Genomic DNA, 115,343 nt, shown 5'->3' on the forward strand with positions numbered 1-115,343 from the left:
CAAGATGAGACCAGCCAATTGGTAGCGCCAACCTTAAAAGTTGAAGGGACTGAGATTATTTTGGATGCTTGTGCAGCTCCTGGAGGTAAGACTTGCCATATCGCATCACAGTTGACTAGTGGCAAAGTCGTTGCATTAGATTTGTATGACCATAAACTTTCCTTGATTGAAGAAAATGCCCATCGTTTGGGAGTGGCAAATAAGATTGAAACCAAGCGTTTGGATGCTAGCCGAGTTCATGAAGTGTTTGCTGCTGATACTTTTGATAAAATCTTGGTTGATGCTCCATGTTCAGGTATCGGTTTGATACGTCGTAAACCAGATATTCGCTATAACAAGGCAGCAATAGATTTTGATTCTTTAAAACAGATTCAGCTTCAAATACTGGATAGCGTTTGCCAAAGCCTGAAAATAGGTGGTATAATAACCTATAGTACCTGTACAATCATTGCAAAGGAAAATCAAGAGGTCGTTCAAGAGTTTTTACGAGCCCATCCGAATTTTGAGCAAGTGATACTTGAGCATCCACAAGCAAATATTATGGTGGATGGCTGCTTATTGATTACACCAGAGTTATATGAGACAGATGGATTTTTCATCGGTCAATTTAGACGAAAATCCTAGAATAAGAGGAGGAAGTTGCTTAGCAACGATAAAAATTATGGAAATTGCATTACTTACTGACGTTGGGCAAAAACGTTCAAACAACCAAGATTACATCAGTCGTTATAAAAACCGAGCGGGAATTGATTTAGTGGTGTTGGCAGATGGATTAGGTGGCCACCGTGCAGGTCATATTGCCAGTGAAATGGCCGCTACAGATATGGGGGCAGCCTGGGTTGATACACAGTTGGTTACCTTGAGTGATGTTCGTGAGTGGTTGATTACCATCATTGATGAGGAAAATCAAAAAATTCATTCTTTAGGACTAACAGATGAATACAAAGGGATGGGAACAACGCTTGAGGCAGTTGTTGTCATTGATAATCAAATGATTTATGCTCATATTGGAGATTCACGAGTTGGTTTGATTCGCGATGGGGAATATACATGTTTGACCAACGATCACTCATTGGTCGGAGCCTTGGTTCGAGCTGGTCAGCTTACAGAAGAAGAAGCTCAACGCCATCCCCAAAAAAACTTTGTGACACAATCTATTGGACAAGCTGAACCGATTGAACCAGACATTGCTTTGAAAACTCTTGAGGTTGGCGACTATGTCTTGATTAACAGTGATGGTCTAACCAATATGGTATCCATAGAAGATATTCGTGACATTATATTGAGTGAAGTTTCTCTTGAAAGCAAGGCAGAAACTCTCGTACGTTTCGCTAATAATGCAGGAGGTTTGGATAATATTACAGTAGGTCTGCTTCATATTACAGAGGAGGCTAGGTAATGATTCAAATCGGTAAGATCTTTGCTGGGCGCTATCGGATTGTCCGGCAAATTGGTCGAGGCGGTATGGCGGATGTTTATCTGGCTAGAGATTTGATTTTGGATGGTGAAGAAGTGGCGGTTAAGGTACTTCGCACTAACTATCAGACGGATCAAATTGCTATCCAGCGCTTCCAGCGTGAGGCGCGTGCCATGGCGGAGCTTGACCATCCCAATATTGTTCGTATTTCAGATATTGGTGAAGAAGATGGTCAGCAATACCTTGCAATGGAGTACGTCAACGGTCTCGATTTAAAACGCTATATCAAGGAAAATGCACCACTATCAAATGATGTGGCAGTACGAATCGTAGGACAAATTCTTCTTGCTATGCGGATAGCTCATACACGGGGAATTGTTCACAGGGATTTGAAACCTCAAAATGTTCTTTTGACATCAAACGGTGTGGCTAAGGTAACGGACTTTGGTATCGCAGTAGCTTTTGCAGAAACAAGCCTGACACAGACAAATTCTATGTTAGGATCTGTTCACTACCTTTCGCCAGAACAGGCACGTGGTTCAAAAGCGACCATTCAAAGCGATATTTACGCTATGGGGATTATTCTCTTTGAAATGTTGACTGGTCGAATTCCTTACGATGGAGATAGTGCTGTTACGATTGCATTGCAACATTTTCAAAAGCCATTACCATCTGTTAGAGAAGAAAATGCGAATGTGCCACAAGCATTAGAAAATGTAGTTCTGAAGGCAACTGCTAAAAAGTTGAATGAACGCTATAAATCTGTTGCGGAAATGTATGCAGACTTAGCTTCAGCCTTGTCTGTGGAACGTCGCAATGAACCGCGGGTTGAGTTGGAGGGCAATAAGGTTGACACAAAGACCTTGCCTAAACTTTCTCAGGCAAATGTAGATACTAAGTCTCCTATGGCGAATGATTCTGTTCAAAATGTAGCGACAGATAAATCTGTTGGAAAGAAAGAGGGGATTAAAAAGCCAACCAAGTCTGCTTCTAAGCCTAGACCAGGTATGCGCACACGTTATAAGGTTCTAATAGGAGCTATTCTTTTGACTGCATTGGCAGCAGGGTTGATGTTTTTCAATACACCTAAAACAGTTATAGTCCCAGATGTAGCAGGCCAAACGGTTGAAAAAGCCACTGAGATGATTGAAGTGGCAGGATTAGAAGTCGGAAATGTCATCAAGGAAACGACCAAAGAAGTGGGTGAAGGTTTAGTTATACGGACATCACCAGCAGCAAAAACCACCAAACGTCAAGGGAGCAAAGTGGATATTGTGGTAGCGATAGCTGCCTTGGTCACTATTCCGGATGTTAGTAATAAATCAGCGGACCTTGCTCGTCAAGAATTGGAAGCTTTAGGTTTCCAAGTGAGTGTCAAAGAGGAGTATAGTGATAAGGTTGCTCAAGGATTAGTAATAAAGACAAGTCCTGAAGCGAATAGTTCTGCTGAACAAGGAGGCAAGGTTGTTCTTTCTGTTTCCAAAGGTGTAGCACCCCAACTAGTGCCTGATGTCGTTGGAAAAACGCAAGAAAATGCCACCCAGATTCTTCAGACAGCAGGTTTTTCTATTGGAACGATTACCAAGGAGCATCATCCTTCAATTGAAGCGGGACATGTCATCAGTACAGATCCTGTTGCGAATACGGAATTAACCAAAGGTTCACCGGTCAATATCGTAGTTTCTAAAGGAAAAGAGCTAATCATGCCTGACTTGGTCTCTGGGAATTACACCTATTCACAAGCTCGTAGACAATTACAGGCTCTGGGTGTTAACATAGAAAATATTGAAAGGCAAGAAGATAGAAGCTATTACTCAACCACCAGTGATATTGTAATTGGACAATATCCGGCTGCTGGAGCAGTTATTGATGGAACGGTTACTCTGTATGTTTCTGTTGCTGCGAGTGGAACAAACAGCAACTCCTCTACGGGGACACCATCTAGTACCAGTACTTCAACTAGTGGAACGAGTAATGGACAGTAGCAATAAAAGAGGTTGGACGATTCAAGTCCAGCCTTTTTACTAACAGGCAAGTTGTAAATCTGGAGAAGAAGTTCGTCAAGGCAAATAGGCTAATCTAATTTTTACTGTTGAAAAATAGAAGTTTTTCTCTGCTTTTTTCCAACTCTGGATGGAGGCCTTTTTACTAAAATTTGTTACAATAGTTATAGAAAGGATGGAGGACATGAGGAAGGTTCAATTTTTTCTACTAATAGAGAGCATGATTTTTACGATGGCAGCATTTGATGTGGTCGCCAATGAAGCCAGTCGGACCCTGCTACTTTTCTCAGCCTTATTACTGCTAATCTGGTATTTTGGGGGAAGGAGACAACATAGTGTTCTATTGGCTAGCTCTCTGTCCTTAATATTCTTGGTTTTTGTTTTGAACCCCTTCTTCATCATAGGGATTATGTTGCTGGTTGTCTATATGTTAATTAACTTTTTCTCGCGTTATGAAAAGAAAAACCAGTACACCCATATCGTGTTCAGCGATTATCCGTTACAAGTCCAAAAGGAAAAAAATAGATGGTTTGGGAATCACGATCATTCGCAGGACAGGTTTGGCTTTGAAGACATCAATATAGTTCACTTATTTGGAAATGATGTTGTTGATTTGGATAAAACTGTCTTAGTTGGACGAGATAATATCGTTGTCATTCGTAAAACCTTTGGTAGGACAAAAATTATCGTTCCGATTGATGTAGAAGTCTCGCTGTCTGCCACCAGTATTTATGGACGGGTAAATTTTCTAGGAGATTCGCAATGGGATTTGCGAAATGAAAGCATAGCAGTCAATACTGCAGACTATCAAGAAGCACATAAACGGGTGAAGGTTGTTACCAACAGCATCCTAGGGGATGTGGAGGTGATCCGCGTATGAGAAAACGGACGTACCTACTCTTAGCTTGGTTTGCTAGCTTGATTGTTTTTGTTGTCATTGCTTCCATTCTTCCGCTCTTGAATTATTCCCTTTTAGATATAAAATTATGGATTTCAACAGAGCAATTGATTTTCACTTTGATTCTCTTAGTGATTGTTTTGACATTATTTTTAGCAGTTGTCGTGCAAACCGTCAGTTTAATTTCAACTCAAGTTATGAGAGCCAAGATACAGGCTATATTGAAGAATAAAAGTATTCGTACCGATACCGAACATGATCAACTGCTACTCCAATTATCTGATAAGGTAAGAAATCTGACTCGACAAGTGCAGTTAGTAGACAATCAAGATTTGGTTAAGAAAGAGGAAATCGTTGAAGGTGAGCGAAAACGAATTGCCAGAGATTTACACGATACTGTCAGTCAAGAATTATTTGCAACCAGTATGATTTTATCTGGTCTCTCAACCAATCTCATGGCTCTTCCACAGGAAACCCTACAAGAACAATTGATTTTGGTAAAAGATATGATTGAGTCTGCCCAGAGGGATTTGCGTATCCTCCTCCTCCATCTTCGGCCAAGTGAACTTGAAGGAAAGACACTGGTTGAGGGCTTTGAGTTGATTTTACGTGAAGTGAGTGACAAGAGCAATGTTATTGTTCACTTCCAACATGAAGTGGAAGAGCTACCAAAATTAATTGAAGAACATCTTTTTCGCATTGCTCAGGAGATTATTAGCAATACCTTGCGGCATGCTAAAGCCAAACATTTAGATGTATATTTGATTCAAAAAGAAACCGAGCTACAGTTGAAAATGACAGACGATGGAGTTGGTTTCCAGCAAGAAATGGATGAAGAATTAAGTTATGGTCTACAAAATATCCGAGAGAGGGTTGAGGATATGGCAGGGACCATTAGCATCCGCACAGCACCAAATAAGGGGGTAGCAATTGATATTCGCATCCCACTATTGAAAGGAAAAGAAGATGAAGACGATTCGAGTGATGTTGGTTGATGATCATGAAATGGTTCGCTTAGGCTTAAAAAGCTATTTAAATTTACAGGCCGATGTTGATGTTGTAGCGGAAGCTAGCGATGGAGAGGAAGGTTTGAATAGAGCCTTGGAGGTCAAACCGGATGTTGTGGTGATGGATTTGGTCATGCCAAAGATGACGGGGGTAGAAGCAACCTTGGCCCTACTAAAAGAATGGCCTCAGGCGCAGATTCTCATTTTGACTTCTTATCTGGATAATGAAAAGATTTATCCAGTCCTTGAAGCTGGAGCGCGTGGTTATATGCTAAAAACTTCCAGTGCAGATGAAATTTTAGCAGCCATTCGGAAAGTTGCGCAGGGAGAATTTGCCATCGAAACAGAAGTAGAGAAAAAGGTGGAATACCACAAACACCATCCTGAGTTACATGATGATTTGACAGTGCGTGAGCGGGAAATTTTGACACTCCTAGCCAAGGGATATGATAACCAACGCATTGCAGATGAGTCCTTTATCTCGTTGAAAACAGTCAAAACCCACGTTTCAAATATTCTCTCTAAACTCGCAGTTAGTGACCGGACTCAGGCAGTAGTTTATGCCTTTCAACATGGCTTGGTGGCACAAGACGATCAATAATGGTATAATGGACAATGGTTAATTTTTGACAAAGGATTATTGGGGGATATGGACGCAAAACTAAAGTATAAAGCTAAAAAAATTAAGATTGTCTTTTTTGATATTGATGATACCTTACGTGTTAAGCATACGGGATATATCCCTGCCTCTATTCAGCAAGTTTTTAAATCTTTGAAAGACAGGGGGATTTTGACAGGGATTGCGTCAGGGCGTACACCTTATGGTTTGGTTCCTGAAATTAAGGCGCTTCACCCCGATTATTTTGTCATGATCAATGGCTCCTACGTAGAAGATGCTAAAAGTAAGGTAGTCTACCATCGACCGATGCCTCAGAACTTGGTAGAAGCAGTCTTAAACTGGGCCCAAGGTATTGGGATAGAGTATGGTATGCTTGGTAGTCAGAAAGGGACTCTTTCGGCACGAACCGATCGGATCAACCAAGTGATTGATCTCATTTATGAAGGATTAGAAATAGCACCGGATTTTTATAGAGAAAATGACATCTATCAATTATTGACATTTGAACGGGATGGAGAAGAAGTTGAACTTCCAGAAGCATTGCAGGCAGATTTACGTAGTGTTCGCTGGGATGCCATTTCGTCAGATATTGTTTTAAAAGACTCCTCGAAAGCAACCGGTGTAGCCAAGATTGTTGAAAAACTTGGTTTAAAACCTGAAAATGTTCTCGTATTCGGAGATGGGCTCAACGATATTGAGCTATTCGATTATGCTGGAATCAGCATCGCTATGGGACATTCTCATCCAGAATTGCAAAAACATGCAGATTACATCACAAAAAAAGTAGAAGAAGATGGCATTTTTGATGCCTTGGAGAAATTAGGTATGGCAGAAAAAGAAAAGTATTTTCCACAATTAGACTTAGCAAACGTTGATGGACCAGTAGCTCATATTAGAACCAATCATGGGACAATGACCCTAAAGCTATTTCCAGAAATTGCTCCAAAGACGGTAGCGAATTTTATTGCTCTTTCTAAAGATGGTTACTATGACGGGATTATTTTTCACCGTATTATTAAAGATTTTATGATCCAAGGTGGAGACCCAACTGGAACTGGTATGGGCGGTGAATCTATCTATGGTTCGGCTTTTGAAGATGAATTTTCAATGGAAGCCTTCAATCTCCGCGGTGCTTTGTCAATGGCTAATGCAGGCCCTAATACCAATGGAAGCCAATTTTTCATTGTTCAAAATCAAAACTTCCCCTACAACGCAAAGGAATTAGAACGTGGTGGATGGCCAAAAGAAATTGCGGCAGTCTATGCTGAAAATGGTGGTACTCCACATCTAGACCAACGTCATACCGTATTTGGTCATCTAGCAGATGAAGCCTCCTTTGCTGTATTGGATACAATTGCGGCAGTTGATACCAATTCTGCTGACCGTCCGAATGAAGATGTTGTGATTGAAACAATTGAAATAGAGGATTAACATGAAGATTGGAGATAAAATCAAGGGTACGGTAACAGGTATCCAGCCCTACGGTGCCTTTGTACAATTGGAAAATGGAAGGACGGGACTGATTCATATCTCGGAAATCAAAACAGGCTTTGTTGATAATGTTTATGATCACCTAAAAATAGGGAAAGAAGTGTTAGTGCAGGTTGTTGATTTTGACGAGTACACTGGAAAAATTAGTTTGTCCATTCGTACTCTTGAAGAAGAACAACACAAACTACCACGCCATCACCGTTTTACAAATGATCGTAATAAGATTGGTTTCTCCCCTCTGGCTAAAAACTTACCAAGATGGATTAAGGAAGCAAAAGATTATCTCAAAGAACAAAAAGAAAAGAAGGATTAGGAGTGTGAAAAGAACCACTTATAATGGACAGTATAAAAAAGTTGTATACTGTTCTTATAAGGAGGTTCTTTTCTCATGGCCAAAAAAGGAAGTAAATTTACAAAGTATCCACCTGAATTCAAAATACAAGTAGTCGAGGACTATCTTAGTGGGAAAAGTGGTGGTATGGACTCAATTGTAAAAAAGTATGGCTTGAGATCAAACAATCAAGTCCTCACATGGACTAGAAAATATCGCGAAAATCCACAATTGCTCCACCAAGATTTAAGAGGTGCTAAATCAACTGGTCGCCCAAAATCAACCAATCTTGATGAAATGACAATAGAGGAACAGAATGCCTTTCTTCGTATGGAGAATGACATTTTAAAAACTTTAAGGACTCTCCTCAGAAAGTGAGAAGAGTCCACCTTTATCAAGTCGTTGAACAATTGAAAAACGTTATTCCATCTCCCGTTTATGTGCCTATTTGGGTTTCCCTAGGTCATCATACTACCTCTGGTTAAGCAATGGAAAACCTGAACACAAGCGGTTTAACCCTGACCTAGCACAGGGCATTACAGCTGTTTTTAATGAGACTCAGAAAGGTTATCGTTTCATTTGTTATCAACTGAGAAGAAAATACGATATTTTCTGTCATCCTAAAACTGTCCTACGCTATATGCGTATTCTGGGTTTGAAGTCGCCAATTCGAAAGAAACGCTATCATTCTTGCACACAGCGTGAGATAAATGAAAAGGCAAGACACGTCCACTACAACGTGCTTGCCCGAAACTTTAAAGCAGAACGTCCTCTCCAGAAACTAACAACGGATGTCAGTTATGTTTACCACAAACAGGGAAGGATGTTCCTTAGCGTCATAAAAGATTGTTATGACAACTCTATTCTAGCATATACTCTTTCAGATTATAACGATAATCAGCTCGTTTTTGAAAATTTAGACCTCGTCTTCAATGAAAATTGGGATGCCACACACATTTGTGTCTTGCATTCTGATCAAGGTTTTCAGTACACCAACCAACTTTATCTCAGAAAACTAGATCAGTATGGTGTTACGATTTCCCATTCTGGAAAAGGGAATTGTTATGACAATGCTTCTTGTGAAAATTTCTTTTCCCATCTCAAGAGTGAGTCCTTACGACTCTTTCCTCCTAATAACAGAGATGAACTCAGCCAACAAATTAAAGAATACATGGACTGGTATAACTATGATAGACCACAAGAAATATTAAAAGGTATGACCCCTATGGAATTCAGGGAGTCATACCTTACTAACTAATATTCTTTTTTACACTGTCTATTTTAGACGGGGCTTGACAGTGAGGCCTACCCTTCTTTTTAGTTTATATTACTCCCATATTCAATGACAGTCAACAAGCATTAGTTGTCAGATTCGTATAGTGTAGTGGATAAATAACGCTCGCCATTGTCTGCTAAGATAGCCAAGACTTTTTTGCCGGCTCCTAATTCTTTTGCAACCTTGATTGCTGCATGAATAGCAGCGCCAGAAGAAATACCAACAAGGAACCCTTCCTGACCACCGATCGCACGTCCCGTAGCCAAAGCATCATCTGATTTTACACGGATAACACCATCATAGGCCTGAGTATCTAAGGTATCAGGGATGAAACCAGCTGAAATTCCCTGAATTTTATGAGGACCAGGCATTTCTCCAGAAAGTACAGCGGACTCATCGGCCTCAACAGCGTAGATAGCAATAGCGGGGTTTGCCTCTTTGAGGACATGAGATACTCCGCTAACAGTCCCACCAGTGCCTACACCTGATATAAAGGCATCCAAACCAGTAGGACCAAAGTCCTCCAAAATTTCTTGTCCTGTTGTATTTTCATGAACTTTTGGATTGGACGGATTGGCAAATTGAAGAGGAACCCAAGCATTTTGTTCTTCAGCAATTTCTTGAGCTTTAGCAATAGCTCCATTCATCCCTTCACTTCCAGGAGTTAAGACCAATTCCGCACCGTAAGCCTGGATGATTTTACGGCGCTCGATACTCATGGTTTCAGGCATAACAATGATAACCTTATATCCTTTTGCCGCTCCGACCCAAGCTAAACCAATGCCTGTATTTCCGCTTGTTGGTTCTACGATTGTATCACCAGGCTTGATGATTCCAGCTTTTTCAGCATCTTCAATCATAGCTAGAGCAATCCGATCTTTCACAGAAGAGCCAGGATTGAAAGCTTCTAGCTTGACATAGACTTCTGCTGCATCTTTGGGAACAACATTATTTAATTTGATAATCGGTGTTTTTCCGACTAGTTGAGTAATATTTTGATAAATTGCCATAGGCACCTCCAAATCATTCTAGTACATGGATAGTATATAGTAGAAAAACTAAAAAGTGTAATATAAAAAAACTATCATCATGATAGTTTTTTTCAATGGATAGGAACTTCAACAACCCTAGAATCCGCTTGTTCTACCAAAACTTTTCCATGGTAAAATTCCGTGAGACTTGCCACAGTTTGTCCAACATCTTTCATGTCAACAAAAATCATTGTAGAAACATCAGTAGTGAATTGAGTTTCATGTTCTTCCAAGCCATGTACGGATCTCCAATTAGCAAATTCTTGGTATTGAGCATAGGACATGGAAATGAACAGTCCTTCTTGCTCCTTAACCTGTACCATACCGATTTCTTTTACCGCTTTAGCAACTGCTCCAGCATAAGCACGAATCAGTCCCCCAGTCCCCAGCTTGACTCCACCAAAATAGCGAGTAACGACAGTCACCACATTGGTTAGCTCATGATTTTCTAGGACAGTTAACATAGGTATCCCAGCCGTTCCAGAAGGCTCACCATCATCAGATGAGCGTTTTATCTCCATGTTTTCTCCAAGAATAAAGGCAGAGCAGTTATGGGCAGCCTTGTAGTGTTCTTTTTTTATCTTATTGATAAACTTGCGAGCCTCTTCTTCGTTTGTCACTCGTTTCATAAAACAGATAAAGCGAGATTTTTTTATCTCTTCCTCAATAATACCATCTTCTTTAATCGTTTTAAATTCTTTCATACCAAGATTGTACTAATTTTTTTCAAAACTGACAAGAAATTCCGAATAAATAAGTGATGAATGAATTACAAGATTACTATGGAAGACTATTTACCAGGAATCAACTAACAGCAGTTGAGAGGGAAAGAGCGCAGATAATTCCAAGTATTACAGAGAAAAAAACTTGTTTCAGATGCGGAACTCCCTTTGAAGAAGAATACCAGTTGCCAAATGGAGCTTTTTATTGCCGAGCCTGTTTGCTTTTAGGAAGGGTACGCTCGGACGAAAAACTTTACTATTTTCCACAGAGAGACTTTCCTAAAAATACCTGCTTACAGTGGAAAGGACGACTGACCAATTGGCAACAAACCATTTCTGATGCTCTTTGCGCCAATGTTGAGAAAAGGCAAGCTACGCTGGTTCATGCAGTAACAGGAGCTGGAAAAACAGAGATGATATATCATACAGTAGCTTCTGTTATTGATAGTGGTGGAGCAGTTTGTTTAGCTAGTCCACGAATTGATGTTTGTATCGAACTCTATAAACGCTTGCAGCAGGATTTTTCAGTTCCAATTAGTCTCTTGCACGGAGAATCAGAGGCCTACTTTAGAACCCCCATGGTTATTGCTACAACTCATCAGCTCTTAAAATTTTATCGTGCTTTTGATTTGCTTTTGATTGATGAAGTAGATGCCTTTCCATACGCAGATAATCCTGTTCTTTATCGGGCAGTAGACAATGCAGTAAAACCAGATGGTGTACAGGTATTTTTGACAGCTACTTCAACAGATCAACTTGAGAAAAAGATAAAAGCAGGAAAACTAGAACGCCTTAGTTTGCCCAGACGATTTCATGGCAATCCACTAGTAGTACCACAAAAAATTTGGTTCAGCCAATTTGAACAGTATCTAAAGAAAGGTAGATTGACCCCTAAGCTGGCAAAGGTTATCCAGCATCAGCGAAAGACAGGCTATCCCTTGCTAATATTTGTTCCAGAAATCGGAAAAGGGATGGAATTTACAAAGGTAGTCAAAAAAGCATTTCCTAATGAAAACATTGGTTTTGTTTCCAGTCAGACAGAAAATCGCCTGGAGATAGTAGAAGGATTTCGCAATAAAAACATCACCATTTTAATCTCAACCACCATTCTTGAACGCGGTGTAACCTTCCCTTGTGTTGATGTCTTTGTTATTCAGGCCAATCATTATCTCTATAGTTCATCTAGTTTAGTTCAAATAGCAGGTCGAGTTGGTCGCAGCCAAGAACGACCAACAGGGCTTCTACATTTTTTTCACGAAGGAAGCACGCGGGCGATTGAAAAGTCCATCGCTGAAATCAAACAAATGAATAAGGAGGCAGGTTATGTCTAACTGTTTACTATGCGCTCAGCCCCTTAAAACGAAAACGAGATTTACCGAATCCATATTTTTTAGCAAGCCCCCGTCGGCTGTCTGTCCAGACTGTTTTGCATCTTTTGTAGAAATAGCAGAGCACCACTGTCTGTACTGTTATAAAAGTAATTGTTCAAATACCTGTAGGGATTGTCAGTACTGGCAGGCCCAAGGAAGAACTGTTTCACATACGGCACTTTATGAATATAATGAAGCTATGGCAAGTTACTTTAGTCAATATAAATTCCAAGGCGACTATATTTTAAGAAAAGTTTTTGCTAAAAAGCTTAAAATGGCGCTAAGTCAATATCCGGATTATACTATTGTACCCATTCCTCTCAGCTCAGATCGTCTAGCAGAGCGTGGTTTTAACCAAGTAGAAGGTCTTCTAGAAGCAGCCAATATTCCTTACCAGTCGTTTTTAGGAAAAGATGATAGCGAAAGACAGTCTTCCAAAAGTAGGATAGAACGCCTGAAAACTGATCAGGTTTTCTATCTTCTGAAAGAAAGTGAGGTGCCAGATAAAATATTATTATTTGATGATATTTATACAACAGGGGCTACACTTCAGCTAGCCATAAGCCTTTTCCTGAAAATAGGAAGGAAAGAAATCAAAACATTTTCATTAACTCGGTAAGAAAACGGTTGCAATATTCTTGTAATGTGTTATAATAATAGTGAAGAAAGGCGAAAGCCAAGAAAGAGGTACTAATATGATTAAATTCAGTATTCGTGGAGAAAACCTTGAAGTAACAGATGCGCTTCGTACATATGTTGAAGATAAAGTAGCAAAGATTGAGAAATATTTCAACGAAGATCAAGACTTGAATGCGAAAGTGAATCTAAAAATTTATCGTGATAAGCGCGCCAAAGTAGAAGTAACAATTCCGGTTGGTGCTGTGACACTGCGTGCAGAAGATATTTCACAAGAGATGTACGGTTCTATTGATCTCGTAGTTGATAAGATTGAACGTCAGATTCGTCGCAATAAGACAAAGATTGAAAGAAAGCATCGTCAAAAAGTTGCTACAGGTCAAGTTTTCACGGATGAATTAGTTGAACAGACTGGTGAAGAAGTAAAAGTAGTCCGTACAAAACAGGTTGACTTGAAGCCGATGGATATGGAAGAAGCAATTCTTCAATTAGAATTACTCGGACATGATTTCTTTATCTATACAGATGCTAATGATGGTACAACAAATGTACTATATAAGCGCGAAGATGGAGACCTAGGACTCTTAGAAGTGCGCCAATAAGTGTCTGAAATAAACGCCCGATAGGATGATTGTATCTGAATCACCTACAAAAAGGTAAAATCAAAATACAGCCCTCATTGAGAATTATAGTCTTGGTGGGGGCTGTATGATTGAGGGTAAATGGAGTGCACAATCGGTAGAAAAATCAATGCCTCTTTTGAAGATAGTAGCGAGTCGTAGGTTAGAATTTTAAAGGAAAGGATAAAAAAAGGTATTGACAGGAGCTTAATAAGGTGATAGAATGAATGAGTTGTCACGAGGAGTAATTCATAGTGTCAGATATCAAAATTGAAAAAAAGCAAAAAAAAGTAAAAAAAGATATTGACAAAGTTAAGTAGACGTGATAAACTAAGATAGTTGTCTCGTGAGAAGCGAGGACAAGTAATAAGACCTTTGAAAATTGAAGAAGACGAACCAAACGTGCAGGGTGGACTTTTAAAGATAGAAGTCCGTCAATGAACAAAAACAATAAGTCAGTCAAGACTGACCAGAAAAAAACTTTATATGAGAGTTTGATCCTGGCTCAGGACGAACGCTGGCGGCGTGCCTAATACATGCAAGTGGAACGCAACTTTTCATCCGTTTCTTCGGAAACATCTGAGAAGTTGAGTCGCGAACGGGTGAGTAACGCGTAGGTAACCTGCCTGATAGCGGGGGATAACTATTGGAAACGATAGCTAATACCGCATAAGAGCTTTAGTGGCATCATTGGAGCTTAAAAGGAGCAACTGCTTCACTATCAGATGGACCTGCGTTGTATTAGCTAGTTGGTGGGGTAAAGGCCTACCAAGGCAACGATACATAGCCGACCTGAGAGGGTGATCGGCCACACTGGGACTGAGACACGGCCCAGACTCCTACGGGAGGCAGCAGTAGGGAATCTTCGGCAATGGGGGGAACCCTGACCGAGCAACGCCGCGTGAGTGAAGAAGGTTTTCGGATCGTAAAGCTCTGTTGTAAGAGAAGAACGTGTGAGAGAGTGGAAAGTTCTCACAGTGACGGTATCTTACCAGAAAGGGACGGCTAACTACGTGCCAGCAGCCGCGGTAATACGTAGGTCCCGAGCGTTGTCCGGATTTATTGGGCGTAAAGCGAGCGCAGGCGGTTTCGTAAGTCTGAAGTAAAAGGCTGTGGCTTAACCATAGTACGCTTTGGAAACTGCGGAACTTGAGTGCAGAAGGGGAGAGTGGAATTCCATGTGTAGCGGTGAAATGCGTAGATATATGGAGGAACACCGGTGGCGAAAGCGGCTCTCTGGTCTGTAACTGACGCTGAGGCTCGAAAGCGTGGGTAGCGAACAGGATTAGATACCCTGGTAGTCCACGCCGTAAACGATGAGTGCTAGGTGTTGGGTCCTTTCCGGGACTCAGTGCCGCAGCTAACGCATTAAGCACTCCGCCTGGGGAGTACGGCCGCAAGGCTGAAACTCAAAGGAATTGACGGGGGCCCGCACAAGCGGTGGAGCATGTGGTTTAATTCGAAGCAACGCGAAGAACCTTACCAGGTCTTGACATCCCAGTGACCGCCCTAGAGATAGGGTTTCTCTTCGGAGCACTGGTGACAGGTGGTGCATGGTTGTCGTCAGCTCGTGTCGTGAGATGTTGGGTTAAGTCCCGCAACGAGCGCAACCCCTATTGTTAGTTGCCATCATTCAGTTGGGCACTCTAGCGAGACTGCCGGTAATAAACCGGAGGAAGGTGGGGATGACGTCAAATCATCATGCCCCTTATGACCTGGGCTACACACGTGCTACAATGGCTGGTACAACGAGTCGCAAGTCGGTGACGGCAAGCTAATCTCTTAAAGCCAGTCTCAGTTCGGATTGTAGGCTGCAACTCGCCTACATGAAGTCGGAATCGCTAGTAATCGCGGATCAGCACGCCGCGGTGAATACGTTCCCGGGCCTTGTACACACCGCCCGTCACACCACGAGAGTTTGTAACACCCGAAGTCGGTGAGGTAACCGTTAAGGAGCCAGCCGCCTAAGGTGGGATAGATGATTGGGGTGAAGTCGTAACAAGGTAGCCGTATCGGAAGGTGCGGCTGGATCACCTCCTTTCTAAGGATAAGCAAGTAATGAGAACGTTACGAAATCCGTATGAAGATGGGAAATTCGTGTAGAAGTCAGTAGACTTCAAGGGAATTTATCATTTTCACTAGGAATTTAGTTCGAATACACTTGCTCGGAATCCTGTACGTAGTCTTCTTCAATTTTGAGAGGTCTGTGGGGCCTTAGCTCAGCTGGGAGAGCGCCTGCTTTGCACGCAGGAGGTCAGCGGTTCGATCCCGCTAGGCTCCATCGGTAACGAAAGTTACCAAACAGAATACAAAGGTTCAAGTAGTTGAACACGACCTCATTTTCTAGGAAAAGAGATAAACTTCCTAGTGTGCAAGGCACACTTCGTCAGTTTCCTATTTTTCTACAAAAATGTCCCATTGTGGGAATGGTCTTTGTATCCTATCTTTGTCCATTGAAAATTGAATATCTATATCAAATTCCATTTATTTTAAGAAATAAATGAATAGTAACAAGAAAATAAACCGAAACGCTGTGAATTAATGAGAATTCTAGTTAAAAGAACTAGGTTAATAAGGTTAAGTTAATAAGGGCGCACGGTGGATGCCTTGGCACTAGAAGCCGAAGAAGGACGTGACAAACGACGAAATGCCTTGGGGAGCTGTAAGTAAGCATTGATCCATGGATATCCGAATGGGGGAACCCACTAGCTAGATGGCTAGTATCCACATCTGTTAAGGATGTAGGAGGGAAGACGCAGTGAACTGAAACATCTAAGTAGCTGCAGGAAGAGAAAGCAAAAGCGATTGCCTTAGTAGCGGCGAGCGAACCGGCAGGAGGGCAAACCAGAGAGTTTACTCTCTGGGGTTGTAGGACTGCGATGTGGACTTATGATTGATAGACGAATGACTTGGGAAGGTCAGCCAGAGGAGGTAATAGCCCTGTAGTCGAAATCGATGATATACCTAGCAGTATCCTGAGTACGGCGAGACACGCGAAATCTCGTCGGAATCCGGGAGGACCATCTCCCAACCCTAAATACTCTCTAGTGACCGATAGTGAACCAGTACCGTGAGGGAAAGGTGAAAAGTACCCCGGAAGGGGAGTGAAATAGAACCTGAAACCGTGTGCCTACAAGAAGTTCGAGCCCGTTAATGGGTGAGAGCGTGCCTTTTGTAGAATGAACCGGCGAGTTACGTTATGATGCGAGGTTAAGTTGAAGAGACGGAGCCGAAGGGAAACCGAGTCTGAAAAGGGCGCATTAGTATTATGACGTAGACCCGAAACCATGTGACCTACCCATGAGCAGGTTGAAGGTGCGGTAAGACGCACTGGAGGACCGAACCAGGGCACGTTGAAAAGTGCTTGGATGACTTGTGGGTAGCGGAGAAATTCCAAACGAACTTGGAGATAGCTGGTTCTCTCCGAAATAGCTTTAGGGCTAGCGTCGACATAAAGATTCTTGGAGGTAGAGCACTGTTTGGATGAGGGGGCCATCTCGGTTTACTGATTTCAGATAAACTCCGAATGCCAAGTAATTATGGTCGGCAGTCAGACTGCGAGTGCTAAGATCCGTAGTCGAAAGGGAAACAGCCCAGACCACCAGCTAAGGTCCCAAAATAACTATTAAGTGGAAAAGGATGTGGGGTTGCACAGACAACTAGGATGTTAGCTTAGAAGCAGCTATTCATTCAAAGAGTGCGTAATAGCTCACTAGTCGAGTGACCCTGCGCCGAAAATGTACCGGGGCTAAAATAGTTTACCGAAGCTGTGGATGACCTTTGAGGTCATGGTAGGAGAGCGTTCTATATGCGGTGAAGGCATACCGTGAGGAGTGCTGGAGCGTATAGAAGTGAGAATGCCGGTATGAGTAGCGAAAGACAGGTGAGAATCCTGTCCACCGTAAGACTAAGGTTTCCAGGGGAAGGCTCGTCCGCCCTGGGTTAGTCGGGACCTAAGGAGAGACCGAACGGTGTATCCGATGGCCAACAGGTTGATATTCCTGTACTAGAGTATGAAGTGATGGAGGGACGCAGTAGGCTAACTAAAGCGGGCGATTGGAAGTGCCCGTCTAAGCAGTGAGGCTTGGTATGAGTTAAATGCTTGTATCTTTAAGGTTGAGCTGTGATGGGGAGCGAAGTTTAGTAGCGAAGTTAGTGACGTCACACTGCCAAGAAAAGCTTCTAGCGATGTATCATACTCTACCCGTACCGCAAACCGACACAGGTAGTCGAGGCGAGTAGCCTCAGGTGATCGAGAGAACTCTCGTTAAGGAACTCGGCAAAATGACCCCGTAACTTCGGGAGAAGGGGTGCTGTCTTATGGACAGCCGCAGTGAATAGGCCCAAGCAACTGTTTATCAAAAACACAGCTCTCTGCTAAATCGTAAGATGATGTATAGGGGGTGACGCCTGCCCGGTGCTGGAAGGTTAAGAGGAGTGCTTAGCGTAAGCGAAGGTATGAATTGAAGCCCCAGTAAACGGCGGCCGTAACTATAACGGTCCTAAGGTAGCGAAATTCCTTGTCGGGTAAGTTCCGACCCGCACGAAAGGCGTAATGATTTGGGCACTGTCTCAACGAGAGACTCGGTGAAATTTTAGTACCTGTGAAGATGCAGGTTACCCGCGACAGGACGGAAAGACCCCATGGAGCTTTACTGCAGTTTGATATTGAGTATCTGTACCACATGTACAGGATAGGTAGGAGCCTAAGAGAACGGGACGCCAGTTTCGTTTGAGGCGCTGTTGGGATACTACCCTTGTGTTATGGCTACTCTAACCCAGATAGGTAATCCCTATCGGAGACAGTGTCTGACGGGCAGTTTGACTGGGGCGGTCGCCTCCTAAAAGGTAACGGAGGCGCCCAAAGGTTCCCTCAGATTGGTTGGAAATCAATCGCAGAGTGTAAAGGTATAAGGGAGCTTGACTGCGAGAGCAACAACTCGAGCAGGGACGAAAGTCGGGCTTAGTGATCCGGTGGTTCCGTATGGAAGGGCCATCGCTCAACGGATAAAAGCTACCCTGGGGATAACAGGCTTATCTCCCCCAAGAGTTCACATCGACGGGGAGGTTTGGCACCTCGATGTCGGCTCGTCGCATCCTGGGGCTGTAGTCGGTCCCAAGGGTTGGGCTGTTCGCCCATTAAAGCGGCACGCGAGCTGGGTTCAGAACGTCGTGAGACAGTTCGGTCCCTATCCGTCGCGGGCGTAGGAAATTTGAGAGGATCTGCTCCTAGTACGAGAGGACCAGAGTGGACTTACCGCTGGTGTACCAGTTGTCTTGCCAAAGGCATCGCTGGGTAGCTATGTAGGGACGGGATAAACGCTGAAAGCATCTAAGTGTGAAACCCACCTCAAGATGAGATTTCCCATGATTTTGAATCAGTAAGGACCCTTAGAGAAGATGAGGTAGATAGGTTGGGAGTGGAAGTGCTGTGAGGCATGTAGCGGACCAATACTAATCGTCCGAGGACTTATCCAAACTAAGTAACGAGGGCGTCAAATCCGCCTGAAAAATAGGAACCTAACGCAGTATGCTTGCATACAAGGCAGGTTATCTTTTTTCCAAGGATTTAGCCCGAGTACAATTACTCACGAGTCAATATTGACAAGCGATTGGTTTCTTGTTAGAATATAGATATTCAATTTTGAATGGACAATATGAGTAATGAGAAATTTTTTCTCATACGAATTCATTCACAGTTAAGTGACGATAGCCTAGGAGATACACCTGTACCCATGCCGAACACAGAAGTTAAGCCCTAGAACGCCTGAAGTAGTTGGGGGTTGCCCCCTGTGAGATACGGTAGTTGCTTAGCACTATTGGAGAGAGATCTCCAGAAGGGAGTTTAGCTCAGCTAAGGAGGATTTTATCCGACTTTGTCGAAGCGTTAGCGCACGACAGGGGAACCCACTGAGTTAAGCTGCCAGATATGGGAGTTTAGCTCAGCTGGGAGAGCATCTGCCTTACAAGCAGAGGGTCAGCGGTTCGATCCCGTTAACTCCCATTTTTGTAGAAATACAATAGGTCCCGTAGTGTAGCGGTTATCACGTCGCCCTGTCACGGCGAAGATCGCGGGTTCGATTCCCGTCGGGACCGTTTGTTCAAGGATGCAAGAGTTGTGTTTTTGGATTGAAGAATTAACAGACTCGTTAGCTCAGTTGGTAGAGCAATTGACTTTTAATCAATGGGTCGCTGGTTCGAGCCCAGCACGAGTCATATGCGGGTTTGGCGGAATTGGCAGACGCACCAGATTTAGGATCTGGCGCTTTCGGGCGTGGGGGTTCAAGTCCCTTAACCCGCATAGGAATATATTAGGCCGGCTTAGCTCAGTTGGTAGAGCATCTGATTTGTAATCAGAGGGTCGCGTGTTCAAGTCATGTAGCCGGCATAGTGAAAGGATGCGAACGTAGTTCAGTGGTAGAACACCACCTTGCCAAGGTGGGGGTCGCGGGTTCGAATCCCGTCGTTCGCTTAGGAGAGGCCGGGGTGGCGGAACAGGCAGACGCACAGGACTTAAAATCCTGCGATGGCAACATCGTACCGGTTCGATTCCGGTCCTCGGCATGTAGGATATGATAGAGCACCCTTAGCTCAACTGGATAGAGTACCTGACTACGAATCAGGCGGTTAGAGGTTCGAATCCTCTAGGGTGCATCACTCGCTTAATGGAGACGTTAGGGGAGCTTTATTTTTAATGATAACGGGAAGTAGCTCAGCTTGGTAGAGTACTTGGTTTGGGACCAAGGTGTCGCAGGTTCGAATCCTGTCTTCCCGATTATGATTTATTTTTATTTAGTTGTGTAATCAGATTGAAGAATTGTTCTTTAATCTTTTTTCTTTGTTTCTTTAGCAGCTGTGATTGGTAAATTTTGCTGAAATAGGGTAGGAAATTAAGCCGTTTCTTCTTTACTTGATATTCAAAGGGATGAATAAGTTTAAATTCTTGCAGTTTTTTAAATCGAATGTAAGTTCATTTATGGCTTCCAGTTTTGTATTTGAGTAGGATAGTTTCGATGCTTATGATCGCTGATAAGTTATTCTGTATTCTTCTGCTGAAAATAGAAGACCAGTAGTGATATAGGTTGTAGTAATAGTGAGGGTTATCGGAAAACAGGAAGGACTTTTTCCGTATTTGTTGGCTTCAGGGGATGTCTAGATGTCTGTGAGTAGAAGTGTTTGTCAGATGGTTGTAGTATCGCCGGTGAGTTTTCATAGTGTGATTAGGGAAGAGAAGCCTTGATAAGACTCTTCTTTATGGTGATGTGATATGATAAAGGTTCTGTAGGATGAAAAAATAATCAAGGACAATCTCACCTTTAGGATTAAGAATGAGAATGTAGTCAGCTGGCATGTTGCTGGTATTCAATATAATTATAGGAAATCAATAAAAGTTGTCTTTAACCAAAGTGAAAAAGGTTTCAAATTTGGTATTTTTTCTCTTTTAACCTGATGAATGCTACAATGTTTTTTATGTGTTCTGTAGGTACTTTTTAATGGGGTGTTTAGTTGCTTTTCATTATAAGTCTCATGGATTTTTTTGATACAGAAAAAAGACTCTATAATCTCGCAGTGGATTTGTCCACTATAGAAATTATAGAGCCTTTTTATTGTTGTAAAGAAGTCAGAAAACTCATCACAGCTATCTTTTTAGGCTCTTTGTCAACTGTAGTGGGTGACTTATAGCTAAACACGAGAGAAGAAACTGTACTGCCCCCAAAAAGTTGGACAAGAAATATTATTGAAAGGATTTAGTTCTGTATTGCACAGGACTAAGTCCTTTTCTACCATTTGTCAAGGATATCAAGGTTTTAAACAAAAAAACAAGTTAAGATAGTAACTTTTGTAAGGTTGCTATCTTATTTTTGTCAGTTATTCAGCTAAAAAAGTGTACAGTGAAAAGGCAACCCTTTTCTGTACAATTTTTATAAAGTGTTTTTTGTTAAGCGGTAACTCGCTTAGCCATGGGTGTTTGGTACTCAAGACTACCGTGGATGCGATGATGATTCCACCAGTGGACATAGTCCTTGGTTTTAAGGGTTAGTTCTTCAAGTGAATCAAAGATTTCTTGATAAATAAACTCCAGTTTGAAGGAACGATAGGTGCTCTCAGCTACCGCATTGTCATAAGGACAGCCTGCTTGACTTAGCGAGCGGGTAATGCCAAACGCTTTTAACATCTCGTCAATCAGCCGATTGTCAAACTCCTTGCCACGATCAGAATGGAAAAGATTGACCTTGGTTAAAGCATAAGGAATGCTTTGAAAGGCTTGTTTGACGAGTTCTGCGTTCTTATGCCATCCAACTGATAGACCAAATAATTTCACGATTAAAGAGGTCAATGATAAAGCAAACATAAGCCCAGCGCTTACCCGCACGGACATAGGTCAAATCTGTCACAATCGCTTCCAGTGGTTTTTCTTGGTTGAATTGTCTCGCTAAGAGATTTGGAATGGGGGCTTCGTTTTTCCCTTTAGAATATAGCTTGAAGCTAGTCTGCTGGTAAACAGATACGAGATTCAAACGCTTCATTATCCGATGAATGCGACGACGAGATAGAATAATCCCGTCTGAGGCCAGACATTGTTTGATCTTTCGAGCACCGTGTCTTGATTGGCTTTCAAGGAAAATTTGTTTCACCTTTTCTTCAAGGTCAGCTTCGGATACTGGTTCGGAGGCTTTGTAGTAGTAGCTGGAACGAGGGAGATTCAACCAACGACACATGGCTGAAATGCTGTATTTATCCTTGTTAGCAGTGACTATTTCTCTTTTTGTGCCATAATCACTGCCGCTTGCTTTAGGATGTCTAGCTGCATTTCAAGTTCTTTGTTTCGCTTTCTAAGCCCGTTGTTCATCGGTAAGATTATCAACCGATTTGAACGATCCCGTTGTTTTAGCTTGTCTCACCCACTTATCAAAGGTAGGGGGGTTAAGTCATATTCTTTAATCAGCGCACTTCGTTTCATACCTGCAGTGTGAAGGTCAACGATTTGTTGTTTAAAGTCATCTGTAAAATGACGGCGTATTTTTCTAGACATAAAATTCTCCTGTTTTCTTTAGTGTAAAACACTTTATAAACTCTGTCTAGTTTAGTGTAACCGATTCAATAGTTCACTATATGCGAAGTGAGTATGTTTTATCATGTTCTAAACAAAGGAGAAACTTATTTTGAATATCCATAAAATGGTTTTGAGTGGGAATAGATGGAGATATAATTTGGTTAAGTATATAAGTTGAGCTGGAGTAAAAAAGGGAGTGAGGAACGTTTACTTACGGGTGAGTTTCACGACAGCCTCGGTCCTGGCTGTGTGAGGAAACATGTCAACAGATTGGATGTAGTCAACAGTGTAGACTTTGCTTAGTTCTACCAGATCACGAGCGAGGGTTGAGACGTTACAAGAGACATAGACCATTTTTGCTGGTTTGTATTTGAGAATGGTTTGCAGCAGTTTGGGGTCTAAGCCTGTCCGAGGCGGATCAACAACGAGCGCATCTGCACGATAGCCTTGGGCATACCACTTTGGGATAATATCTTCGGCTTTGCCGGTTTCGTAGTGAGTGTTGGTCAGTCCTAGTTTTTGAGCATTTTTCCTTGCATCTTCGATGGCTTCAGGAATAATATCCATCCCGCGGATAGATTTTACTTTTTTTGCGAAAGCAAAGCCGATGGTTCCGACACCGCAGTAAGCATCAATCAAATGTTCATTGCCCTCAATGTTGAGTGCCTTTACAGCTTCGCTATAGAGAACCTGGGTTTGCTGGGGATTTAACTGATAGAATGCTCGTGGAGATAGTGAAAATTCATAGTCTAAAACAGCTTCTTCAATAGTTTGGTTTCCCCAGAGAATCTCAGTTTTTTCGCCATAAATGTCGCTGGTCTTTTGCTTGTTCCAGTTGAGTGCGACTGTCACAATAATTGGAAATCGCTTGATTAGTTCTGTAATTAGATGTGTGAGATTGACCTGACAAGATGTAACAAAAATAATCTGGGTCTGTCCTGTTTGGCGCGCTTTTCGGACCATAACAGTTCGGATACCCTGCTCTTTGCGCTCATTATAGATAGGAATCCGGTGTTTGGTTAATAAGTCGGCTACGCAGTTAATAATTTTTTGTGTTTCTTGATCTTGTACGAGACATTCTGTAATTTCAACCAGGTGGTGAGAATTTTCAGCGTAAAGTCCTGCTCTGACTCGTCCTTTAAAGGATCGGGTTTGGAATTGTAACTTAGCTCGGTAGTGGCTAGGCTTCGTCATACCAATTGTTGGATGGATGGTATAGTTTTCGTATCCTGTAGGTTTAAATTTTTTCAGTGCTTGAAGCAGTAAATCTTGCTTGAAGTCCAACTGTTTATCATAGCGAAGGTGCATAATTTGGCAACCGCCACATGTTTCGTACAGACCACAGGCGGGAGTGACTCGAAATTTAGAATGTTTACTGATGTTAAGTAACTTTGCTTGGACAAAATTTTGTTTGACGGAGGTGATTTGGCAGTATACTTCTTCGCCTTTTAGAGCTCCAGGGACAAAGACAAGTGTCTTTTGGTAGAAGCCAATGCCTTCTCCATTGATTCCCATTCGCTTTATTTTTAAAGGAATTCGTTGATTGACTTGTAGATTCATATTTCTATTTTACCGAAAAATCCTGTATAATGAAAGAATGAGAATTACAAAAATTGAAAAGAAGAAGCGGTTTTATTTACTAGAATTAGATAGTCAAGAAAATCTGTACATTACAGAAGATACCATTGTCCGTTTTATGCTTAGTAGAGGAAAGGAAATTTCTGAGAAAGAATTGGTAGCTATTCGTGATTTTGCTCAGTTTTCCTATGGTAAAAACTTAGCTCTTTATTTTTTATCCTTCAAACAGAGGACCAAAAAAGAGGTGACCGATTACCTGAGAAAGTATGAGGTTGATGAGGTGAAGTCGGCTAGGATTTTACAGGTTTTAGAGGAAGAAAAATGGATTGATGATCGGCAATATGTTGAGTCTTATCTGAGACAAAATGTTTTGTCTGGCGATAAGGGACCGGCTCTTATCCATCAGAAATTGGTAGCTAAGGGAATTTCAAAAAATATGATTGAGACTGAATTAGCTGGTTTTGATTTTTCAGACCTGGCTAAAAGAGTTGCTGAAAAGTTGGTTCGCAGGTATCAGGATCGGCTTCCTTTTCGTGCTTTACAGGATAAGCTTATTCAAGGATTGATGAATAAGGGATTTTCTTATGAACTTGCTAAGTCAACAGTGGGAATGTTAGCTATTTCATCGGATGAGGAAATGGAAGATGAACTGATTGCCAAGGAATTGGATAAGCAGTATCGAAAGTACAGTCGAAAATATGATGGTTATGAACTGGAACAGCGTCTCATACAAGTTTTAGCTAGAAAAGGATATGATTTTGATCGCATTCGGACAGTACTTCGCGATTATCTGTGAAAAAAAAGTCGCTTAGGTTAGAAAAATATGGTATAATAATCAGGATAAATTGTAATTGTAGAAAGTTGGTAACAAAGTGAAATTACCAAAAGAAGGCGACTTTATTACAATTCAAAGTTATAAACATGACGGTGGAATTCATCGCACTTGGCGTGACACCATGGTATTAAAGACAACGGAGAATGCAATCATTGGGGTGAATAACCATACTTTGGTGACTGAAAATGATGGTAGACGTTGGGTAACGAGAGAGCCAGCAATCGTTTATTTTCATAAAAAATACTGGTTCAATATCATAGCAATGATTCGTGAAAATGGGGTTTCCTATTATTGCAATCTTGCTAGTCCTTATACTTTAGATAATGAAGCACTCAAGTATATTGACTATGATCTTGATGTTAAGGTCTTTGCCGATGGTGAAAAAAAATTGCTTGATGTCGATGAGTATGAGCGTCATCGCAAGGCTATGAACTATTCGGACGATATTGATTTTATTTTGAAGGAAAGTGTAAAGATACTGGTTGATTGGATCAATCATCAGCGTGGTCCTTTCTCTCCTGCCTATGTCAATATCTGGTATAAGCGCTATTTAGAACTGAGAAGTAGATAAAGTTAGAGAAGAAAATCCTGTTTTACAGGCTTTTTTCTTACTGTGAAAAGGAGGGGCTTATGGCCTTTGAGCAAACAAATGGACGCTATGCAAGTTTTGGTGTGGTTACATCGCTTCCAGGAGAAGTGATTGATAGTTTTTGGTACATCATTGATCACTATTTAAAAGGAGTTATTCCTTTAAAAAATGTTATCCGGTTCACCATTAAAAATCGTCAGGGAAAGATTACCTTGGTTTTCTCTCAAGAGGGGTATAAAAATGCGATTGCTGTTGACTTGAGTAGTCGATTTGATCCCTTCTATCCATCAACGATTTTGGTGATGGACAAGCAGGGAAAAGAGACAATTACTTTACCTGATGAGGTCACTTTGCTATAAAAATAGAGTTAAGAAGTAGTGTTAATTTCGAGACATTGTTAATATGTAAAATGTGGTGTAAAATAAACCTATAAGTTTATATAGGCTAGAAGGGAGGACTTATGGTGCGTCAAGTTGTTGAAAAACCTCTTTATTTACAGTTAGTAGATGAATTAGAAGTGGCTATTCGTGACAGAATGGCTCCGAATGATAAGTTATTTTCAGAGCGTGAGCTGACGCAGGTTTATGGTGTTAGTCGAATTACGGTCCGTTTGGCTTTGCAGGAACTAGAAAAACGTGGACTAGTCTATAAGAAACATGGTAAGGGAACTTATGTGTCTGAAATTTCAAAAGCCGCGGTTGATCTATCTCAGGCTTATAGTTTTACTGAGCAGATGAAAGAGATTGGTAAGGTGCCGCGGACATCGATTTTATCTTTTGAATTGGTCAAGGCTACGGACTATATTGCACAACATCTACAGGTCAGTTTTGGGGAAGAGGTTCTTGAAATTGAAAGATTAAGACTTGCGGATGAGGTTCCAATGATGCTGGAACGAACCTATGTGCCGGTGTCACTATTTTCTGGATTAACAGCTCAACGAATGAAGGAAAAGCCTTTGTATGAGATTTTTTCGGAGGATTATGGACAGACCATTCGCCTGGCGGAGGAGGAGTTTTATGCTAGTATTGCGCTAGATAATGAAGCTAAAATATTAGGAATTCCTAGTAACGCTCCTGTACTTCATTTGGTTCGGAAAACCTACAATGATAAGAATAGGATGATAGAATTTACATTTAGTATAGCTAGAGCTGATCAGTTTCGTTATAAAATTATCCATCAAAGAGGCTATTAGACAATAAAAAAACGCAGATGGGTCTGCGTTTTTTGTTTAGCGGCGATTAGCTATAATCTCAAATTTATAGTATTTCCAATGCTTATAGGTCTCAGTATATTCCATCACTTCGCCACTGGCATTGTTTGTCGTTGTCTTGTTTTGGAGGACAACAGGTTCTGTCGATTTCAAGTTTAAGTATTGAGCAACTTCTTTCGGACAGGGATTGATAATTTCATTTGTTTCTATAAATGGTTCTTCGGACATATGAATATTATAGTCTAGCTTAAAGCGTTGGTAGATGGATTGGTAGTGTTCAAGTGGGGCATCTGGATTTTGGATATATCGTTGTGGGATATATGAGTTATGGAGGATATAGGGAGTGTTTTCTGTCGAGCGGATACGAATAATTTTGTAGTAAAAATCATTTTTGTCCAGATTGAGTTTTTCGAGAATATCAGATTTATTGCCTTTTTCGCATGAAAGGACAAGGACGGTATCTTTGTCCATTGAGAAGATTTCAATGTCAGAAAATTCCACAAGACGTCCTTTGCGTGAGCGTGATACAAAGGTTCCTTTACCTTGTTGGCGAACGAGGTAGCCGTCTTTAACCAACTCATTTACCGCACGGATAACAGTGATGGAGCTAACGTTAAATAATCTGGTTAACTCAGCTTCTGTATAAAATTTGTCACCATTTTCAAATTTACCAGAGATAATCTGTTGTCGTAAGTCATTTTGTACAAGTTGATACTTAGGTACTTTCATTATTTATTCCTTCCTTCCCAGGAATTATTATACTAAATTTGCTAGTGAAAATCAAAAAATATAGTAAAAAATAAATAAGAAAGCGACTATAAGTCCTTTGTATATAAGAGTGGAAGATAAAATAGTAAAAAAATAAAAAATTTTAAAGAAACAACTGGACATAACCACAAAATAATGTTAATATATTAACAGAAAGTAAGCGGTTGCACAGGAGGGGGAATGAAAGAATTCTGTATTAAAGAACAATTCTATTTAAATGGTGAAGCCTTTAAGATTTTATCTGGAGCAATTCATTATTTTCGAGTTCATCCTGATGATTGGTACCATTCTTTGTATAATTTAAAAGCCTTGGGGTTTAACACAGTTGAAACCTATATTCCTTGGAACATGCACGAACCACGGAAAGGAGAATTTCATTATGAAGGGATACTGGATGTTGAGCGATTTTTAAAATTAGCTCAAGAACTGGGACTTTATGCAATTGTACGTCCTTCTCCTTATATCTGTGCAGAATGGGAATGGGGAGGTCTTCCTGCTTGGTTGATGAAGGAAGAAGTAAGAGTACGTTCGAGTGACTCTGCGTACTTACAGCACGTGGATGAATATTACGCTTCTCTACTTCCTAAGTTAGCTAAACTTCAGCTTGCACAGGGTGGAAATATTCTCATGTTTCAAGTGGAAAATGAATATGGTTCTTACGGTGAGGAGAAGGAGTATCTGCGAGCCGTTAACAACTTGATGAGAAAATATGGCTTGACAGCTCCCTTTTTTACCTCAGATGGTTCTTGGCATGCCACACTTCGAGCTGGGACCTTGATAGAGGACGATGTCTTTGTCTCTGGAAACTTTGGTTCTAAGGCTAAGGAAAATTTTGCTGTCTTGCAAGCATTTTTTGCTGAACACGGAAAAAGGTGGCCGCTCATGTGTATGGAATTTTGGGATGGGTGGTTCAATCGTTGGGGTGAGGAGATTATTCGGCGAGATCCTGATGAGATGGTTGATTCGGTTATGGAATGCCTTGAATTGGGTTCATTGAATCTTTATATGTTCCACGGTGGAACAAATTTCGGCTTTATGAATGGTTGTTCAGCTCGTGGTCAAATTGATTTGCCGCAAGTGACTTCTTATGATTATGATGCTATTCTGGATGAAGCTGGAAATCCGACTAAGAAATTCTTTGTCTTACAGTCTCGTTTGAAGACAGTCTTTCCGGAGTTAGAATATGCCGAACCACTTGTTAAAGAAATGACAGCTTTTCCGAAGGTAACTCTTAAAGATAAAGTAAGTTTGTTTGCTGCGCTAGATTATGTAAGCGATTGCAAAATGAGTTTTTACCCTCAAAACATGGAGAAACTTGGTCAATCAACAGGTTATATTCTGTATAGGACAAAATTAGAACGGGATAAAGTTGGAACAGAAATTCTCCGCGTGATAGATGCGCGTGATCGTATTCAAGTTTATGCAGATGGTCGATGGATTGCGACTCAGTGTCAGTCCGAAATTGGCGAAAATATTGAGTTGGAATTTGAGAAAGATCAACTAGAATTGGCCATTTTGGTGGAAAATATGGGACGTGTCAACTATGGTCATAAGCTGACAGCTCCAACACAATCGAAAGGATTAGGTCGAGGAGCCATGGTGGACTTGCATTTCATTGGTCACTGGGAGACCTACTTATTGCCATTTGATTCCATCGAAAATCTTGATTTCAGTCGGGGATGGGAGAAAGGTCAACCTGCTTTTTATCTATATGAGTTTGAGTTGGATGATTTGACTGATACTTACCTAGACATGACAGGTTTTGGTAAGGGAGCTGTATTTGTTAATAATATAAATATTGGACGTTTTTGGGAAAAAGGACCGATCCTCTATCTCTATATTCCAAAAGGATATCTAAAGAAAGGAGTGAATGAGATAATCGTCTTCGAGACGGAGGGAAGATATAGAGAGAGTATTACTTTTTCGCAGAAACCTGTTTATAAAGATGTAGAGACACTTTAAAAGTGGATATCTAGTACAAAATTTATAAAGATTTATGAAGAAAAGGAGAACATTGTATGGCAATTATTGCTACACGTATTGATGGTCGTTTAATTCATGGTCAGGTTGCTAACTTGTGGACAACGAAATTAAATATTAGTCGTATCATGGTTATTGACGATGCGGTTGCTCAAAATGATATTGAAAAGCAAGGTTTGAAATTAGCTTGCCCACCGGGAGTAAAATTATCTGTTTTACCTATCGAAAAAGCAGCTAATAATATTAGGGAAGGCAAGTATGATAGTCAACGTCTCTTGATTGTTGCTCGTCGTCCAGAAAATTTTCTCCGCTTGATAGAGTACGGAGTGGCTCTTCCAGAATTGAATGTAGGAAATATGTCTCAATCTCCAGAGACTCGTTCAGTCACTCGTTCCATCAATGTCGTGGATAAAGATATTGCAGATTTTGATGCCTTGGCTGCTAGGGGTGTAAAATTATTTGCACAAATGGTACCAGGTGACTCACCCAGAGACTTTATGCCACTTTTGGATAAGGTTAGATAACATTTGGATATTTTTGAAAAATTTTAAAGGAGGATCACTATTATGCAATGGTGGCAAATATTACTTCTAACGCTCTACTCTGCTTACCAGATTTGTGATGAGTTGACAATTGTATCGTCAGCAGGTTCACCGATTTTTGCGGGTTTTATCACCGGTTTGGTTATGGGAGACATGGCAACAGGGTTGGCGATTGGTGCTTCTCTCCAGTTACTGGTATTGGGAGTTGGGACTTTCGGAGGAGCTTCTCGCATAGATGCGACTTCTGGTGCGGTATTGGCAACAGCATTTTCGGTATCACAAGGAATTAACCCTGAACTTGCGATTGCAACAATTGGCGTACCGGTGGCGGGACTATTGGTTTATACAGATATTCTTGGTCGTTTTACAACCACATTCTTTGCACATCGTGTAGACGCGGCTATTGAACGTTTTGACTATGCTAGTATTGAACGTAACTACCTTCTTGGTGCGATTCCTTGGGCTCTGTCTCGTGCCCTTCCAGTCTTTCTAGCTCTCCAATTTGGTGGTGGGCTTGTTGAAACCCTTGTTGCTACAATTGAGCAACCGGATTATAAATGGATTGCGGCAGGCTTAACTCTTGCATCTCGTATGCTTCCAGGTCTTGGTTTTGCAATCTTGTTGCACTACCTTCCTCTTAAACGTAATCTTCATTACTTGGCTGTTGGTTTTGCCCTCACGGCTATGTTGACGGTGCTTTATGGTAATGTTTCAGCCTTGGGAGGTGCAGTTACTGGTATTATTGGTGCTCTCCCTAAGGATGCAGGTGTCGCGTTTGTGAACAACTTCAAAGGTCTATCAATGATTGGTATTGCCATTGTTGGAGCCTTTCTTTCAGTACTTCATTTTAAAAATAGTCAAAAAGTAACTATGGTAGCTCCATCAAATGCAGAAAGTGGGGAAATTGAAGATGACGAACTCTAATTATAAACTGACAAAAGAAGATTTTAATCAAATTAACAAACGTAGCTTATTTACTTTCCAACTTGGTTGGAACTATGAGCGTATGCAGGCTTCAGGCTACCTTTATATGATTTTGCCACAATTGCGTAAAATGTATGGAGATGGTACACCGGAGTTGAAAGAGATGATGAAACTTCATACGCAGTTCTTTAATACCTCCAATTTTTTCCATACGATTATCACAGGTATTGATCTTGCTTTGGAAGAAAGCGACGGTGTAGCTTCTAAGGATGCGGTTAACGGTATTAAGACTGGTTTGATGGGACCGTTTGCGCCTATTGGGGATTCCATCTTCGGTTCATTGGTGCCAGCTATCATGGGAACGATTGCAGCTACTATGGGTAAAGAAGGCTCTCCGATAGGGATTTTCCTTTGGGTGGCAGTGGCCATTGGTTATGATATTTTCCGTTGGAAACAACTAGAGATTGCCTATAAAGAAGGTACCAAGCTTATTACTACCATGCGTGATCGTTTGACAGCTCTTGTTGATGCAGCATCTGTAATGGGAGTCTTTATGATGGGAGCTTTGATTGCAACAATGATTAACTTTGAAGTGACCTGGGCTCCGGCCATTGGTGAAAAAACGATTGACATTCAAGACTTGCTCAATCAGATTTTTCCACGTCTGGTTCCAGCGCTCTTCACAGGTTTTGTCTTCTGGTTGCTCGGTCGTCGTGGGATGACCTCAACTAAAGCAATCTTGCTTATCATTGTTCTTGCGCTTGCGTTTTCAGCAATTGGACATTTTGGATTTGGTATGGCATAATGACTAAAAGTTTAGTATTAGTAAGCCACGGTCTCTTCTGTGAAGAGCTAAAAAAATCTACTGAGATGATAATGGGACCTCAAGAGGATATCTATACAGTAGCTCTTTTACCCGAAGAGGGTCCAGAGGACTTCCAGAGAAAATTTGAAGAGACCATTGCAAGACTAGAAGAATTTGTTGTATTCGCAGATTTGTTAGGGGGTACTCCTGCAAATGTTGTATCTCGTAAGTTGCTGGAAGGTGAGCAGTTCGATCTCTATGCCGGAATGAATATGCCGATGGTTATCGGTTTCTTGAATGGCGTTCTTCTCGGTGAGTCTGTAGACTATGTGGACTTTGGTACAAGTAACCTTATCCATGTCAATAGCCTCTTGATGACTAGCGATGAAGAGGAGTAAAAAGCTCCTGTGGAGCTTTTTAGCCCGAGCCTAGAAACAAGAGAGCGAGGTAGCTCCTGTGGAGCTTTTTAGCCCGAGCCTAGAAACAAGAGAGCGAGGTAGCTCCTGTGGAGCGACTCTCTAAATTTATAGAATAGCTGCTGTGGGGCAGACTTTAAGTATCCTGAGGGAGTTACAATAGTGGCTCCCTCATTTGGTCTATGGAGGAGGACATATGATTGAAGTAAAAGAATTTGGCGAGAAAGCTAGGCTCTATTGCTTGAAAAATAAGAATGGTATGTATGTTACACTGACGGATTTTGGTGCTAGGGTGGTAGAGGTGCTTCTGCCGGTTGAGGACAATGGAGGTTTGCGCAATGTTAGTCTAGCTGCTAGCTCAGCTAGGCATTATCGTGAGACAGACTTGTATCCCGGATCGACCATTGTTCCGGTAGCGGGACGAATTTCAGGTGCACGAGCTGATATAAATGGAACAATCTACCACTTTACAGAAAATGAACCGGGTCGCACCCTGCATGGTGGGATTGACACAGCTAATCAACAATACTGGGATGTTGAACTAGATCATGACAAAAATCAAGTAACCTTTGGGATTGTCCTGAAAGATGGTTTTAATGGCTTTCCAGGTGATGTGAGAGTGAAAGCGATCTATACTTTAACAAATCAGAATGAAGTGAAAATTGATTATAAAGCAGCGGCAGACAAGGATACAATTTTTAATCCGACCAATCATATCTATTTTAATCTGACGGGAGATTTTCAGCAGTCTGTAGCCGAACACCGTATTAAAATTGCTGCGAATCATTATGCTCCACTTGGGGAGGATAACCTACCAATGGGTGTCTTAGAAGGTGTGACGGGAACTCCGTTTGACTTTAGAGATTTTGCGCCTTTTGCTCAGGGATTTGATAGCCAATATCCCCAAAATGAGTTGGTAAAAGGTTATGACCACCCATGGTTATTGGAAGAGGTGGATATTCCGGTAGAAGTTTTGAGTCCAGATGGGAAAATTGGGCTTAGCGTTAGAACCAATCAATCATCGGTTGTTATCTATACCTACAATTTTCCTGTTACGGCTTTGGCGGCTTATCACGGTGCCTTTAGTCTAGAATGTCAAGCTTTGCCAAATGCTTGTAATCAGGAAGGATTTGGTTCTATTTTGCTGAAAAAGGATGAGCCTTTTTTATCTCAGACTGTTTATCGCTTTATTTGGTAATTTTGGAAACTCTAACTGCATGGTGGTTAGGGTTTTCTTTCTATTTTCTTCGGAGAAGTCTTTTATTTTTTAGAATTTATGGTATAATGTACCGGTGCGCTTCTATATGAAGCAGAGATAGTCATTCGGTTTATATGTTATTCCTTTGGTGAACGGGGAAGCTTTGTTTTTTAGATTAACTTCGAGTCATTTGATATGATTTGAAATCGTCTTGCTTGACTGAAACAGTTCGTTCAGTCGATTGTTTTGGGTCAATACTTGGGAATGCGATGAGATACCAAGTTAGGTCTATTTTTAATGCGAATGTTTCCCTCTATCTCTAACTTCCAAAAGCAAATTATGAAGACTACAAAAGAGGATGAAAATGACAAAAGAACACGAATTTTTAAAAGAATTTGAAGCTTGGGTCAACACTCAGGTCATGGTTAATGAGATGGCGGTGGAAGAAAGTCGGCGTGTGTTGGAAGAAGATGGAGATGAGCGAGCTGCGGATGCTTATATCCGTTACGAGAGCAAACTGGATGCCTATCGTTTCATTCAAGGGAAGTTTGCCAATTACCATGCAGGTAAAGGATTTCATGATCTACCAGATGGGTTATTTGGTCAGAAACATTATTAAGGAGCGAGGATAGAAAATTTGGCAAAGAAAAAAGTAAATCGTAAGAAGCGATTGAAAAAGCAGTTGGCAGATCTGAAGCGTGTAGGTCGTACAGGTCTGGAAGCTGCGCGTGGAGTTGTAGAAACTGTGGCTCACAAGGCTGAAGCTGTTGTGGAACAAGCTGTTGAACAAGTGAAAGAAGTGATAGCAGAGGTAAGCTCCTCTCCTCATTCTTTGGGGGAATTCTTGGCTCTTCCTGAGTTAGAAGGGGTAGCAGCTACACGTTTGGAGACTTTCTATGAAGCTGGTATCCAATCAGTGGCAGATTTTTCTGACCATACAGAGAAAGAATTGCTAGCTCTTAAAGGGATTGGTCCTGCAACGATTAAGCAACTAAAAGAATTAGGAATTAAGTTGAAAAAATAATCTCAATCTGTTTGCTTTGCACGAAGAAATCTGCTAAAATAAATACATTCAGAGGTGTTTTGGGCTTCATTTGTCACAGAAAGCGGTGTTGCTGAGAAATCCGCACGAATGTCAAAACTAGTTGCTGAAGTGTGAAATTAAATAGTATGAGTAGCGGAGCAGAATTGTTCCGAATGTGGGTGGTACCGCGGAAATCGAAAGAAATTCGTCCCTGTCTAGCAAGTCTAGGCAGGGATTTTCATTTGGAAAGGAGAAGATATGTTACATCATGTTGAAATATATGTTTCAGACTTGGAAACCTCACGTGCATTTTACGATTTTCTCCTGACCAAGCTAGGCTACTCGCTCTATCAGGAGTGGGATAAAGGGCTGTCTTATAAAAAAGCAGAGCAATACCTGGTCTTTGTCCAAACACCAGAGGACTTCCTAGAGGCAGGTTATCACCGGTGCCGTACAGGTCTCAATCATCTAGCTTTTCATGCGGGAACACCGGATGAGATTGACCAATGGCGGAAGGAATTTTTGAGCAGACGAGTCAAACTGCTCTACGATGACCGCTATCCACATGCAGGAGGACCAGACCACTATGCCCTCTATCTGGAAGATCCTGATGGGATTAAGATTGAGTTGGTGGGGGAGGGAGTATGAATCTAATTATTATTGGAGCACAAGCTTCTGGCAAGATGACCGTTGGGCAGGAAGTTGCGAAATTGACAGGGATGACCCTCTTTCATAATCACGATTCGATTGATTTTAGCCTACGTTTTATTCCTGAATTTTCTGAGGATATGTTTGACCTCAATACACGTATTACATTTGCTGTTTATGATGTGTTTGCTAGGTCAGGTCGCCCACTAATTGGAACTGCCTTGATTAATTTTAAAAATCTCATAGATGTTCAATTCCTTACAACTGTTCAGACGATTTTTCATCATCATGGTCAGGAAATTTTATTTGTTGAGTTGGAAACTGCTTTGGAAGAACGTCTGCGGCGTAATCGGACAGAAAATCGACTTACCCATAAACCTTTGAAACGACACATTGAAGTTTCAGAGGCTGAGATTCTCTCTACAGCTGATACATGTCGATATATCTCATTAGGCATTCCAGAGGGGATTCAGCATTATCTCAAAATTAATAATACTCATCTTTCTGCCAATGACGTAGCTCAACTGATTATCCAAAAAATGGAGGAGCTTGAGCAAGAACAAACGAAATAGCCAGCCCAAAGGACTGACTATCTCATGGAGATTATATGAAAAAGAATTGCTAGCTCTTAAAGGGATTGGTCCTGCAACGATTAAGCAACTAAAAGAATTAGGAATTAAGTTGAAAAAATAATCTCAATCTGTTTGCTTTGCACGAAGAAATCTGCTAAAATAAATACATTCAGAGGTGTTTTGAGCCCCATTTGTCACAGGAAGCGGTGGTACTGAGAAATCCGCACAAATGTCAAAACTGGTTGCTGATGATGTGAATCAAATAAGCAAAGTGCAGATAATTTATCTGAACAAGGGTGGTACCGCGGAAATCGAAAGAAATTCGTCCCTGTCTAGCAAGTCTAGGCAGGGATTTTCATTTGGAAAGGAGAAGATATGTTACATCATGTTGAAATATGTGTTTCAGACTTGGAAACCTCGCGTGCATTTTACGATTTTCTTCTGACTAAGCTGGGCTACTCGCTCTATCAGGAGTGGGATAAAGGGCTGTCTTATAAAAAAGCAGAGCAGTACTTTGTCTTTGTCCAAACGCCAGAGGACTTCCTAGAGGCAGGTTATCACCGGTGCCGTACAGGTCTCAATCATCTAGCCTTTCATGCGGGAACACCTGATGAGATTGACCAATGGCGGAAGGAATTTTTGAGCAGACGAGTCAAACTGCTTTATGATGACTGCTATCCTCATGCAGGAGGAGATGGGCATTATGCTCTTTATCTGGAAGATCCAGACAGAGTGAAGATAGAATTAGTGGGGGACAAGGGATGAATTTAATAATTATCGGGGCACAAGCTTCTGGTAAGATGACCATTGGGCAGGAAGTTGAAAAATTAACTGAATTGGTTTTGTTTCACAATCATGAATCAATTGATTTTGTGACTAAATTTTTTCCAATGTCAATTGAAGCAAGAGAGTTAATAGATGATATTCGATTGAAGTTTTTTGAGACTTCTGCAAAAACTAATGTAGGAATGATTTTTACAATTGTTATTGACTTCAATAATCCAGTTGATATTGCTTTCTTAGAGAAGATTCAAAATATTTTTCATAACTGGAAACGAGATGTTCTATTTATTGAACTTGAAACAGACCTGCAAGAACGATTAAGAAGAAATGTGACTGAGAATCGTCTGCAACATAAACCTTGGAAGAGGAACCTCGAATGGTCTGAAAAAGATATTCTTGATACCGTTAAATTTGCAAACTTTAATCCAGAGAAGGCTCCGGAACAGTTCAGACATTATCACAAAATCAACAATACTTGCCTTGCGGCCAAGGAAGTGGCCCTACTCATTGTTCAAAAAATGAAGGAAATTGAACAGGAGGAAATGAAATAGCCAGTCCAAGGGACTGACTATCTCATGGAGATTATATGAAAAAGAATTTAAACAGAATAATTAGTTTTATTATTTTTATTGTGATTATTTTTCTGATTGCCTTGCCGTTGTTAGAACATTCTCTAAATGAGTTTTCCTTTTTGGGAGATATAAAGTTATATTTTTCATCAGATGGTAATAAGAGTTATTTTGAAGTGATGTTGTCGGTAATTACAGTATTGACAACTTTTCTGGTCTTTTATTGGCAGAATCAAATAGAGATAAACAATAAAAATAAAGAAATAAAACAAGAAAAAGAAAAGCAGGAACAACTTTACTTAGAACAAAGAGAGCGAGAACATGCAGTTGTGCGACCTTTGTTCTTGGTGGAATTACAAGGAAAATTTTCAGTAATTAGATTATTCCTCAGAGAAAGTGCCCCTCTAACTAATATTACGGTATACTATCAAAATGTAGAAAATGAAAGTTTTCAAGAGGAGTTTGTTGGAAATGCTGTTTCTGGCGACTGTATTTTTAGATTTGACTCCGATAAACTTGAGTCAGCGATTATTGAGTGTAGAACATATCTAGAGGAACAGATTTATTTTCAGTATCATGTTGGAAATAACCTAATTCACTATAGGGTGGTTGACGGAGAAGATTTAAGCTATATTAGCGGAGTACTAAAAAGACGCATTTTAAATAACATTGTTGAAAATAGTTTGAACCATGTGATTGAAATATATCATATTCAATTACAACATTCATTGCATGAATCAATTTTTTTCAATAAGTTTATAGATTTTTTTTCAAATCACAAGCAATATTGGAGAACAGCAGGAGAAAATAAATTATTAAAATTATCTGTACTATTAGGAGAAGATAATATTGAAGCAGCCTTGAGTCGTTCAATTGGTCTAGACAGCAAGCAAGACTATGATCAAACTCCAGAGATACTGATTGACTTATTGATGGTGATCAATAAGTATTTAAAAGACGATTGGTACACGAATTGTGAGGGGGCTCCAAAGGAGCGGGAATACTTTATAGGAAATATAAGGAACTATCAGGAAACAGAGATAGGAAAATATATTGAGCGATTTGAAAGCGAACCGATTAACCGAGAAATGATTGTTCAATATATTGACGATTTAATAATTTATTTACAAAAAAATATAAAGATGGTTGATTTCCCCCTTAGAGTTATTGAAGTTTATTTGAAACGTTATGTGACTATTTCTAAAGCTATCATAGAGCATCCAAATGAAGTTAAGCATGTTAAAACGCAAATTAGAAATGATTTAAGAAAAGTATTTAGTAAATATATTTAATAAGAAATGATAGAAAGGACAACAAAATGTCAAAAGAACTTTCACCAAAATACAATCCAGCCGAGGTTGAGGCTGGTCGTTACCAATCTTGGATTGACCAAGATGTTTTTAAGCCGTCAGGCGACAAGAAGGCGAAACCTTATTCCATCGTGATTCCACCGCCAAACGTGACAGGTAAACTCCACCTTGGCCACGCTTGGGACACGACTTTGCAGGATATTATTATCCGTCAAAAGCGCATGCAGGGCTTTGATACGATCTGGTTGCCAGGTATGGACCACGCAGGGATTGCGACGCAGGCTAAGGTTGAGGAGCGCCTGCGTGAGCAAGGCATTACCCGTTATGACCTCGGTCGTGAAAAATTCCTAGAGAAGGTCTGGGAGTGGAAAGATGAGTATGCGACAACCATAAAAGAACAATGGGGAAAGATGGGTCTCTCTGTGGATTACTCACGTGAGCGTTTCACCCTTGATGAAGGCCTCTCAAAAGCTGTTCGCAAGGTCTTTGTTGACCTCTACAAAAAAGGCTGGATTTACCGCGGTGAGTTTATCATCAACTGGGACCCAGCAGCTCGTACTGCCCTTTCAGATATCGAAGTTATCCACAAGGACGTTGAAGGTGCCTTCTACCACATGAATTATATGTTGGAAGATGGCTCGCGCGCCCTTCAAGTAGCAACAACGCGACCAGAAACCATGTTTGGAGACGTTGCCGTTGCCGTAAATCCGGAAGATCCTCGTTACAAGGACTTGATTGGTAAAAACGTTATTCTCCCAATCGTGAATAAGTTAATCCCAATCGTTGCGGATGAGCACGCAGATCCTGAATTTGGTACAGGGGTTGTGAAAATCACACCGGCCCACGATCCAAATGACTTCCTTGTCGGTCAACGCCACAATCTGCCACAAGTCAATGTTATGAATGATGACGGCACCATGAACGAGTTGGCAGGTGAATTTGCAGGCATGGACCGCTTTGAAGCACGTAAGGCAACGGTTGCTAAGTTGCAAGAACTTGGAGCCTTAGTGGAAATCGAAAACCGTGTGCATTCTGTTGGACACTCTGAGCGTACAGGTGTGGTAGTCGAGCCACGCTTGTCAACACAATGGTTCGTCAAGATGGATCAGTTGGCTAAGAATGCTATTGCCAATCAAGATACAGAAGACAAGGTAGAATTCTACCCACCACGTTTCAATGACACCTTTCTCAAATGGATGGAAAATGTGCATGACTGGGTAATCTCTCGCCAACTTTGGTGGGGGCACCAAATCCCTGCCTGGTACAATGAAGCAGGTGACATGTACGTTGGCGAAGAAGCGCCGGCAGGTGATGGTTGGAAACAGGATGAAGATGTGCTTGACACATGGTTTAGCTCTGCCCTTTGGCCATTCTCAACCATGGGTTGGCCTGATGTCGATGCGGAAGACTTCAAACGTTACTTCCCAACTTCAACCTTGGTGACTGGTTACGACATCATTTTCTTCTGGGTGTCACGTATGATTTTCCAATCTCTTGAATTTACTGGGCGCCAGCCATTCCAAAACGTCCTTATCCACGGACTCATTCGTGATGAGGAAGGGCGCAAGATGTCTAAATCTCTTGGAAATGGTATCGACCCAATGGATGTCATCGAGAAGTACGGTGCCGACGCCCTTCGTTGGTTCTTGTCTAACGGCTCTGCCCCAGGACAGGATGTCCGTTTCTCCTACGAGAAGATGGATGCCTCATGGAACTTCATCAACAAAATCTGGAACATTTCCCGCTACATCCTCATGAACAATGAGGGGCTCAGCCTGGAGCAGGCGACTGCCAATGTGGCTTTGGTGGCCAATGGCGGAGCTGGGAACGTGACGGACCGCTGGATTCTGCACAACCTCAATGAGACCATTGCTAAGGTCACTGAAAACTTTGACAAGTTTGAGTTTGGGGTTGCTGGTCACATCCTTTACAACTTCATTTGGGAAGAATTTGCCAACTGGTATGTTGAGTTGACTAAGGAAGTTCTTTACAGCGACAACGAAGATGAGAAAGTTATCACTCGCTCCGTTCTTCTTTACACGCTTGATAAGATTCTTCGCCTCCTCCACCCAATCATGCCATTCGTTACAGAAGAAATCTTTGGACAATACGCTGAAGGCTCTATCGTAATAGCGGTCTACCCAACGGTGAATCCTGCCTTTGAAAATGAAGCTGCTCATAAAGGTGTGGAAAGTTTGAAAGACTTGATTCGTTCTGTGCGAAATAGCAGGGCAGAAGTTAATGTTGCCCCAAGCAAACCAATCACTATTCTTGTGAAGACAAGCGATAGTGATTTAGAAAACTTCTTTAATAACAACGTCAACTACATCAAACGTTTCACAAATCCAGAAATTCTGGAAATTTCATCAAGTCTTGCAACACCAGAATTGGCCATGTCAGCCGTTATCACAGGCGCAGAAATCTTCCTTCCACTAGCAGACCTCCTCAACGTGGAAGAAGAATTGGCTCGCCTTAATAAAGAACTCGCCAAATGGCAAAAAGAACTCGACATGGTCGGCAAAAAACTCAGCAACGAACGATTTGTTGCTAACGCCAAACCAGAAGTCGTCCAAAAAGAAAAAGCCAAACAAGCCGACTACCAATCCAAATACGATGCCACAGTAGGACGTATTGAAGAAATGAAAAAACTGGTTAAGTAGGTAGAATACGATAAAAAGCCCAGCCTAAAATGGCTGGGTTTTGTGGTATAATGAGAATGTAATTATATTTAATGAGGTACTAATCATGACTATAAAAGTTTATGTAATTGACAAAATAGTAACAGAACGTAAGCTTGATGCGAACAAAATAAAAAATATTAGAGAGTTATTTAATTTTTTAATAGGGAATAAGCGTTCACATCTTTCTGTGAAATGTATTTTACCTACTGAAAAACAAACGAATTCTTCAGTATTGTATGAGTTCAAAAATTGTGTTGCAAAAGATACATTTAATTTTAAAAAATTTGCAGACAAATTATTAAGTGCTGAAACAAACGAGGATGGCAGACGAAATGAAACGATTCGTACAGGCTTTCTATTTGTTGAGCAAATTGGTAGTAGTATCAAATTGATTAAACTGGAGTCCACTAATGCAATTGACCCAGAGACATTTGCAATCAGACAAGATTTGGGTTTAGATAATAGCTATTATAAGATATGTATTTTTAATAATGATTTTAATGATATAACAATTATTGATAAGAGTAATACTGCTGCAAAATTTTGGTATAATAAATTTCTAGATTTAAAGTTGTTCAGAAATAGTGATAATAATACGGATACTTTAATCAAATTAATTAATAATAATTTACTTTTTTCAACAAAACTTATTAAGAAAGAAAATTATGAAGATATTAAAGATTTATCATTAGAGTATGTTTTTGAAAGTAGCTCATTTGATAAGATTACTCTAACCAATAAGTTGGTTCAAGCAGAATTAATAGATACTAATGATGAGTGTGAAATCTTCTCTGAAAAGTCATTAGATTTAGATTCGGAATTCGATATATCGAAGAAAATGATAATTAAGCACTTTAAAAAGTCTCTGCCAGTATCTAATATTACAACTATCTATACGGATAATATCATTGAGATGAGGAAACGACAAGAGGTGGAATACAATAGTGCGACAGGAAAATTAGAACTAAACATTCAGGAACTTTACCGCCCACAAGTATTACAAAATCTAGGTATAGAAGAATGAGTAATATAGTTAAACAATGGCAAAATACGGTAGCAATAATAGATACCAGCTCCGCAATAAAAAATCTACTTGAGCAAAAACAAATTGGTAAATTAAAAAAGGAAGGGTATTTCATCTATAATCAAGAAAATATTTGGCTTTTTGAAGAGGAATTTATTGATGAGATTACTCACTCTTTGCAACAAATATTTGATAAATTAAGTTGCAAAGATTATACTCAAATAGAATATTTTGATTATGAAACAAATAGTTTTATAAATTTTTATAATGGAGCTGATTCGGAGATTTATTTGAAGATTGTTCGTTCTAATATTATTGATGGTATTGAGTTTAAAAAGTTAAATATTTCTTTGGCTCTATTATCTAAGGATGGGTATGAAGCTAAAAGTGAGAGAGTAAAACACCTTATAGACATTTACATACTGCTACTTTTATCGAGTAAAACCAGAAGAAGACAGGATAAGTTAGAATTCTCTTTTGAAGGTGAGCAAGAGGTATTCTTATTTGAAAGTAAATTTGGAGATAAGAATTTAGAGAACGGTTTATTGGAGATTTACGATTGGATAATTAATAGTCAAGAATATAGAGAAGCATATAAAGTAAAGTTACAAATTGTTAGAACATTAATTGCTAAACAAAAACAACTAAAGGAATTTAGGTTACTAAAAAGTCAATCAGAGTCTATTTTTAATAGAATTATCAGTGGAAAAACGGACAAATATTTTGAGTTACAAAGTAGTTTAAAGGATGATTTTATTAAAATTTCTACAGAAGTTAAAAACTATAATTCAAGTTTAAATACTAAGCTTTTTGGTTGGTTGACAGCTTTTTCACTAATAATTTTTGACTTTATTAAAGAAAGTGGAGGTCCAGGATTATTTCATAGGATTATTTTTTCAAATTCTGAAAAGACACAATTATTATTGCTTCTTCTATTAGGGGCATTGATTATTATAATGACAATGTTTAATTTAGATATCAAAACTATTAGAAAACAATATCTATCCTTAAAAGATTTCTATGTTAATCAAATGTTAGTATCAGAAGATGAATTTAATAAATTTATCAACAAGCCAATGTATCGCAATTCGTATAATTTATTATTAGCTCTTCTGTTATTTGCACTTGGAATTCGTTTTTTGATAACTTTAAAATGAATACTTATATTCTAGAAAAGTAATTATTTTGTAAAAATGGTATACTATCCTAGTTAAATAATTTCCTAGAAAGCAGGTGCTTACATGACAAATTCTGTAAGTTCACGCCAGCAGGGGAAGTTTGCTATTGCAGCATTCTTTTCTGGTGTTGGTGGAATTGAGTTGGGCTTTGAGCAGACCAACGAGTTCAGAGTGGTGTATGCTAACGAGTTTGATAAGTATGCCAGACAGACTTATCAGTTGAATTACCCAGATACTTATCTGGACGGGCGTGATATTCACGCAGTTTTGCCAGAGGAAATTCCTTCGGAAACAGTCGATGTGATTGTCGGAGGCTTTCCGTGTCAGGCCTTTAGTATCGCAGGCTACCGCAAGGGCTTTGAAGATGACCGTGGCGACCTTTTCTTTGAGTTGCTTCGGATGATAGAAGCCAAGAAACCCAAGGCGATTTTTGTCGAGAATGTGAAAAATATGGTTTCTCATGACCACGGCAATACCTTCAAGGTTATCCGTGAAGCCTTGACTGAGAACAACTACTTTATCAAGTGGAAAGTCTTGAATGGCAAGGACTACGGGAACATCCCGCAGAACCGCGAGCGGATCTATATTGTTGGCTTTGATAACAAGGAAGCCTATGACAAATTTGAGTTTCCAGAGGAAATCAAGCTGACCACTGGGCTTCAAGATGTTATTGATTTTGGGGCAAAACCAGAGGAGAATTACTATTATCGTCAAGGGAAACAACCTTTCTTTGACCAGTTGAAAGAGTCTGTTACCAGCCAGGATACGGTTTACCAGTGGCGACGCCAGTATGTAAGGGAAAATAAAAATGGTGTCGTACCAACCTTGACAGCTAACATGGGAACAGTTGGGCATAATGTTCCCCTCATCTTGACTGATACTGGAGAAATTCGTAAGCTAACACCGAAAGAAACCTTTAACGTTCAAGGTTATCCAAAGACCTTCAAAATTCCGGAAGGTGTTTCCAACGGGCAGCTCTACAAACAGGCTGGCAACAGCGTTGTTGTACCAGTTATCAAGCGGATTGCGGATAAGATTGCCGAAGCGTTGAAAACGTCCTCCGGACCGTCACAGTTGGAACGAACTGGAAATGTCGCTATCATCTATACCAAGATGAATGGTCAGTTTGAAGGGCAGTCTTATGTGAAAGACTTTGTTGCGACCTATGACGAAGCGATTGCTAAGTTAGATAGCTACAATGACGGTTTAGGAATTTTGTCAGACGAAGACTATCTACGCTTGGTCAAAAAAGGTGGTCATTTGGAATTTTATAGCATCGCTGTTACGAATAATTAAGCAAGGGGACTAGTGAAAATCTAGTCTTCTTTTGCTATACTATGATTAGAAAAAAGAGGTAGAGTCTATGTGGGAAAAATTAAAAGCAGAGCAGAAGGAAAAGTATCGGACATTGATTACTAACTTTGCGAGCTTGAGCGAGGCTTTTTCGCAAAAGTCTGAAACAGATGAGGAAAATGCAACATTCAATTATGTAGCTCCGATTATCAATTCCAAGTTCCAAGAAACAGTCTTTCAGAGAGCCTTTCAAGCTGTAGGTGAAGATATTGCCAACACTTCTTTTGATGCCTCAGTTATGGTGGATAGCCAGCACAAATACCTAGTTGGCATAAAGTCATTTGGGATTCAATCGGGGGACCAGAAAGTTGCCCAGTTCAAGAAAGATTCGCAGGGCTGGACCGAGATTTTACAAGAAATTAAGTTTAATGCGATGATTGCTCCAGATAAAGCAACGGCAGATAAAAATAATCAGACACTTTACTTGAAACTGGCCAAGGAAATTTTTCTCTTGCGTAACCAGCGGATTGAATCCTCGAAAGCACAAATTCGTGGTTTTGCATCGGACTCAACCGTGGAATCGGTTTACCATGTCTTAATGCCAACTGCAAAGGGAGCCAAGCCACAAATTTTTGTAGGAGAAACCAGTTACCTTCCTATTGATGTCGAAAATTTACAGATTAAGGGAGCGACCAGTTTAAAAACTCCGACAAATTTTGCTTTTACAGATGGCCAGCATGACTATAAATATACGGCAGCAGAGAGCCAGCTTCACATGACCTTCCATAACAAAGAGATAGTAGTGGATACCTGGGATGTGGACTATGTGGAAGATCCATTTTATATTTTTGAAAATCTCCACACACTATCTGCGGATGTGAAAGAAAATCAAGTTATTGATACGGTGACATGGGTCATTACAGACAAGCATGGTCATGTTGAAGAAAATTCAGGTTTCAATGCTTTCAATGGTGGAGCAAAATTAGCTAAAAAGGATAGACTAACTCGAATTCAAAAAATCCAAGAGGAGTTTGCTAGTCAACTCACTTCTGAAGAGTTGGCATTTGTGACCTATTCCTTGGAAGAAATTTTATTGAAAAAGTGGTCTACTAAAGAAGAAAAAGCTGAGATGAAGAAAATTCGCTCGGACTTGATGAGTTTTGCTTAAGAGTCAGGGATTGAGAGATTATCTGAAAAACTGGAGAAATTGGTTTATCGTCCTGTCAGCGAGGTTTATATTCCCCTGCCTGATTCTAAAAAGTTTCATGATGCTCGACCAGACTTTTTCGGTCACAATGTTGGGACATTTGATGAAACAGGCAAAAAATTGGCTCTATCGAAAGAAGAACGAACTTTTACGCTTCGTTTTCTACCATCAGGAGATGCTATTGAAGCCTACATCAATCAAGAATCAGGCAAGGCTATTCAGTCAGTGGATAGGCAAGATATTCTTGGTGAATGGTTGCTGAGAGGTGTTTTTCAACTGGCTGAGCGTGAAGTACTGACAGGGAAGAAATTAGAATCTCTGGAAATAAATGGTATTCGATTAACCAAATTTAAAAATGGCGAAATCGGTATCGAATTTATTTGGATTGATACGGAAAATCCACCAGCAGATGCGATTGGTTGGGTAACTAGGAAATAGTATTAGCGTATACGATGTAAAAAATATCATCTTGATTGATAGTCTCGATAGGCAATTTGGAGGAACTCACATGTCTTATTATTATGAAAAATTAACGGGTAAGGTTGCAAAGCATCTTGCTCGTTTTCCCTATTATGCTACCGCTAAGATTCTGAATTTAATGCAATTTCAAGATAGCAATCAGCAATTTCTGATAAGTGATAAGCATTTGTATGATTACTTTGAAGAACAAAAACATCAACTAAGTACCGATGAAAAACTCTCCATTCTGTTCAGCCTATTTAAGGGACGTGTAGATGTTTATGCGAAATCTTATATTGATGAAAATGGAAAAATCAACTATTTTCCTTCTTACAACTATGGTTGGAAAAAACTTCCTGTTGAAAAGAGAACTTGTCAACCCTTGACCAAACAGGTATTATTGGCTCACCTACGTGGCGATATCAGTATTGGCATCTTTCCAATGAGTTTATCAGACACGTGTTCCTTTTTGGCGATTGATTTTGATAAAAATAATTGGAGAGAAGAGGTCTCCATTCTAAGAGATACAGCAGAACAACATGGTTTTGAGGGGCATATCGAAATCTCTCGTTCGGACAATGGTGCTCATCTCTGGTTTTTCTTCGAGGAAGAAATTGCTTGTCAGCAGGCGAGAAATGTTGGAAAAAGACTGCTGGAATTGGCTATGCAGGAGTCAAAAGATATTCGCTTTTCTTCATTTGACCGTATGTTTCCAAATCAAGATATTCTGCCAAAGGGAGGATTTGGCAATCTTATCGCACTGCCCTTACAAGGGGAAGCTTTCAAGAAGGGAAGAACCGTTTTTGTTGATAAACATTTTCAGCCCTTTTCTGAACAATGGACCTATCTTCAACAGGTTCAAAAGATTGGACAGAAGAAAATTCTAGATTTCTTAGGACAGGAGTTTTCGGATTCTGTAGATGATACAGTATTAGATTGTAGCTTATCAAACGTTATTCGAGTTGAGAAGAGGGCTATTTCTTCAAAAACAAATTATTTATTGAGAAAGCTGGCATCTTTTCCTAATCCTGAATTTTATCTAAAACAAGCGACCAGACAACCAACCTATCAGACTCCAGAACGCATCTATTTATTTGAAGAAACAAGCGAAGCATTGCATCTTCCAAGAGGAATACTTGCAAGCTTACAAGAAATATTTGAAACAGTAATTGTTACGGATAATCGCAACATTCTATCTCCGATTCAGATTTCTTTCAAAGGGATCTTACGTTTTGAGCAGGAGATTGCTTTGGCAGATTTATTAGCTAGTGAGAATGGCTTGCTATGCGCTGAAACAGGTTTCGGGAAGACAGTTTTAGGGGCATCATTGATTGCACAAAGGAAATGCCGAACGATTATCTTAGTTCATAATCGTCAACTGATGGAGCAGTGGTTGGAAAGGTTGGGTGAATTTTTAGAGATTGAAGAGAAAGAGGCGGTTCGCTATACTCCTTCAGGGTGTGTAAAAGTAATAGGGCATATTGGGCAATATGGGGCTTCTAAAAAATGGAGGAGTAAATTGGTGGATGTGGTTATGATTCAATCCCTCTTCCAATTGGACGCTATTTCCGACTTTTTGTCGGACTACGATATGATGATTGTGGATGAATGCCATCATGTGACAGCCTTGCAGTTTGAAAAAGTAGTTGCTCAATTTGCTGGTCAATATCTATATGGCCTAACAGCAACGCCAGAGCGTAAAAATGGACATCAACCGACTGTCTTTCAACGTATTGGTCCAATTTTACATACTGCTCAATCAGGTCAATACGATTTTAAAAAGAGGTTACTACTCCGTCTAACATCTTTTGGGAAATTGGACTTGGAACAGTCGAATAGTACGAACTTTTCAGCCCTTAATGATTGGCTTGCCAAAGATTTACATCGCAATACTTTGATTGTGCAAGATATTTTCAAACTATATCAAGAAAAACGAAACATACTTGTCTTAGTCAATCGACGAGAACATATAGAACTATTGGAAAAGCTACTTATTGAAAAAGAAATGACCAATATTTTTTGTCTGAGTGGAGCGAGTAAAAGAAGAGATACGAAAGAACTCCTGAAAAGAATCAGTGAGCTAGATGAGAATAGTCCATTTGTCCTCATTTCAACAGGAAAATTTATTGGAGAGGGCTTCGATATGCCAAAGTTGGATACACTAATTTTGGCAGCTCCTTTGTCTTGGAAAAATAATCTCATACAGTATGCAGGGCGACTTCACCGTCCCTATCAAGGCAAAACTGAGGTGAGAATAGTTGATTATCTAGATATACACGTTCCTTATCTTGAAAAAATGTACCAGAAACGTCAGATAGCCTATCGAAAAATGGCCTATCAGGTTGGAGAGAAAGAACAAATCCAAGTATTATTCAGTGGTAGGGACTACGAGGAGAAATTTAGAGAGGATTTGCTGAACACACGTTCAACAGTCTATTTACAATTGCATTCGTTCACTTCTAGTAGGATTCAAGAATTATTGGGACTGCTCCTAGGAAAACAAGTCGTTATTCATATTTCCAAAAGCCATAAGTTAAGCGAGTGGCTGACGGGGGTAAACAGTGACAATGTGAAGGTGAAGCTTTTACCAGAAAGGATTGGTACGACCACAGTCATCTTAGATAGTAATCTCGTTTGGTATGGCAATTTATCCCCTTTTACATATCATTCGGATGATCAAGCTAGTTTGTTGAGATTGGAAAGTCAATCGATTGCAACTGAGTTGCTTGAAAAATTTAATGAAGAATAAAAATTTTGAGATCCATGACAATAAATATGATGTGATAGTAGGACGGATTGAAGAGATGAAAAAACTGGTTAAGTAGGTAGAACAAGATAATACGCCCAACCTAAAAAGGTTGGGTTTTGTGGTATAATATAAGAGATTATGAAACTTAGAAAGAATATTAAAGTGAATAAGCAAAATAGATTAACAGTAATAGATTTTTTTTGTGGGGCTGGGGGCTTTTCAGAAGGATTTCGGAGAGCAGGTTATGATGTTGTTATGGGGATTGACAGTTGGGAGCCGGCTATAAAAACACATAATTTCAACCACAATTTAAATGATGTTATTAAAAGTGTTCTTGATTTTGAAGATATAAAGGAAATTGAGAAGCTACCAGATACAGATGTTATTATTGGTAGTCCTCCTTGCCAATTATTTTCAATTTCAAATCGTGGTGGAAATGCTGAAAAGACAGAGGGTATTCGTCTAATTAAGACCTTTTTTAAGATAATCGCGGTTAAAAAATTTAAAAAAAATTCAATTTTAAAAGCATGGTTAATGGAAAACGTTCCTAACTCCCAAAACTTTATTGAGGAAAGTTACACTTTTTCAGATTTAGACTTGGATGAATGGGCAAAATCACAGGGAATTAATCCTCGAAAAGTAGCAATCAGAGCAAAAAACAATGGTGGGGTATTACATTCTGATGATTACGGTTCTCCTCAAGTTAGAAAGAGATTTGTATGTGGTGAATATATACCAAATGGGGAGTTTCCGTACCCGGATATAACTAATTTTAACAATAAGGTAACACTAAATAGAATATTTAAGAATTTTCCAAAGCCTCTAAGTAAAATTGCTAATAAGCGAATACAGGATCCAAACTATCCAAGTGAAATGATTGATAGTAAAGAACTTCGGGATCATTTTTATGACTCTGGTATTTATCAAGTACAATGGCAAAAGGCGCGTGATGCTAAGCAAAACCACCCTTATATGGGAAAGATGTCATTTCCAGAGAATATGGAGAAACCCAGCAGGACTATAATGGCTACAATGTCAGCAAGTACCAGAGAGGCGATAATCTATAAATCAGAGTTAAATCGAAAGGGTGATGGTGAATACCGTACACCAACTATCAGAGAGGCTGCAATTATCATGGGTTTTCCTATAAATTATCAGTTTTATGGTAATGAAAGTACGAAATGGAGACTAGTAGGAAATGCAGTTTGTGTTCAACTGTCCTATGCCTTGGCATTAAAGATTTTAGAATATCTAGGTGTAGATATTCTTCCTCCTAAGATAATAAATAAGGACTTACAACAATTTTCATATTTAGATACATCTGACTTGAAAAAATTCGATAATCCACCAGTAAGAAATGACAAAGCCTTATTTAGACAATTTCCAATAAAATCTGGAAATATGACAGTTGATTTAACAAATAAAGTTAATGGCGAAATTGGAAAGTGGGGGGTTATTGCTCATTCAGGTTCAGGAAGTGGATTTAAAAATATAGTCGTTACTCGGTCTATTCAATTAGCTGCTAAAAAAATTATTGAATAGTTTACAATTCTGATTTAGTGAATGTCATTAAAATGATTCAATTTTAAAGGGTATTCAAACTCCATTTAAATGAAAAGAATAAAAAATACGGTTTCATTGAGGAAGACAAGAACACCTTATTTTATCATTAACTATATTAGTGAGTTAATAAAGGAAGAGTTAGATATATATATCAATGAGATATCGATGTTTCAGAAACGAAATTGTCCGAGTTAAAACAAGCGATGCCCTTAGTCAATAATGTCGCTATATATCGTACCTATTATTATTTACGGTAAATAACTATATCTAAAGGAGAATATTATGAGCGTTGATCTTGAACAATTAATCGAAAACGGGGAGATAGAGAAGACTGATTTAACTAAAAGATTGACCATTGATGGGCAGTCTAAAACTTATCCAGTATATAAATTTCCACTTGAGTATCTTTATTATAATGATCAAAACGGAAGAATTAATACTACCTATTACCAATATATTGCTAAACATGGCCGTATAAAACCTGAACCTGGGAATTCAAAATATAACGAAATTTTTGAAGATTTCGTTTATAAATCTAAAGAAAAAGCTCTTGAGGAAACTATAACCTCCATTTATGAGAGAGGGCAACAAGAGCCTGGAGTAATTCTTGCTGATGGAAGGGTAATAGATGGAAATCGTAGACTTACTGCGCTTCGAAAATTAGAGAAAAAGTATGGTTTAACGAAATATTTTGAAGCGTCAATTTTATCGTTTAATATTGAAAATAAAATTGATGAAAAAAAAATAAAAGAATTAGAATTGGATTTACAACTTGGTAGAGAAGAACGAGTTAGTTATGATCCGATAGATCGAATATTTGATGTTTATAACACTATTAAAGTTCAAAAATTAATGACCGTTGAGGAGTATAAAAAAGCAAGTGGTGCCGGTAATACAAAAGGTATTAATCGAGATTTAAGGCTAGCTGAATTAATCATTAAATTTTTACGTATTATATCTCCAGGTCAAAATCCGATAGATAACTTCTATTTGGCACGAGAATTGAAATTGGATGGACCGATAGAGGAAATTGAAGGGACACTTAATAAGTTAAAACAAGATAAAGAAACAATAACAACAAATATATTAACAACTTTAGCTGTTCAAATTGCAATACCAGACCAAGGTGATGGAGATACCACTCGTAAAATACGAAGTATCAAAAAAAATATTTTAAATAATCCTGACATAAAGCAACATTATATTGAAGCGACAGATAACCATGTAGATGATATTATAGATTACTTCATAGATAATCCTATTGAAAGAGCTGAGGATTTAAGAAAAACTATTGAAAGTAATCAAAATGTTGTAGAGGCTGCAAATAGTTTGTTGCAAACTACCAATCGCTTATCCAATAAAGGGGAGGTAGCATCAGATAGAAGGCAGTCATTAGTGAGACTACGAGAAATTAGAGATGACTTAGAAGATTTATCCAAAGAAGATTTGAAAGAACTTCATGAAAATGAATATTTTGAGGCGAAGAATGTACTTAAAGAAATAAGAGATTTAGCATATAAATTGTTGAAGTAGGAGAAAGGTATAGAATGGTTTTTTCTCAAGAGTTAAAATGTAAGGTTCGACCGACTTATCGAAGTAATACTTTAGTTCAAGATTTTTATGAGCCGGTTTTATCTGAGGCTAGTGTATATAAAAGAGTTTCAGCATATTTTTCTAATGAAGGTCTGGAATTATATTCTAATGGGTTAGATAAGTTATTTAAAAGTGGTGGAAAGGCGCAGTTTATCATTTCTACTGATATCTCAGAAAAAGATTTTAACAAAATTCAAGAAGGTTATGAAATCAAGAAGAGTGTAGAAATGCTATCTGAACAACTTCAGAGAATGATTTTAAACGAGGAAACCAAACAAAAATTAGGAAACCTTGCCTTTATGATTGCTCATGGTCGTGTAGAGATTAGATTTGCACTTATTCCAATGGGGCGAGGAATATTTCATGACAAATTTGGACTGATGGAATCAGATAATGATATTATTTTTTTCAATGGTTCAGTAAATGAAACAAGAAATGGGCTAGAGCTTAATTATGAAAGTATTTCTGTAGATGTTTCTTGGGATACAAGCGAGAATGTAAAGGAAAGAATTGAAACTAACAAATGTAGATTTAATCGATTATGGGAAAATGAAGAACCGGATGTTGTGACAGTGGAAGCCACAGACATTGTTTATTCAGAGATAGAGAAGTACCAATCATATGCGGTGATGAATGAAGAAATGGAAATATCGAATTTTGTCGGTGTAAGTTTTTATTTGAAGGATAGCCACACTGTTTGTCGTGAGGATTCATCTGTAGAACAAATTACTAATTCAGACCGATATTTATTTCCTGGCTCAGATTTATCAATTAAATACTTTGAAGATGATAATTCAACAATTAAATCAGAATTTTCGTATAGAGATATTGAGTATATTATTAAGGTTACTAAGACAAGGTGTGATAGAAAAAACATACCTGTAGAAGTTTCAAAAGAAGTACTAGTCTTTCTGGAAAATAATCGTTATTCAATTGAACAATATAAACACTTGGGAAGATATTTAAAGAATTTTAGGAACAATAAGATTAATGGAGAATTCGAGCGATTCGAAGAATTTTCCAGAATAGTTAGTACAGAGGTTGTTCGTAAATTTAAGGATTTACAATTATTTGCAGCATTCTATGAATATAGGATGGGTCGTGCAGCGAATTTTTCTGTTCCAGGTTCTGGTAAAACTTCAATGATACTAGCGGTCTTTGCGTTTTTGAATTCTAAAAAGGTTAAAGATGAGCATGTAGATAGGCTACTGGTTATTAGTCCAATTAATGCGTTTAATAGCTGGAAAGAGGAATTTCAAACAGTTTTTGGCAGCAAGAAGAGTTTACGAGTAATTGATTGTCAAAGTTCTAAAGATTTTTATAGAGACTTAACAATCAATTGGAAGACCTCAAACTTAGTACTGATTAATTATGAAGCCTTAAATAGATATGAGGAAAAGCTACGAGAGTTAATTACCTTAGACACGATGATAGTATTTGATGAGGTACATAGAATAAAAAATCCGTATGGGAAACGAGCTCAATCAGCACTAAATATTGTTCAATATGCAAGTTATAAATTTGTCTTGACAGGGACACCGATACCAAATTCTTATACAGATATTTATAACTTTCTTCACTTATTATATGGCAATGAATATAATGCTTTTTTTAGGTGGTCTTTAGATGAGTTAAAACAACCGAACCTAAGAAAAGTGGAGGAAATTAATGAGGCATTATATCCATTTTTTTGGCGTATTAATAAAAATGATTTAGGCGTTCCGAAACCAGAAGCAGATGATTTTATTGTTGAGGAACCAAGTAAGGAGCAGAAGGAGTTAGCCGAGTCTATATTTTATAATGAGAAGTCTAGCTTAGCTAGATTGATAAGACTCATTCAAGCCTCAACTAATCCGGAGTTGCTAATGAAAGAAATAACATACAAAAGCATGGGATTTGAAGATGAAGATAGCTCAGATACAATCGAGATTATGGAAGATGAATTTGAGCAAGAATTAAAAAACTACTCACCTTCTCCTATAAAAGAAGCAAAGTCTTATGCTGATTATGATTTTACTAGTATGATTTCTCCCAAGTTTGAAGCCGGGATTACAAAAATACAAGAGCTTGTTTCAGAGGGGAAAAAAGTTATAGTTTGGGCTATTTTTGTTGATACAATGAAAAAGATTCAAGGCCGACTTCAAAATATGGGAATTAATACACATTTAGTCTACGGAGGGACAGAGGTTTCTGAAAGACAAAATTTAATTGATAACTTTAAAAATGGTTCAACTATGGTAATGGTATCAAATCCTCAAACATTAGGTGAGGCTGTGTCACTTCATGAAACAGTACATGATGCGCTATATTTTGAGTATAATTTTAATTTGACATTTATGCTCCAATCCAGAGATAGAATCCATAGGCTGGGGCTTCCTGAAAATCAATATACAAGATACTACTATTTGCAGACAAAATCGGAGGATCAAGATAGTGGTTGTGCAGGATATATCGATGAACAGATTTATTATAGGCTCAAGGAAAAGGAGAAGCAAATGTACGGTGCTATTGATAATGATACTTTAAACATAGAATTCTCAGAGAATGAAATTAAAGAAGCAATCAAAATTATCGATGAAGAGAGAAAACGTATAGAAAAGTACAGGAAATAATATGTCTAAGCACAAGCATTATGAACTATTAAATTTATTAGGCTATGGTCTAGCTAAATTCGATAATGAATTTATCAAAGAATTTGGACTCAAGACTAAAACAGATTTTTATCAATATTTTGTTGATTTAGGAATTGCTGATACTAGAAGTGTTGTAAAAAACAGGATGGATATTTTTGATCCGTTCTTTCCGAATTCAAGGAGCGGCTGGTGGCAAAAAATGGAAGATTATCGTCCAAGAAAAGAACTAATTGATAGCTTGTTTGGAAATGAAGATGTCGTAAATTACGCCAATATTGTCAAACTATATCTTCAAGGACAGGATGTAAAGGAAATAACATTAGTTGAAAGTCCAATATTGAAATCAAAATTCAAAAGATTACAAGAAACAGGACTAGAAGCTGAATTGTACTTTATGAACAATTATCACAAAGAGGCAGTCTTCCATAAAGGAATTATAGAGGATGCTCGTTTGTATGGTGATGGATATGATTTTCAGATTAGTGTAGGAAAGAATAATTATTTAGCTGAGGTAAAGGGGATTAGGGGAAAATACGGTGATATTCGACTAACTTCAAAAGAGTATCAACAAGCTGAATTTTATAAGTCGAATTACTTTCTTTCTGTCGTTTCAAATTTAGAAAGTTCCCCTAAGCTTACTCTTATTTCTAATCCCTTAAAACAACTAGAATTTAGAAAAGTATTTCGGAAAAACAAAGATATTGTTGAATATCATTTGGTTGATAAATTTTAATTTTGGTTTTTATTGATTTTGTTTCAAGGGAGATCTATGCCTATGTCTTCAGTTAATTCTTACCAACCCAACCTCCCCTCTCTCCTCCCTTTTGGTTTCACATTCTCTGACAATCGTTACACCTATCGTGAGTTTTTCATGGATGGTCAATTTGAAGCAGTTGTCGAGGTTGATGAAGCTGGTCAATTGTCGTCTTTTGTTTGGGATTGTGAAATGGAGGAGGTTTATACTGCTCATCAAGTAACCGCACCAGCAGGAGCTTTTGTCCATCAGGTACGTGAAGGCTATCAGGCGATTTTGACTAGAGTGGTCGAAACTTGCTGTATCGCTCTGCCATTTTCCCAGCAACAAAGCAATCGTATCGCCCAGCAAGTCAAAGATAAGTGGGGTGATCTACCTGATTATCCCTTTGTAAAATCACCCGAAATAGGCAGTTTTCGTCATCCAGCCAATCAGAAGTGGTATGCACTGGTGATTCAGGTCAAGCGGGGACGACTGGACGGGAGCGATGACCAAGAGGTGGTGGAGATTGTCAATCTTAAGGTTGATGCGAGGGAAATAGCAGAGCTACTGAGCCAGTCGGGCATCTATCCAGCTTATCACATGTCTAAGAAGTCTTGGGTATCCGTCTTGCTAGATGGGACGGTGGAGGATCAAACTATTTTTGCTCTCCTTGAAAAAAGTCGGGACCTTGTGGGTCCAAAATCCTATAAGGCGGAGGAAGGTCCTGATTATTGGGTAATTCCAGCCAATCCCAAGGTCTATGATATTGATACGGAGTTTGCGGAGAATAAGATTATCTACTGGACCCAGAAATCAACTATTCAAGCTGACGATATAGTCGCCATCTATGTAACAGCACCTGTACAAGCTGTCCGCTATGTCTGTCGTGTTTTGAAGGCCAATATAGTCAGAGAGGAAAAGTCCGATCAGTCATCTTCAAAGAAACTCATGCAAGTAGAATTGCTTGCTACACTGTCAGATTGTGTCTTATCGAGGGAACGGATGATAGAGCTAGGAGTTAAAGCTGTACGTGGTCCAAGAAGAATGACGAAGGAAATGATTGATTTTCTAATGTCAAAGATGGAAGAGGTTCATTAAATTATCAGAATATTTAATAAGCAGTCTTTACAAGTCGATAAAAAAGAGTATAATAGTTTTATAAATTTTAAGGAGGTAAGGTGTGAAGAAAAGCTTCATTCATCAGCAAGAGGAGATTTCTTTTGTCAAAAATACATTCACTCAGTATTTAAAAGACAAACTAGAAATCGTAGAAGTGCAAGGACCGATTTTGAGTCGTGTCGGGGATGGTATGCAGGATAACTTGTCCGGTGTGGAGAATGCGGTAACTGTTAATGTGAAGCTGATTCCAGAGGCGACTTATGAGGTTGTTCACTCGCTTGCTAAGTGGAAGCGTCATACCTTGGCTCGTTTCGGTTTTAATGAAGGTGAGGGTCTCTTTGTTCACATGAAGGCGCTTCGTCCGGATGAGGATTCATTGGATCCGATTCACTCAGTTTATGTAGATCAATGGGACTGGGAAAAGGTTATTCCAGATGGTCGCCGCAATTTGGCATACTTGAAAGAGACAGTTGAGCAGATTTATAAGGCTATTCGTCTGACAGAACTAGCTGTTGAGGCACGCTACGACATTGAATCCGTCTTGCCTAAGAAAATTACCTTTATCCATACAGAAGATTTAGTGAAAAACTTCCCTGATTTGACACCCAAAGAGCGTGAAAACGTGGTTGCCAAGGAATACGGAGCAGTTTTTCTAATTGGCATCGGTGGCGAACTGGCAGATGGAAAACCGCATGATGGTCGTGCACCTGACTATGATGATTGGACCAGTCCGTCAGAGGCTGGTTATAAAGGTCTTAATGGTGATATTTTGGTTTGGAATGATATGCTTGGTGCAGCTTTTGAATTGTCATCCATGGGTATCCGTGTGGATGAAGATGCTCTCAAACGCCAAGTTGCTATCACAGGTGATGAAGATCGTCTAACCTTTGACTGGCATCGTGCTCTCTTGAATGGACTTTTTCCGTTATCTATTGGCGGTGGTATAGGTCAATCTCGTCTGGCGATGTTCTTGCTTCGTAAGAAACATATCGGTGAGGTTCAGTCTAGCGTTTGGCCTCAGGATGTTCGTGACACTTTTGAGAATATTTTATAAGAGATTGGGTTCAATCTCTTTTCTTTTGCTTTCAATCTGTATACTGAAAACATTTACAACAAGATTATCTGTGATTTTTGAGCTAATATATGTTATACTTTCTTAGTTATAACTCAATGAAAAGAAATCAGACGAGACTGTAATGGTATTGGTAGAGCTGAAATTCGCCAAATCAAGTTGATATCATCTGGGTTTGATTTGCAAAGAGTATAAATTAAATGATAATAGAGGATACCATGACAAAACTTAGAGAAGACATCCGTAACGTTGCTATTATTGCCCACGTTGACCATGGGAAAACAACTCTCGTTGATGAATTATTGAAACAATCCCAAACACTTGATGAACGTACGCAATTAGATGAGCGTGCTATGGACTCAAATGATATTGAAAAAGAGCGTGGGATCACAATCCTTGCCAAGAACACTGCTGTTTCTTACAATGGCACTCGTATCAATATCATGGATACACCAGGGCACGCGGATTTTGGAGGCGAGGTTGAGCGTATCATGAAAATGGTGGATGGTGTCGTTCTGGTCGTGGATGCCTACGAAGGAACTATGCCACAGACTCGCTTCGTATTGAAAAAAGCTCTTGAACAAAACTTGACACCGATTGTCGTTGTTAATAAAATCGACAAACCATCTGCTCGTCCAGAAGAGGTAGTGGATGAGGTTTTAGAACTCTTTATTGAGCTTGGTGCTGATGATGACCAGCTAGAGTTCCCAGTAGTTTACGCTTCAGCAATCAACGGTACGTCTTCACTTTCTGATAATCCAGCTGATCAAGAAGAAACGATGGCACCGATCTTTGACACGATTATTGAGCATATTCCGGCTCCAGTTGACAACTCAGATGAGCCATTACAGTTCCAGGTTTCTCTTCTGGACTACAATGATTTTGTGGGGCGTATCGGTATCGGTCGTATTTTTCGTGGTACTGTGAAAGTTGGTGACCAAGTTACCCTATCTAAATTGGACGGTACAACGAAGAACTTCCGTGTCACCAAGCTATTTGGTTTCTTTGGTCTGGAACGTAAGGAAATCCAAGAAGCAAAAGCTGGTGATTTGATTGCTGTTTCAGGTATGGAGGACATCTTTGTTGGTGAGACAGTGACACCGACAGATGCAGTCGAGGCTCTTCCAGTTCTTCATATTGATGAGCCGACTCTTCAAATGACCTTTTTGGTGAATAATTCCCCATTTGCAGGTCGTGAAGGAAAATGGGTGACATCTCGTAAGATTGAAGAACGTCTGTTGGCTGAGTTGCAGACTGACGTTTCGCTTCGTGTAGAGGCGACAGATTCGCCAGATAAATGGACTGTTTCAGGTCGTGGTGAGTTGCATCTGTCTATTTTGATTGAAACTATGCGTCGTGAGGGTTACGAACTTCAGGTATCGCGTCCAGAGGTTATTATCAAAGAAATCGATGGTGTGAAGATGGAGCCATTTGAGCGCGTGCAAATTGATACACCGGAAGAGTATCAAGGTTCTATCATCCAAGCTCTGTCTGAGCGCAAGGGGGATATGCTGGATATGCAAATGGTTGGTAATGGTCAGACTCGTCTGATTTTCCTTGTACCAGCCCGTGGCTTGATTGGTTTTTCAACTGAGTTCTTGTCCATGACCCGTGGCTACGGTATCATGAACCATACCTTTGATCAATATCTTCCAGTCGTTCAAGGTGAAATCGGTGGCCGTCATCGTGGGGCACTTGTCTCTATCGATCAAGGAAAGGCAACGACTTATTCCATCATGCGGATTGAAGAGCGGGGGACGATTTTTGTCAATCCTGGTACAGAAGTGTATGAAGGGATGATTATTGGTGAAAATTCTCGTGAGAATGATTTGACTGTGAACATTACGACTGCTAAGCAGATGACCAACGTTCGTTCTGCTACTAAAGACCAAACTGCGGTTATTAAAACACCACGTATCTTGACGCTTGAAGAATCGCTTGAGTTCTTGAACGATGACGAATATATGGAAGTAACACCAGAATCCATTCGCCTGCGCAAGCAAATCTTGAACAAGGCAGAACGTGATAAGGCTGCTAAGAAGAAAAAATTAGCTGCTGAAGAAGGATAGTTCCAAGGAGAGATAGCATGTTTTATTTAATCCTCGCTATTATGTTAGTGCTCTTTTATGTCTTCGTGGCTCCTCGCAATGTTCGAGGAACCATGAATTTGATTGCAGCAGTTTTTCTACTGGTAGCCCTAGCTACCGCATTGATACTTGGATTTTTAAAAATTATGCAATTTCCAAGAGAGGTTTGGGTAAGTCTGATACTGATTATTATTGGCTTTTGGGCTATGAGAGATATTTATTATCTGGATAGGGAACCTAGAGCTAGACAGAAGAGATCTGCACGAAACCGTCCCTATAGATATAGATGAAAGAAACCGACCTTTGCGTCGGTTTTTCTGTCCTCTGGCTTGAAAAAGACTCTCTGAAAAGGTAAAATAAGGTGTTAGAAAGTATAGGTAATTGCGATGAAGATGGTTAACGTAGTAAAAAATAAAAAGGTATTGGTTCTAGGCTTGGCTAAATCTGGTGAATCTGCAGCTCGACTCCTTGACACATTGGGAGCGATTGTGACAGTGAATGATGGAAAGCCTTTGGAAGAGAATCCAACTGCTCAAGACTTGTTGGAAGACGGTATCCGTGTGATTTGTGGTAGCCATCCTCTGGAGTTATTGGATGAAGATTTTGCTTTGGTGGTAAAAAATCCAGGTATTCGATATGATAATCCGATGGTCGAAAAGGCGCTGCACAAAGGAATACCGGTGTGGACAGAAATTGAGTTGGCTTACTTAATTTCTGAAGCGTTGATCGTAGGCATTACCGGTTCCAACGGTAAAACAACAACGACAACAATGATTGCTGAGGTTCTTAATGCAGGAGATAAACCTGCAAAACTATGTGGAAATATTGGCTATCCAGCTTCTTCTATTGCTCAGGCAGCTACGACTGAAGATACCTTAGTTATGGAATTATCTTCCTTCCAATTGATGGGAACTAAGTCCTTCCGTCCTCATATTGCAGTTATCACTAATTTGATTGCCAGTCACATTGATTACCATGGAACTTTTGAAGACTATGTAGCAGCCAAATGGATGATTCAAAATCAGATGACAAAAGAAGATGTTTTGATTCTTAATTTCAATCAAGAATTGGCTAAGGAATTGGCCTGTCGCACGCAGGCAACGGTTGTCCCATTTTCAACGACAGAAGTAGTAGATGGAGCCTATTTGACAGGCGGTAAGCTCTATTTTAAGGATGAATATATCATGGATGCGCTACAGCTTGGTGTACCTGGGACTCATAACATTGAAAATGCTCTTGCGACCATTGCTGTTGCCAAGCTACTTGGAGTAGATAATCAGGTTATTCGTGAGACTCTGTCTGCTTTTGGTGGAGTGAAACACCGCCTACAATTTGTTGGAACAATTGATGGTGTTGCTTTTTATAATGATAGCAAATCCACCAATATATTAGCGACCCAAAAGGCTTTATCTGGGTTTGATAACAGTAAGGTTATCTTGATTGCTGGAGGATTGGATCGTGGCAATGATTTTGATGAACTAGTTCCGGATTTGGTCGGTTTGAAGAAAATGATCCTTCTTGGACAGTCTGCACCACGTCTTCAATGTGCTGCGCAGCAAGCTGGTGTTATGGCCGTAACTGCTACTGATATTGCTGATGCTACACGCAAGGCTTTTCAAGAGGCTGAAAATAGCGATGTTGTTCTTCTTAGTCCAGCCAATGCAAGCTGGGACATGTATGCGAACTTTGAGGTTCGAGGGGATGTCTTCTTACAGACATACGAGGAGTTGAAACAATCATGAAAAAAATTGTCTTTACAGGCGGTGGGACGGTAGGACACGTGACTCTTAACCTTCTTTTGATTCCGCGATTTTTGGAAGAAGGCTGGGAAGTTCATTATATCGGTGATAAGAACGGGATTGAGCATGAACAAATTGCAGCATCCGGCTTAGCGATTCATTTTCATTCGATTGCCACAGGAAAATTGCGCCGGTATTTTTCCCTCCAAAATATGTTGGATGTTTTTAAAGTTGGCTTCGGTGTGCTTCAGTCCTTGACCATTATTGCTAAGATTCGTCCACAAGCTCTTTTCTCAAAAGGTGGTTTTGTATCCGTTCCACCGGTTATTGCTGCAAAATTATTAAGAGTTCCTGTCTTCATACACGAATCAGATCTATCCATGGGTTTGGCTAATAAAATTGCCTATAAATTTGCGACAACCATGTATAGTACTTTTGAGCAGCCTGCTAGTCTGGCAAAAGTAAAACACGTTGGAGCTGTTACCAAAGTTGGACAGTCTAATGCTAAAGTAACGCCGATTCAATTGCCAGAAATTCTAAGTCATTTTGATAAACGATTGCCAACTCTCTTGTTTATCGGTGGATCAGGTGGCGCCAAAGTCTTTAACGATTTGATTAGTCAGAATCGTTCGGCGTTGACGGATCGATTTAATATCATCAATCTGACTGGTGATGCCAGTCTCAATCAGTTGGATACTAATCTCTATCGAGTAGATTATGTAACTGAACTCTATCAACCCCTGATGGACTTGGCAGATGTTGTTATCACTCGTGGAGGGTCCAATACTCTCTTTGAGTTAATTGCCATGCAGCAGCTTCATTTGATTGTTCCTCTGAGTCGTCAGGCGAGCCGTGGGGATCAGATTGAAAATGCTCTTTATACTGAGAAAAAAGGGTATTCAAAGCAGATTGAGGAAAGCCGGCTTACACTGGATAGTCTACTGGTAGAAGTTGAAGATTTGCTTGAAAATAAGGAGTTCTATATTCAAAACATGGCCAATTCTAACGAAATTCAGTCTGTCGATAGTTTTTACAACTTACTCAGAAAAGATATGGGGAGGTAGGGTTGATGACCGAACAAGATTCTAAAATTGAACAAGAGTCAGCGACTGAACAAGAGTCTAAGGTAGACCAAGAACAGCTATCTCAGCAAGAACAAACTGCTGAAATTACGACTGAAACGATAGAGGAAGACAAGACTGAGTTGGAGAACGAAACCGATTCAGAAGAACTTTCGGTCTCTGATCTACCAAATGCAGATGATGCAACTGAAGAAACAAGTGCCTTTTTTGAGCAATGGAAAGCACGGCATGAAGCCTATTTAGCCAGCCAAGATGAGCCAAAAGAATCTGACATCAGCGAAGAGCCTCAGGAACCCCAAATAACCAAACAACCTATTTTCAAAGGAATCAAGAGGATAAAAAAGGCTCCTGAATCTGAAACAGAAGCTGTAGAAACTGTTAAGAAGCTGAAACTGGATATTCCATCAAAAGTTATTTGGAAAGCAGTTCCTGTTCTCACCGTCAGCTTATTGTTAGCGGCATTGGCGCTTTATTTTATTTCACCAACAAGTAAGAAGAAGCAAATCGAAGTGGTTGGAAATGAGCGATTGACAGCTGAACAAGTGGAAAATTATAGCTTAATATCACCGGATGATTATGTTATGACAATCGCTTTGCATGCGAATGCCTATGCTAACAATATCAAAAAGAATAGTTCAACAGTTGAGTCGGCAAAGATTCGTTTTCAGCTACCAGATAAGTTTACCATTCATATTAAGGAATACGCTATTATAGGCTATATCGAACAGCAAAATCGGTTGTATCCTGTGCTGTCCAGCGGTGAGATAAGTGGAGCACCTGTCTCACAAGAAACCTTGCCTGAAAGTTATACAAAAATCCAACTATCGGATAGGGAATTGGTCAAAAAACTTGCTGTAGAACTGGGAAAGATAGATGCAGGGATTCGTGCTAGGATTCAGACGATAAATCTGACACCGAGTAAGGTAACGGCAGATCTTCTCACGTTTAGTATGGCTGATGGAAACACTGTTTTGGTACCATTGAGTGAGATAAGTCAGAAGATGCCTTATTATGCTAAAATTGCATCAGAAGTAAACATTCCAACAACGATAGACATGGAAGTCGGCATTTATAGATATGCAAGTTAAAATAGATAATTTTGTAAAGAAAAAGTAACAAAAAAGACCTTAAAAATCACCATAATTCGATATAATATGGTATAATGAAGGATGACTAATTGTACTATTTTTTTAAATGGACGATGAATTGTTAAAGTTGGAAGTAAGAGAGGACTGATAGAATGGCTAGAAGCGGCTTTTTTACGGGATTAGATATTGGTACAAGCTCCGTTAAAGTCTTGGTTGCAGAATATATTGATAATGAAATGAATGTGATTGGCGTCAGCAATGTCAAAAGTGCGGGTGTCAAAGATGGAATTATTGTAAACATTGAGGTTGCTGCTGGAGCAATAAAAAAAGCTATAGAGCAGGCAGAAGAAAAATCAGGTATTCGTATCGAAAAAGTAAATGTCGGGCTACCTGCAAACCTTCTTCAAATTGAACCGACTCAGGGAATGATTCCTGTCACAACTGATTCGCAAGAAATTACAGACTTGGATGTTGAAAATGTTGTAAGATCAGCATTGACAAAGAGCATGACTCCAGAACGTGAAGTTATCTCCTTTATTCCAGAAGAGTTCACCGTTGATGGTTTCCAAGGAATTAAAGATCCTCGTGGAATGATGGGGATTCGTTTGGAAATGCGTGGTATGTTGTACACAGGACCACGTACCATTCTCCACAATCTTCGTAAGACAGTAGAGCGTGCGGGTGTCCAGGTTGAAAACATTGTAATTTCTCCACTAGCCTTAACTCGTTCTGTACTGAATGAAGGTGAGCGCGAATTTGGTGCTACTGTGATTGATCTTGGTGGAGGCCAAACCACGGTAGCAGTTATGCGCGGTCAAGAATTACAGTACACCAACATCTATCAAGAAGGTGGAGACTATATCACAAATGATATTTCAAAAGTGTTGACAACTTCAAAGAGTATCGCAGAAAACTTGAAGTATAACTACGGTGTTGCCTATCCGCAAGATGCTAGCGACAAAGAGAAGTTTACCGTTGAGGTGATTGGCGAAAGTGCACCGGTTGAAGTAACAGAACGCTATCTTTCAGAAGTCATCGCCGCTCGGCTCCGTCAGATTTTTGATCGTGTGAAACAAGATTTGGAAAGGACACGTGCTCTTGATTTACCAGGAGGTATCGTTCTCGTTGGTGGAGGCGCAATTCTACCAGGGATTACAGAATTGGCTCAGGAAGTACTTGGAGTCAATACCAAGATTTTTGTGCCGAACCAAATCGGTATTCGCAATCCAGCTTTTGCAAGCGTGATTAGCTTTGTGGAGTATGTTGGTGAATTGGAGGAAGTTGAAAATATTGCACAACATGCAGTAAATGGTGAGACTGTTTTGAGACACAAACCGGTTGATATTCCTATCGCTCGTCCACGTGTTAGCCAACCAATCCAAAAAGAAATTGTGAACGAATTGAATACAGTTGATCATGAAGAGGAGCAGGCAGTCCCTGTTTACCATGATGAGGAAGAAATTCGTCCGGCTGCTAAGAGCAACATCACAGACCGCATTCGTGGTTTGTTTGGCAGCATGTTTGAATAAATAGAAAAGAAAAGGTGATTTAAACTATGGCATTTTCATTTGAAGCAGCAGCTAGTCATGGTGCTGTCATTAAGGTGATCGGTGTTGGTGGAGGCGGTGGTAACGCTATTAACCGCATGATTGAAGAAGGTGTGGCTGGTGTTGAGTTTATCGCAGCTAACACGGATGTACAAGCATTGAGCAGTTCTAAAGCTGAGACAGTTATCCAGTTGGGACCGAAGTTAACTCGTGGCTTGGGTGCTGGGGGTCAACCTGAAGTTGGTCGCAAGGCTGCTGAAGAGAGCGAAGAGGCACTGACGAATGTTTTGACTGGTGCAGATATGGTCTTTATTACTGCCGGTATGGGTGGTGGATCTGGTACAGGTGCAGCTCCTGTTATTGCTCGTATTGCAAAAAATCTAGGTGCTTTGACTGTTGCTGTTGTCACTCGTCCATTTGGTTTTGAAGGAAATAAACGCGGCAATTTTGCTATTGAAGGTATTGAAGGTCTTCGTGAACAGGTTGATACCCTCTTGATTATTTCAAATAACAACCTTCTAGAAATCGTTGATAAGAAGACTCCGCTTTTAGAAGCTTTGAGTGAAGCAGACAATGTTCTTCGTCAAGGTGTTCAAGGGATTACAGATTTGATCACTAATCCTGGTTTAATCAACTTGGACTTTGCTGACGTGAAGACAGTGATGGAGAATAAGGGGAATGCTTTGATGGGGATCGGTATCGGTACAGGTGAGGATCGCGTAATTGAAGCAGCTCGTAAGGCTATCTACTCTCCGCTTCTCGAAACAACTATTGATGGTGCAGAAGATGTCATTGTTAACGTTACAGGTGGCTATGATATGACTTTGACAGAAGCTGAAGACGCTTCAGAAATTGTCCACCAAGCTGCTGGTCAGGGTGTGAATATCTGGTTGGGTACTTCTATTGATGAAACAATGAAGGATGAAATCCGTGTAACTGTCGTTGCAACAGGTGTTCGTCAGGATTCTGCTGAAAAACCAGCTCGTCATCGTACAGAAGCTGTTGCACCACGTCACTCCCAACGTTTTGATTATTCGGTAGCATCTGCGACAGCTCCGACTCGTGGGGGCATTCAACAGACAGAGGCATCGAAAGCATCTGCATTTGGTGAGTGGGATTTACGCCGCGAGAACTTAATTCGTCCAACAGATACAGAGACACCATCGGGCGTTTCTGTTGAGAAGTTTACAATGGATCAGGATGAAGATGAGTTGGATACCCCACCTTTCTTCCGCAATCGCTAGGATGAGTATTCAAAAGAATAAGGAGGCTGTCTTTTCAGCAGTTCAATCAGCTACTAAGAAGGCAGGCCGTCCCAGTGAATCAGTAGAGGTAATAGCTGTCACAAAATATGTTGACAGCTCTATTGCTAATGAGCTAGTGAAAACTGGAATTACTCATATCGGTGAAAATCGTGTTGAGCAGTTTTTAGAAAAATATAACGCTTTGGCGCATCACCAATTAACTTGGCACTTAATCGGTAGCTTGCAGAGGCGTAAGGTTAAGGATGTTATCCATCTTGTGGATTATTTTCATGCTTTGGATTCTGTCAGACTAGCTAAAGAAATTGATAAACGTGCTAGTAAGCCGATTAAATGTTTCCTTCAGGTTAATGTTTCTGGTGAGGAGAGTAAGCATGGTTTTGCTTTGTCAGAAATTGAAAGTGCACTGATTGACATCAGCTCACTAGAGAAGATTGAGTTAGTCGGCTTGATGACAATGGCTCCTTTGGGAGCGAGTGACAAGGAATTGGATAGCATTTTTTCTAAGATGAAGCAGATCCAGAAAGAACTAGCTGCCCGTAATTTACCGCGAATGTCCTTTACCGAATTAAGTATGGGGATGAGTGGAGACTTTGAACGCGCCATCGCTCACGGTGCTACATACGTGAGAATTGGCTCAATATTCTTTGAATGTGGGAGAGAGTGAATACATGGCATTAAAAGATACATTTAAAAACTTATTTAATTACTTTGAAGTTGACGATGTCAATGAAGTGGAAGAGCAGGAAGATGCCTACTCAATGCCTAACGATCGTCCTAAAATGCGTGTTGCCAATACTACAACTTCACCGGTGCGTGAGCAGCAACCAAGAGTAGAAACACGTCGGGAGACACGTTCAGAAAATCAACTTCAACGCCTACACGAAAGGCAGCAAGAATTGATGAGCAATAACAAAGAAAGAGAAATTATCAAGACAACCATTGATATAAAGTTTCCTAAGCGGTATGAAGATGCACCAGAGATGGTGAACCTTCTACTTGATAATGCGAGTATTCTGATCGATTTTCAATATATGTCAGAACAGCAAGCGAGACGTTGTCTAGATTATTTGGATGGTGCTCGTTCTGTATTGTCTGGCAACTTGAAAAAGGTGTCACATACGATGTGGTTGTTGACCCCGGTCAACGTTACAGTCAACATTGAAGAATTGCGCAATGCTAACACTAGCCAAGTAGCGGATTCACATTTTGATTTTGATATAAAACGGTAACGCTATGCAATTGTTGATTTTTCTAATTTTAAAAATTGTAGAAATCTATTCTTATCTTTTATTGGCTTATGCTTTATTAAGTTGGTTTCCAAATTTATATGCGACCTCGCTTGGACGTTTGATTCAATGGTTAGTGACACCAGTGTTAAAGCCTTTTAGACGTCTTAATTTGCAGTTTATGGGGTTAGATTGGACCGTCATGGCTGCAATGATTGCATTAAATATTGGAACTCGTCTTCTACTTCGACTACTGATTTTACTAGTTTAGTCATGAGGAATGAGAAAAACTTGTTGCAGCATTTTGCCAAGGAAGAGAGGGAATTTGTAGAGAAAATTATGGATATGTGCCAGCAGGTCGAAGAGACATATTCCTATAGATTAACACCCTTTCTGCATCCCAGACAAGATGACATTGCATGTAAAATTGCTAACTATTATCAGTTACAAACTTTTTCCAGTCGAGATTTTGTGCCAACGGAACATTCACGGGTTATTATTGCTCCAAGTTATTATGAATTAGATATTCAGGACTTTGAGCTAACAGCTCTGGAATTATCCTATGCTAGAAAATTTCACAATTTGTCACACTCTCAAGTTCTTGGAACTTTTCTCAATCAGTTGGGAATAAAAAGAGAATACTTGGGTGATATTTTAGTAAGCGATGACCAACTGGTTGTTTTTCTAGATCAAAAGTTTGGGAAAATTGCCTTGCAATCCATTACGAAAATTGCTCGAGTTCCTGTAAAGGGAATGGAGAAAGACTGGATGACTATTCGAATGACAGTGAAACAAGACTGGCATTCAAAAGATGTACTTGTTCCCAGTTTGAGACTAGACAAGTTGATTTCAGTAGCTTTTAACCTTTCGAGATCAACTGCTCACAAGCTGATAGAAGGAGGGCATGTCAAGCTGGATTATGTACAAATAGAACATCCCAGCAAACCAGTTGAAAGCGGTCAGTTAATCAGTGTGAGGAAATACGGTAGAATCCGACTAAATGAATTTTTAGGTTTTTCTAAGCAAGGAAAGATAAAATTAAAGTTAGACATTGTTAAAACTTAGGAGGAAAGATGGCACTTACAGCATTAGAATTAAAAGATAAAACTTTTGCGACAAAATTCAGAGGATATGATGCGGATGAAGTTGATGATTTTTTGGATATTGTAACACGCGACTATGAAGATTTGATTCGTAAAAATCATGAGCAAGAATTGGAATTGAAAAATTTACGTGAGCGTTTAGCTTACTTTGATGAGATGAAAGAATCTCTGAGTCAATCAGTTCTATTGGCTCAAGATACAGCTGAAAAAGTAAAGCATGCTGCTGAAGATCAGGCCACCAATATTATCAAGCAAGCCGACTATGATGCAGCGACCTTGCTACATGAAGCGAGAGATAGAGCAAATGAAATTCTTCGCAGTGCAACTGATAATGCAAAAAAAGTTGTTATTGAAACAGAGGAATTGAAAAATAACACGCGTATTTTTCATCAGCGCTTAAAATCAACGATAGAAAGTCAGCTCTCATTGGTTAATTCGTCTGAATGGGAGGAGATTCTTCGCCCAACAGCTAGCTATATCCAAACAAGCGATGAAGCGTTCCGAGATGTCCTTCGTAAAGCGTTGGATGAAGAAGTAGTCGTTGAAGAAGAGAGTTTGGATTACACGCGCCAATTAACACCGGAAGAAATTGCAGAATTAACCCGTCAGGCTGCTACGCTGGAGATGGATGGGACTGTAGAATTTCCGACTGAAGAATAACGATCATCAGCAAAGACACTGTTAATAGAAATATTTTTAGCGAGTAGGAGATGGTGGAAGTCCTACAATCCCTTTCTAGAGATAATCCCTTTGCATGATTTTTCCTGAAAAATAGTAGGGGAAGACGTCTGTTCACGTTACGAACATAGAGGGATAGGGGAGACTCTATCTAAACTAAGGTGGTACCACGAACTTTCGTCCTTATTGGCGGGAGTTTTTTAATTTTCTATGATTATTAGTAATGTTGATAGTATAGAGCTGTGAAAAATAATAAAATAGAATGTAAAAAGGAGTTATGATGAAGTTAAAAGAAACGCTTAATTTGGGGAAAACAGCTTTTCCTATGCGTGCTGGATTGCCAACACGTGAACCTGAATGGCAAAAGGCATGGGATGAAGCAAAATTGTATCAAAAACGTCAGGAGTTGAATGCAGGAAAACCTGCCTTTCATCTGCACGATGGACCTCCTTATGCAAATGGGAATATTCACGTTGGTCATGCCCTGAACAAAATTTCCAAAGATATTATTGTTCGATCCAAATCAATGATGGGCTTCCGTGCACCATTCGTGCCAGGTTGGGATACGCATGGACTACCAATTGAGCAAGTTTTGGCCAAGCAAGGTGTTAAACGCAAGGAAATGGATTTGGTGGAATACCTAGAAATGTGTCGTGATTACGCCCTTAGTCAGGTTGATAAACAGCGAGATGACTTTAAGCGTTTGGGTATTTCTGCTGACTGGGAAAATCCTTATATTACATTGACAAAGGACTACGAAGCTGCTCAGATTCGTGTCTTCGGTGCGATGGCGAACAAGGGCTATATCTATCGGGGAGCTAAGCCTGTTTATTGGTCTTGGTCTTCTGAGTCGGCTCTTGCAGAAGCTGAGATTGAGTACCATGATATTGATTCGACTTCTCTTTACTATGCCAACAAGGTCAAGGATGGCAAGGGAGTATTGGATACAGATAGCTATATCGTAGTGTGGACAACAACTCCATTTACAGTGACAGCTTCACGTGGTTTGACAGTCGGTGCAACTATTGACTATGTTCTTGTTCAACCTGTTGGTTCAGAACGTAAGTATGTTTTGGCAGAGGCTTTGATAGATACCTTAGCTCCTAAGTTTGGTTGGGAAAGTTTTGAAGTCATCTCAAAACATAAAGGAGCTGAATTTGAATACATTGTAACAGAACATCCATGGGATACAGCAGTTGATGAGCTGGTTATTTTGGGTGATCACGTAACGACAGACTCTGGTACAGGTATCGTCCACACAGCTCCTGGCTTCGGTGAAGATGACTATAATGTTGGTGTAAAATATAATCTTGAAGTAGCGGTGACTGTCAATGAACGCGGATTGATGATGGAAAATGCCGGTTCTGATTTTGAAGGTCAGTTCTACGATAAGGTAGTACCGACTGTCATGGAAAAATTGGGGGACCTGCTTCTTGCTAGTGAAGTTATCAATCACTCCTACCCATTTGACTGGCGAACTAAGAAGCCAATTATCTGGCGGGCAGTACCACAATGGTTTGCTTCTGTGTCTCAGTTCCGTCAAGATATTTTGGATCAAATTGAAGCGACAACATTTATCCCGTCTTGGGGCAAAACACGTCTCTATAATATGATCCGTGATCGTGGTGACTGGGTTATCTCTCGTCAGCGTGCTTGGGGTGTGCCCCTCCCTATCTTCTACGCAGAAGATGGAACAGCCATCATGACTAAGGAAGTAACAGATCACGTTGCTCAACTCTTTGAAGAACATGGCTCCATTATCTGGTGGAAATCTGAAGCGAAAGACCTCTTGCCGACCGATTTTAGCCATCCAGGGTCCCCAAATGGTATTTTTACTAAAGAAACCGACATCATGGATGTATGGTTTGACTCAGGTTCTTCCTGGAATGGTGTCATGAATGCTCGTGAGTCCCTTGCTTATCCGGCTGATCTTTACTTGGAAGGATCTGACCAATACCGTGGTTGGTTTAATTCATCCTTGATTACGTCTGTCGCAGTCAACGGACATGCACCTTATAAATCAGTCTTATCACAAGGCTTTGTCCTAGATGGAAAAGGTCTTAAAATGTCTAAGTCTCTTGGAAATGTTATCGTACCAAATGATGTTGCCAAGCAATACGGTGCGGAAATCCTACGCCTATGGGTAACGTCTGTTGATACCTCAAATGATGTTCGTGTGTCTATGGATATTCTAGGTCAAGTTTCTGAAACTTACCGTAAGATTCGGAATACCCTCCGTTTCTTGATTGCTAACACTTCTGATTTTAATCCTGCAACAGATACAGTAGTCTATGAGGAACTCCGTTCTGTTGACCAGTATCTCCTTGTGAAATTTAATAAGCTGGTGGCTCAGATTCGCCAAGCTTATGAAAATTACGATTTTATGGCAATCTACAAGTCTGTTGTAAACTTTGTAACTCTTGATTTATCAGCCTTCTATCTAGATTTTGCCAAGGATGTGGTTTATATTGATAGTGCAAAATCCCTTTCCCGTCGTCAAATGCAGACTGTTTTCTATGATATTTTAGTTAATATTACTAAGCTTTTGACACCAATTTTGCCACATACAGCAGAAGAAATTTGGGCATATTTGGAACATGAAGAAGAAGAGTTTGTTCAGTTGGCGGAAATGCCAGAGGTAACAACTTTTGCAAATGAAGCGCAGCTACTGGCTGACTGGGAAGCCTTTATGAACTTCCGTACACAGGCACAGAAAGCATTGGAAGAAGCGCGTAATGAGAAAATCATTGGTAAATCTCTTGAGGCGCATCTGACAGCCTATGTTTCAGCAGAAACCCAGTCATTCTTGGAAAGTTTGAATGCTGATCTTGCTCAGCTTTTGATTGTTTCTGGTTTGACAGTGACGAGAGAAACTGCTCCAGCAACAGCAGTGGTGGTGGACGAGGTTGCCTTTACTGTCGAGCGAGCGGCAGGTGAAGTCTGTGAGCGTTGCCGCCGCATTGATACAAGTGTTGTCAAGCGTAGTTATGGTGTGACAATTTGCGATCATTGCGCGAGTGTGGTAGAGGAAAACTTTGCTGAGGCAGTCGCTCAGGGGTTTGAGGCATAGAACGAATTTATCAAGTCTATCTCTAAGTGGGATAGACTTTTTCAGTTTCCTTCGGTTTTTAAAAAATAAACAAGCAAGCTCCAATCGAACTTGCTTGTCTATTTTATATTTTAAACTTTAATTTATATGGTTGAGGTGATGGTTAAGTGATGGGGTTATCCGATCACGATTATTTCTTTTTTATTTTTTTCTTCTCTTTATTTGAGACATTCCCAAGAATCCTAGTAATCCACTTCCCAGTACTGCAAGGATAGAAGGTGCCTCACCTGTATTTGGCAAGACTTTCTTAGGAGTCCGTGCCTTAGATGGCATAGCTTTCTCTGCTTTCTTAGGAGCAGGAGCTGGCTGCTTATCCTTAGGTTGCTCAGGTTTCTTGCCTTCAGGTTGAGTTTGTTTCTCATCCTTAGGTTTCTCAGCTTTCTTGCCTTCAGGTTGAGTTTGCTTCTCGTCCTTAGGTTTCTCAGCTTTCTTGTCCTCAGGTTGAGTTTGTTTCTCATCCTTCTTAGGTTGTTCAGGTTTCTTGTCCTCAGGCTGAGTTTGCTTCTCGTCCTTAGGTGGAGTTGGCTTGTCTTCTTTCTTAGGAGCAGGAGTTTCTTTAGGTGTATCTGACAATTTTGTCAAGACGAGAGTAATTGTCTTAACGGTAGGGTCTAGTTTGTCGTAACCTTCTTTTTTCTCAATCTTGTATGTATCAGATAGACTTTCTGTCAGCTTCTTGATTTCTGCTTCAAGCTCTTGAGGAGTTCCGTAGAACGGACGACTTTGTCGACTACCGCCATCACCGTTTGTTTCTAATACAATAATGCTCTTATGCTGATTGAAGACCAGTAGGATTCGATTTTCTCTTTCAAATCGGTCAACATAAGGATAACCATCTTGTTTGTATTTCTCTATTGCTTTATCCAAGGTTGCTTTTAGCTCTTCTGGTGTACCTTTGAAGTCCACTTCTTCTGTCTTATCTTTTGTTTGATAGAAGAGTTTGTAGTCTTTCTTCATGCTATCATCTTGCTTAGGTTGAGATGGAGCAGGAGTTTCTTTGTCTTTCTTAGGTGCTTTCTGTTCAGGAGTTGCTTCCGGAGCTTTGTCAGATTTTGGTGTTAATGTTAAAGTGATTGTTTTTTCATGTTCTTTCTTTTCCTCAGAACGTTTTACATCATAGGTTTCTTTAAATAGATTGGTCCACTCTTCAACTTTTCGTTTCACATCTTGCTCTCTCTTATCACCGTAGAACACAGAAGTTTGTTCAGTGGCATTATCACCAACGGTTTTCAAGACGATAAAGGTTTTATAACGATGGAAAACGAGTAGCGTATTGTCCCTGTGGTCAAATCGATCAGAATGTGGGTAGCCTTGCTGTGCATATCTTTCCTTCGCTTTTTCGATTCTATTTTCTTTTTCTTTCAGGTCGTCATAGCCTTCTTTTTCAGTCTCACCAAGAGGTCTTGCTTGTTCATTTAGCTCTCCTCTTTCAGAAAGTCCTTTTCGATAGTAGAGCCAGTATTTGTGATCCTTCTCCTGTGTTCCTTCTTTAGATGTTGGTTCCGTAGAAGTGGTTTCTCCGCTCGTAGTTGCAGCAGTTGGTTCTTCACTAGTGACAGTAGCTTTACCGGTTGAAGCAGTCGTAGAGCTCTCTGCTGTAGCGGTGTTTGCCTGAACAGCTTGTGTTGAAAGTCCGAATAGCAACGTTGTTCCAATGAGAATCGAGCCGGCACCAGCTTGCAATTTGCGAATACTGTAATGCCTTTTCTTCTGTGGAGTCATAAAAAAAATATCTCTCTTTCTTTATTCATTTTATGTATGTCATTATAACATATTAAAAGATATAATTTCCTTTCTTATGGTCATTGTTATGGAAAAATTATCTTTAAGAATATACTGAAAATTTAATATTTATTGATTTTTTATGCTTTTTATCGATTTATAATCCAGAAAAAAAGAAGCCGCTGGCTCCTTAAATTTCTGCAATAATGGGAATAGACATCTCAATCAACCGATCCGTATGAATCGTCTGAATGGTTGCCGTATTGATGGTTCTTTCATCGATTTTACGATGAAGAAAGAAGTCACGGATCTGCTCGATTTCGGACTGTTGTACTGCACGGTATTTGTTGCTAATCAAGAGTTCGTAGTGACGGGGGGCCTGGGTAAAAATAACGTCCGTATTGCCAGCAGAATACGTCTCTACTAGAAAAGCATCAGTATTAGCTAACTGGTTTTGGACAAGGTGGGGATGGCTATTTGTCGTGTTTATAATCTTCATGAGGAACCTCCTCGTAATATAATTGTGGGGATTTTTCAATCCCAAGCTCTATATCTCTGGCTACATTATAGCATGCTGAGAGCATTTTTACTAGCTATTGAGTGAATTTTCTTGCAATTTCCATTGCTCAACACCCCATTTGTGGCTTCCACGTTTGAGTTTTTTTATCGCTTCATCAACCGGAAACCAAGCGATATGGTTAAAATCTTCAAGAGGCTGTCCGATTTGATGGTAACTGGTGACTTGGTAGATATGAGCTGGATTGTAAAAGTGAGTATCACGGTGACTAGAGTAGAAATACTCATCAGCCTGTCCGTAGTAGTGTCCGATTTCGGCGGTAAATCCGAGTTCTTCCATCAGTTCACGCTCTAGAGCAATGAGGTGGTTTTCTCCTTTTTCAATTTCCCCACCGGGGAGGAACCAGGCACCATTTGGTGCTTGAATGAGGATGAGGTGCTCTTTTGTTTCATCGGGAATCACCGCATAGACACCAAAGCGGCTCTGGTAGTCAATACCAGCTTTCTTTTCTCCAAAAACAGTAATATTATCCATAGGCAGTTCCATCCTTTTTCATGATTGGAATGAGTTTTCTACATTATACCACTTTTTTACCATTTTTCCTTGTGATAACCTTTACAAAGGAGATATTTTCAAAGTTCTTAGCTGGCTTGATTCGATTTTGGTCATTGTGTAAAGGGAGTTTTTGAGAAAAATAGAACCGCTCGATGAGCGGATTCTATCTTTGTTATTTGGTTTTTGTTTGAGCCTTGATTTGGATAGTTCCCTTGCTCGTCATGACTGCTCGCAGGTTCTTTTCACTTGGATTTTCCAGATAAAAATCAGTAATAGCGTCCTCAATTTGATCTTGGATAGTTCGGCGAAGCGGACGAGCTCCCATTTTTGGGTCGTAGCCCAAGTCAACCAATTTTTCCTTGACCTTATCTGTGATATGTAGGTTGATACCGTTGTGAGAAAGCCGCTGGTTGACATCCTCCAACATGAGGCTGACGATTTCTAGTAGATTTTCCTTGCTGAGCGGTTGGAATTCGATAATCCCATCAAAACGATTCATGAACTCTGGGGTAAAGAAGTTGCTGAGTTGACCGAGGACAGATTGTGTCCGTCCTTCTATGCTGGCACCAAAACCAACGCTGGCTTCAACCTTACCTGTTCCCGCATTGGACGTCATGATGATGATGGTGTCTTTAAAGCTGACTGTCCGTCCTTGTCCGTCTGTCAAGCGTCCATCATCCAAGACTTGGAGGAACATGTGTAAGACATCCGGATGGGCCTTTTCTATCTCATCTAAGAGGATGAGTGAATAAGGATTGCGGCGAACTTTTTCTGTTAGTTGTCCTGCTTCTTCATAACCGACATAGCCTGGGGGTGCCCCGACTAACTTGGCAATAGCGTGTTTTTCCATGTATTCGGACATATCAAAGCGAATCATACTGTCCGCCGATCCAAAGAGTTCAATGGCGAGTTGTTTGGACAATTCTGTTTTTCCGACGCCAGTCGGACCAACAAAGAGGAAGGAGCCGATTGGGCGATTTGGTGCTCCCAGACCGACACGATTACGGCGGATAGCCTTTGCAATCTTATCAACGGCCTCATCTTGACCGATAACATGCGCTTTTAGATCGCTTGCTAGATTGATGAGCTGTGATTGTTCTTTTTCTTTCAAATCACCAACGGGGATATTGGTCTTTTGCTCGACAATGGCTTCGATTTCTTTTTCGGTAATGAGCGGTGTATCTTCTTCGCTGATGGTAGCCTTTTGCATTTCCTTATACTTTGCAATCTGATCGCGGAAATAAGCTGCTTTTTCATAATCTTCGTCACGTGTGGCTTGAGCCTTACGATTCTCAGCGTCAAGCAAGCGCTGATCAATTTCCCTTGGGTCAACAAAGTTGAGGGTCAGGTTCATTTTGGAGCCGGCTTCGTCCAGTAGGTCAATGGCCTTGTCTGGTAGAAAGCGGTCTTGAATATAGCGATTGGAAAGAACAGCTGCAGCTTCAATGGCCGTATCTGAATACTTAACGTGGTGATAATCTTGGTATTTGCTTTGAATACCCTTGAGAATGGTGATTGTTTCTTCAACGCTAGGTTCTTCTACTTTTACTGGTTGCATGCGTCGTTCAAGAGCAGCATCCTTCTCAATGATGCGGTATTCGTTGAGGGTGGTTGCCCCTACTAATTGCATTTCCCCACGAGCCAAAGCTGGCTTGAGAATGTTTCCTGCATCCATATTACCATCACCGGCAGAACCAGCTCCGACGATTTCATGGATCTCATCAATAAAGAGGATGATTTCCCGGCGGTTGCGGATTTCTTCCATCAGTTTTTGCATCCGTTCTTCAAATTGCCCGCGAATGCCTGTCCCTTGGACCAAACTTACCACATCGAGTCGGATAACCTCTTTTCCTCGCAGTTTTTGTGGAACATCACCGTCAACGATTTTTTGAGCTAGACCTTCAACAACCGCAGTCTTACCCACACCTGGCTCTCCGATGAGGACGGGATTGTTTTTGGTCCTGCGGTTGAGAATCTCAATGACCCGTGTAATTTCTTGATCGCGACCAATTACTGGGTCAATGTCGCCTCGGCGAGCAATATCGGTCACATTGATTCCAAATTCTTCCAAGAGACCATTGGGCTGTTGTGGAGGAGGCGTCTGCCCACCACGACCATTGTGACTTCCGCCAGACTGAGTTGGAGGGGTCTGTTCACGTTTTTTGCCAGCAGGTGTATTACCTGGATAGCCTCCCAGATGATTGAAGAACTCGCTAAATGGATCCATATTATTAGGATTTACCATGTCACCTAAGCCGCGTAGGATAGCATTATTTGGATCTGTTTTCATGATTTGATAACAATTGTGACAGAGGTCAACCTGTTGCTGTTTACCGTTTAGATTGGTATAGAGATGGATCGTTGCGTCGTTGATATTACAATTTTTGCAGAGCATGTTTCTACCTCTTTCTGTGAAAAAGTATGACCTATTCCTGAATAGTCAAAAAAGGTCAGTTCTATTTTTATTATAACAAGATTCAGAGAAAAATCAAGAAACTGCTACGTTTTGAAAGGTAAGATTTAGCGTGAAAACACGGACGTCAGTAGGAAAAGGGTGAAAAATTAAGACTTTTTTAGTAAGATGTGGTAAAATATTCCTATAAAAATGATTAGGAGAATGAATATGGAATCACATTTGGTGAGAATTATCAATCGTCTTGAGGCTATGGCTAATGACGGTGGTACCTTGAAACGCAATTTTGAGCGTGAAGGTGTTGTCGTTGCAGAAGTGGCTTATAGCTATGACGAGGAAAATGGTTCAGTCTTTACCTTGCGTGATGTTGCTGCTCGTGAAACGTATACGTTTGACAGCATTGACTTAATCGCCATGGAAATCTATGAACTACTATACTAATAACAAGTGTGAGGCACCCAAGGGTGCTTTTTCTTGTGAAAAGATGAGTGATACCAAACAAAACGGTTGCATAAATATTCAAAAATGGTATAATAGTCCCTAAATGAAAAAATTGGAGTGAGTGGATGAATTTTTCTTTTTTGCCCGATTATTGGGCTTATTTTAATTATGGTGCAATAGTTACTCTTATTATTGCAGTTTTTTCGGTTTTTTTGGGCAGTATATTAGGTGTTTTATTGGCTTTTGCACAAAGAAGTAAGTATAGTGTTTTGGTTTGGGCTGCTAATATCTATGTTTGGATTTTCCGTGGAACGCCGATGATTGTGCAGATTATGATTGCTTTTGCCATGACTCATTTCACAGCACCGACATTTCAACTGGGAATATTGACGGTAGATTTGACTCGCTTGATTCCAGGGATTATTGTGATTTCTATGAACTCAGGAGCTTATGTGTCTGAGACCGTACGTGCTGGGATCAATGCGGTTCCTAAAGGTCAATTAGAAGCAGCCTACTCACTGGGAATTCGTCCTAAACAAGCTATGCGCTACGTTATCATGCCACAGGCAATTAAAAATATTTTACCAGCCCTAGGGAATGAGTTTATAACTATTGTTAAAGATAGCTCGCTCTTGTCTACCATCGGTGTGATGGAGTTGTGGAACGGTGCCCAAACAGTACAGTCAACTTCCTACATTCCCCTAACGCCACTGATATTGGCGGCTAGTTACTATCTCGTCATGACCACCGTTTTGACAATGATGATTCAAGCATTTGAGAAGAAGTTGAGCAAGGGAGGGCAGATACATGGCTAACGCGATTATTTCGATTAAGGATTTACACAAATATTATAGTGAAAATGAAGTTTTGAAAGGGATTGATTTGGAGATCCAGCAAGGGCAGGTAGTTGTGATTATTGGCCCTTCTGGTTCAGGAAAATCAACCTTTCTGCGAACGATGAATTTGTTGGAAGTTCCTACCAAGGGAACGGTGACATTTGAGGGTGTTGATATTACAGACAAGTCCAATGATATTTTCAAAATGCGAGAAAAGATGGGGATGGTTTTTCAGCAGTTTAATCTGTTTCCCAATATGACCGTTTTAGAAAATATTACTCTTTCGCCTATTAAAACCAAAGGGCTTGCTAGGGAGGAGGCAGAGAAGAAAGCTTTGGCCTTGCTTGAAAAGGTCGGTTTGCCTGATAAGGCTCATGCCTATCCACAGAGTTTGTCAGGAGGGCAGCAACAACGGATTGCTATTGCACGTGGTCTAGCCATGGATCCAGATGTCTTGCTTTTTGATGAGCCTACTTCTGCCTTGGATCCTGAGATGGTTGGAGAAGTATTGGCAGTTATGCAGGATTTGGCTAGATCAGGTATGACAATGGTAATTGTAACGCACGAAATGGGCTTTGCTCGTGAAGTGGCAGACCGAGTGATTTTCATGGATGGTGGTGTTATTGTGGAAGACGGCACACCGGCAGAGGTTTTTGAATATGCCAAGGAAGAGCGAACCAAGGACTTTCTATCCAAGATCCTGTAGTCTGTTAGGCAGCGATTATCTGGATGGTAAAAAAATTTTCTGCTTGCTTTTGTGCTTGATTGAGTATATGTTACTTAAAACTCCGACAATGTTCGGAGTTTTTGCATTTGGAAGCTTTTGGTTGAAAGTAATGTAGTCAGACAGGCAGAATTAAGGTATAATGGAAAAAACTAGAGGAGAGTAAAGCATGAAGACGATTGATGGTAAGGCTTTGGCGGTTAAAATGCAGACTGCTTTGGCGGAAAAAACAGCTAGACTGAAGGCAGAACGGAACTTGGTGCCAGGGCTTGTCGTTATTTTGGTAGGTGAAAATCCAGCCAGTCAGGTTTATGTGCGTAATAAGGAGCGTTCAGCTCTAGCTGCGGGTTTTAAGAGCGAAGTTGTACGTGTGCCAGAAACCATTTCAGAAGTAGCCTTATTGGACTTAATTGCTAAATATAATCAAGATGAGACGTGGCATGGCATTTTGGTTCAGCTACCTTTACCGGATCACATTGATGAGGAAAAAGTACTCTTGGCGATTGCTCCCGAGAAAGATGTGGATGGTTTTCATCCGATGAATATGGGGCGTTTGTGGAGTGGTCATCCTGTAATGGTGCCTTGCACACCAGCAGGGATTATGGAGATGTTCAAAGAATATCAGATTGATTTAGCGGGTAAGTCAGCTCTGGTAATTGGACGTTCTAATATCGTTGGTAAGCCTATGGCTCAACTGCTGTTGGATGCCAATGCGACAGTAACGCTTGCCCATTCTCGAACAAAAAATTTACCAGAACTAGCTCGCCAAGCGGATATTCTAGTGGTAGCTATCGGCCGTGGACATTTTGTGACCAAGGACTTTGTTAAGCCAGGAGCAGTCGTGATTGATGTTGGGATGAATCGGGATGAAAATGGAAAACTAATTGGTGATGTTCAGTACGATGAAGTAGCAGAGGTAGCCAGCTTTATCACACCGGTTCCTGGAGGTGTCGGTCCAATGACTATTACCATGTTGTTAGAACAGACTTATGAAGCTTGTCTGAGGGCGCAACCATAGCTGTTTGTACACAATATTGATAGCTAGAGTCATCACTGCTGTAGATGTCTACTTGCTGGGGTGTTGTGGAAGTTATCTTATTTAAGATAAAGGATTTTTATTTTGTTGATTAGAAGTGAGAAAATCAGAGTAGGAGCGTTTAAGGAGACATCCTATCACCTATACCATAGTTTTTTATCTCACCTTCTTCTCCCCCTTATCATTTCTTGAAAGTCTATGCCGACCAGATTAGTGGTCGGTATTTTTATTATCGTTATTTAGTTTACTGTATTCTTCTAAGGACTGAGAAAACGTTGTTTTATTATACTAGCTTTGACTAGTGTATCCCTTCTCCAGAATGAGACTCTAGTTTCTTTGCTCCAACCTCCATCAGTTCATTCCACAGTGCTGGGTTTAAAAGTCAATGAGGCTTTAGTAGTTGCAGTTGGAAAGAAGGATTTTATCCTCTTATGAGATAAAAATTCCCCAGCCATGATGGCTGAGGAGAGGGTGAGAGTTTACGGATTTGGCACAGAGAAGGTGTCACCATGTGCTAAGTCACCATAGGTATAGCCTCGATAAAACCAGCGCTTGCGTTGTTCGGAGGTACCATGGGTGAAGCTATCTGGAACGGTATGGCCGTAAGATTCTTTTTGAAGAGTATCATCACCAACAGCGTGGGCAGCATTCATGGCTTCGTCAATGTCTCCTGCGTCTAGTAGCCCTTGGCCATCAACATATTTAGCCCAGGCCCCTGCATAGTAGTCTGCTTGTAATTCTAGACGGACAGTGAGTGCATTGGCCTCTTTGGTTGATACTGTAGCTCGTTTCTGGTGATAGGCACTAAGGATGTTCAATTCATTTTGTACATGGTGACCGACTTCATGAGCAATGACATAAGCCATTGCAAAGTCACCAGAAGCCTTATATTTACGTGATAATTCCTGATAGAAGGAAGTGTCAATATAGATTTTTCGGTCTGCTCCACAGTAGAACGGTCCAGCTTGAGCAGAACCAAGACCACAACCGGTTCTGGTTTGATTCGTGTAGAAAACGAGTGTTGGTGCTTTGTAGTTCAATCCATTCTTCTTAAATTCCTGTGTCCAAAAATCTTCCGTAGAGGCAAGAACTTTACTCATAAAGGTGGCATCTTGGTCAGAAAACGTGGTACCAGTAGTTGATACTTGACTAGATTGATAAGGATTGCTTCCCGTTGATGGAGATAGTAGTCCCCCAAGGTTGGATAGACCGCCAAAGGCTACTAGTAGGACAAGGACGACTAACTTTCCTCTCCACCCGAGACGAGAAAAGAGTAGACCTAATAACGCATTTCCACCTGAAGAACCAGTCGAGTAAGATTTCCCGGTACTGGGTTGCTCTCTACGATCTTCGATATTGGAACTTTTTCTCAAATCATCTGTTTTCATAAAAATCTCCTTAGAAGTTGTATTTACCAGCAAAATACCTCAGCTTTTCGCTCACAAGTAAGTTTTTAAAGGATCGCCTCAAAAATGTGACGAGGAATGTGGTATGAAAGCTGTCGAGTTGAGCGCTTTTGCTGTAAATACGGATTCTTGTAATCTTTTAAAACTATTATATAGTAAAACTTCGAAAAAAAACACAGGAAAGCGATCCGAATATATGTGTATCTTCTGTATAATAGTGCAAAATTTGGTATAATGGTAAGGAAGCAGACGGAAGGAGTAGGCATGGTTGAATATTTATCGGTTAGTCATCTAACGAAGTATTTGAAATTAAAATTTGACCGAGATCCCTATTTAGAGAGGGTGTACTTGACAGGGCAAGTATCCAATTTCCGCAAGCGGCCGACCCATCAATACTTTTCGCTCAAGGATGATAAGGCGGTTATTCAGGCTACTGTGTGGGCTGGAGTTTACAAGGGATTGGGTTTTGACTTAGAAGAAGGAATGAAGGTCAATGTTGTTGGTCGTGTTCAACTCTACGAGCCGAGCGGATCTTACTCCATTGTGATTGAAAAAGCTGAGCCAGACGGTATCGGTGCCTTAGCAATTAAGTTTGAGCAGCTCAAGCAGTCCTTGACACAGGAAGGGGTGTTTAAGCAAGAATTTAAGCAAGCTCTGCCTCGATTTACAAAGAAAATTGGAGTTATTACCAGTCCAAGTGGTGCAGTCATTCAAGATATTATCACAACGGTCAAACGTCGTTTTCCGGGGGTAGAAATTGTTCTTTATCCGACCAAGGTGCAAGGAGAAGGAGCAGCCCAAGAGGTTGTTGCAAATATCCAAAGAGCTAATGAACGCGGTGACTTGGATGTACTCATCGTTGGTCGTGGAGGAGGTTCTATTGAGGACCTTTGGGCTTTCAATGAGGAAGTGGTGGTTCGAGCTATTTTTGAATCCCGCATTCCTATTATCTCTAGTGTGGGGCATGAAACGGATACGACCTTAGCAGACTTTGTGGCAGATAGGCGGGCAGCAACACCGACTGCTGCGGCAGAAATGGCTACTCCGATTACAAAGGCAGATTTGTTGGGCTATTTAGGTCAACAGGAAAATCGAGCTTATCAAGCTATGACGAATCGGATAAAATTTCGGAGAAGTCAGTTGGAAAAGATTTGTCAATCGGTTATCTTTCGTCAACCAGAGCGACTCTATGATGGCTATTTGCAGAAATTGGATCGTCTAAGCCATCAACTTCAGATGCGGACGAAGGAAGTATTTCATCAGCAAAAGCAAGCGAGCCTCTTGTTGAACCAACGCTTACGGGGCGTACAACTAAGGCAAAAAGTAGCGGTTTTTCAGGAGAAAATTCGTCAGCAAGAACGGCTGCTGAAAAGCAATATGGCCAATATTTATGATAATAAAATGTCCAGAGCAGACAAGTTGATTGAAGCCTTGACCATGCTGGATACCAGTCGGATTATTGCTCGTGGTTATGCCATTGTCATACAAAATGGCTGTGTGTTAGATAGTGTGGAAACAATTAAAACAGGTGAGAGTGCAATCATCCAAATGAAGGATGGACAGTTGAATGTGGAGGTAAATCATGTCCAAAAAAACGAAGACATTTGAAGAAAATTTAGCAGAACTGGAAGAAATCGTGACCAAATTGGAGCAGGGGGATGTGGCTTTGGAAGAAGCGCTAGCCGAGTTTCAAAAAGGAATGGTTCTATCAAAAGACCTACAAAAAACATTGGCCGAAGCAGAAAAAACGTTGGTAAAAGTTATGCAAGCGGATGGCACCGAAACGGAGTTGGCATAATGGTTGCAGATAAATTGCACCTTTTAGAGAAGACTATGGCAGCCTTTTATCAACCTCAATTGGCTGAGCAGCTTAATCAGTCGGTTCTCTATTCGCTTCAAGCGGGAGGAAAGCGGATTCGTCCTTTGCTTTTGCTGACCATTTTAGAAGCCTTTGGTGTAGAATTGCTACCCGCTCACTATCAGGTGGCAGCCTGTGTGGAGCTGATTCATACAGGTAGTCTTATCCACGATGATCTTCCTGCTATGGACAATGATGATTATCGGCGTGGCTGTCTGACCAACCATAAAGTCTATGGTGAGGCAATAGCAATCTTAGCTGGTGATAGTCTGTTTTTAGATGCATTTGGTTTTCTAGCACAGGTAGATTTGCCGGATGTAATCCTTGTCTCCCTTATCAAGGAACTATCCCAGGCTTCAGGAACTTTCGGAATGGTTGCAGGGCAGGCCTTGGATATGGCTGGTGAAGGTCAGAGTTTATCGTTGGAACAATTACAGGCAATCCATGCCAATAAAACGGGTAAATTGCTGGCTTTTCCATTTGTTGCAGCGGGATTGATTGCAGAAAAAAATGGGCAAGTGTTGCAGCATTTGCGCCAGATAGGTCAATTAGTTGGTTTAGCTTTTCAGGTGCGGGATGATATTTTGGATGTGACAGCAACTTTTGAGGAGATTGGTAAGACACCTCAGAAAGATTTGTTGGTGGAAAAATCCACCTACCCAGCCTTACTGGGCTTAGAACCTTCAAAAGTTTTTCTAGAAGAAACTCTGAACCAAGCAGTTAGTGAGCTAGATAAGGTGGCAAATCTGGTTCCATTTTCAACCGAAAAAATAAAAGAAATGATAGAAAGTTTACGGATCAATGCCTAAGGAAAGAGTAGATGTATTGGCTTTTAAACAAGGACTTTTTGAGACTAGAGAGCAGGCCAAGCGCGGTGTAATGGCAGGTTTGGTCATTTCTGTTGTAAATGGCGAACGCTATGACAAGCCGGGTGAAAAGATTGATGAAGGAGTTGAACTCAAACTAAAAGGAGAAAAACTCAAGTATGTTAGTCGTGGTGGTCTAAAATTGGAAAAAGCCTTGCAGGTATTTAGCATTTCAGTTGAAGGGCAGACAACGATTGACATTGGTGCATCAACCGGTGGATTTACAGATGTTATGTTGCAATCTGGTGCTAAGCAGGTCTATGCTGTTGATGTAGGAACCAATCAGCTCGCTTGGAAATTGCGTCAAGATGAACGCGTCATCAGCATGGAGCAGTATAATTTTCGGTATGCTGAGCTGAAAGATTTTTCTGCTGGTCAACCTAGTTTTGCTTCAATTGATGTTAGTTTTATTTCGTTGAGTCTTATTTTACCAACCTTACACGGAATCTTGATGGACGGTGGTCAAGTCGTTGCTTTGGTAAAACCGCAGTTTGAGGCAGGGCGTGAGCAGATTGGTAAGAATGGAATTGTCAAAGATAAGGCTGTTCACTTGAAAGTTTTGGAATATGTAGCAGTCATAGCAGTTGAAAACGGCTTTTCAGTCAAAGCGTTCAGCTTTTCGCCAGTCCAAGGTGGACATGGCAATATCGAATTTTTAGCTCATTTAGAAAAATCACCTCAGCCCAGTCAGATTGAAAAACAAAAACTAATAGATACAGTTTATCAAGCGCATAAGGAATTTAAAAAAGATGAATAAACGAGAACGCTTAGAAATAATTAAGGATTTAGTGGTTCGCTTTCCCATTGATAGACAAGAAGAGATTGTTGAACGCTTGGAGGCAATGGGAGTCACTGCGACACAGGCAACGGTTTCACGTGATATTAAGGAGTTGGGGATTATTAAAATTCCATCAGCAGATAAGGGATATATTTACGGTTTGCCAAAGACAGGGCGTGTTAAAGCCAAAACACAGAATGTTTTGGACGTATCGGTGATGGACAAGATGATTCATCTCCGTCTGGTTCCAGGGAGTTCGGCAGTTGTAAAGCGTCAGATTTGGGAACAGTTTCAGACGCATATTTTTTCCATCATTGCTGACGATGATAGTATCTTGCTCATCGTTGCAGAAGAGCAGATTGTTCCGCAGATAGAGCGAACCGTTAGAAGGTGGTAAGCATGTTATTGGAAGTGTCCATAAAAAATTTCGCTATCATTGAGCAGGTGTCGCTAAATTTTGAGAATGGAATGACGATTCTGTCGGGTGAAACTGGTGCGGGTAAGTCCATTATCATTGATGCTATGAATCTGATGCTAGGTGCACGGGCAACGACAGATGTGATTCGTCATGGAGCGCCCAAGGCTGAGATTGAAGGGCTTTTCTCTTTTGAGAATAGCAGAGCGATAGAGCAGATTTTGGCTGAGCAGGGAATTGAAGTTACAGAAGAGTTGATTATTCGAAGGGAGATCCTCCCTAATGGTCGTTCTGTTAGTCGAGTTAATGGACAGATGGTCAATCTGTCTGTCTTAAAACAAATTGGCCAGCACTTGGTGGATATTCATGGTCAGCACGACCAAGAAGAGTTGATGAAGTCTCAACATCATATCCGGCTTCTAGATAGTTTTGGGGAAGATGAGTTTTGGATGCTCAAAGATCGTTATCAGGAGGTATTTGAGGCCTATCGTAACCTCCGCAAACGGGTTTTTGAAAAACAAAAAAATGAGCAGGAACACAAGGCTCGAATTGAGATGTTAGAGTATCAGATTGCTGAAATTGAAGCAGCAGATTTAAAAGCTGGTGAGGATGTTCAGCTCCAACAAGAACGAGATAAACTCCTCAATCACAAGCAAATTGCTGACACCCTGACGAATGCTTATGCTCTTTTAGATAATGAAGACTTTTCAAGTCTAAATAATCTACGCTCAGCCATGAGCGATTTGCAGAGTCTGGAAGAATTTGACCCTGATTATAAATTTTTATCAACCAGCCTTACGGAAGCCTATTACGTGGTCGAAGATGTGACCAAACGTCTGGGAGATGTCGTTGATAACTTAGACTTTGATGGTCATCGTCTGCTACAGTTGGAGCATCGTCTTGATTTACTCGGGACAATTACTCAAAAATATGGAGGGACAGTTGATGATGTTCTAACCTATTTTGAAAAGATCACTGAGGAATACAATCATTTGACAGGGAATGACCTATCTGGGGATGACTTGGAAATCCAGCTTAAAATCTTGGAAAAAGAATTGGTTGATTTAGCCAGTCAACTTAGTCAGGCACGTCATGAATTGGCTCTAACCTTGGAAGATATTATTCGCCAAGAATTGCAAGACTTATACATGGAAAAGGCGCGCTTCCAAGTTCGTTTTTCCAAGGGGAAATTTAATCGTGAAGGCAATGAAACAGTTGAATTTTATATCTCAACCAACCCCGGTGAAGACTTTAAGCCTTTAGTAAAGGTAGCTTCAGGAGGGGAATTATCCCGATTGATGTTAGCTATCAAATCAGCCTTTGCTCGCAAGGAAGGAAAGACCTCCATCGTCTTTGATGAAGTGGATACGGGTGTATCTGGTCGAGTAGCCCAGGCTATTGCTCAGAAAATTTATAAAATAGGACAATACGGTCAAGTTTTGGCTATCTCTCATTTACCGCAGGTAATTGCCATTGCCGACTATCAGTTCTTTATTGAAAAAGTATCTGATGAGCATACGACAGTTTCTCATGTGCGTTTATTAGCTAAAGAAGAAAGAATTGAGGAAATTGCCAAGATGTTGGCTGGTGACAAGGTTACCGAAGCGGCCCGCAATCAGGCTAGAGAGTTAGTTGAAAAAGGTTAGGAGACTAGCCTTTTTTTAAGTATACAATGGGGGAATAATTAAAGATACAGAAAAGTACTTATGGAAAATAAAATACGTTACTCTGTAAAAAATACCTTGATTACTTTTTTAGACGTATCATTCTCGAAATGACTATAATGGTAAAACTAAAAACTATTTAAGTACATTCTTAGCCGGCTTATTGGCATTTTCGACTGTTTCAATAAATATAAAGTGAAACAATAGTAATTGTATTCATGAGGAAAAAGTTTTAGTAAGATAATTGGGTAGAGAGTTGATGATAAGTAGGCGAAAATATATTTTATACATTAGTCATTGCTTTTTCTCAGTTTATTTTATTCCTTGATTCGCCTTTCTGAAACTGTAGTAACACTCTTTGAGTAGTCTATCCTATCTTCGCTATTGAATTCTTTTGTTCAACGGTGGTATGTTCCTCTTTAGTAGATGTTTGAAAATTTTAGTGCATTTTATCAGAGTATTTGCCACAGTTTCCTTGATTCTTATATGCGATAAACTCATTTTTTGCGAGAGAAGAGTCCTCTATGCAGGTTTTAATTTCCGTTGTTATTTACTGATTGTATAGATGTCTTTCTGATAGTCATTGTTTATGACTTGACTGTGTGCAAGTTTATTTTTCAGGTAGAATTTGTTATAATGGAAAACAAAGCTGAAAAGAGTTGAGGGTGAAGTATGACAAAGATTAAGATTGTTACAGATTCAAGTACAACCATTGAACCTCATTTGATAGAAGAACTGGACATTACGGTGGTTCCTTTATCCGTTATGGTTGATGGTGTCGTCTATTCTGACAGTGACTTAAAAGAAGGCGAATTTTTGAGGTTAATGCAAGAGGCAAAAAACCTACCTAAGACTAGTCAGCCACCTGTTGGGCTCTTTGCAGAGATGTTTGGTGAGTTATCCAGAGATGGTAGTCAAATTATAGCGATTTTACTTTCTCATGCCCTGTCCGGAACAGTGGAGGCGGCTCGTCAGGGAGCTATCTTATCGGGTGCTGATGTCACTATATTGGATTCTAGCTTTACAGATCAGGCAGAGAAATTTCAAGTTGTTGAAGCAGCTCGCTTGGCAAAAGCAGGGGCAGGTAAGGAAGAGATTCTTGCAAGCCTTGAAGCAATAAAAGATAAAACAGAGTTGTATATCGGTGTGTCAACTCTAGAAAATCTGGTTAAGGGAGGACGTGTTGGCCGAGTTCAGGGAATGTTGAGTAGTTTGCTCAATATTCGAGTAATTATGGAGATGAAAGATCATCAGCTAACTCCTGTTGTGAAAGGCCGTGGACACAAAACCTTTAAAAAATGGTTGGAGGAGTTTGCAGTAAGTTTAGCGGATAAAAATGTTGTAGAAATAGGAATTTCCTACTCTGGAGTAGCTGATTTTGCAAATGAAATAAAGGGGCAGCTTCAAACATACGTAGCAAAAGATATTTCTGTTTTAGAAACAGGAGCGATTATTCAGACCCATACTGGTGAGGGAGCTTGGGCGATTTTAATCCGTTATGAGTGATAGGTAATTGAGTTAGGATACCTGATTTATCTTTCTATAGTTTAAAAATTAAAAACATTTACCTCCCTTTAAAAGAGTTGTAGATATTTTCTTTTGTAAAAATATTTGATTCTAAGCCAGTTCAGGTGTAGTTTTGGCTGGCAAATTTAGACGGTATAGAAAGATGGATCATTGACTAGTATAACAGCTCAGTTATGGAAAGTACTTATAGGAAAATAAAGTAAATTAGCATTAAAAACTTGACCAAATGCCTAAAATTCGGTACTATATAATAGTGAGTGATAACTCAGAAATTTATTGGAGGACTTAGCAAATGGCTAATAAACAAGACTTGATTGCAAAAGTTGCAGAAGCAACTTCATTAACTAAAAAGGATTCAGCAGCAGCTGTTGATGCTGTAGTTGCAGCGTTAACTGATTACCTTGTAGCTGGTGAAAAAGTGCAGTTGATTGGTTTTGGTAACTTTGAAGTTCGTGAGCGTTCAGCACGTAAAGGTCGCAACCCACAAACTGGTAAAGAAATTGAAATCGCAGCTTCAAAAGTTCCAGTATTCAAAGCTGGTAAAGCTCTTAAGGAAGCTGTAAAATAATTCAGCTCTAAAAAACCTATTGTATCAACGTTTCTACGTTGATACAATAGGCTTTTTTTGTGTTTAGGGGGCAAATAAGGGGCAAAACTTTAGTAGTTTTCCATGATTTCAGTCACATTTGCCTTGAGTTTCTTGGTGACATGGGTGTAAATTTGGGTTGTTGTCTTAGCGTCTGCATGCCCTACACGGTCCATGATAGCTTTCAAGGGAACTCTGTTTTCTGCTAGACGACTGACAAGGGTATGACGGAAGATATGGCTTATTATTTGCTTTGAACTAACTTTTTAATATGCAACTGTTAGCAAACTGTAAATTGACTATAAATCAAAAATCGGAATCAATGGCTTGATTCGCAAGGCATTGAGGGTATCTTGTTGACTATTCTTATTCCTTTGTCTATACTTATACTATTACCAGAGCAGATAGAGGAGAGCGTTTCTCTATGTAATCGACACAGAGAAACGCTAGCTCTTAGGAGTTTGGTTAAGAATTACGAAAAGGCGAAAGGATATGCGAGCTTTTTCGACAACGTGATGACACTATTTGACAAATTGTTTATTAGAAGAGAGGAGAAAGATGGGGATTGATTTTGAAACATCTATCCGTTGGATGATGGATCGTGTAGGTCGTGTGACTTACTCCATGGACTATCGTAACGGTCCGGATAGCTATGATTGTTCTAGCGCAGTCTATTACGCTCTCACGGCTGGCGGGGCTATTTCTGCTGGTTGGGCAGTCAATACTGAATACGAGCATGACTGGCTAATGAATAACGGATTTGAGTTGGTTGCAGAAAATACAGCTTGGGATGCAAAATGTGGTGACATCTTCATCTGGGGTAGACGCGGGGAGTCAGCCGGAGCTGGTGGACATACGGGTATTTTTGTTGATGGTGATAACATCATTCATTGCAATTATGCTCATAACGGTATTAGCGTAAACGAACATGATGCGACTTGGTCTTATGCAGGACGTCCATATTACTATGTTTATCGCTTGAAAGACCAATCCGAAACTACTACATCCAATCAAGAGACAGATGAGGAACTAGCTCAAGAAGTCATCGCTGGCCTGCATGGATTTGGAGAAGAACGCAAGTACTCGCTAGGATCTCGCTATGATGCAGTTCAGGCAAAGGTTAACGAAATACTCAATGGAGGTCCAAATGCGGCTGAGGAATCACCGGTGGTTCAACTTAAAGAAGATGGGGACTTAAGCTTTAATGGCGCTATCCTCAAAAAATCTATCCTAGATACCATTCTTAAAAAATGTGCTGAGTACGACATCCTGCCATCCTATGCCATCACAGTTTTACACTTTGAGGGTCTTTGGGGAGCTTCGGCCATTGGTAAAGCGGATAATAACTGGGGCGGTATGACCATGAACTCGGATGTGGACACCATTCAGCGCCCAAGTGGTGTAACAGTAACTAGAGGCATTGCTCGCCCATCAAATGAGGGAGGTTACTACATGCACTACGCAACGATTGAGGACTTCTTGACAGATTGGTTCTATCTGTTGCGTGCTGGTGGTTCTTACAAGGTATCAGGAGCTAAGACATTCTCAGAAGCTGTCAAGGGCATGTTCCAAGTTGGTGGTGCTGTCTACGACTATGCGGCAGCTGGTTATGATAACTATTTAGTCGGTATGGCCAGTCGTTTGAAAGCGATTGAGGCTGAGAATGGTTCACTTGAAAAGTTTGACACAGTTGCTGATATTGGGAACAGTAGCAGAGATCAGATCGATGTCAATATTGAAGGAATTGAGGTCATTATCAACGGTATAACCTATAAACTAGAAAAGAAACCTGTCTAATATAAAGTAAGTCCTTTGGAAAATATCCAGAGGACTTTTTGTTATCGAGAATCAAGTGTTCACTATATTGTTATCTGGACAATGAAAAAACCAGTCATAACAGACTGGCTTTCAGGAGATTTATGAAAAATTTTAGGATATGTCTATAGTATAAAGGATTTTTCAGATTTTTCATCGGTCTTTAGACCTATTTTGTAAAAAAATAAATATGTGATATAATAGGAAAAACTCAGAAGGAGCCATAATATGACTATTCGTATAGCTAATCAGTCTGATATTCCAAGTCTTGTTGGCTTGTTACAAGATATTTTGCAGGTTCATCATCAGGCGCGTCCAGATATTTTTAAAAGTTCCGGTCAAAAATTTTCAGAAGCTGACTTGATTGACTTGCTAGAGCAGCCTAATAAGCCAGTTTTTGTCTACGAACTGGATGGACAAGTAGTAGGGCATCTTTTCTGTGAACTGTCCAGCGTAAAAAATGGTACGTTAGAGCCGATAAAAACTTTGTTTATTGATGATTTATGCGTGGCTAACTCAGTTCGTGGGCAAAGAATCGGAGAGCAACTATATGACTTTGCTTTTTCCTATGCCAAGGAACAAGGATGTTATAATGTCACTTTAGATGTTTGGGCAGATAATACTAGAGCAGTTCGCTTTTATGAACGGCTGGGAATGAAACCACAGAAGCTGCGCATGGAACAATTCTGTGACTGATACCTGCTGAAAATAAAAATAATAGATGTCGATTTAGTTGATTTCCAAACTTCAAAGGTCCTCAAGTCTTTGGAGCTAATTGTAGCTTTTTTTCGTTGAGTAGAAAAAAGGGGCACTAAGCCTCTTTTAATTCGTCCTCAATTTTACCAGTAAACGTTGAGCGGTTTCTAAGTTACTGTGCTTTTCCTTACGAAGAAGCTGGGCAAGAGTGTCTACTTCATGGTCTTCAGCTCCTGCTAAAAGAGCTAGGGATTTTGCATGTAATTTCATGTGACCTGCTTGGATACCAGATGTTACCAAAGCTCGTAAGGCAGCAAAATTTTGGCATAGCCCAACAGAAGCAATAATCGCAGCGAGTTGACGTGCTTTAGGTTGCTCCAGGAGTTCAAAAGCGACCGCTACTTTGGGGTTTAGTCCGATAGAACCACCGACAGAAGCAATCGGCAGGGGCAAAGTGATGGAACCAATCAAACTTTCCCCCTCAATCCGCCAGATGGATAGCCCACGGTATAGCCCATCACGGCAAGCATAGGCATGAGCTCCAGCTTCCATAGCCCGCCAGTCGTTACCTGTTGCTATGACTACTGCATCAATTCCATTGAAAATCCCCTTATTATGGGTTGCTGCACGATAAGGGTCAAGTTGCGCTAACTTACTGGCTAGGGCTATTTTTTTTGCAGTTTCTTGGGCAATAGCAGAGTTATTAGCAAGGCTGGAAATTGCTATGTGACACTCTGCAGTGATCAGGGATTCTGTTGCATAATTGGATAGGATTCCCATAAGCGCCTGTCCTTGGCTGAGTTTCTCTAAGTCATTCTTGATGGCCTCCAACATAGTATTGAGAATATTCGCTCCCATGGCTTCTTGAACATCCACTTGTAGGTAGACGATGAGAAACTCATCCTTACTTTCAATCGTTAGTTCACAAGCACCTCCACCACGCTGAACAATAGAAGGGTGGGCTTGATTGGCAGTTTCAAGAATGGTTGCCTTTTGCTCCAAAATGGCTTTTTTTGCTTGACCATGGTCTGAAACATCAAATAGAGCTACTTGCCCGATCATTATACGGTTGTGAATATAGGTTGAACATCCACCTGACCTAGCAATCATTTTCGCTCCCAAAGATACTGCAGCAACGACAGATGGCTCCTCTGTCACCATCGGAACGATATAAGAATGACCGTCCACAACTAGCTCTGGTAGGACAGAGAAAGGAAGAGAAAAGGTTCCTAGATGATTTTCTGTCATCTTTCCAGCAATCTGCTCGGAAAGATTGGTGTCATTTGTCAGACAGTCTAGACTTTTTCCTGAAAATGGTCTGTAGCTATGGAGGAGGTCGATACGCTCCTGACGTGTTTTTTTGTAGAATCCTGAGAAATGAGACATAGTTTCTTCTTTCTATAAAGATACAAAAAGCCCCTGGCTAGGCCAAGGTGCCAGAATAGTTAGTCTTAACGTTTATCTTTTACCGTATCAAAAATGAGGAAGCCTTGCTTCCTATTTTTTAGCTTCAGCCTTGTACAATTTATTGGCTGTGGAAGAGAGGTGATAAAATTACAATGAATCAAGAGGCTTTTCTGTAGAGAAAAAGCTAATTCCATCTAGTTTTTGCGATAAATTCTCTTATGCTTATCAACCTTGATAAGGGAAAAAGTGCTGTGATCTACCGGCAAATCACTAGAAGTTCCGGTCTCGTCTAGTGAAAGTTCTTCAAAGAAGATATTCTCGTACTCCTCAACACTGAGTTTTGTACGTTGGTTGAGTCTATGAAGACGATCTTGTTCTAATTGATTTAAGTAGCCCTCAACTAGGTAGCCGCTAAAAATCTCACAGACAGCTCCACTACCGTAGCTGTAAAAGAGAATCTGGTCCTCTGCCTTTAAAACTCTGCTATTTTCCAAAAGAGAAAGGAGCGAGAGAAAGATAGAACCCGTGTAGATGTTTCCAACTATTTTATTGTAAACGATTGCTTCTTGGAATCGCTCTGTTAGGTTGGTTAGAGTTTCCTGATCCTGTGCAATAGCTTGCAATCCTTTGAGTCCTTGTTTGGAGAAAGGAATGTGCAAGCACATAGCTGCAAAATCTTTGAGTTTCTTACTGGTTCTTTGTTGGTAATAATCAAAGGTTGTCGTGAGGCAATCCGTATATTGCTCAGTCGAAAACTTACCATCAACACGTGGATACTTATCGTAGTTTGGTCTCCAAAAGTCGTAGATATCGCGAGTTTGGCAGACATTGTCATTATTGAGTACTAGGATACGAGGATTGGCAGTAACCAGCATAGCCACGGCACCGGCTCCTTGAGTCGGTTCGCCACCAGAAGCAATACCATATTTGGCAATATCGCTAGCGATAACCAATACTTTGGACTTTGGGAATTGAGCAATATGACTTTTAGCTAAACTGAGACCAGCAGTTGCTCCATAGCAAGCTTCTTTCATCTCGATGGAGCGAGCAAAAGGCTGGATGCCCAACAGATTGTGAATGGAGACAGCTGCTGCCTTACTCTGATCTACACTTGACTCAGTTCCAACGATGACCATATCAATGGTTTTCTTGTCTTCTTCTGTCAAAATAGCTTCTGCAGCTTGGGCACCTAATGTGACAATATCTTGGGTGATGGGTGCTACAGCCATTTCAGACTGGAGAAGACCGATTTTAAATTTATTAGGGTCAATATTGCGGGCTAAGGCTAAGTCAGCCAAATCTAAAACATAATCGGGTGCCGCAAAACCGATTTTATCAATACCGATATTCATAATTTATCCTTTGTATAATAAGTTAGGGGTAGCTTATTTGTGCATTGGAGATGATAAGTGAGATACCTTGACCACCTCCAATGCAGAGGGCACAGAGACCGAGTTTCTTTTCTTGCTTGGTTAATTCATGAATCAAGGTGACCAAGATTCTACTTCCACTGGCTCCAATGGGATGACCAAGAGCAATAGCTCCGCCATTGACATTGACTTTTTCAGGGTTAACCCCTAGTTCAGCTATGATTGGGAGTGATTGGGCAGCGAAGGCTTCATTAAACTCAAATAGGTCAATCTCTTCAATTGATTTTCCAATTTTTTCAAGTGCTTTTTGACTCGCAGTAATGGGACCAAGTCCCATATAAGCAGGGTCTAAGCCACTGGTTGCATAAGATTCTATGTAAGCAAGAGGCTGTATGTTGAGTTCATTGGCCTTGTCCTCAGACATGAGAACCAAAACAGCACAACCATCGTTGATACCAGAAGCATTCCCGGCAGTGACTGTTCCGCCATCTTTAAAAGCAGGTCGTAGTGTTGCTAGTTTTTCAAGTGACGTTAGGCGAGGATATTCGTCTGTATCAAAAATTGTTTCTCCTTTTCTAGAGACTAGAGGGATAGGAACAATCTCATCCTTGAAGCGTCCTTCTGAAATAGCTTTGGCAGCTTTTTTCTGGCTAGCGTAGGCAAATGCATCTTGTTCCTTGCGACCAATGTGGTATTGTTCAGCAATATTCTCGGCAGTGATACCCATGTGATAGCGATGAAATGCATCAGTCAAACCATCTGTTAAAATGGAATCTTCCAAATTGAGATGTCCAAGCTTGCCACCGAAACGACTGTTTTTTGATAGGTAGGGAGCTTGGCTCATGATCTCGATTCCGCCAGCCACTACGACATCATTATCGCCAACGAGGATGGATTGGGTTGCTAGTAAGATAGATTTTAGTCCAGATCCACAGACCTTATTGACTGCGTAAGCAGGAGTTGTTTGTGGAAGTCCGGCACGCAAAGCAATCTGTCGGGCGATATTTTGTCCCTGTCCAGATGAGAGAACATTTCCGAAGATAACTTCATCTACGCAATCTGTCGGTATATGTTTGTTTGTTAAGGCTGCCCTTAGGATCTGTGCACCTAACTCAGCAATTTCAATATCTTTCAGACTGCCTCCGAAGCTGCCAATGGCAGAACGGTAGGCAGACACGATAGTTACTTTCTTCATGATAACTCCTATGCTGGTTATCGTTTGAAAACGATCTCCTTCGTATTGTTAAACTCAGGCAGTAAATCCTTCAAACGATTGTTATGGGAACTGTCGTGTTCAGCCTTACTATTATACCATTATTTTGTCTTTTTTCTAAGAAGAAAGATAGGTCTGGAGACCGAATTTGTAGACGAGGATAATGAAAGCGTACACAGCTTGTGGAAAGACTGGCATTTTTTTACCTTTTCGTGTAAAATAGAAGGGTATCAGAGGGAAACCTCAAAATGTTAAAGGAGAATCCATAAATGGTAAAATTGGTTTTTGCTCGCCATGGTGAGTCTGAGTGGAACAAGGCTAACCTTTTCACTGGTTGGGCTGATGTTGATTTGTCTGAAAAAGGTACACAACAGGCGATTGATGCTGGTAAGTTAATTAAGGAAGCAGGTATTGAATTTGATCTTGCTTTCACATCAGTGTTGAAACGTGCAATTAAGACAACAAACTTGGCTCTTGAAGCAGCGGATCAATTGTGGGTGCCAGTTGAAAAATCATGGCGCTTAAACGAGCGTCACTATGGTGGTTTGACAGGTAAAAACAAAGCAGAAGCAGCAGAACAATTCGGTGATGAGCAAGTTCACATCTGGCGTCGTTCATACGATACATTGCCACCTGCAATGGCGAAAGACGATGAGCATTCAGCACACACTGACCGTCGCTATGCACACCTTGACGACTCAGTTATCCCAGATGCAGAAAACTTGAAAGTAACGCTTGAGCGTGCTCTTCCATTCTGGGAAGATAAGATTGCTCCTGCATTGAAAGATGGTAAGAATGTGTTTGTAGGTGCACACGGTAACTCTATTCGTGCTCTTGTTAAACACATCAAACAACTGTCTGATGACGAAATCATGGATGTAGAAATTCCAAACTTCCCACCACTGGTATTTGAATTGGATGACAAATTGAACATTGTTTCAGAATACTATCTTGGTAAGTAACATCCTTTTTGGAGGATGGTTCGCCTCGTTCTGCTTTGCAGACGAGGCTTTTGGTTTTCTTGGAGGCAACAAGTCAGTATTTTTTGCGATAGTATGCTATACTAATGGTAGTTTATGAAAAAATAAGGAGAAGGTTATGGCTAGCAAAAAAATGTTACATGCCTGTTTGCGTGTTGAAAATTTAGAAGCATCGCAACGATTTTATGAGGAAGCATTTGGTTTTAAGGAGACCCGTCGCAAGGATTATCCAGAACATAAGTTTACCCTCGTTTACTTGGCGCTTGAGGGAGATGAATTTGAAGTCGAATTGACGTATAATTATGATCATGGACCTTATACAGTAGGGGATGGTTTCTCGCATCTAGCTCTTTCTTCGGATGATTTAGAAGGCGATAATGCTAGACATAAGGAATTGGGCTATCCAACAACAGATATTAAGGGATTGCCGGGAAGTCCAGGTCATTATTATTTTGTTACAGACCCAGATGGTTACCGTGTGGAAGTTATTCGAGCAGACTAATGTGAGAAAGATTGCTTAGGCAGTCTTTTTTTGTATGGGAAGAGTTCTTGTACAAATAGGGAGTATTTGGATTTTTCTAAGCAGGTAGACACGAACCTTTTATGGAGTATTCTTGACAATGGCTTGCAAATCATTTAGCATAGTTCTTATATATGTTTACGTGAGAGGTTATAGTATGAGAAAATTTTTTTGGCTGGGAGTAAATATTGCCCTTATTGGAATGATTGTTGGTCTAGGTTTTTGGCTATTTACAGAGGTTCAAGATAGACAAATAAGACAGTTTATTGAAGAGAAGCAAGAGACTATCCTTTCTGAGGGAAAGGTGAACGTTCAAGAGGGAAACATTGGTACCACACATGTTGTGATGGCCTTACCAACGGATAACTCTGGTCGGGTGATTGGTTCCGTTGAAAGTCGGATGCTTTCCTATGTTCAAAAGCGTTTTGGACATAAAAAACCAGTTGGAAAAATAGATGAGTTGGTATTTATATCTGCAAAAGAAGCAGAGACTAGCTTTACAGGTGTAAAGGCGCGTGATATTCAAGCAGAGCAGTATAAGGTGGAATATTTACAGATTAAAAAGCAAGAAAATCTGTCAGCAGAGTCGGTACTGTTAACAGAAGACAATCAGTTATTCACTCTGGAAAAGTTTTTGCCTGATTTATCAGCAGCAAGAAAAATTATGGTAGCACACTTGAAGGAAGACTTGCAGGCAAAAGGAATGACAAAAGCTGAGTCAGAAGGGATTATAGCTAAGTTCAATAATTTGGATTTGAATACCTTGTCCTTTACCTACAAGGAAAAACAACTGTTTCTACAATTTCCCGATCAGTCCTTTGGCATCGATCATTTAAAAGTACCAATTTCGGATTTATACCCAGTAGTAAAGAGTAACTACCTCGCAGAGTCAGATAAGACTGGTTATGATGAGTATGTCGCAAAGCAAGTTGATAAAAAACAATTACGTCAGATTGCTTTGACATTTGATGACGGTCCAAACTCCAATACGACGCCAGTTGTCTTGGATTTGTTGAAAAAATACAATGCTAAGGCGACCTTCTTTGTTATAGGTAGAGCTATTGCAGGCAATGAAGCTATTCTTCGCAGAATGGTAGCAGAGGGACATGTAATCGCCAACCATACTTGGAACCATCCTGATTTGGTGACACTTTCGCCGGAGCTAGTGCGCAAGGAAATTCAAGATACCCAAGCAGCTATTAAGGAAGCGGCTGGGGTTGTACCGACCATGGTTCGTCCTCCTTATGGTACAATCAACCAATCGGTCGTTGATCAGATAGGATTGCCATCTATCTATTGGTCAGTTGACTCAAAGGACTGGCAAAGTCGCAATCCGCAAGCAATTTTGAATGAGATAAAGGCTCAGACCCATCCAGGAAGTATCATTCTTATGCATGATATTCATCAGCCAACGGTTGATAGTCTGGAATCTGTCTTACAATTTCTAACAAGTGAGCGCTATAATATGGTGACGGTGCCAGATTTGCTCGGGTCTAACCTTAATCCTAAGCATATCTACTATTCCCAAGAATCACCTGGTCCAGTGCATTAAAAGGGAATAAGAGGAAAGAATACAAAAAGCGAATAACCTAGGATGCTGAGGAGTAGAAAACTAGGTTATTCGCTTTTTACAATTGCATCCTTTCTTTTTATACATAACACATGACAAAAATTAAAATCACAGATGAGGATGAATCTGTGATTTATCAAAACATTACTTTTTAGTATTATACCTTATATAGCGTCTGATTTTTCAATATAACTTCTTGAACAGAAGCATATTTTTTCAATTGTTTGAGTTCACTAGGATTAGATACAAACGTGATGACAGTTCCTTCCTTCCCCATTCGACCGGTTCGACCTGCACGGTGAGTATAGGCTTCTTGATTGAAAGGAAGATCAAAGTTGAGGACGCATTCAAGGTTATCAATATCAATCCCACGCGCTACCATATCTGTAGCCAATAAGAGATTGAGTTCATGGTTTTTGAAGCGTTCAATGATGACCTTGCGGAACTTGACATTGACATCAGAGGCCAGAGAGACCGTATTGGTACCAGTGTAGAGTAATTTGTCTTCGCTCGCTCCAAGATCAGACAGACTGTTAAAGAAAGCAAGGGCACGAAAATCAGGGATATTGGCAAACTTACGGAGCATCTCTAGCCGATCGCGCTTGTCTACCATCATATAACAATGCTGGATATGATTTAATTTTTGGTCAGATAAGTCAATGGTCCTGATGTCTTTCGCAATCCTTTCACGATCAAATTTAGCAGTTGCGCTCATGTAGATGAGCTGGTGATTACGTGGAACATAGCCTATAATTTTTTCTACAAAATGGTACTGAGAATCAGAGAATAGCTGATCAAATTCATCCAAAATAATGGTGTTAACAGCCATCATTTTGATTTTTTTTAGTTTCATCAATTCTAAAATACGGCCGGGTGTTCCAATCAAGATTTCAGGGCCTTTTTTTAGGCGTTCAATCTGACGCTTTTGGCTAGAACCCGATAGAAAGAGTTGGGCATGCAATCCAAGCGCCTCGGACCAGGTCTTGCAAACATCAAAGATTTGACCTGCCAATTCTGTATTTGGTGCCAGAATGAGAAGTTGCTGAGATTTTTTGGGTATCAGAGACAGGAGGGTAGGCCAAAGGTAGGCGAGTGTTTTGCCAGTTCCCGTAGGACTGATAGCTAAAAGAGATTCACCGGTTGAGATTGGATCAAATACTTGTTCTTGGATGGGCGTGAAGTTCTCAAACCCGAGTTGGCTTAGCTGGTCCTTCCAGCTAGTAGGGAATTTAGATTTCATGAGTATCCGCCTTAAAAGTTATTCCAGCGTCTTGGCGCATGGTATACAATGTGTGGTGAACAGCCTCAGCTACATCTAGCCACTGGTTAGCTAAATCATGGTTTTGTTGCTCGATGATATGGGCAAAACGCTGAGCTTCCTCTAGCATAGCATGTTTTTCAGCTTGGATGGGGAGAATGATTTGTGTTCCATCATGCTTTGTAAAAATGGCAGAGCTGATATGCTGACAAGCATTGAGAGTAAGAGTTCCTTCATTGGTGTAGATTTCACTAGGTAGGTTGCTGGTGATATTTTTTCCAGCTTGGATACTAATGATATAGTCATCATAGATGAGTTGACCAGCACCGTTCAAATCAATGCTAGAGGGGAGTTGCTGAGCCACATAATGAGTTGATTTGGGAACACCCAATAATCCGATGGCAGCATAGAGTGTATAAACACCTAGGTCCATTAAAGCCCCACCTGAGAAATCTGGTGAAAAAACATTGGGTGTGTGACCATTTAGTAATTCAGGCATTTTAGATGAGTATTTTGCATATCCAAAATAGCCACCCAGAATCGTCTTATCATTTAGGAAATCGCGAACAACCTCAAAAGCTTTCTCGTGGTAGTTCCTAGCAGCCTCGAACAGGAAGACCTGCTGTTCCTTGGCAATTTGGCGGAGGTGAGCCAGTTCTTGCGGAGTAGAAATCATCGGTTTTTCAACGATAGCGTGTTTCCCAGCAGAAAGGACAGCCTTGGCCTGCTCAAAATGTAAGGAATTGGGGCTAGCAATATAGATGACATCGAGAGGAGCAGAAAGGAAGTTTTCCCATTCTGTGTATAATCGAATGGTTTCATCATTTTTTGAAAAAGCCTGAGCAGTTTCTAATTTACGGGAAAAAACAGCCCGTAGTTGATAGTGTTCACTCAAGCAGGCTGCTTGGATAAATTGATGGGAGATGTCGGAAGTACCAACAATACCTAAATGAAGCATAGATTGAATTCTCATTTCTTTTGTATTCTCCTTTCCATTGTACCACGTTTCATGGTAAAATAGTATCGAAAATAGAAGGAGACAATGATGACTCAGAAACCCATTATTATTGGTGTCACCGGTGGATCGGGAGGTGGTAAGACAAGTGTGTCACGTGCCATTTTGGATAATTTTCCAAATGCTCGTATCTCAATGATTGAACACGATTCTTACTACAAGAATCAATCTCACCTGACTTTTGAAGAACGAATATTGACGAACTACGACCATCCGCTGGCCTTTGATACGGATCTAATGATTTACCATATCAGTGAGTTGTTAGCAGGGCGTTCGGTAGATATTCCGATTTATGACTACACGCAGCATACACGTTCAGACAAAACCTATCGTCAGGAACCGCAGGATGTATTTATTGTAGAAGGCATTTTAGTGCTGGAAGACAAACGCTTGCGGGATTTGATGGATATTAAGATTTTTGTGGATACGGATGATGATATTCGTATTATTCGTCGTATCAAACGAGATATGGAAGAGCGTGGACGTAGTTTGGATAGTATCATTGAGCAATATACTTCAGTGGTAAAACCAATGTATCACCAGTTTATCGAGCCTACGAAGCGCTATGCTGACATCGTTATTCCCGAAGGGGTCACCAATGTTGTAGCTATTGATCTGCTCAATACCAAGGTAGAGAGCATCTTAAGAGAGCGCGGTTAAGATATTTGAGGTAGGGAATGCACAGTTGCTGACAATTAGTTGGTGGATATGTAATTGAAAAATCGTGTTAAACTTTAACTCTATTATTTGAGAAAGTGCCCTATTCTTTCTTAAACTTACATCAAATAAAAGTGTTTAGTTTTATTTAAGGTAGTTAGGTTATAATTTAATCATTCTTTTTCATAACCCTCCTAAGAGCACCTAGAGATAGGTGTTTTCTTTTTATGTTTTTACCATTAAATATTTTTATAAGGAGAGTTGGCCAATCTAATCCGAACTAATAACTGGAAACTGTAAATCCGATGACTGCCATTGAAACGGGTGTTAAGATAAAGAAAGTCAGAAACTTAGAACTACAGCTTTCCTTGAAATAGAATTTCAATCTTGTATGTGTTAATCAAGTTTATCGTATCATCAACTATTACTAGATTGATGTAGAGATGCAGATGTTGAGTGCAATTTATATTTTTTCATTTGAAAAAATGATAAATATATGTCATAATATTTAAGGATTTTAGTTTTTCAAACAAGAGGTAAGTATATATGAAAAAATCAAAAATAATATTCGTATTAGCAGCGAGTATTCTATTATCAACAACCCCAGTTATGGAAATAGGGACAAATAAAGTGTATGCTAATCAGTCAATTCAAGAAAAGAAGTATAGTGTTGAGATTGTTAAAGAAGAAAAATTTGCTGAATTTTTAGAAGGAGCAAAAAAGGAAGCAAATAATGGAGAGGTCTTTGTTCATCTCTTGGGAAAAGAGAACCTTCACAGAAGCTCTGCTGTTAACTTACAAAACATTACAAAGCCTGAAGACCTATTTAAAGACGATAATGGCAATGTAGAAGCAAATGAAAAATATGTATTCGTAAAAATAGATGGTAAGCATTTAGCTGGCAATAATAGAGTGGTCATAATGAACGCAAAAGACGTCGTTGTTTCTACTAGGCAAGAATATGAAAAAGAATTTGAAAAAAGAAAAAGTAAGTTACATGAGTTTTCTTATGAAAATTCCCAAATACATAGTTTAGAAAAGATAGAAGACGATGAGAATCTCCTGATGCTATTGGATGCCCATGGAGTATGGATGGGTAAAAAAATAATCAAAAGCAATGTATCTGATTTTGAAATATATTCTAAAGTCTTAAAAATAGAAAATAAGCTAACAGTGAATTATGGATTAAATCCTAATCATAGAGAAGAAGGGTATACCGAAAATTTAAAGTTTGAAAATTTTAAACAAAATGACTATAAAATAAGAGAAATGATTGACTCTGCAGGTATAAAGGATAGTGATGAAGATCGTGAAAAAATCAAAAAATTCGCAGTAGAAATGGGGAAAATAGCTTATGATTTCAACACTTTCTACAGCCCTAACCATTCGGCAGAGTATAATTTACCATCTGATTTGTTTGCAGTAACGAAAAGAAAACGTGCAATGTGTGTAGGATTTAGTACAACTGCTGCGAGAGCTTTTAATCTCATGGGCATTCCAGCCTATGTTGCAGGTGCGAAAGTTGAAACGGGTCAACTCCATGCGGTTACAAGATCTTTCTATGATGGAAAATGGCATACTGTTGATTTGACAAGCAGCAAAAGAGCAGGCGATACGGGATCAGGCTATTCTGAGTTGATGTTTGACCGTAGTGAAGATAAGTATACAGAAATTGTTAAAAATTTTTCACCCAAAGAAGCTTTAGCACATATAGGGACATTGTCGAATGCCCAAGTTATGACTAATACGACATTTGAAAACTGGGCTAAAGACCAAAAAGCAGAAGATTTGGTTTTAATCAATAAAGATGCTATTTACAACAATGCAAAAGGAAAAAGTGCTGTCGAAAGAGATCCCCAAGATCAGATCCAAGAACGATTAAAGAGAAGAGAAATTGAAAAACAAAAAGCAGAGGAGCTGTTCAAACAAAGAGAAGAACAAAACAGAATAGAATGGGAGAAAGCTGAAAAAGAGAAAATTGAAAATAAAAAAGCACAGGAAGAAGAGCTCAGAAGATTGCAAGAACAATTTTTAGAAGCTGAAAAACAGGCTGCCTCTAAAAAAGAAACACAAGCAGAAAAGGAATATAGCAAAGCAAATAGAGATAAAAACAAAACTATAACCATTGGTTGGACTAAAATGAATAACAAATGGTACTACCTACTAGAAGACGGTAAAATGGCTAAATCAAAATGGATTTACGATAAAAACTATTCTTCATGGTATTACTTGGATAAAAACGGAGAGATGTTGACTAATGGTTGGATAAAACATTCCAATGGTAAATGGTACTACCTACTAGAAGACGGTAAAATGGCTAAATCAAAATGGATTTACGACAAAAAACATTTTTCGTGGTATTACTTGGATAAAAACGGAGAGATGTTGACTAATGGTTGGATAAAACATTCCAATGGTAAATGGTATTATCTACTAGAAGATGGTAAAATGGCTAAATCAAAATGGATTTACGATAAAAACTATTCTTCATGGTATTACTTGGATAAAAACGGTGAAATGCTGACCAATGATTGGATAAAACATTCCGATAATAAATGGTATTATTTACTAGGAGACGGTAAAATGGCCAAGTCAAGATGGATCAATGGTTGGTATATAAACAAGGATGGTTTTTCAGAGAAAAAACAATGAAAATAAATCCTATAATTTTGGTTCAAAAAATAATCCAGAATATATCAGTATCGGTAAAGTCTTGTAAAAAGTGGATATGCTAGCAGGAGGGAATATGTGAGTTGTGTGTTCTAGTTCGTTCCTTTCAAACATATTTCCACCGAAAAATGATGACTTGTATACACTGTTTTTCTTGTTTCCTAGTCAGGATTGTGATAAAGTTATAGTATTATGTAGGATGCTCCTTACTGCCAACCTTGCTCAGGCGTTAAGAAGGGAGCGAGGTTGGTAGGAGGTTAAAGATTAGGAGAATGTATGACAATCAAACAAATGGCTAGCATGATACTGATGATTTGGAATATGATCGTTTTTATCACCTATGGTATAGATAAAGGAAAAGCCAGAAAGAGTACCTATCGTATCTCGGAAAAAACCTTGTTATTCATGTCGTATTTGGGTGGTGGTCTAGGTGCCTGGGCCGGAGGAACACACTTTCGTCATAAAACACAGAAAAAATATTTTCAACTAGCTTGGGCAGTGGGACTCATGGTGGATGCGGTAATTATGTATTGGATTTGGAAATAGGCGAAAGCCTTTTTCTTTATCACTCAGACTATAAATGTCTGTCCATTTATGCTATAATGTTCCATATGAAGAAACAAGAAAAAATCTCAACTTATCAGCTATTATTAGCTCAACTGGAGGCTCTCCTAGAAGGAGAAAGAAATGCTCTGGCCAATCTGGCAAACGCTTCGGCCTTGCTCAATCAAACCCTACCAAATTCTGTTTTTACAGGTTTTTACCTCTTTAATGGCAAGGAATTGATTTTGGGTCCTTTTCAGGGTGGTGTTTCTTGTGTCCATATTGCACTTGGGAAAGGGGTCTGCGGAGAGGCAGCTGAAAAGCATCAGACTATTTTCGTAGACGATGTTCGAGTGCATGATAACTACATATCCTGCGATGCGGCAGCCTTGTCAGAAATCGTGGTCCCTATGGTGAAAAATGATCAATTACTGGGCGTTTTGGACTTAGACTCTAGGCTGGTTGCGGATTATGATGCCATTGACCAAGAATATCTAGAAAAGTTCGTTGCTCTCTTGGTTGAGAGAACGGATTGGAATTTTGCTATGTTTGGAGAAAAATACTAATGTACCAAGCTTTGTATCGGAAGTACCGGAGCCAGACTTTTGGGGAAATGGTGGGGCAGGAGGTGGTTGCAACTACGCTCAAGCAAGCCATTGAGCAGGGAAAGATTAGCCATGCTTATCTTTTTTCTGGACCTCGTGGTACGGGGAAGACATCAGCAGCTAAGATTTTTGCCAAGGCTATGAACTGTCCGAATCAGGTTGGAGGTGAACCATGCAATGATTGTTATATCTGCCGAGCTATTACAGAAGGTAGTCTGGAGGATGTGATTGAGATTGATGCGGCATCTAATAATGGTGTAGATGAGATTCGTGACATCCGTGATAAGTCAACTTACGCACCTAGCCTTGCGACTTATAAGGTCTATATTATCGATGAGGTTCACATGCTGTCTACGGGAGCTTTCAATGCTCTTTTGAAGACTCTGGAAGAGCCAACAGAGAATGTGGTCTTTATTCTTGCGACAACGGAGTTGCATAAGATTCCTGCGACGATTCTTTCACGTGTTCAGCGGTTTGAATTTAAGTCCATCCAAGTGGCAGATATTCAAGCACATTTGGCGACTATTTTATCAAAGGAAGGGATTGCTTTTGATGAGCAGGCCTTGATGCTTATTGCACGTCGGGCAGAAGGTGGTATGCGGGATGCCTTGTCTATCTTGGATCAGGCTCTTAGTCTTAGCCAGAGTCAAGAAATAACACTAAGGATTGCAGAAGAAATCACAGGTTCGATTAGTCTGCTTGCTTTGGATGATTACGTGGCAAGTATCCGTCAGTTCGATAGTATTACTGCTATTAGGCATCTGCAAACGCTATTTGATCAAGGAAAGAGTATGAGCCGGTTTGCAACGGATTTGTTGCATTACTTACGAGACTTGCTCATTGTACAGACAGGTGGGGAGAACACCCATCTGACAGCAGGTTTTATAGACAACCTCACCCTTCAACAAGATCGGATTTTTTCCATGATTGAGATGGTTACAAAGGGACTTGCGGATATTAAGTCCAGTCCCCAACCCAAGATTTATGCTGAAATGATGACAATTCGTTTGGCGGAAGATGGATCTAATTCAAGGGAAATAGCAGAGCTACCAGCAGATTTGACTCAGCAGTTGGCAACTTTGCAACAGCAGGTTGCTGAGCTGCAAAAACAATTAAGTCAATTATCTAGCAATCAACCAATGACGATTAAACCAGTCTCTCGAAAGCCGCAAGCGCAAAAGAAATACAGATTGGATACTAGTAAGATTCATGCAATTTTGCAGGAAGCGATGGAAAATCCAGTCTTGGCGCGCGAGAATTTGACCCGTCTGCAAAATGCTTGGGGAGAAATCATTGAAAGTTTGTCTGGGGCAGACCAAGCTTTGCTTGTCGGTTCTCAGCCAGTCGCAGCAAATGAGAATCATGCGATTTTGGCTTTTGACTCACCTCTCAATGCTGAGCAGACCATGAAACGGGATAACCTTAACACTATGTTTGGTAATATTCTTAGCAAAGCAGCGGGATTTTCACCGCAGATTTTAGCGATTGCTCAAGAGGATTGGATCCGTGTTCGAGCGGAGTTTTCAGCTAAAGCCAAAGGGAAAAAAAACCAAGAAACTGAAAAGGCAGAAAGTTCTCTTCCAGAAGAATTTAGCTTTTTAGCAGGTGCAGTCGAAATAGTGGATGATTAAGAAGGTTGGTGCTAGTTCTTTTTAGCAAAGTGAGTGCTTAAAGAGAGGCGCCCTATCCACAGAGAAAGAAATTTAACATGTTTTTAATTTTGGGAATTATATACTAGTTTACACTAACACAATATGGTCTAGACAATCCTCGGAATTTCTAGGTTTTAGCTACATCAGGTTGTGGTTAGTGTAAACAAATGTATAGTTAGTTCCCTTAATTTTTTGTTCATAGTATGTATCTACTGAGAAAGTGTATTATAAGGAATTTAAGATTCTTTTACGATACTTCTGTTATTCTTGTTACCTTCGATATTCTCGGATTTATTAGGGAAATTTATCTAGAATACAAGATTTATGAAAAAATAGCCAATACAGCTAGAGAAAGAATTATACCCTACACTTGGAGCAAGCGGGTATAGTTTTTTTTTTTTTGAAAAAATTTCTTATAACTCAATGATTTCTGCTGTGAGTAGATCTATCGCTGAGATTGTGGAGTTCTATTTGTTCGTAAAAAAAGTCTCATATACCCTATATGAGCTCAGTCACCAGAAAGAGTCACATGGAATAAAGTAACTGCCAAAGAATTAACAGTTATTAAAAGTGTGAGATGGGAATTGAAAGATTGATGTCAGTAGGTTCTATTTCATTCGCTAATTTCAGTCTACATGAACGCTGCAAACATTACTTGCCTCTTGTCAAGCATTTTAAATTCTTCCAATCGTATCTTAAAAAATTACTATCCAATTAAAGATTTATCATAAATTTTTAACTTTGTTTGACAATTTTAAAAAATAGTAGTATAGTTAACTTAAACGTTTAAGATAGCGGTTACAAAATAAAAAGGAGTTTCTAAAATGAAAAAATATCTTGTACTACTCGCTGCTACTGGGCTTACTTTGTCTTTAGGAGCTTGTCGTGCTTCCGAAAATAGTAAAAATGGAAGCCAAAATTATCCGGAAAAGGTTGCAGTAGCAAAAGTTGTTTATTATGATATGGATGGTAAAACAGAGTTAGAGAAAAAAGAGGCTAAATCCACTAAGGAAGCCTTGGAATATATGCCTCAAAAAGAAGGATACGAATTTGAAGGTTGGTATGTGAAGCCAGATTTATCTAAAAAGTTAGTTGAAGGAATAGAACTTCAATCGGACATGAAGCTATATGCAGGTTTTTCTAAGTATCAAGAAGATGTACGATCTTTTGTAATTTTGGGAAATGGGAAAAGCGAAGTGTTGAAGTCTTCTAATTGGGGTGCAGTGATCACTGATGCACATAAAATGATAAAAGAAGATGCAAAAAACTCAAATCTTTACAAATTAACGGTTAAATTGGAAGAAGGAGACGAGTTCCAATTTGCAATAAATGGTAAATGGGAAAATCAAAGAGGATATGGTTATTTAACGACAGCAGAAAAAGATGGGGTTTCCTACTTTAAAAATTCGGGAGGTCTAGGAGATGTGGCAATAAAACGCGCTAATATCAAAGTAGCCAAATCTGGTACCTATACATTTATCTTAAAAACTCATCCAGCGGAAGATACCTATGCGAAAGAAGATCCAAAGTATTCAGAGCTAAAAAAAGAGACATTTAATACAAATCCTTTTGACAGTATCACTTGGGAGTTTATAGAAAATTAAATTGGTAAAAAAGAGTAACTAGGGAAAATTTGATATTGCATAGCTTGGTTCCTACTTGTAGTTTAGCTTAATGAATATTGAATTGTAGGTAAATCAATCACTGGATTATATTGAAGCAAATCTATAACTAAATAAAAGGGAACAATCAATTTCTTTGAAATTACGATTGTTCCCACTCCCTTATACGAGAATATTATGATTATCCATTTCTTGACGTTGCATTGCCCATTCAATAGCTTGAAAAAGATGATTAAATTTTTCTTCGGAAATATTTGGTAGATACAGTTTTTGCTTTGTATCCATCAAGATTTCATTCAGTGTTTGATCAACAATCAAAATATTTCCTGATGGAATTGTTTGAATATCTTCTAAGCGATTTACGAAAAGGACATCAGAAAATACCTGAAGTAAATGCTCCCTTCTTTCGATATTATGAATAGGAATACTGACAAAGGTGAACGGCTCTCCCTTGAAAAAGTTTTCGGCTATGTGGCGCATGTGCAAATAGTCAGAGTTGACTTGAAAGAACAAAGGGTCATCAATAAAACTATCAAGTGTAATGAGGGGAGAAAAATTGGCATTTCCTATTTGATGGAATTCTTCTTTGCTCACATCTGAGGTAACGATGACATCTGCCATATCATATTTTTCAATGAATTGTTCATTTAAGCAGACTAAATGATACTCTTTAGAGTGTAAGTAGGCCGATAGGCTATCAATAAGATAAAATTGTTCTGCATTTTTTAAAAATGATTCGTGTTTATGATAATAGAGTGCGACAGTTTGATGCTTTTTTGTGACTAAGGACTTTGCAGCTCGATTCGGAGTATAGTTGAGTAGATTGATAGTGTGTAAAACTTTTTTCTTAGTTTCAGGACTAATTTTCTGGTCTTCTCGATTGTTGATAACATAAGATACTGTTGCAACAGAAACATTTGCTTCACGTGCAACATCTTTGATGGTTACTTTATTTTTCATAATTTTGTTATATAAAAAAAAGAGGGAAAAGTCAACCCATGAGACAGATGGGATAGATAGGAGAGATATATGAATGGAGCGGGTATATTACATATTCCTGATTCTAGGTATTGTTTTGCGATAGGAACAAAAGACTTAGTTATTAGGATTAGATTGGCAAAAGAGGATAAGAATACGAAGGTTTCCTTGATTTACGGTAAAAAGTATGACTATCATTTAAGGCGGCAAAGTAAGGAGCTATCTATTAGTTATGAAGACCAAACGTTCGTTTATTTTGAAACGACATTGTGTTTGAATGATACTCGGTTGGCTTATATTTTTTGTTTAGAAGACAAAAAAGAGACATTTTACTTTAGTGAAGATGGCTTGACTAAAGAGTATGATTTTGATGAGGGATTTTATAATTTTTTTCAAATGCCCTATATCAATCAAGCAGATGTCTTTCCCAGTTTGAGTTGGATGAAAGAAGCAATTTTTTATCAAATCTTTGTTGATCGTTTTGCTCAAGGAGATTTTAAAAAAGATCAATCTTACATTACAATGCAGTGGGGCGATGTACCGACTCCAAAGAATTTTGCAGGTGGAGACTTATTAGGTATTTTGGAACACTTGGACTATCTCTCAGATCTGGGCGTGACAGCTCTCTATCTGACGCCAATTTTTCAGTCTCCTTCTAATCATAAATACGATACTGTTAATTATTACAAAATTGATGAGCAATTTGGTTCAAAAGAACATCTGAAATTACTAATCGAAGCAGCACATCAAAAAGGAATTAGGATTATTTTAGACGCGGTGTTCAATCACTGTAGCGTACTATCTAAAGAATTTACAGATGTATTGCGTAAAGGTCGAAAGTCTAAATATTATGATTGGTTTTTAATTGAAGGCGATTTTCCTGATGTAGAGGAAGTAAATTATGAATGTTTTGCTTCATGTCATTACATGCCAAAATGGAACACTTCGAATCCTGCTGTCCAAGAACACTTGATACAAATTGGTTTATACTGGATTGGGGAATTTGATATTGATGGATGGCGTTTAGATGTATCCGATGAAGTATCGCATCAATTTTGGAGAAAATTTCGCATAGCTGTCAAAAATGAAAAAAAAGATTGTGTCCTAATTGGAGAAAATTGGCACGATGCTTACCCGTACCTGATGGGAGATCAGTATGATAGCATTATGAATTATGCTTTTACTAAAGCGTGTTTGGACTGCTTTGCGACAGAGAGGTTTTCAGCGGAGGGAATGTCAGACCAGCTTAATCATATTTTGATGAGGAATATGGAACAGGTTAATCAAATGAATTTGAATCTGCTTGACTCACACGATACACATCGTATTTTTACACAGTTAGGTAAGTCTAAAGAGAAATTACTGGCAGCTTTATCGCTTACTTTCGTTTTTCCGGGTGTTCCGTGTCTCTATTATGGAACAGAAATTTGTATGGAAGGTGGCTATGACCCTGATTCGCGAAGAACTTTCGATTGGAATAAGGAAAACTGGGACAATGCTGTGTTAGAAAAAATAAAAGCGTTAACTTTTTTGAAACGAGATAAACGTATTCAGGACGGAAAGGTTAAAATTTACTCGAAAGGTCATTTGCTTATCATCGAAAGAACATTAAATAATGACAAATTAGTCTTTTATCTCAACCTTGGCAATCAACCACAAGAAATCCAACTAGGAGAGAAAGTTCTTATTGAAAATGAGCTAAAAAATTATAATTTGTTGATGCCATATGGTTTTGTGCTATTTGAACTAGAGGAGGGAAGTTATGAAATTCAAAACGACTAATAATCTACTAGCATTTGCTTTAATGACCATCTTTTGTCTAACTGGTTGTGGAAAATCTTCAGAGGGAGAACAAGTTAAGCGCAACGAAAATGCTATTTTTACAGGAAAAATAGAAAATGATGTAACCATTAAGGTTTTGGAAAATGACACAGCTATCTCAAAAGGGTACTTTGCAGACTTGATAAAGGCCTTTAATGAAGAATATGCTGATAAGGGAATAAAAGCAGTTGATGCTAATACGGATCAGTATGTTGATTTGGCGAACGACGGTCCTTATGGTTACGGGCCAGATGTTCTCTACCAAGCGAATGATGTTATCATGAAGTATGCAGATAGTAAGCACATCTATCCTCTTCCGATAGATCAATTAGATGCTTATAAAACTACTTCCCCAAATGCTTGGTCGGCCTTTGAAATAAAAAAGGAAGGAAAAACCTACACCTGTGGAGTTCCTGTTAATGTTCAAGCGCCCGTTCTCTACTACCGCAAGGATTTATTGCCAAATGATTGGAGGGAAAACTGGGATGACAATAAAAACCAAATTCCAGATATGGTAGAGACATGGTCAAAATTAGTTGATTTTTCAAGACAGCGTCATGCAGTTAACCCTACTCAATATGGTTATATGGAATCTCTTTATGACACCTACTTTTCTAGCGGTTATTTATTCTCTTATGGTGCCTACATTTTTGGTCAAGGTAATACAGATACAAAAGATATTGGTTTTTCTAAAGGAGAAGCAGAAAAAGGAGCAAACATTATTCAACAGCTTGCCTCTGTTATGAATGAAGAGAGTATTGATAATACCATTAAGTCTAGTGCTTATAGTAAGTTGGGAGATGGTACTTATTTTGCAACGATGTCAACACCAGATGTATATTCAACTTTCTTAGATGAAATTGTAAAAAATTACGAAAGTCAAGGAAAAACAAAGGAAGAGGCTCAAAAACTGGCGAAAGAAAATCTTGTTGTGACAAGTCTTCCAAAACTGCCAAAGAGTGGTGATTTGAATGATGTCAACTCAGAATTGATAGACAACAAAATGATGGGAGGAATCAATGGTTATGCGATTAGTGCCTACACGAAAGCACCAAATGCTAGTCTTTCTTTTGTCAATTTTGCTACTCGATACCAAATGGTGATGAAACGTTATGAAAAATTAGGAATTGTACCAACTCAAAAAGATGTTGTTGATAAAATTGGGGGAATCTCAAAAGTGTTACACGCAAATCTTGAAAAGGGAAATATCATAACTATGCCCTCAATTTCTGCTGTTTCTCAAATTTGGACACCAACTCAGACATACTTTTCAGACATAACAAAAGATGTATTCCGTCCTGAAAATGAAAAGAAATATAAAACATTAGCAGATTTGAAGTCTGGCTTGAAAGATGTAGACAAGCAGATTAGTGATGCTATTCATACATTGGAGTAGGAGTTTATTATGTGGAGGAAAGGTTTAAAAAGGTTAAAAGAAGCTTATCCTAAAACCTGTCTATCCTTATTTTGTATGGGGTTGGGACAGTTTCTCTATGGACAAAAATTAAAGGGGATTACTTTTTTCTTAGCAGAAGTTGTTTATTTGACTTATTTCGTATCAAGAGGCTATAGAGATATGTGTGATTTCTTTACCTTGGGTACTCAAAAAGCAGATACATGGCTGGGCATTGTAGGAGATAACTCTATCGTTATTCTTTTGATGGGGATCTTAAGTTTTCTATTCATCATGGTATTTGTTTCTATTTACTGGATGAACATAAAAGATGTTTTTGCAGTAGAGGAGCAAATAAAAAGAGGAAAGAAGCTACCCGATTTTAAGCAAGAATGGGCGAGATTAGTAGATCAGAAATTTCCTATCTTCATTTTAACATTACCTGTTCTAGGTATTTTAGTATTTAGCGTGTTGCCTATTTTGTTTATGATTCTCATTGCCTTTACAAACTATGGTGGCAAAATTGTTCCTCCTGAATTAGTAGACTGGGTAGGAATAGATAATTTTATAAAGATTATTTCTCTTACTCAATTCGCTCCAACATTCTTTAAGGTGTTAAGTTGGAATGTATTATGGGCCGTTCTTTCTACAAGTTTAAATTACTTTGGTGGTTTGGCATTGGCACTTCTTTTTTCAAATAAAAGAGTGAGAGGAAAAACAATTTGGCGTGCATTTCCTATCCTTGCTTATGCAATTCCAGGTTTTATTAGCTTATTAGCCTTTAAATTTATGTTTTCATATGGTGGTCCGATTAATCAACTTATTCAAGATTTTGGTCATAAAGCAATAGGATTTTTGGATGTTGATGCAAAATGGTCGGCTAGATTAATTGGTTTATTTGTTAATGCATGGATCGGTATTCCATCTATCATGCTTCTTGCAACAGGGATGTTGTCTAACCGTGATGAGAGTCTTTATGAGGCTGCAAAAATAGATGGAGCTAGTCAATGGGTTCAATTTACAAAGATTACACTACCATATATTCTAACGGCGACTACACCTGTTTTAATTGGGCAGTTTGTCGGAAATTTTAATAATTTTGGCATATTCTATTTTTTAAGAGGAGGACTCTATTTAGATGATTATTTTCTTGCAAGTGACACAGACTTATTGATCAATTGGTTGTATAACTTATCCATTGACAATAACTATTACAGTATCGGCGCAAGCATTAGTTTGATTATTTTTATCATCACCTCTGTTATTTCCTTAGCGGTTTACGTTCGAACATCTTCATATAAGGAAGGAGGAAGATTCTCATGAGAAAATGGATTCGATTTTTTCAAAGTTCAGGTCTTTATTTAGCTTTGCTGATAGTGAGTTTCATTTTTCTTTTTCCCTGTTTGTGGCTGATTTTGGCTTCATTCTCTCGTTCAGGAACAATTTACTCTTTTAAAGGTTTCTTTCCGACTTCTTATAGTTTAAATAGTTTCATTACCTTATTTACAGATACAAATCTATATAATTATCCTAAATGGTTTATGAATACTCTATTTATTGCTAGTGCTAGTTGTATTTTGGGAACGATTTTGGTGATTCTAACAGCTTATACCATTTCGCGTTTTCAGTTTAAGGGAAAGAAAATTCTTATAAAAACAACAATGGTGTTGGGGATGTTCCCCTCTTTCATGGGTATGATTGCAGTCTATCTTTTGATGACACAATTTAATCTCATCAATCAATTATGGGGATTAGT

The 115,343-nt window shown here is 39.8% G+C and carries 96 protein-coding genes, 10 tRNA genes, 3 rRNA genes and 4 pseudogenes (2 of these 113 cut by a window edge); 96 read left to right on the top strand and 17 right to left on the bottom strand.

The window, feature by feature from the left end:
* The 10 genes from rsmB to SR187_RS02020 all read left to right on the top strand — a co-directional run.
* On the top strand, positions 1-624 hold the 3' portion of the coding sequence (rsmB, locus tag SR187_RS01975; RefSeq protein WP_120171348.1) for a 16S rRNA (cytosine(967)-C(5))-methyltransferase RsmB. Its footprint begins 690 nt before the window's first position; only the last 624 of its 1,314 coding nucleotides appear in the window; the start codon falls outside the window, past its left edge; it ends in the stop codon at positions 622-624.
* 37 nt (positions 625-661) lie between these two features.
* A complete protein-coding gene (locus tag SR187_RS01980; protein WP_120171349.1) occupies positions 662-1,399 on the top strand; it encodes a Stp1/IreP family PP2C-type Ser/Thr phosphatase in 738 nt (245 codons plus the stop codon).
* Positions 1,399-3,402, top strand: coding sequence for a Stk1 family PASTA domain-containing Ser/Thr kinase (gene pknB, locus SR187_RS01985; protein WP_024532776.1), 2,004 nt, complete (start codon positions 1,399-1,401; stop codon positions 3,400-3,402). The genes SR187_RS01980 and pknB overlap by 1 nt, the downstream gene beginning before the upstream one ends.
* A 202-nt stretch (positions 3,403-3,604) precedes the next feature.
* Complete coding sequence (gene liaF / locus SR187_RS01990; protein ID WP_120172453.1) at positions 3,605-4,300, top strand: cell wall-active antibiotics response protein LiaF; 696 nt, start codon at positions 3,605-3,607, stop codon at positions 4,298-4,300.
* A complete protein-coding gene (locus SR187_RS01995) occupies positions 4,297-5,313 on the top strand; it encodes an envelope stress sensor histidine kinase LiaS (RefSeq protein WP_120171350.1) in 1,017 nt (338 codons plus the stop codon). The genes liaF and SR187_RS01995 overlap by 4 nt, the downstream gene beginning before the upstream one ends.
* Positions 5,285-5,926 (top strand): response regulator transcription factor, encoded by a 642-nt coding sequence (locus SR187_RS02000; RefSeq protein WP_120171351.1) that lies wholly within the window; start codon positions 5,285-5,287, stop codon positions 5,924-5,926. The genes SR187_RS01995 and SR187_RS02000 overlap by 29 nt, the downstream gene beginning before the upstream one ends.
* A 48-nt stretch (positions 5,927-5,974) precedes the next feature.
* Positions 5,975-7,375, top strand: coding sequence for a bifunctional Cof-type HAD-IIB family hydrolase/peptidylprolyl isomerase (locus tag SR187_RS02005; protein WP_120171352.1), 1,401 nt, complete (start codon positions 5,975-5,977; stop codon positions 7,373-7,375).
* A gap of 1 nt (position 7,376) precedes the next feature.
* Positions 7,377-7,748: a S1 RNA-binding domain-containing protein gene (locus tag SR187_RS02010; RefSeq protein ID WP_024532771.1), complete on the top strand. Its 372-nt coding sequence runs from the start codon at positions 7,377-7,379 to the stop codon at positions 7,746-7,748.
* 75 nt (positions 7,749-7,823) lie between these two features.
* Positions 7,824-8,144: a transposase gene (locus SR187_RS02015; RefSeq protein WP_120171353.1), complete on the top strand. Its 321-nt coding sequence runs from the start codon at positions 7,824-7,826 to the stop codon at positions 8,142-8,144.
* A gap of 31 nt (positions 8,145-8,175) precedes the next feature.
* Entirely contained in the window at positions 8,176-9,024 is an 849-nt protein-coding gene (locus SR187_RS02020) for an IS3 family transposase (protein WP_120171283.1), read from the top strand.
* Between the two features lie 101 nt (positions 9,025-9,125).
* Here SR187_RS02020 and cysK read toward each other — a convergent pair whose 3' ends face one another.
* Positions 9,126-10,052 (bottom strand): cysteine synthase A, encoded by a 927-nt coding sequence (cysK, locus tag SR187_RS02025; RefSeq protein WP_024533095.1) that lies wholly within the window; start codon positions 10,050-10,052, stop codon positions 9,126-9,128.
* Positions 10,053-10,144: 92 nt separating this feature from the next.
* On the bottom strand, positions 10,145-10,777 hold the full coding sequence (locus tag SR187_RS02030) for a YigZ family protein (protein ID WP_120171354.1): 633 nt from the start codon (positions 10,775-10,777) through the stop codon (positions 10,145-10,147).
* A gap of 56 nt (positions 10,778-10,833) precedes the next feature.
* Here SR187_RS02030 and SR187_RS02035 point away from each other — a divergent pair, with 56 nt between their 5' ends.
* The 16 genes from SR187_RS02035 (at position 10,834) to SR187_RS02110 (ending at position 20,196) form a co-directional block, all read left to right on the top strand.
* Positions 10,834-12,126, top strand: coding sequence for a DEAD/DEAH box helicase (locus tag SR187_RS02035; protein WP_120171355.1), 1,293 nt, complete (start codon positions 10,834-10,836; stop codon positions 12,124-12,126).
* Entirely contained in the window at positions 12,119-12,784 is a 666-nt protein-coding gene (locus tag SR187_RS02040; RefSeq protein ID WP_120171356.1) for a ComF family protein, read from the top strand. The genes SR187_RS02035 and SR187_RS02040 overlap by 8 nt, the downstream gene beginning before the upstream one ends.
* A gap of 76 nt (positions 12,785-12,860) precedes the next feature.
* A complete protein-coding gene (gene hpf, locus SR187_RS02045; protein WP_024533091.1) occupies positions 12,861-13,403 on the top strand; it encodes a ribosome hibernation-promoting factor, HPF/YfiA family in 543 nt (180 codons plus the stop codon).
* Positions 13,404-13,903: 500 nt separating this feature from the next.
* Positions 13,904-15,462 (top strand): 16S ribosomal RNA (locus tag SR187_RS02050).
* Positions 15,463-15,629: 167 nt separating this feature from the next.
* Positions 15,630-15,702: transfer RNA gene (locus tag SR187_RS02055), tRNA-Ala, on the top strand.
* 294 nt (positions 15,703-15,996) lie between these two features.
* Positions 15,997-18,899, top strand: a 23S ribosomal RNA gene (locus tag SR187_RS02060).
* Between the two features lie 221 nt (positions 18,900-19,120).
* Positions 19,121-19,236: ribosomal RNA gene (gene rrf / locus SR187_RS02065) — 5S ribosomal RNA — on the top strand.
* Together the 16S, 23S and 5S rRNA genes with 10 tRNA genes alongside form the textbook arrangement of a ribosomal RNA operon.
* Positions 19,237-19,352: 116 nt before the next feature.
* A tRNA-Val gene (locus SR187_RS02070) sits at positions 19,353-19,425 on the top strand.
* A gap of 19 nt (positions 19,426-19,444) precedes the next feature.
* Positions 19,445-19,517, top strand: a tRNA-Asp gene (locus SR187_RS02075).
* A 47-nt stretch (positions 19,518-19,564) separates the two neighbouring features.
* Positions 19,565-19,637 (top strand) — tRNA-Lys (locus SR187_RS02080).
* A 3-nt stretch (positions 19,638-19,640) separates the two neighbouring features.
* Positions 19,641-19,722, top strand: a tRNA-Leu gene (locus tag SR187_RS02085).
* 14 nt (positions 19,723-19,736) lie between these two features.
* Positions 19,737-19,809 (top strand) — tRNA-Thr (locus SR187_RS02090).
* Between the two features lie 12 nt (positions 19,810-19,821).
* A tRNA-Gly gene (locus SR187_RS02095) sits at positions 19,822-19,893 on the top strand.
* Positions 19,894-19,901: 8 nt separating this feature from the next.
* A tRNA-Leu gene (locus SR187_RS02100) sits at positions 19,902-19,985 on the top strand.
* Positions 19,986-20,001: 16 nt separating this feature from the next.
* Positions 20,002-20,075: transfer RNA gene (locus SR187_RS02105), tRNA-Arg, on the top strand.
* A gap of 47 nt (positions 20,076-20,122) precedes the next feature.
* Positions 20,123-20,196, top strand: a tRNA-Pro gene (locus SR187_RS02110).
* Between the two features lie 1,164 nt (positions 20,197-21,360).
* On the opposite strand, the pseudogene SR187_RS02115 reads toward SR187_RS02110, so the two are convergent.
* Positions 21,361-22,455, bottom strand: a pseudogene (locus SR187_RS02115) (IS3 family transposase).
* 228 nt (positions 22,456-22,683) lie between these two features.
* Positions 22,684-24,036, bottom strand: coding sequence for a 23S rRNA (uracil(1939)-C(5))-methyltransferase RlmD (gene rlmD / locus SR187_RS02120; protein WP_120171357.1), 1,353 nt, complete (start codon positions 24,034-24,036; stop codon positions 22,684-22,686).
* Between the two features lie 37 nt (positions 24,037-24,073).
* Here rlmD and recX point away from each other — a divergent pair, with 37 nt between their 5' ends.
* The 4 genes from recX (at position 24,074) to SR187_RS02140 (ending at position 26,670) form a co-directional block, all read left to right on the top strand.
* Positions 24,074-24,850, top strand: a complete 777-nt coding sequence (recX, locus tag SR187_RS02125) for a recombination regulator RecX (protein WP_024532095.1) — start codon at positions 24,074-24,076, stop codon at positions 24,848-24,850.
* A gap of 76 nt (positions 24,851-24,926) precedes the next feature.
* Positions 24,927-25,460, top strand: a complete 534-nt coding sequence (ntdP, locus tag SR187_RS02130) for a nucleoside tri-diphosphate phosphatase (RefSeq protein ID WP_024532096.1) — start codon at positions 24,927-24,929, stop codon at positions 25,458-25,460.
* A gap of 59 nt (positions 25,461-25,519) precedes the next feature.
* Positions 25,520-25,837: a DUF960 domain-containing protein gene (locus tag SR187_RS02135; protein WP_024532097.1), complete on the top strand. Its 318-nt coding sequence runs from the start codon at positions 25,520-25,522 to the stop codon at positions 25,835-25,837.
* A 101-nt stretch (positions 25,838-25,938) separates the two neighbouring features.
* Positions 25,939-26,670, top strand: coding sequence for a GntR family transcriptional regulator (locus tag SR187_RS02140; protein WP_024532098.1), 732 nt, complete (start codon positions 25,939-25,941; stop codon positions 26,668-26,670).
* A gap of 36 nt (positions 26,671-26,706) precedes the next feature.
* On the opposite strand, the gene SR187_RS02145 is transcribed toward SR187_RS02140, so the two are convergent.
* Positions 26,707-27,417, bottom strand: coding sequence for a GntR family transcriptional regulator (locus tag SR187_RS02145; RefSeq protein ID WP_120171358.1), 711 nt, complete (start codon positions 27,415-27,417; stop codon positions 26,707-26,709).
* A gap of 219 nt (positions 27,418-27,636) precedes the next feature.
* Here SR187_RS02145 and SR187_RS02150 point away from each other — a divergent pair, with 219 nt between their 5' ends.
* The 39 genes and pseudogenes from SR187_RS02150 to ileS all read left to right on the top strand — a co-directional run bounded on the left by SR187_RS02150 (position 27,637) and on the right by ileS (position 72,419).
* A complete protein-coding gene (locus tag SR187_RS02150) occupies positions 27,637-29,418 on the top strand; it encodes a glycoside hydrolase family 35 protein (protein ID WP_120171359.1) in 1,782 nt (593 codons plus the stop codon).
* Between the two features lie 56 nt (positions 29,419-29,474).
* Entirely contained in the window at positions 29,475-29,960 is a 486-nt protein-coding gene (locus tag SR187_RS02155) for a PTS system mannose/fructose/N-acetylgalactosamine-transporter subunit IIB (protein ID WP_024532101.1), read from the top strand.
* A 39-nt stretch (positions 29,961-29,999) separates the two neighbouring features.
* A complete protein-coding gene (locus tag SR187_RS02160) occupies positions 30,000-30,902 on the top strand; it encodes a PTS mannose/fructose/sorbose/N-acetylgalactosamine transporter subunit IIC (protein ID WP_162497000.1) in 903 nt (300 codons plus the stop codon).
* A complete protein-coding gene (locus SR187_RS02165; RefSeq protein WP_024532103.1) occupies positions 30,889-31,707 on the top strand; it encodes a PTS system mannose/fructose/sorbose family transporter subunit IID in 819 nt (272 codons plus the stop codon). Before SR187_RS02160 ends, SR187_RS02165 begins: the two co-directional genes overlap by 14 nt.
* A complete protein-coding gene (locus tag SR187_RS02170; protein WP_024532104.1) occupies positions 31,707-32,105 on the top strand; it encodes a PTS sugar transporter subunit IIA in 399 nt (132 codons plus the stop codon). The genes SR187_RS02165 and SR187_RS02170 overlap by 1 nt, the downstream gene beginning before the upstream one ends.
* Positions 32,106-32,319: 214 nt before the next feature.
* A complete protein-coding gene (locus SR187_RS02175) occupies positions 32,320-33,321 on the top strand; it encodes an aldose epimerase family protein (protein ID WP_120171361.1) in 1,002 nt (333 codons plus the stop codon).
* Positions 33,322-33,685: 364 nt separating this feature from the next.
* Positions 33,686-33,940, top strand: a complete 255-nt coding sequence (locus SR187_RS02180) for a DUF1912 family protein (protein WP_024532106.1) — start codon at positions 33,686-33,688, stop codon at positions 33,938-33,940.
* 18 nt (positions 33,941-33,958) lie between these two features.
* Positions 33,959-34,345 carry a helix-hairpin-helix domain-containing protein gene (locus tag SR187_RS02185; protein ID WP_120171362.1) on the top strand — a complete coding sequence of 129 codons (387 nt, stop codon included), beginning with the start codon at positions 33,959-33,961 and terminating at the stop codon, positions 34,343-34,345.
* Between the two features lie 258 nt (positions 34,346-34,603).
* Positions 34,604-34,993, top strand: coding sequence for a VOC family protein (locus tag SR187_RS02190; protein ID WP_120171363.1), 390 nt, complete (start codon positions 34,604-34,606; stop codon positions 34,991-34,993).
* The gene (locus SR187_RS02195) at positions 34,990-35,565 is read left to right on the top strand and encodes a DEAD/DEAH box helicase family protein (protein WP_120171364.1); all 576 of its coding nucleotides are present in this window, start codon (positions 34,990-34,992) and stop codon (positions 35,563-35,565) included. The genes SR187_RS02190 and SR187_RS02195 overlap by 4 nt, the downstream gene beginning before the upstream one ends.
* Before the next feature lie 37 nt (positions 35,566-35,602).
* A pseudogene (locus SR187_RS02200) lies at positions 35,603-35,686 on the top strand (helicase); the annotation flags it as partial.
* A gap of 254 nt (positions 35,687-35,940) precedes the next feature.
* Positions 35,941-36,330 carry a VOC family protein gene (locus SR187_RS02205; protein ID WP_120171365.1) on the top strand — a complete coding sequence of 130 codons (390 nt, stop codon included), beginning with the start codon at positions 35,941-35,943 and terminating at the stop codon, positions 36,328-36,330.
* Positions 36,327-36,899, top strand: a complete 573-nt coding sequence (locus SR187_RS02210) for a shikimate kinase (RefSeq protein ID WP_120171366.1) — start codon at positions 36,327-36,329, stop codon at positions 36,897-36,899. Before SR187_RS02205 ends, SR187_RS02210 begins: the two co-directional genes overlap by 4 nt.
* A gap of 35 nt (positions 36,900-36,934) precedes the next feature.
* Positions 36,935-38,209 carry a hypothetical protein gene (locus SR187_RS02215; protein ID WP_120171367.1) on the top strand — a complete coding sequence of 425 codons (1,275 nt, stop codon included), beginning with the start codon at positions 36,935-36,937 and terminating at the stop codon, positions 38,207-38,209.
* A 26-nt stretch (positions 38,210-38,235) separates the two neighbouring features.
* Positions 38,236-40,887 (top strand): valine--tRNA ligase, encoded by a 2,652-nt coding sequence (locus tag SR187_RS02220; RefSeq protein WP_120171368.1) that lies wholly within the window; start codon positions 38,236-38,238, stop codon positions 40,885-40,887.
* Between the two features lie 85 nt (positions 40,888-40,972).
* A complete protein-coding gene (locus SR187_RS02225; protein ID WP_120171369.1) occupies positions 40,973-41,932 on the top strand; it encodes a hypothetical protein in 960 nt (319 codons plus the stop codon).
* Complete coding sequence (locus SR187_RS02230; protein ID WP_120171370.1) at positions 41,929-43,089, top strand: hypothetical protein; 1,161 nt, start codon at positions 41,929-41,931, stop codon at positions 43,087-43,089. The genes SR187_RS02225 and SR187_RS02230 overlap by 4 nt, the downstream gene beginning before the upstream one ends.
* Before the next feature lie 84 nt (positions 43,090-43,173).
* Positions 43,174-44,406 carry a DNA cytosine methyltransferase gene (gene dcm / locus SR187_RS02235; protein WP_120171371.1) on the top strand — a complete coding sequence of 411 codons (1,233 nt, stop codon included), beginning with the start codon at positions 43,174-43,176 and terminating at the stop codon, positions 44,404-44,406.
* 67 nt (positions 44,407-44,473) lie between these two features.
* A pseudogene (locus tag SR187_RS02240) lies at positions 44,474-46,048 on the top strand (hypothetical protein).
* A 70-nt stretch (positions 46,049-46,118) separates the two neighbouring features.
* Positions 46,119-48,818, top strand: a complete 2,700-nt coding sequence (locus SR187_RS02245; protein ID WP_120171372.1) for a TOTE conflict system archaeo-eukaryotic primase domain-containing protein — start codon at positions 46,119-46,121, stop codon at positions 48,816-48,818.
* A 138-nt stretch (positions 48,819-48,956) separates the two neighbouring features.
* Entirely contained in the window at positions 48,957-50,360 is a 1,404-nt protein-coding gene (locus SR187_RS02250; RefSeq protein ID WP_231996444.1) for a DNA cytosine methyltransferase, read from the top strand.
* 303 nt (positions 50,361-50,663) lie between these two features.
* Positions 50,664-51,914 carry a ParB N-terminal domain-containing protein gene (locus SR187_RS02255; RefSeq protein WP_120171373.1) on the top strand — a complete coding sequence of 417 codons (1,251 nt, stop codon included), beginning with the start codon at positions 50,664-50,666 and terminating at the stop codon, positions 51,912-51,914.
* Positions 51,915-51,928: 14 nt separating this feature from the next.
* Complete coding sequence (locus SR187_RS02260; protein WP_120171374.1) at positions 51,929-54,586, top strand: SNF2-related protein; 2,658 nt, start codon at positions 51,929-51,931, stop codon at positions 54,584-54,586.
* A gap of 1 nt (position 54,587) precedes the next feature.
* The gene (locus SR187_RS02265) at positions 54,588-55,340 is read left to right on the top strand and encodes a DUF3883 domain-containing protein (protein ID WP_120171375.1); all 753 of its coding nucleotides are present in this window, start codon (positions 54,588-54,590) and stop codon (positions 55,338-55,340) included.
* Positions 55,341-55,382: 42 nt separating this feature from the next.
* Complete coding sequence (locus SR187_RS02270; RefSeq protein WP_120172454.1) at positions 55,383-56,441, top strand: MmcQ/YjbR family DNA-binding protein; 1,059 nt, start codon at positions 55,383-55,385, stop codon at positions 56,439-56,441.
* A gap of 82 nt (positions 56,442-56,523) precedes the next feature.
* On the top strand, positions 56,524-57,516 hold the full coding sequence (asnA, locus tag SR187_RS02275; RefSeq protein ID WP_024532114.1) for an aspartate--ammonia ligase: 993 nt from the start codon (positions 56,524-56,526) through the stop codon (positions 57,514-57,516).
* Between the two features lie 236 nt (positions 57,517-57,752).
* Positions 57,753-59,603 carry a translational GTPase TypA gene (gene typA, locus SR187_RS02280; RefSeq protein ID WP_120172455.1) on the top strand — a complete coding sequence of 617 codons (1,851 nt, stop codon included), beginning with the start codon at positions 57,753-57,755 and terminating at the stop codon, positions 59,601-59,603.
* A gap of 17 nt (positions 59,604-59,620) precedes the next feature.
* A complete protein-coding gene (locus tag SR187_RS02285) occupies positions 59,621-59,911 on the top strand; it encodes a DUF3165 family protein (protein WP_024532116.1) in 291 nt (96 codons plus the stop codon).
* Between the two features lie 96 nt (positions 59,912-60,007).
* Positions 60,008-61,363, top strand: coding sequence for a UDP-N-acetylmuramoyl-L-alanine--D-glutamate ligase (gene murD / locus SR187_RS02290; protein WP_120171376.1), 1,356 nt, complete (start codon positions 60,008-60,010; stop codon positions 61,361-61,363).
* The gene (locus SR187_RS02295; RefSeq protein ID WP_120171377.1) at positions 61,360-62,424 is read left to right on the top strand and encodes a UDP-N-acetylglucosamine--N-acetylmuramyl-(pentapeptide) pyrophosphoryl-undecaprenol N-acetylglucosamine transferase; all 1,065 of its coding nucleotides are present in this window, start codon (positions 61,360-61,362) and stop codon (positions 62,422-62,424) included. Before murD ends, SR187_RS02295 begins: the two co-directional genes overlap by 4 nt.
* A gap of 5 nt (positions 62,425-62,429) precedes the next feature.
* The gene (locus SR187_RS02300; protein WP_120171378.1) at positions 62,430-63,530 is read left to right on the top strand and encodes a cell division protein FtsQ/DivIB; all 1,101 of its coding nucleotides are present in this window, start codon (positions 62,430-62,432) and stop codon (positions 63,528-63,530) included.
* A 152-nt stretch (positions 63,531-63,682) separates the two neighbouring features.
* Positions 63,683-65,059, top strand: coding sequence for a cell division protein FtsA (ftsA, locus tag SR187_RS02305; protein WP_120171379.1), 1,377 nt, complete (start codon positions 63,683-63,685; stop codon positions 65,057-65,059).
* A gap of 26 nt (positions 65,060-65,085) precedes the next feature.
* On the top strand, positions 65,086-66,321 hold the full coding sequence (gene ftsZ / locus SR187_RS02310; protein ID WP_024532121.1) for a cell division protein FtsZ: 1,236 nt from the start codon (positions 65,086-65,088) through the stop codon (positions 66,319-66,321).
* A gap of 1 nt (position 66,322) precedes the next feature.
* Entirely contained in the window at positions 66,323-67,006 is a 684-nt protein-coding gene (locus SR187_RS02315; RefSeq protein WP_120171380.1) for a YggS family pyridoxal phosphate-dependent enzyme, read from the top strand.
* 4 nt (positions 67,007-67,010) lie between these two features.
* Positions 67,011-67,571, top strand: a complete 561-nt coding sequence (locus SR187_RS02320; RefSeq protein WP_120171381.1) for a cell division protein SepF — start codon at positions 67,011-67,013, stop codon at positions 67,569-67,571.
* A 4-nt stretch (positions 67,572-67,575) separates the two neighbouring features.
* The gene (locus SR187_RS02325; RefSeq protein WP_024532124.1) at positions 67,576-67,839 is read left to right on the top strand and encodes a YggT family protein; all 264 of its coding nucleotides are present in this window, start codon (positions 67,576-67,578) and stop codon (positions 67,837-67,839) included.
* A gap of 2 nt (positions 67,840-67,841) precedes the next feature.
* On the top strand, positions 67,842-68,633 hold the full coding sequence (locus tag SR187_RS02330; RefSeq protein ID WP_120171382.1) for a YlmH family RNA-binding protein: 792 nt from the start codon (positions 67,842-67,844) through the stop codon (positions 68,631-68,633).
* Between the two features lie 8 nt (positions 68,634-68,641).
* Entirely contained in the window at positions 68,642-69,331 is a 690-nt protein-coding gene (locus tag SR187_RS02335) for a DivIVA domain-containing protein (protein WP_120171383.1), read from the top strand.
* A gap of 298 nt (positions 69,332-69,629) precedes the next feature.
* The gene (gene ileS, locus SR187_RS02340; RefSeq protein WP_120171384.1) at positions 69,630-72,419 is read left to right on the top strand and encodes an isoleucine--tRNA ligase; all 2,790 of its coding nucleotides are present in this window, start codon (positions 69,630-69,632) and stop codon (positions 72,417-72,419) included.
* A gap of 180 nt (positions 72,420-72,599) precedes the next feature.
* Here ileS and SR187_RS02345 read toward each other — a convergent pair whose 3' ends face one another.
* From SR187_RS02345 to SR187_RS02360, 4 genes are all read right to left on the bottom strand, one after another.
* Positions 72,600-74,180, bottom strand: coding sequence for a YSIRK-type signal peptide-containing protein (locus SR187_RS02345; RefSeq protein WP_120171385.1), 1,581 nt, complete (start codon positions 74,178-74,180; stop codon positions 72,600-72,602).
* Positions 74,181-74,370: 190 nt separating this feature from the next.
* A complete protein-coding gene (locus SR187_RS02350) occupies positions 74,371-74,679 on the bottom strand; it encodes a DUF1827 family protein (RefSeq protein ID WP_024532451.1) in 309 nt (102 codons plus the stop codon).
* Between the two features lie 90 nt (positions 74,680-74,769).
* On the bottom strand, positions 74,770-75,231 hold the full coding sequence (locus tag SR187_RS02355; RefSeq protein ID WP_024532452.1) for an NUDIX hydrolase: 462 nt from the start codon (positions 75,229-75,231) through the stop codon (positions 74,770-74,772).
* 193 nt (positions 75,232-75,424) lie between these two features.
* A complete protein-coding gene (locus SR187_RS02360; protein WP_120171386.1) occupies positions 75,425-77,647 on the bottom strand; it encodes an ATP-dependent Clp protease ATP-binding subunit in 2,223 nt (740 codons plus the stop codon).
* Between the two features lie 228 nt (positions 77,648-77,875).
* On the opposite strand from SR187_RS02360, the gene SR187_RS02365 reads away from it, so the two are divergent.
* The 4 genes from SR187_RS02365 (at position 77,876) to SR187_RS02380 (ending at position 80,684) form a co-directional block, all read left to right on the top strand.
* Positions 77,876-78,106, top strand: a complete 231-nt coding sequence (locus SR187_RS02365; RefSeq protein ID WP_024532454.1) for a DUF1797 family protein — start codon at positions 77,876-77,878, stop codon at positions 78,104-78,106.
* A 125-nt stretch (positions 78,107-78,231) separates the two neighbouring features.
* Positions 78,232-78,921, top strand: coding sequence for an amino acid ABC transporter permease (locus SR187_RS02370; protein ID WP_120171387.1), 690 nt, complete (start codon positions 78,232-78,234; stop codon positions 78,919-78,921).
* Positions 78,914-79,648, top strand: coding sequence for an amino acid ABC transporter ATP-binding protein (locus SR187_RS02375; RefSeq protein ID WP_120171388.1), 735 nt, complete (start codon positions 78,914-78,916; stop codon positions 79,646-79,648). The genes SR187_RS02370 and SR187_RS02375 overlap by 8 nt, the downstream gene beginning before the upstream one ends.
* Before the next feature lie 187 nt (positions 79,649-79,835).
* Entirely contained in the window at positions 79,836-80,684 is an 849-nt protein-coding gene (locus tag SR187_RS02380) for a bifunctional methylenetetrahydrofolate dehydrogenase/methenyltetrahydrofolate cyclohydrolase (RefSeq protein ID WP_120171389.1), read from the top strand.
* A gap of 497 nt (positions 80,685-81,181) precedes the next feature.
* Here the strand turns inward: SR187_RS02380 and ypfJ are convergent, their stop codons facing one another.
* The gene (ypfJ, locus tag SR187_RS02385; RefSeq protein WP_120171390.1) at positions 81,182-82,090 is read right to left on the bottom strand and encodes a KPN_02809 family neutral zinc metallopeptidase; all 909 of its coding nucleotides are present in this window, start codon (positions 82,088-82,090) and stop codon (positions 81,182-81,184) included.
* A gap of 282 nt (positions 82,091-82,372) precedes the next feature.
* On the opposite strand from ypfJ, the gene xseA reads away from it, so the two are divergent.
* The 8 genes from xseA (at position 82,373) to SR187_RS02425 (ending at position 89,784) form a co-directional block, all read left to right on the top strand.
* Positions 82,373-83,716 carry an exodeoxyribonuclease VII large subunit gene (gene xseA, locus SR187_RS02390; RefSeq protein WP_120171391.1) on the top strand — a complete coding sequence of 448 codons (1,344 nt, stop codon included), beginning with the start codon at positions 82,373-82,375 and terminating at the stop codon, positions 83,714-83,716.
* The gene (locus SR187_RS02395) at positions 83,691-83,906 is read left to right on the top strand and encodes an exodeoxyribonuclease VII small subunit (RefSeq protein ID WP_024532460.1); all 216 of its coding nucleotides are present in this window, start codon (positions 83,691-83,693) and stop codon (positions 83,904-83,906) included. Before xseA ends, SR187_RS02395 begins: the two co-directional genes overlap by 26 nt.
* Complete coding sequence (locus SR187_RS02400; protein ID WP_120171392.1) at positions 83,906-84,775, top strand: polyprenyl synthetase family protein; 870 nt, start codon at positions 83,906-83,908, stop codon at positions 84,773-84,775. The genes SR187_RS02395 and SR187_RS02400 overlap by 1 nt, the downstream gene beginning before the upstream one ends.
* Positions 84,768-85,589 (top strand): TlyA family RNA methyltransferase, encoded by an 822-nt coding sequence (locus tag SR187_RS02405; RefSeq protein WP_120171393.1) that lies wholly within the window; start codon positions 84,768-84,770, stop codon positions 85,587-85,589. Before SR187_RS02400 ends, SR187_RS02405 begins: the two co-directional genes overlap by 8 nt.
* Positions 85,582-86,007, top strand: coding sequence for an arginine repressor (locus SR187_RS02410; RefSeq protein WP_024532463.1), 426 nt, complete (start codon positions 85,582-85,584; stop codon positions 86,005-86,007). Before SR187_RS02405 ends, SR187_RS02410 begins: the two co-directional genes overlap by 8 nt.
* 2 nt (positions 86,008-86,009) lie before the next feature.
* Positions 86,010-87,671: a DNA repair protein RecN gene (gene recN / locus SR187_RS02415; protein ID WP_120171394.1), complete on the top strand. Its 1,662-nt coding sequence runs from the start codon at positions 86,010-86,012 to the stop codon at positions 87,669-87,671.
* A gap of 690 nt (positions 87,672-88,361) precedes the next feature.
* Positions 88,362-89,195: a DegV family protein gene (locus SR187_RS02420; RefSeq protein ID WP_120171395.1), complete on the top strand. Its 834-nt coding sequence runs from the start codon at positions 88,362-88,364 to the stop codon at positions 89,193-89,195.
* Between the two features lie 313 nt (positions 89,196-89,508).
* On the top strand, positions 89,509-89,784 hold the full coding sequence (locus SR187_RS02425) for an HU family DNA-binding protein (RefSeq protein ID WP_024532466.1): 276 nt from the start codon (positions 89,509-89,511) through the stop codon (positions 89,782-89,784).
* Positions 89,785-89,873: 89 nt separating this feature from the next.
* Here SR187_RS02425 and SR187_RS02430 read toward each other — a convergent pair.
* Positions 89,874-90,059: pseudogene (locus SR187_RS02430) on the bottom strand (tyrosine-type recombinase/integrase); the annotation flags it as partial.
* 301 nt (positions 90,060-90,360) lie between these two features.
* Here SR187_RS02430 and SR187_RS02440 point away from each other — a divergent pair.
* Together SR187_RS02440 and SR187_RS02445 are read left to right on the top strand one after the other, a co-directional pair.
* The gene (locus SR187_RS02440) at positions 90,361-91,599 is read left to right on the top strand and encodes a peptidoglycan amidohydrolase family protein (RefSeq protein ID WP_120171396.1); all 1,239 of its coding nucleotides are present in this window, start codon (positions 90,361-90,363) and stop codon (positions 91,597-91,599) included.
* 246 nt (positions 91,600-91,845) lie between these two features.
* Positions 91,846-92,313, top strand: a complete 468-nt coding sequence (locus tag SR187_RS02445) for a GNAT family N-acetyltransferase (RefSeq protein ID WP_024532448.1) — start codon at positions 91,846-91,848, stop codon at positions 92,311-92,313.
* A 126-nt stretch (positions 92,314-92,439) separates the two neighbouring features.
* Here SR187_RS02445 and SR187_RS02450 read toward each other — a convergent pair whose 3' ends face one another.
* The 3 genes from SR187_RS02450 to SR187_RS02460 all read right to left on the bottom strand — a co-directional run bounded on the left by SR187_RS02450 (position 92,440) and on the right by SR187_RS02460 (position 96,285).
* Complete coding sequence (locus tag SR187_RS02450) at positions 92,440-93,699, bottom strand: hydroxymethylglutaryl-CoA reductase, degradative (RefSeq protein ID WP_120171397.1); 1,260 nt, start codon at positions 93,697-93,699, stop codon at positions 92,440-92,442.
* 215 nt (positions 93,700-93,914) lie between these two features.
* Complete coding sequence (locus SR187_RS02455; protein WP_120171398.1) at positions 93,915-95,072, bottom strand: hydroxymethylglutaryl-CoA synthase; 1,158 nt, start codon at positions 95,070-95,072, stop codon at positions 93,915-93,917.
* Between the two features lie 22 nt (positions 95,073-95,094).
* The gene (locus tag SR187_RS02460; RefSeq protein ID WP_120171399.1) at positions 95,095-96,285 is read right to left on the bottom strand and encodes an acetyl-CoA C-acetyltransferase; all 1,191 of its coding nucleotides are present in this window, start codon (positions 96,283-96,285) and stop codon (positions 95,095-95,097) included.
* Between the two features lie 287 nt (positions 96,286-96,572).
* Here SR187_RS02460 and SR187_RS02465 point away from each other — a divergent pair, with 287 nt between their 5' ends.
* From SR187_RS02465 to SR187_RS02475, 3 genes are all read left to right on the top strand, one after another.
* Positions 96,573-97,265, top strand: coding sequence for a phosphoglycerate mutase (locus SR187_RS02465; protein WP_024532444.1), 693 nt, complete (start codon positions 96,573-96,575; stop codon positions 97,263-97,265).
* 136 nt (positions 97,266-97,401) lie between these two features.
* Positions 97,402-97,785 carry a lactoylglutathione lyase gene (gene gloA / locus SR187_RS02470; protein WP_024532443.1) on the top strand — a complete coding sequence of 128 codons (384 nt, stop codon included), beginning with the start codon at positions 97,402-97,404 and terminating at the stop codon, positions 97,783-97,785.
* 175 nt (positions 97,786-97,960) lie between these two features.
* Positions 97,961-99,355 (top strand): polysaccharide deacetylase family protein, encoded by a 1,395-nt coding sequence (locus SR187_RS02475; RefSeq protein ID WP_120171400.1) that lies wholly within the window; start codon positions 97,961-97,963, stop codon positions 99,353-99,355.
* Between the two features lie 175 nt (positions 99,356-99,530).
* Here SR187_RS02475 and SR187_RS02480 read toward each other — a convergent pair whose 3' ends face one another.
* Together SR187_RS02480 and SR187_RS02485 are read right to left on the bottom strand one after the other, a co-directional pair.
* Positions 99,531-100,613, bottom strand: a complete 1,083-nt coding sequence (locus SR187_RS02480) for a DEAD/DEAH box helicase (protein ID WP_120171401.1) — start codon at positions 100,611-100,613, stop codon at positions 99,531-99,533.
* Positions 100,603-101,589, bottom strand: a complete 987-nt coding sequence (locus SR187_RS02485; RefSeq protein ID WP_120172456.1) for a Gfo/Idh/MocA family protein — start codon at positions 101,587-101,589, stop codon at positions 100,603-100,605. The genes SR187_RS02480 and SR187_RS02485 overlap by 11 nt, the downstream gene beginning before the upstream one ends.
* An 87-nt stretch (positions 101,590-101,676) precedes the next feature.
* Here SR187_RS02485 and udk point away from each other — a divergent pair, with 87 nt between their 5' ends.
* From udk to SR187_RS02515, 6 genes are all read left to right on the top strand, one after another.
* Positions 101,677-102,306, top strand: a complete 630-nt coding sequence (udk, locus tag SR187_RS02490) for a uridine kinase (RefSeq protein ID WP_024532439.1) — start codon at positions 101,677-101,679, stop codon at positions 102,304-102,306.
* Between the two features lie 543 nt (positions 102,307-102,849).
* The gene (locus SR187_RS02495) at positions 102,850-104,955 is read left to right on the top strand and encodes a hypothetical protein (protein WP_120171402.1); all 2,106 of its coding nucleotides are present in this window, start codon (positions 102,850-102,852) and stop codon (positions 104,953-104,955) included.
* Between the two features lie 294 nt (positions 104,956-105,249).
* Positions 105,250-105,519, top strand: coding sequence for a DUF1294 domain-containing protein (locus SR187_RS02500; RefSeq protein WP_024532435.1), 270 nt, complete (start codon positions 105,250-105,252; stop codon positions 105,517-105,519).
* A 65-nt stretch (positions 105,520-105,584) separates the two neighbouring features.
* Complete coding sequence (locus tag SR187_RS02505) at positions 105,585-106,082, top strand: GAF domain-containing protein (RefSeq protein WP_120172457.1); 498 nt, start codon at positions 105,585-105,587, stop codon at positions 106,080-106,082.
* Complete coding sequence (gene dnaX, locus SR187_RS02510) at positions 106,082-107,752, top strand: DNA polymerase III subunit gamma/tau (protein WP_120171403.1); 1,671 nt, start codon at positions 106,082-106,084, stop codon at positions 107,750-107,752. The genes SR187_RS02505 and dnaX overlap by 1 nt, the downstream gene beginning before the upstream one ends.
* A gap of 845 nt (positions 107,753-108,597) precedes the next feature.
* On the top strand, positions 108,598-109,377 hold the full coding sequence (locus SR187_RS02515) for an InlB B-repeat-containing protein (RefSeq protein ID WP_024532346.1): 780 nt from the start codon (positions 108,598-108,600) through the stop codon (positions 109,375-109,377).
* Positions 109,378-109,557: 180 nt separating this feature from the next.
* Here the strand turns inward: SR187_RS02515 and SR187_RS02520 are convergent, their stop codons facing one another.
* A complete protein-coding gene (locus SR187_RS02520; RefSeq protein WP_120171404.1) occupies positions 109,558-110,355 on the bottom strand; it encodes a LacI family DNA-binding transcriptional regulator in 798 nt (265 codons plus the stop codon).
* 69 nt (positions 110,356-110,424) lie between these two features.
* Here SR187_RS02520 and SR187_RS02525 point away from each other — a divergent pair, with 69 nt between their 5' ends.
* The 4 genes in view from SR187_RS02525 to SR187_RS02540 are tightly spaced (at most 9 nt apart) and all read left to right on the top strand, a layout consistent with a single transcriptional unit that may run on beyond the window.
* Complete coding sequence (locus SR187_RS02525; RefSeq protein WP_120171405.1) at positions 110,425-112,155, top strand: glycoside hydrolase family 13 protein; 1,731 nt, start codon at positions 110,425-110,427, stop codon at positions 112,153-112,155.
* On the top strand, positions 112,136-113,590 hold the full coding sequence (locus SR187_RS02530; RefSeq protein ID WP_024532349.1) for a sugar ABC transporter substrate-binding protein: 1,455 nt from the start codon (positions 112,136-112,138) through the stop codon (positions 113,588-113,590). Before SR187_RS02525 ends, SR187_RS02530 begins: the two co-directional genes overlap by 20 nt.
* A gap of 9 nt (positions 113,591-113,599) precedes the next feature.
* Entirely contained in the window at positions 113,600-114,910 is a 1,311-nt protein-coding gene (locus tag SR187_RS02535; protein WP_120171406.1) for a carbohydrate ABC transporter permease, read from the top strand.
* On the top strand, positions 114,907-115,343 hold the 5' portion of the coding sequence (locus tag SR187_RS02540; RefSeq protein ID WP_120171407.1) for a sugar ABC transporter permease. Its footprint extends 391 nt past the window's final position; the window shows 437 of its 828 coding nt (coding positions 1-437); its start codon is at positions 114,907-114,909; its stop codon lies off the right edge, out of view. The genes SR187_RS02535 and SR187_RS02540 overlap by 4 nt, the downstream gene beginning before the upstream one ends.

Origin of the sequence: Streptococcus ruminantium, assembly GCF_003609975.1 — a bacterium.
GTDB classification, from domain to species: domain Bacteria; phylum Bacillota; class Bacilli; order Lactobacillales; family Streptococcaceae; genus Streptococcus; species Streptococcus ruminantium.

What these genes read in the sequence shown, in the direction of transcription:
- SR187_RS01980 (WP_120171349.1), top strand. Translation starts at nt 662, where the DNA reads ATGGAAATTGCATTACTTACTGACGTTGGGCAAAAACGTTCAAACAAC.
- pknB (WP_024532776.1), top strand. Translation starts at nt 1,399, where the DNA reads ATGATTCAAATCGGTAAGATCTTTGCTGGGCGCTATCGGATTGTCCGG.
- liaF (WP_120172453.1), top strand. Translation starts at nt 3,605, where the DNA reads ATGAGGAAGGTTCAATTTTTTCTACTAATAGAGAGCATGATTTTTACG.
- SR187_RS01995 (WP_120171350.1), top strand. Translation starts at nt 4,297, where the DNA reads ATGAGAAAACGGACGTACCTACTCTTAGCTTGGTTTGCTAGCTTGATT.
- SR187_RS02000 (WP_120171351.1), top strand. Translation starts at nt 5,285, where the DNA reads ATGAAGACGATTCGAGTGATGTTGGTTGATGATCATGAAATGGTTCGC.
- SR187_RS02005 (WP_120171352.1), top strand. Translation starts at nt 5,975, where the DNA reads ATGGACGCAAAACTAAAGTATAAAGCTAAAAAAATTAAGATTGTCTTT.
- SR187_RS02010 (WP_024532771.1), top strand. Translation starts at nt 7,377, where the DNA reads ATGAAGATTGGAGATAAAATCAAGGGTACGGTAACAGGTATCCAGCCC.
- SR187_RS02015 (WP_120171353.1), top strand. Translation starts at nt 7,824, where the DNA reads ATGGCCAAAAAAGGAAGTAAATTTACAAAGTATCCACCTGAATTCAAA.
- cysK (WP_024533095.1), bottom strand. Translation starts at nt 10,052, where the DNA reads ATGGCAATTTATCAAAATATTACTCAACTAGTCGGAAAAACACCGATT.
- SR187_RS02030 (WP_120171354.1), bottom strand. Translation starts at nt 10,777, where the DNA reads ATGAAAGAATTTAAAACGATTAAAGAAGATGGTATTATTGAGGAAGAG.
- SR187_RS02035 (WP_120171355.1), top strand. Translation starts at nt 10,834, where the DNA reads ATGAATGAATTACAAGATTACTATGGAAGACTATTTACCAGGAATCAA.
- SR187_RS02040 (WP_120171356.1), top strand. Translation starts at nt 12,119, where the DNA reads ATGTCTAACTGTTTACTATGCGCTCAGCCCCTTAAAACGAAAACGAGA.
- hpf (WP_024533091.1), top strand. Translation starts at nt 12,861, where the DNA reads ATGATTAAATTCAGTATTCGTGGAGAAAACCTTGAAGTAACAGATGCG.
- rlmD (WP_120171357.1), bottom strand. Translation starts at nt 24,036, where the DNA reads ATGAATCTACAAGTCAATCAACGAATTCCTTTAAAAATAAAGCGAATG.
- recX (WP_024532095.1), top strand. Translation starts at nt 24,074, where the DNA reads ATGAGAATTACAAAAATTGAAAAGAAGAAGCGGTTTTATTTACTAGAA.
- SR187_RS02135 (WP_024532097.1), top strand. Translation starts at nt 25,520, where the DNA reads ATGGCCTTTGAGCAAACAAATGGACGCTATGCAAGTTTTGGTGTGGTT.
- SR187_RS02140 (WP_024532098.1), top strand. Translation starts at nt 25,939, where the DNA reads ATGGTGCGTCAAGTTGTTGAAAAACCTCTTTATTTACAGTTAGTAGAT.
- SR187_RS02145 (WP_120171358.1), bottom strand. Translation starts at nt 27,417, where the DNA reads ATGAAAGTACCTAAGTATCAACTTGTACAAAATGACTTACGACAACAG.
- SR187_RS02150 (WP_120171359.1), top strand. Translation starts at nt 27,637, where the DNA reads ATGAAAGAATTCTGTATTAAAGAACAATTCTATTTAAATGGTGAAGCC.
- SR187_RS02155 (WP_024532101.1), top strand. Translation starts at nt 29,475, where the DNA reads ATGGCAATTATTGCTACACGTATTGATGGTCGTTTAATTCATGGTCAG.
- SR187_RS02165 (WP_024532103.1), top strand. Translation starts at nt 30,889, where the DNA reads ATGACGAACTCTAATTATAAACTGACAAAAGAAGATTTTAATCAAATT.
- SR187_RS02170 (WP_024532104.1), top strand. Translation starts at nt 31,707, where the DNA reads ATGACTAAAAGTTTAGTATTAGTAAGCCACGGTCTCTTCTGTGAAGAG.
- SR187_RS02175 (WP_120171361.1), top strand. Translation starts at nt 32,320, where the DNA reads ATGATTGAAGTAAAAGAATTTGGCGAGAAAGCTAGGCTCTATTGCTTG.
- SR187_RS02180 (WP_024532106.1), top strand. Translation starts at nt 33,686, where the DNA reads ATGACAAAAGAACACGAATTTTTAAAAGAATTTGAAGCTTGGGTCAAC.
- SR187_RS02190 (WP_120171363.1), top strand. Translation starts at nt 34,604, where the DNA reads ATGTTACATCATGTTGAAATATATGTTTCAGACTTGGAAACCTCACGT.
- SR187_RS02195 (WP_120171364.1), top strand. Translation starts at nt 34,990, where the DNA reads ATGAATCTAATTATTATTGGAGCACAAGCTTCTGGCAAGATGACCGTT.
- SR187_RS02205 (WP_120171365.1), top strand. Translation starts at nt 35,941, where the DNA reads ATGTTACATCATGTTGAAATATGTGTTTCAGACTTGGAAACCTCGCGT.
- SR187_RS02210 (WP_120171366.1), top strand. Translation starts at nt 36,327, where the DNA reads ATGAATTTAATAATTATCGGGGCACAAGCTTCTGGTAAGATGACCATT.
- SR187_RS02215 (WP_120171367.1), top strand. Translation starts at nt 36,935, where the DNA reads ATGAAAAAGAATTTAAACAGAATAATTAGTTTTATTATTTTTATTGTG.
- SR187_RS02220 (WP_120171368.1), top strand. Translation starts at nt 38,236, where the DNA reads ATGTCAAAAGAACTTTCACCAAAATACAATCCAGCCGAGGTTGAGGCT.
- SR187_RS02225 (WP_120171369.1), top strand. Translation starts at nt 40,973, where the DNA reads ATGACTATAAAAGTTTATGTAATTGACAAAATAGTAACAGAACGTAAG.
- SR187_RS02230 (WP_120171370.1), top strand. Translation starts at nt 41,929, where the DNA reads ATGAGTAATATAGTTAAACAATGGCAAAATACGGTAGCAATAATAGAT.
- dcm (WP_120171371.1), top strand. Translation starts at nt 43,174, where the DNA reads ATGACAAATTCTGTAAGTTCACGCCAGCAGGGGAAGTTTGCTATTGCA.
- SR187_RS02245 (WP_120171372.1), top strand. Translation starts at nt 46,119, where the DNA reads ATGTCTTATTATTATGAAAAATTAACGGGTAAGGTTGCAAAGCATCTT.
- SR187_RS02250 (WP_231996444.1), top strand. Translation starts at nt 48,957, where the DNA reads ATGAAACTTAGAAAGAATATTAAAGTGAATAAGCAAAATAGATTAACA.
- SR187_RS02255 (WP_120171373.1), top strand. Translation starts at nt 50,664, where the DNA reads ATGAGCGTTGATCTTGAACAATTAATCGAAAACGGGGAGATAGAGAAG.
- SR187_RS02260 (WP_120171374.1), top strand. Translation starts at nt 51,929, where the DNA reads ATGGTTTTTTCTCAAGAGTTAAAATGTAAGGTTCGACCGACTTATCGA.
- SR187_RS02265 (WP_120171375.1), top strand. Translation starts at nt 54,588, where the DNA reads ATGTCTAAGCACAAGCATTATGAACTATTAAATTTATTAGGCTATGGT.
- SR187_RS02270 (WP_120172454.1), top strand. Translation starts at nt 55,383, where the DNA reads ATGTCTTCAGTTAATTCTTACCAACCCAACCTCCCCTCTCTCCTCCCT.
- typA (WP_120172455.1), top strand. Translation starts at nt 57,753, where the DNA reads ATGACAAAACTTAGAGAAGACATCCGTAACGTTGCTATTATTGCCCAC.
- SR187_RS02285 (WP_024532116.1), top strand. Translation starts at nt 59,621, where the DNA reads ATGTTTTATTTAATCCTCGCTATTATGTTAGTGCTCTTTTATGTCTTC.
- murD (WP_120171376.1), top strand. Translation starts at nt 60,008, where the DNA reads ATGAAGATGGTTAACGTAGTAAAAAATAAAAAGGTATTGGTTCTAGGC.
- SR187_RS02295 (WP_120171377.1), top strand. Translation starts at nt 61,360, where the DNA reads ATGAAAAAAATTGTCTTTACAGGCGGTGGGACGGTAGGACACGTGACT.
- SR187_RS02300 (WP_120171378.1), top strand. Translation starts at nt 62,430, where the DNA reads ATGACCGAACAAGATTCTAAAATTGAACAAGAGTCAGCGACTGAACAA.
- ftsA (WP_120171379.1), top strand. Translation starts at nt 63,683, where the DNA reads ATGGCTAGAAGCGGCTTTTTTACGGGATTAGATATTGGTACAAGCTCC.
- ftsZ (WP_024532121.1), top strand. Translation starts at nt 65,086, where the DNA reads ATGGCATTTTCATTTGAAGCAGCAGCTAGTCATGGTGCTGTCATTAAG.
- SR187_RS02315 (WP_120171380.1), top strand. Translation starts at nt 66,323, where the DNA reads ATGAGTATTCAAAAGAATAAGGAGGCTGTCTTTTCAGCAGTTCAATCA.
- SR187_RS02320 (WP_120171381.1), top strand. Translation starts at nt 67,011, where the DNA reads ATGGCATTAAAAGATACATTTAAAAACTTATTTAATTACTTTGAAGTT.
- SR187_RS02325 (WP_024532124.1), top strand. Translation starts at nt 67,576, where the DNA reads ATGCAATTGTTGATTTTTCTAATTTTAAAAATTGTAGAAATCTATTCT.
- SR187_RS02330 (WP_120171382.1), top strand. Translation starts at nt 67,842, where the DNA reads ATGAGGAATGAGAAAAACTTGTTGCAGCATTTTGCCAAGGAAGAGAGG.
- SR187_RS02335 (WP_120171383.1), top strand. Translation starts at nt 68,642, where the DNA reads ATGGCACTTACAGCATTAGAATTAAAAGATAAAACTTTTGCGACAAAA.
- ileS (WP_120171384.1), top strand. Translation starts at nt 69,630, where the DNA reads ATGAAGTTAAAAGAAACGCTTAATTTGGGGAAAACAGCTTTTCCTATG.
- SR187_RS02345 (WP_120171385.1), bottom strand. Translation starts at nt 74,180, where the DNA reads ATGACTCCACAGAAGAAAAGGCATTACAGTATTCGCAAATTGCAAGCT.
- SR187_RS02350 (WP_024532451.1), bottom strand. Translation starts at nt 74,679, where the DNA reads ATGAAGATTATAAACACGACAAATAGCCATCCCCACCTTGTCCAAAAC.
- SR187_RS02355 (WP_024532452.1), bottom strand. Translation starts at nt 75,231, where the DNA reads ATGGATAATATTACTGTTTTTGGAGAAAAGAAAGCTGGTATTGACTAC.
- SR187_RS02360 (WP_120171386.1), bottom strand. Translation starts at nt 77,647, where the DNA reads ATGCTCTGCAAAAATTGTAATATCAACGACGCAACGATCCATCTCTAT.
- SR187_RS02365 (WP_024532454.1), top strand. Translation starts at nt 77,876, where the DNA reads ATGGAATCACATTTGGTGAGAATTATCAATCGTCTTGAGGCTATGGCT.
- SR187_RS02370 (WP_120171387.1), top strand. Translation starts at nt 78,232, where the DNA reads ATGAATTTTTCTTTTTTGCCCGATTATTGGGCTTATTTTAATTATGGT.
- SR187_RS02375 (WP_120171388.1), top strand. Translation starts at nt 78,914, where the DNA reads ATGGCTAACGCGATTATTTCGATTAAGGATTTACACAAATATTATAGT.
- SR187_RS02380 (WP_120171389.1), top strand. Translation starts at nt 79,836, where the DNA reads ATGAAGACGATTGATGGTAAGGCTTTGGCGGTTAAAATGCAGACTGCT.
- ypfJ (WP_120171390.1), bottom strand. Translation starts at nt 82,090, where the DNA reads ATGAAAACAGATGATTTGAGAAAAAGTTCCAATATCGAAGATCGTAGA.
- xseA (WP_120171391.1), top strand. Translation starts at nt 82,373, where the DNA reads ATGGTTGAATATTTATCGGTTAGTCATCTAACGAAGTATTTGAAATTA.
- SR187_RS02395 (WP_024532460.1), top strand. Translation starts at nt 83,691, where the DNA reads ATGTCCAAAAAAACGAAGACATTTGAAGAAAATTTAGCAGAACTGGAA.
- SR187_RS02400 (WP_120171392.1), top strand. Translation starts at nt 83,906, where the DNA reads ATGGTTGCAGATAAATTGCACCTTTTAGAGAAGACTATGGCAGCCTTT.
- SR187_RS02405 (WP_120171393.1), top strand. Translation starts at nt 84,768, where the DNA reads ATGCCTAAGGAAAGAGTAGATGTATTGGCTTTTAAACAAGGACTTTTT.
- SR187_RS02410 (WP_024532463.1), top strand. Translation starts at nt 85,582, where the DNA reads ATGAATAAACGAGAACGCTTAGAAATAATTAAGGATTTAGTGGTTCGC.
- recN (WP_120171394.1), top strand. Translation starts at nt 86,010, where the DNA reads ATGTTATTGGAAGTGTCCATAAAAAATTTCGCTATCATTGAGCAGGTG.
- SR187_RS02420 (WP_120171395.1), top strand. Translation starts at nt 88,362, where the DNA reads ATGACAAAGATTAAGATTGTTACAGATTCAAGTACAACCATTGAACCT.
- SR187_RS02425 (WP_024532466.1), top strand. Translation starts at nt 89,509, where the DNA reads ATGGCTAATAAACAAGACTTGATTGCAAAAGTTGCAGAAGCAACTTCA.
- SR187_RS02440 (WP_120171396.1), top strand. Translation starts at nt 90,361, where the DNA reads ATGGGGATTGATTTTGAAACATCTATCCGTTGGATGATGGATCGTGTA.
- SR187_RS02445 (WP_024532448.1), top strand. Translation starts at nt 91,846, where the DNA reads ATGACTATTCGTATAGCTAATCAGTCTGATATTCCAAGTCTTGTTGGC.
- SR187_RS02450 (WP_120171397.1), bottom strand. Translation starts at nt 93,699, where the DNA reads ATGTCTCATTTCTCAGGATTCTACAAAAAAACACGTCAGGAGCGTATC.
- SR187_RS02455 (WP_120171398.1), bottom strand. Translation starts at nt 95,072, where the DNA reads ATGAATATCGGTATTGATAAAATCGGTTTTGCGGCACCCGATTATGTT.
- SR187_RS02460 (WP_120171399.1), bottom strand. Translation starts at nt 96,285, where the DNA reads ATGAAGAAAGTAACTATCGTGTCTGCCTACCGTTCTGCCATTGGCAGC.
- SR187_RS02465 (WP_024532444.1), top strand. Translation starts at nt 96,573, where the DNA reads ATGGTAAAATTGGTTTTTGCTCGCCATGGTGAGTCTGAGTGGAACAAG.
- gloA (WP_024532443.1), top strand. Translation starts at nt 97,402, where the DNA reads ATGGCTAGCAAAAAAATGTTACATGCCTGTTTGCGTGTTGAAAATTTA.
- SR187_RS02475 (WP_120171400.1), top strand. Translation starts at nt 97,961, where the DNA reads ATGAGAAAATTTTTTTGGCTGGGAGTAAATATTGCCCTTATTGGAATG.
- SR187_RS02480 (WP_120171401.1), bottom strand. Translation starts at nt 100,613, where the DNA reads ATGAAATCTAAATTCCCTACTAGCTGGAAGGACCAGCTAAGCCAACTC.
- SR187_RS02485 (WP_120172456.1), bottom strand. Translation starts at nt 101,589, where the DNA reads ATGCTTCATTTAGGTATTGTTGGTACTTCCGACATCTCCCATCAATTT.
- udk (WP_024532439.1), top strand. Translation starts at nt 101,677, where the DNA reads ATGACTCAGAAACCCATTATTATTGGTGTCACCGGTGGATCGGGAGGT.
- SR187_RS02495 (WP_120171402.1), top strand. Translation starts at nt 102,850, where the DNA reads ATGAAAAAATCAAAAATAATATTCGTATTAGCAGCGAGTATTCTATTA.
- SR187_RS02500 (WP_024532435.1), top strand. Translation starts at nt 105,250, where the DNA reads ATGACAATCAAACAAATGGCTAGCATGATACTGATGATTTGGAATATG.
- SR187_RS02505 (WP_120172457.1), top strand. Translation starts at nt 105,585, where the DNA reads ATGAAGAAACAAGAAAAAATCTCAACTTATCAGCTATTATTAGCTCAA.
- dnaX (WP_120171403.1), top strand. Translation starts at nt 106,082, where the DNA reads ATGTACCAAGCTTTGTATCGGAAGTACCGGAGCCAGACTTTTGGGGAA.
- SR187_RS02515 (WP_024532346.1), top strand. Translation starts at nt 108,598, where the DNA reads ATGAAAAAATATCTTGTACTACTCGCTGCTACTGGGCTTACTTTGTCT.
- SR187_RS02520 (WP_120171404.1), bottom strand. Translation starts at nt 110,355, where the DNA reads ATGAAAAATAAAGTAACCATCAAAGATGTTGCACGTGAAGCAAATGTT.
- SR187_RS02525 (WP_120171405.1), top strand. Translation starts at nt 110,425, where the DNA reads ATGAATGGAGCGGGTATATTACATATTCCTGATTCTAGGTATTGTTTT.
- SR187_RS02530 (WP_024532349.1), top strand. Translation starts at nt 112,136, where the DNA reads ATGAAATTCAAAACGACTAATAATCTACTAGCATTTGCTTTAATGACC.
- SR187_RS02535 (WP_120171406.1), top strand. Translation starts at nt 113,600, where the DNA reads ATGTGGAGGAAAGGTTTAAAAAGGTTAAAAGAAGCTTATCCTAAAACC.